The 108962-nt window shown below is 63.7% G+C and carries 111 protein-coding genes and 1 tRNA gene (2 of these 112 only partly in view); 53 read left to right on the top strand and 59 right to left on the bottom strand.

Annotation, left to right across the window (positions count from 1 at the left end; genetic code table 11):
* The 6 genes from C4K39_RS28630 to C4K39_RS28605 all read right to left on the bottom strand — a co-directional run.
* A protein-coding gene (locus C4K39_RS28630; RefSeq protein WP_124348056.1) for an MFS transporter crosses the window boundary here: on the bottom strand, positions 1–1283 show its 5' portion. Its footprint begins 37 nt before the window's first position; only the first 1283 of its 1320 coding nucleotides appear in the window; the start codon lies at positions 1281–1283; its stop codon lies beyond the left edge, outside the window.
* Between the two features lie 48 nt (positions 1284–1331).
* Positions 1332–2279, bottom strand: coding sequence for a LysR family transcriptional regulator (locus C4K39_RS28625; RefSeq protein ID WP_124348055.1), 948 nt, complete (start codon positions 2277–2279; stop codon positions 1332–1334).
* A 24-nt stretch (positions 2280–2303) separates the two neighbouring features.
* Complete coding sequence (locus C4K39_RS28620) at positions 2304–3728, bottom strand: FAD-binding oxidoreductase (protein WP_124348054.1); 1425 nt, start codon at positions 3726–3728, stop codon at positions 2304–2306.
* A gap of 312 nt (positions 3729–4040) precedes the next feature.
* Complete coding sequence (locus tag C4K39_RS28615) at positions 4041–6224, bottom strand: TonB-dependent siderophore receptor (protein WP_124348053.1); 2184 nt, start codon at positions 6222–6224, stop codon at positions 4041–4043.
* 230 nt (positions 6225–6454) lie between these two features.
* The gene (locus tag C4K39_RS28610) at positions 6455–6697 is read right to left on the bottom strand and encodes an Arc family DNA-binding protein (protein WP_068582407.1); all 243 of its coding nucleotides are present in this window, start codon (positions 6695–6697) and stop codon (positions 6455–6457) included.
* A 211-nt stretch (positions 6698–6908) separates the two neighbouring features.
* Positions 6909–8300: an aldehyde dehydrogenase family protein gene (locus C4K39_RS28605; protein WP_124348052.1), complete on the bottom strand. Its 1392-nt coding sequence runs from the start codon at positions 8298–8300 to the stop codon at positions 6909–6911.
* Positions 8301–8400: 100 nt separating this feature from the next.
* On the opposite strand from C4K39_RS28605, the gene ptrR reads away from it, so the two are divergent.
* Together ptrR and C4K39_RS28595 are read left to right on the top strand one after the other, a co-directional pair.
* A complete protein-coding gene (ptrR, locus tag C4K39_RS28600; RefSeq protein WP_124348051.1) occupies positions 8401–9279 on the top strand; it encodes a putrescine utilization regulator PtrR in 879 nt (292 codons plus the stop codon).
* A gap of 87 nt (positions 9280–9366) precedes the next feature.
* Entirely contained in the window at positions 9367–9609 is a 243-nt protein-coding gene (locus tag C4K39_RS28595; RefSeq protein WP_068582416.1) for a hypothetical protein, read from the top strand.
* A gap of 64 nt (positions 9610–9673) precedes the next feature.
* Here C4K39_RS28595 and C4K39_RS28590 read toward each other — a convergent pair whose 3' ends face one another.
* The 4 genes from C4K39_RS28590 to C4K39_RS28575 all read right to left on the bottom strand — a co-directional run bounded on the left by C4K39_RS28590 (position 9674) and on the right by C4K39_RS28575 (position 13370).
* Positions 9674–10294, bottom strand: coding sequence for a LysE family translocator (locus tag C4K39_RS28590; RefSeq protein WP_068582419.1), 621 nt, complete (start codon positions 10292–10294; stop codon positions 9674–9676).
* A 109-nt stretch (positions 10295–10403) separates the two neighbouring features.
* Positions 10404–11087, bottom strand: a complete 684-nt coding sequence (locus C4K39_RS28585) for a hypothetical protein (RefSeq protein WP_124348050.1) — start codon at positions 11085–11087, stop codon at positions 10404–10406.
* Between the two features lie 151 nt (positions 11088–11238).
* Positions 11239–12267: a hypothetical protein gene (locus tag C4K39_RS28580; RefSeq protein WP_124348049.1), complete on the bottom strand. Its 1029-nt coding sequence runs from the start codon at positions 12265–12267 to the stop codon at positions 11239–11241.
* A gap of 104 nt (positions 12268–12371) precedes the next feature.
* Complete coding sequence (locus tag C4K39_RS28575) at positions 12372–13370, bottom strand: bile acid:sodium symporter family protein (protein ID WP_068582428.1); 999 nt, start codon at positions 13368–13370, stop codon at positions 12372–12374.
* An 87-nt stretch (positions 13371–13457) separates the two neighbouring features.
* On the opposite strand from C4K39_RS28575, the gene C4K39_RS28570 reads away from it, so the two are divergent.
* The 7 genes from C4K39_RS28570 (at position 13458) to C4K39_RS28540 (ending at position 19554) form a co-directional block, all read left to right on the top strand.
* Positions 13458–14249: an AraC family transcriptional regulator gene (locus C4K39_RS28570; protein ID WP_124348048.1), complete on the top strand. Its 792-nt coding sequence runs from the start codon at positions 13458–13460 to the stop codon at positions 14247–14249.
* A 79-nt stretch (positions 14250–14328) separates the two neighbouring features.
* Positions 14329–14892 (top strand): histidine phosphatase family protein, encoded by a 564-nt coding sequence (locus C4K39_RS28565; RefSeq protein ID WP_124348047.1) that lies wholly within the window; start codon positions 14329–14331, stop codon positions 14890–14892.
* Positions 14893–14971: 79 nt separating this feature from the next.
* Positions 14972–15733: a precorrin-6A synthase (deacetylating) gene (gene cobF, locus C4K39_RS28560; RefSeq protein WP_068582437.1), complete on the top strand. Its 762-nt coding sequence runs from the start codon at positions 14972–14974 to the stop codon at positions 15731–15733.
* Positions 15734–16220: 487 nt separating this feature from the next.
* Positions 16221–17000 (top strand): ABC transporter substrate-binding protein, encoded by a 780-nt coding sequence (locus tag C4K39_RS28555; protein WP_068582439.1) that lies wholly within the window; start codon positions 16221–16223, stop codon positions 16998–17000.
* A 98-nt stretch (positions 17001–17098) separates the two neighbouring features.
* Entirely contained in the window at positions 17099–18211 is a 1113-nt protein-coding gene (locus tag C4K39_RS28550) for a succinylglutamate desuccinylase/aspartoacylase family protein (protein ID WP_124348046.1), read from the top strand.
* Between the two features lie 92 nt (positions 18212–18303).
* Complete coding sequence (locus C4K39_RS28545; protein WP_124348045.1) at positions 18304–18711, top strand: hypothetical protein; 408 nt, start codon at positions 18304–18306, stop codon at positions 18709–18711.
* 126 nt (positions 18712–18837) lie between these two features.
* On the top strand, positions 18838–19554 hold the full coding sequence (locus C4K39_RS28540) for an alpha/beta hydrolase (protein WP_124348044.1): 717 nt from the start codon (positions 18838–18840) through the stop codon (positions 19552–19554).
* 6 nt (positions 19555–19560) lie between these two features.
* Here C4K39_RS28540 and C4K39_RS28535 read toward each other — a convergent pair whose 3' ends face one another.
* The 6 genes from C4K39_RS28535 to C4K39_RS28510 form a co-directional block, all read right to left on the bottom strand.
* On the bottom strand, positions 19561–20139 hold the full coding sequence (locus tag C4K39_RS28535; protein ID WP_068582452.1) for a DcrB/PsbP domain-containing protein: 579 nt from the start codon (positions 20137–20139) through the stop codon (positions 19561–19563).
* Between the two features lie 108 nt (positions 20140–20247).
* Positions 20248–22050 (bottom strand): B12-binding domain-containing radical SAM protein, encoded by a 1803-nt coding sequence (locus C4K39_RS28530; protein WP_068582455.1) that lies wholly within the window; start codon positions 22048–22050, stop codon positions 20248–20250.
* A gap of 30 nt (positions 22051–22080) precedes the next feature.
* Positions 22081–22992, bottom strand: a complete 912-nt coding sequence (gene yddG / locus C4K39_RS28525; RefSeq protein ID WP_068582458.1) for an aromatic amino acid exporter YddG — start codon at positions 22990–22992, stop codon at positions 22081–22083.
* A 66-nt stretch (positions 22993–23058) separates the two neighbouring features.
* Positions 23059–23865, bottom strand: a complete 807-nt coding sequence (locus C4K39_RS28520; protein WP_225926508.1) for a helix-turn-helix domain-containing protein — start codon at positions 23863–23865, stop codon at positions 23059–23061.
* A 94-nt stretch (positions 23866–23959) separates the two neighbouring features.
* Positions 23960–24745 (bottom strand): hypothetical protein, encoded by a 786-nt coding sequence (locus C4K39_RS28515; protein ID WP_124348043.1) that lies wholly within the window; start codon positions 24743–24745, stop codon positions 23960–23962.
* Between the two features lie 200 nt (positions 24746–24945).
* Positions 24946–25407: a thiol-disulfide oxidoreductase DCC family protein gene (locus C4K39_RS28510; RefSeq protein ID WP_068582470.1), complete on the bottom strand. Its 462-nt coding sequence runs from the start codon at positions 25405–25407 to the stop codon at positions 24946–24948.
* 149 nt (positions 25408–25556) lie between these two features.
* On the opposite strand from C4K39_RS28510, the gene C4K39_RS28505 reads away from it, so the two are divergent.
* The gene (locus tag C4K39_RS28505) at positions 25557–26870 is read left to right on the top strand and encodes an Nramp family divalent metal transporter (protein ID WP_068582472.1); all 1314 of its coding nucleotides are present in this window, start codon (positions 25557–25559) and stop codon (positions 26868–26870) included.
* A 164-nt stretch (positions 26871–27034) separates the two neighbouring features.
* Here the strand turns inward: C4K39_RS28505 and C4K39_RS28500 are convergent, their stop codons facing one another.
* On the bottom strand, positions 27035–27967 hold the full coding sequence (locus C4K39_RS28500; protein WP_124348042.1) for a LysR family transcriptional regulator: 933 nt from the start codon (positions 27965–27967) through the stop codon (positions 27035–27037).
* A gap of 112 nt (positions 27968–28079) precedes the next feature.
* On the opposite strand from C4K39_RS28500, the gene C4K39_RS28495 reads away from it, so the two are divergent.
* Together C4K39_RS28495 and C4K39_RS28490 are read left to right on the top strand one after the other, a co-directional pair.
* Positions 28080–28583: a DMT family transporter gene (locus C4K39_RS28495; protein WP_068582479.1), complete on the top strand. Its 504-nt coding sequence runs from the start codon at positions 28080–28082 to the stop codon at positions 28581–28583.
* A 2-nt stretch (positions 28584–28585) separates the two neighbouring features.
* Positions 28586–29038: a DMT family transporter gene (locus tag C4K39_RS28490; protein WP_068582482.1), complete on the top strand. Its 453-nt coding sequence runs from the start codon at positions 28586–28588 to the stop codon at positions 29036–29038.
* A 4-nt stretch (positions 29039–29042) separates the two neighbouring features.
* Here the strand turns inward: C4K39_RS28490 and C4K39_RS28485 are convergent, their stop codons facing one another.
* Genes C4K39_RS28485 through glcD form a run of 4 tightly spaced genes read right to left on the bottom strand, consistent with a single transcriptional unit; the run spans position 29043 to position 33255 of the window.
* Entirely contained in the window at positions 29043–29450 is a 408-nt protein-coding gene (locus tag C4K39_RS28485) for a heme-binding protein (RefSeq protein WP_124348041.1), read from the bottom strand.
* A gap of 17 nt (positions 29451–29467) precedes the next feature.
* Complete coding sequence (gene glcF / locus C4K39_RS28480; protein WP_124348040.1) at positions 29468–30688, bottom strand: glycolate oxidase subunit GlcF; 1221 nt, start codon at positions 30686–30688, stop codon at positions 29468–29470.
* 3 nt (positions 30689–30691) lie between these two features.
* Entirely contained in the window at positions 30692–31756 is a 1065-nt protein-coding gene (glcE, locus tag C4K39_RS28475) for a glycolate oxidase subunit GlcE (protein WP_124348039.1), read from the bottom strand.
* Positions 31756–33255 (bottom strand): glycolate oxidase subunit GlcD, encoded by a 1500-nt coding sequence (glcD, locus tag C4K39_RS28470; RefSeq protein WP_124348038.1) that lies wholly within the window; start codon positions 33253–33255, stop codon positions 31756–31758. The genes glcE and glcD overlap by 1 nt, the downstream gene beginning before the upstream one ends.
* A 232-nt stretch (positions 33256–33487) precedes the next feature.
* On the opposite strand from glcD, the gene glcC reads away from it, so the two are divergent.
* Complete coding sequence (gene glcC / locus C4K39_RS28465; protein WP_068582242.1) at positions 33488–34255, top strand: transcriptional regulator GlcC; 768 nt, start codon at positions 33488–33490, stop codon at positions 34253–34255.
* A gap of 49 nt (positions 34256–34304) precedes the next feature.
* Here glcC and C4K39_RS28460 read toward each other — a convergent pair whose 3' ends face one another.
* Positions 34305–34532: a DUF6555 family protein gene (locus C4K39_RS28460; protein WP_068582221.1), complete on the bottom strand. Its 228-nt coding sequence runs from the start codon at positions 34530–34532 to the stop codon at positions 34305–34307.
* Between the two features lie 228 nt (positions 34533–34760).
* Between C4K39_RS28460 and C4K39_RS28455 the strand changes: the two genes are divergently transcribed.
* The 3 genes from C4K39_RS28455 to C4K39_RS28445 all read left to right on the top strand — a co-directional run bounded on the left by C4K39_RS28455 (position 34761) and on the right by C4K39_RS28445 (position 36935).
* Positions 34761–35537: an AraC family transcriptional regulator gene (locus tag C4K39_RS28455; RefSeq protein ID WP_124348037.1), complete on the top strand. Its 777-nt coding sequence runs from the start codon at positions 34761–34763 to the stop codon at positions 35535–35537.
* 227 nt (positions 35538–35764) lie between these two features.
* Entirely contained in the window at positions 35765–35938 is a 174-nt protein-coding gene (locus C4K39_RS28450; RefSeq protein ID WP_083236002.1) for a DUF1427 family protein, read from the top strand.
* A 40-nt stretch (positions 35939–35978) separates the two neighbouring features.
* Positions 35979–36935: a quinone oxidoreductase family protein gene (locus tag C4K39_RS28445; RefSeq protein ID WP_124348036.1), complete on the top strand. Its 957-nt coding sequence runs from the start codon at positions 35979–35981 to the stop codon at positions 36933–36935.
* A gap of 180 nt (positions 36936–37115) precedes the next feature.
* On the opposite strand, the gene C4K39_RS28440 is transcribed toward C4K39_RS28445, so the two are convergent.
* Positions 37116–38144 carry a purine-nucleoside phosphorylase gene (locus C4K39_RS28440; protein ID WP_124348035.1) on the bottom strand — a complete coding sequence of 343 codons (1029 nt, stop codon included), beginning with the start codon at positions 38142–38144 and terminating at the stop codon, positions 37116–37118.
* A 99-nt stretch (positions 38145–38243) separates the two neighbouring features.
* Positions 38244–39200, bottom strand: coding sequence for a nucleoside-specific channel-forming protein Tsx (locus tag C4K39_RS28435; RefSeq protein WP_124348034.1), 957 nt, complete (start codon positions 39198–39200; stop codon positions 38244–38246).
* 501 nt (positions 39201–39701) lie between these two features.
* Here C4K39_RS28435 and C4K39_RS28430 point away from each other — a divergent pair.
* The 4 genes from C4K39_RS28430 to C4K39_RS28415 all read left to right on the top strand — a co-directional run bounded on the left by C4K39_RS28430 (position 39702) and on the right by C4K39_RS28415 (position 54763).
* On the top strand, positions 39702–50231 hold the full coding sequence (locus C4K39_RS28430) for an autotransporter-associated beta strand repeat-containing protein (protein ID WP_437179343.1): 10530 nt from the start codon (positions 39702–39704) through the stop codon (positions 50229–50231).
* Between the two features lie 301 nt (positions 50232–50532).
* The gene (gene kynU / locus C4K39_RS28425; protein ID WP_068578603.1) at positions 50533–51777 is read left to right on the top strand and encodes a kynureninase; all 1245 of its coding nucleotides are present in this window, start codon (positions 50533–50535) and stop codon (positions 51775–51777) included.
* Between the two features lie 31 nt (positions 51778–51808).
* Positions 51809–53227, top strand: a complete 1419-nt coding sequence (locus C4K39_RS28420; RefSeq protein WP_068578601.1) for an amino acid permease — start codon at positions 51809–51811, stop codon at positions 53225–53227.
* A gap of 213 nt (positions 53228–53440) precedes the next feature.
* The gene (locus C4K39_RS28415; protein ID WP_068578599.1) at positions 53441–54763 is read left to right on the top strand and encodes an OprD family porin; all 1323 of its coding nucleotides are present in this window, start codon (positions 53441–53443) and stop codon (positions 54761–54763) included.
* Between the two features lie 83 nt (positions 54764–54846).
* On the opposite strand, the gene C4K39_RS28410 is transcribed toward C4K39_RS28415, so the two are convergent.
* From C4K39_RS28410 to C4K39_RS28360, 11 genes are all read right to left on the bottom strand, one after another.
* Complete coding sequence (locus tag C4K39_RS28410; protein WP_124348033.1) at positions 54847–55254, bottom strand: hypothetical protein; 408 nt, start codon at positions 55252–55254, stop codon at positions 54847–54849.
* Between the two features lie 193 nt (positions 55255–55447).
* The gene (locus C4K39_RS28405; protein ID WP_124348032.1) at positions 55448–56791 is read right to left on the bottom strand and encodes an MFS transporter; all 1344 of its coding nucleotides are present in this window, start codon (positions 56789–56791) and stop codon (positions 55448–55450) included.
* A gap of 250 nt (positions 56792–57041) precedes the next feature.
* The gene (locus C4K39_RS28400) at positions 57042–58031 is read right to left on the bottom strand and encodes an amidohydrolase family protein (RefSeq protein ID WP_068578594.1); all 990 of its coding nucleotides are present in this window, start codon (positions 58029–58031) and stop codon (positions 57042–57044) included.
* On the bottom strand, positions 58028–58600 hold the full coding sequence (locus tag C4K39_RS28395) for a 3-hydroxyanthranilate 3,4-dioxygenase (RefSeq protein WP_068578592.1): 573 nt from the start codon (positions 58598–58600) through the stop codon (positions 58028–58030). Before C4K39_RS28395 ends, C4K39_RS28400 begins: the two co-directional genes overlap by 4 nt.
* A 2-nt stretch (positions 58601–58602) precedes the next feature.
* Positions 58603–59037: a RidA family protein gene (locus C4K39_RS28390; protein ID WP_068578590.1), complete on the bottom strand. Its 435-nt coding sequence runs from the start codon at positions 59035–59037 to the stop codon at positions 58603–58605.
* Positions 59034–59825 (bottom strand): 2-keto-4-pentenoate hydratase, encoded by a 792-nt coding sequence (locus C4K39_RS28385; RefSeq protein ID WP_124348031.1) that lies wholly within the window; start codon positions 59823–59825, stop codon positions 59034–59036. Before C4K39_RS28385 ends, C4K39_RS28390 begins: the two co-directional genes overlap by 4 nt.
* On the bottom strand, positions 59822–60856 hold the full coding sequence (gene dmpG / locus C4K39_RS28380; protein WP_068578208.1) for a 4-hydroxy-2-oxovalerate aldolase: 1035 nt from the start codon (positions 60854–60856) through the stop codon (positions 59822–59824). Before dmpG ends, C4K39_RS28385 begins: the two co-directional genes overlap by 4 nt.
* 12 nt (positions 60857–60868) lie before the next feature.
* The gene (locus C4K39_RS28375) at positions 60869–61807 is read right to left on the bottom strand and encodes an acetaldehyde dehydrogenase (acetylating) (protein WP_068578206.1); all 939 of its coding nucleotides are present in this window, start codon (positions 61805–61807) and stop codon (positions 60869–60871) included.
* A gap of 13 nt (positions 61808–61820) precedes the next feature.
* Positions 61821–62633: a 2-keto-4-pentenoate hydratase gene (locus C4K39_RS28370; protein WP_124348030.1), complete on the bottom strand. Its 813-nt coding sequence runs from the start codon at positions 62631–62633 to the stop codon at positions 61821–61823.
* A 10-nt stretch (positions 62634–62643) separates the two neighbouring features.
* Positions 62644–64104 carry a 2-hydroxymuconic semialdehyde dehydrogenase gene (locus tag C4K39_RS28365; RefSeq protein WP_068578202.1) on the bottom strand — a complete coding sequence of 487 codons (1461 nt, stop codon included), beginning with the start codon at positions 64102–64104 and terminating at the stop codon, positions 62644–62646.
* Between the two features lie 101 nt (positions 64105–64205).
* Positions 64206–65165 (bottom strand): LysR substrate-binding domain-containing protein, encoded by a 960-nt coding sequence (locus tag C4K39_RS28360; RefSeq protein WP_124348029.1) that lies wholly within the window; start codon positions 65163–65165, stop codon positions 64206–64208.
* Positions 65166–65368: 203 nt separating this feature from the next.
* Between C4K39_RS28360 and C4K39_RS28355 the strand changes: the two genes are divergently transcribed.
* From C4K39_RS28355 to mnmH, 3 genes are read left to right on the top strand one after another with little or no spacing between them, the layout of a single operon-like run.
* Entirely contained in the window at positions 65369–65734 is a 366-nt protein-coding gene (locus C4K39_RS28355; protein ID WP_124348028.1) for a nuclear transport factor 2 family protein, read from the top strand.
* A 43-nt stretch (positions 65735–65777) separates the two neighbouring features.
* Positions 65778–66812: a selenide, water dikinase SelD gene (gene selD / locus C4K39_RS28350; RefSeq protein WP_068578195.1), complete on the top strand. Its 1035-nt coding sequence runs from the start codon at positions 65778–65780 to the stop codon at positions 66810–66812.
* Positions 66812–67912 (top strand): tRNA 2-selenouridine(34) synthase MnmH, encoded by a 1101-nt coding sequence (gene mnmH / locus C4K39_RS28345; RefSeq protein ID WP_124348027.1) that lies wholly within the window; start codon positions 66812–66814, stop codon positions 67910–67912. Before selD ends, mnmH begins: the two co-directional genes overlap by 1 nt.
* 150 nt (positions 67913–68062) lie before the next feature.
* Here mnmH and C4K39_RS28340 read toward each other — a convergent pair whose 3' ends face one another.
* The gene (locus C4K39_RS28340) at positions 68063–69118 is read right to left on the bottom strand and encodes a permease (RefSeq protein WP_124348026.1); all 1056 of its coding nucleotides are present in this window, start codon (positions 69116–69118) and stop codon (positions 68063–68065) included.
* A 159-nt stretch (positions 69119–69277) separates the two neighbouring features.
* Here C4K39_RS28340 and C4K39_RS28335 point away from each other — a divergent pair, with 159 nt between their 5' ends.
* The 3 genes from C4K39_RS28335 to C4K39_RS28325 are packed head-to-tail and all read left to right on the top strand — an operon-like array spanning position 69278 to position 70646.
* Entirely contained in the window at positions 69278–69601 is a 324-nt protein-coding gene (locus C4K39_RS28335; RefSeq protein ID WP_068578188.1) for an ArsR/SmtB family transcription factor, read from the top strand.
* Positions 69598–70038 carry an SRPBCC family protein gene (locus C4K39_RS28330; protein ID WP_068578186.1) on the top strand — a complete coding sequence of 147 codons (441 nt, stop codon included), beginning with the start codon at positions 69598–69600 and terminating at the stop codon, positions 70036–70038. Before C4K39_RS28335 ends, C4K39_RS28330 begins: the two co-directional genes overlap by 4 nt.
* A complete protein-coding gene (locus C4K39_RS28325) occupies positions 70035–70646 on the top strand; it encodes a flavodoxin family protein (RefSeq protein ID WP_068578184.1) in 612 nt (203 codons plus the stop codon). Before C4K39_RS28330 ends, C4K39_RS28325 begins: the two co-directional genes overlap by 4 nt.
* Before the next feature lie 99 nt (positions 70647–70745).
* On the opposite strand, the gene C4K39_RS28320 is transcribed toward C4K39_RS28325, so the two are convergent.
* Positions 70746–71420 (bottom strand): histidine phosphatase family protein, encoded by a 675-nt coding sequence (locus C4K39_RS28320; protein WP_124348025.1) that lies wholly within the window; start codon positions 71418–71420, stop codon positions 70746–70748.
* A 227-nt stretch (positions 71421–71647) separates the two neighbouring features.
* Here C4K39_RS28320 and C4K39_RS28315 point away from each other — a divergent pair, with 227 nt between their 5' ends.
* Positions 71648–72352 (top strand): glutathione binding-like protein, encoded by a 705-nt coding sequence (locus tag C4K39_RS28315; RefSeq protein WP_068578180.1) that lies wholly within the window; start codon positions 71648–71650, stop codon positions 72350–72352.
* A gap of 102 nt (positions 72353–72454) precedes the next feature.
* On the opposite strand, the gene C4K39_RS28310 is transcribed toward C4K39_RS28315, so the two are convergent.
* The 4 genes from C4K39_RS28310 to C4K39_RS28295 are packed head-to-tail and all read right to left on the bottom strand — an operon-like array spanning position 72455 to position 77053.
* Complete coding sequence (locus C4K39_RS28310) at positions 72455–72907, bottom strand: response regulator (RefSeq protein ID WP_068578177.1); 453 nt, start codon at positions 72905–72907, stop codon at positions 72455–72457.
* Complete coding sequence (locus C4K39_RS28305; RefSeq protein WP_124348024.1) at positions 72904–75228, bottom strand: ATP-binding protein; 2325 nt, start codon at positions 75226–75228, stop codon at positions 72904–72906. Before C4K39_RS28305 ends, C4K39_RS28310 begins: the two co-directional genes overlap by 4 nt.
* Positions 75225–75890 carry a response regulator gene (locus tag C4K39_RS28300; RefSeq protein ID WP_068578174.1) on the bottom strand — a complete coding sequence of 222 codons (666 nt, stop codon included), beginning with the start codon at positions 75888–75890 and terminating at the stop codon, positions 75225–75227. The genes C4K39_RS28305 and C4K39_RS28300 overlap by 4 nt, the downstream gene beginning before the upstream one ends.
* A complete protein-coding gene (locus C4K39_RS28295) occupies positions 75887–77053 on the bottom strand; it encodes a sensor histidine kinase (protein WP_068578171.1) in 1167 nt (388 codons plus the stop codon). Before C4K39_RS28295 ends, C4K39_RS28300 begins: the two co-directional genes overlap by 4 nt.
* Before the next feature lie 169 nt (positions 77054–77222).
* Here C4K39_RS28295 and C4K39_RS28290 point away from each other — a divergent pair, with 169 nt between their 5' ends.
* Positions 77223–77744 carry an SgcJ/EcaC family oxidoreductase gene (locus C4K39_RS28290; protein WP_124348023.1) on the top strand — a complete coding sequence of 174 codons (522 nt, stop codon included), beginning with the start codon at positions 77223–77225 and terminating at the stop codon, positions 77742–77744.
* A gap of 43 nt (positions 77745–77787) precedes the next feature.
* On the opposite strand, the gene C4K39_RS28285 is transcribed toward C4K39_RS28290, so the two are convergent.
* Positions 77788–78789 (bottom strand): AraC family transcriptional regulator, encoded by a 1002-nt coding sequence (locus C4K39_RS28285; RefSeq protein ID WP_124348022.1) that lies wholly within the window; start codon positions 78787–78789, stop codon positions 77788–77790.
* 246 nt (positions 78790–79035) lie between these two features.
* Between C4K39_RS28285 and C4K39_RS28280 the strand changes: the two genes are divergently transcribed.
* Positions 79036–79809 (top strand): EAL domain-containing protein, encoded by a 774-nt coding sequence (locus C4K39_RS28280; RefSeq protein WP_124348021.1) that lies wholly within the window; start codon positions 79036–79038, stop codon positions 79807–79809.
* Here C4K39_RS28280 and C4K39_RS28275 read toward each other — a convergent pair.
* From C4K39_RS28275 to C4K39_RS28265, 3 genes are all read right to left on the bottom strand, one after another.
* Positions 79800–80108: a YceK/YidQ family lipoprotein gene (locus C4K39_RS28275; RefSeq protein ID WP_068578164.1), complete on the bottom strand. Its 309-nt coding sequence runs from the start codon at positions 80106–80108 to the stop codon at positions 79800–79802. The two genes, C4K39_RS28280 and C4K39_RS28275, sit on opposite strands and share 10 nt — an antisense overlap.
* Positions 80105–80479: a YceK/YidQ family lipoprotein gene (locus tag C4K39_RS28270; RefSeq protein WP_225926509.1), complete on the bottom strand. Its 375-nt coding sequence runs from the start codon at positions 80477–80479 to the stop codon at positions 80105–80107. The genes C4K39_RS28275 and C4K39_RS28270 overlap by 4 nt, the downstream gene beginning before the upstream one ends.
* 65 nt (positions 80480–80544) lie before the next feature.
* A complete protein-coding gene (locus tag C4K39_RS28265; protein ID WP_416220642.1) occupies positions 80545–80781 on the bottom strand; it encodes a YceK/YidQ family lipoprotein in 237 nt (78 codons plus the stop codon).
* A gap of 152 nt (positions 80782–80933) precedes the next feature.
* Here C4K39_RS28265 and C4K39_RS28260 point away from each other — a divergent pair, with 152 nt between their 5' ends.
* Positions 80934–81245, top strand: coding sequence for a hypothetical protein (locus tag C4K39_RS28260; RefSeq protein ID WP_124348020.1), 312 nt, complete (start codon positions 80934–80936; stop codon positions 81243–81245).
* Here C4K39_RS28260 and C4K39_RS28255 read toward each other — a convergent pair whose 3' ends face one another.
* Together C4K39_RS28255 and C4K39_RS28250 are read right to left on the bottom strand one after the other, a co-directional pair.
* On the bottom strand, positions 81246–81782 hold the full coding sequence (locus C4K39_RS28255) for a DinB family protein (protein WP_124348019.1): 537 nt from the start codon (positions 81780–81782) through the stop codon (positions 81246–81248).
* A 227-nt stretch (positions 81783–82009) separates the two neighbouring features.
* Positions 82010–82219: a hypothetical protein gene (locus C4K39_RS28250; protein ID WP_124348018.1), complete on the bottom strand. Its 210-nt coding sequence runs from the start codon at positions 82217–82219 to the stop codon at positions 82010–82012.
* Positions 82220–82402: 183 nt separating this feature from the next.
* Here C4K39_RS28250 and ykgO point away from each other — a divergent pair, with 183 nt between their 5' ends.
* A complete protein-coding gene (gene ykgO / locus C4K39_RS28245; protein WP_011062095.1) occupies positions 82403–82552 on the top strand; it encodes a type B 50S ribosomal protein L36 in 150 nt (49 codons plus the stop codon).
* Positions 82553–82633: 81 nt separating this feature from the next.
* Here ykgO and C4K39_RS28240 read toward each other — a convergent pair whose 3' ends face one another.
* Positions 82634–82828: a hypothetical protein gene (locus C4K39_RS28240; RefSeq protein WP_068578129.1), complete on the bottom strand. Its 195-nt coding sequence runs from the start codon at positions 82826–82828 to the stop codon at positions 82634–82636.
* Between the two features lie 213 nt (positions 82829–83041).
* On the opposite strand from C4K39_RS28240, the gene C4K39_RS28235 reads away from it, so the two are divergent.
* The 10 genes from C4K39_RS28235 (at position 83042) to C4K39_RS28195 (ending at position 89343) form a co-directional block, all read left to right on the top strand.
* The gene (locus C4K39_RS28235; protein ID WP_068578132.1) at positions 83042–83926 is read left to right on the top strand and encodes a LysR substrate-binding domain-containing protein; all 885 of its coding nucleotides are present in this window, start codon (positions 83042–83044) and stop codon (positions 83924–83926) included.
* Between the two features lie 180 nt (positions 83927–84106).
* Positions 84107–84943 carry a bifunctional allantoicase/(S)-ureidoglycine aminohydrolase gene (locus tag C4K39_RS28230; protein ID WP_068578134.1) on the top strand — a complete coding sequence of 279 codons (837 nt, stop codon included), beginning with the start codon at positions 84107–84109 and terminating at the stop codon, positions 84941–84943.
* A gap of 325 nt (positions 84944–85268) precedes the next feature.
* Positions 85269–85421: a PA0050 family protein gene (locus C4K39_RS28225; RefSeq protein WP_124348017.1), complete on the top strand. Its 153-nt coding sequence runs from the start codon at positions 85269–85271 to the stop codon at positions 85419–85421.
* A gap of 53 nt (positions 85422–85474) precedes the next feature.
* Complete coding sequence (locus C4K39_RS31915; RefSeq protein WP_225926510.1) at positions 85475–85612, top strand: PA0050 family protein; 138 nt, start codon at positions 85475–85477, stop codon at positions 85610–85612.
* A gap of 149 nt (positions 85613–85761) precedes the next feature.
* Positions 85762–86469 carry a haloacid dehalogenase type II gene (locus C4K39_RS28220; protein ID WP_124348016.1) on the top strand — a complete coding sequence of 236 codons (708 nt, stop codon included), beginning with the start codon at positions 85762–85764 and terminating at the stop codon, positions 86467–86469.
* A gap of 153 nt (positions 86470–86622) precedes the next feature.
* Positions 86623–87078: a hypothetical protein gene (locus C4K39_RS28215; protein ID WP_124348015.1), complete on the top strand. Its 456-nt coding sequence runs from the start codon at positions 86623–86625 to the stop codon at positions 87076–87078.
* A gap of 25 nt (positions 87079–87103) precedes the next feature.
* Positions 87104–87628 carry a GNAT family N-acetyltransferase gene (locus C4K39_RS28210; RefSeq protein WP_124348014.1) on the top strand — a complete coding sequence of 175 codons (525 nt, stop codon included), beginning with the start codon at positions 87104–87106 and terminating at the stop codon, positions 87626–87628.
* A gap of 170 nt (positions 87629–87798) precedes the next feature.
* Positions 87799–88122: a hypothetical protein gene (locus tag C4K39_RS28205; protein WP_124348013.1), complete on the top strand. Its 324-nt coding sequence runs from the start codon at positions 87799–87801 to the stop codon at positions 88120–88122.
* A 240-nt stretch (positions 88123–88362) separates the two neighbouring features.
* A complete protein-coding gene (locus tag C4K39_RS28200) occupies positions 88363–88926 on the top strand; it encodes a hypothetical protein (RefSeq protein WP_124348012.1) in 564 nt (187 codons plus the stop codon).
* A gap of 24 nt (positions 88927–88950) precedes the next feature.
* Positions 88951–89343, top strand: coding sequence for a hypothetical protein (locus tag C4K39_RS28195; protein ID WP_068578150.1), 393 nt, complete (start codon positions 88951–88953; stop codon positions 89341–89343).
* A gap of 67 nt (positions 89344–89410) precedes the next feature.
* Here C4K39_RS28195 and C4K39_RS28190 read toward each other — a convergent pair whose 3' ends face one another.
* On the bottom strand, positions 89411–89692 hold the full coding sequence (locus C4K39_RS28190) for a hypothetical protein (protein WP_124348011.1): 282 nt from the start codon (positions 89690–89692) through the stop codon (positions 89411–89413).
* A 146-nt stretch (positions 89693–89838) separates the two neighbouring features.
* The gene (locus tag C4K39_RS28185) at positions 89839–90168 is read right to left on the bottom strand and encodes a DUF2388 domain-containing protein (protein WP_124348010.1); all 330 of its coding nucleotides are present in this window, start codon (positions 90166–90168) and stop codon (positions 89839–89841) included.
* 381 nt (positions 90169–90549) lie between these two features.
* Between C4K39_RS28185 and C4K39_RS28180 the strand changes: the two genes are divergently transcribed.
* The 4 genes from C4K39_RS28180 to C4K39_RS28165 all read left to right on the top strand — a co-directional run bounded on the left by C4K39_RS28180 (position 90550) and on the right by C4K39_RS28165 (position 93595).
* On the top strand, positions 90550–90984 hold the full coding sequence (locus tag C4K39_RS28180) for a hypothetical protein (protein WP_124348009.1): 435 nt from the start codon (positions 90550–90552) through the stop codon (positions 90982–90984).
* A gap of 791 nt (positions 90985–91775) precedes the next feature.
* Entirely contained in the window at positions 91776–92618 is an 843-nt protein-coding gene (locus C4K39_RS28175) for a putidacin L1 family lectin-like bacteriocin (protein ID WP_124348008.1), read from the top strand.
* Between the two features lie 174 nt (positions 92619–92792).
* A complete protein-coding gene (locus C4K39_RS28170) occupies positions 92793–93125 on the top strand; it encodes a hypothetical protein (protein ID WP_124348007.1) in 333 nt (110 codons plus the stop codon).
* A 161-nt stretch (positions 93126–93286) separates the two neighbouring features.
* The gene (locus C4K39_RS28165; protein ID WP_124348006.1) at positions 93287–93595 is read left to right on the top strand and encodes a hypothetical protein; all 309 of its coding nucleotides are present in this window, start codon (positions 93287–93289) and stop codon (positions 93593–93595) included.
* A gap of 192 nt (positions 93596–93787) precedes the next feature.
* Here C4K39_RS28165 and C4K39_RS32080 read toward each other — a convergent pair whose 3' ends face one another.
* The 3 genes from C4K39_RS32080 to C4K39_RS28150 all read right to left on the bottom strand — a co-directional run bounded on the left by C4K39_RS32080 (position 93788) and on the right by C4K39_RS28150 (position 95081).
* A complete protein-coding gene (locus C4K39_RS32080; RefSeq protein WP_124348425.1) occupies positions 93788–94315 on the bottom strand; it encodes a DUF4189 domain-containing protein in 528 nt (175 codons plus the stop codon).
* Between the two features lie 212 nt (positions 94316–94527).
* A complete protein-coding gene (locus tag C4K39_RS28155) occupies positions 94528–94785 on the bottom strand; it encodes a hypothetical protein (protein WP_124348005.1) in 258 nt (85 codons plus the stop codon).
* A 208-nt stretch (positions 94786–94993) separates the two neighbouring features.
* Positions 94994–95081 (bottom strand) — tRNA-Ser (locus C4K39_RS28150).
* Between the two features lie 123 nt (positions 95082–95204).
* Here C4K39_RS28150 and C4K39_RS28145 point away from each other — a divergent pair.
* On the top strand, positions 95205–95876 hold the full coding sequence (locus C4K39_RS28145; RefSeq protein ID WP_022639478.1) for a Bax inhibitor-1/YccA family protein: 672 nt from the start codon (positions 95205–95207) through the stop codon (positions 95874–95876).
* Between the two features lie 83 nt (positions 95877–95959).
* Here C4K39_RS28145 and C4K39_RS28140 read toward each other — a convergent pair whose 3' ends face one another.
* Positions 95960–96397, bottom strand: a complete 438-nt coding sequence (locus C4K39_RS28140) for an Lrp/AsnC family transcriptional regulator (protein WP_068581096.1) — start codon at positions 96395–96397, stop codon at positions 95960–95962.
* Positions 96398–96530: 133 nt separating this feature from the next.
* Between C4K39_RS28140 and C4K39_RS28135 the strand changes: the two genes are divergently transcribed.
* The 4 genes from C4K39_RS28135 to C4K39_RS28125 all read left to right on the top strand — a co-directional run bounded on the left by C4K39_RS28135 (position 96531) and on the right by C4K39_RS28125 (position 101055).
* Positions 96531–97424 (top strand): DMT family transporter, encoded by an 894-nt coding sequence (locus tag C4K39_RS28135; protein ID WP_124348004.1) that lies wholly within the window; start codon positions 96531–96533, stop codon positions 97422–97424.
* An 80-nt stretch (positions 97425–97504) separates the two neighbouring features.
* Positions 97505–97660 (top strand): hypothetical protein, encoded by a 156-nt coding sequence (locus C4K39_RS31620; RefSeq protein WP_164487334.1) that lies wholly within the window; start codon positions 97505–97507, stop codon positions 97658–97660.
* On the top strand, positions 97657–99927 hold the full coding sequence (locus C4K39_RS28130; protein WP_124348003.1) for an FdhF/YdeP family oxidoreductase: 2271 nt from the start codon (positions 97657–97659) through the stop codon (positions 99925–99927). Before C4K39_RS31620 ends, C4K39_RS28130 begins: the two co-directional genes overlap by 4 nt.
* A gap of 153 nt (positions 99928–100080) precedes the next feature.
* The gene (locus tag C4K39_RS28125; RefSeq protein ID WP_124348002.1) at positions 100081–101055 is read left to right on the top strand and encodes a Dyp-type peroxidase; all 975 of its coding nucleotides are present in this window, start codon (positions 100081–100083) and stop codon (positions 101053–101055) included.
* A gap of 58 nt (positions 101056–101113) precedes the next feature.
* Here C4K39_RS28125 and C4K39_RS28120 read toward each other — a convergent pair whose 3' ends face one another.
* The 5 genes from C4K39_RS28120 to C4K39_RS28105 all read right to left on the bottom strand — a co-directional run bounded on the left by C4K39_RS28120 (position 101114) and on the right by C4K39_RS28105 (position 106298).
* A complete protein-coding gene (locus C4K39_RS28120; RefSeq protein WP_083235762.1) occupies positions 101114–101263 on the bottom strand; it encodes a DUF2474 domain-containing protein in 150 nt (49 codons plus the stop codon).
* Positions 101256–101405 (bottom strand): hypothetical protein, encoded by a 150-nt coding sequence (locus tag C4K39_RS31615; protein ID WP_164485031.1) that lies wholly within the window; start codon positions 101403–101405, stop codon positions 101256–101258. Before C4K39_RS31615 ends, C4K39_RS28120 begins: the two co-directional genes overlap by 8 nt.
* Positions 101392–102408 (bottom strand): cytochrome d ubiquinol oxidase subunit II, encoded by a 1017-nt coding sequence (gene cydB, locus C4K39_RS28115; protein WP_068581087.1) that lies wholly within the window; start codon positions 102406–102408, stop codon positions 101392–101394. Before cydB ends, C4K39_RS31615 begins: the two co-directional genes overlap by 14 nt.
* Before the next feature lie 16 nt (positions 102409–102424).
* Complete coding sequence (locus C4K39_RS28110; protein WP_068581098.1) at positions 102425–103846, bottom strand: cytochrome ubiquinol oxidase subunit I; 1422 nt, start codon at positions 103844–103846, stop codon at positions 102425–102427.
* Positions 103847–103973: 127 nt separating this feature from the next.
* Positions 103974–106298, bottom strand: coding sequence for an FdhF/YdeP family oxidoreductase (locus C4K39_RS28105; RefSeq protein WP_124348001.1), 2325 nt, complete (start codon positions 106296–106298; stop codon positions 103974–103976).
* A 444-nt stretch (positions 106299–106742) separates the two neighbouring features.
* On the opposite strand from C4K39_RS28105, the gene moaA reads away from it, so the two are divergent.
* The 3 genes in view from moaA to moaC are tightly spaced (at most 47 nt apart) and all read left to right on the top strand, a layout consistent with a single transcriptional unit that may run on beyond the window.
* On the top strand, positions 106743–107741 hold the full coding sequence (moaA, locus tag C4K39_RS28100) for a GTP 3',8-cyclase MoaA (RefSeq protein ID WP_022639468.1): 999 nt from the start codon (positions 106743–106745) through the stop codon (positions 107739–107741).
* Between the two features lie 47 nt (positions 107742–107788).
* On the top strand, positions 107789–108688 hold the full coding sequence (locus tag C4K39_RS28095) for a bestrophin family protein (RefSeq protein WP_124348000.1): 900 nt from the start codon (positions 107789–107791) through the stop codon (positions 108686–108688).
* A gap of 42 nt (positions 108689–108730) precedes the next feature.
* Positions 108731–108962, top strand: the 5' end (the start) of a protein-coding gene (moaC, locus tag C4K39_RS28090) for a cyclic pyranopterin monophosphate synthase MoaC (RefSeq protein ID WP_124347999.1). The gene runs 269 nt beyond the window's last position; the window shows 232 of its 501 coding nt (coding positions 1–232); the start codon lies at positions 108731–108733; its stop codon lies off the right edge, out of view.

Below are 108962 nucleotides of genomic sequence, written 5' to 3'. Positions count from 1 at the left end.
TTGACCATCAAGCCCAGGGCTCCTCCGATCAGCAGGATCGCCGCCATGAAGTACATCGCAGCCTGGGTATTGCCGGTCACCTGGGTCAGCCAGCCCACCACGATGGTGCTGAAGAACCCCGCCACGTTGCCCAGGGTGTTGATCAACGCCACGCCCGCCGCGGCTGCGGCGCCGCCCACTACGGCGGTGGGCAAGCCCCAGAACACCGGCAGGCTGCTGATCATGGCAGCAGTGCCGATGATCAGGCCGAACATGGCCAATACCAGGTTGTCACCAAAGAAAGTGCCGAACGCCACACCTAGCGCGCCAATCCCCGCGCAGACCGCCAGGTGCCAGCGATATTCGCCGTGGCGGTCCGAGCTGCGTCCCACCAGCACCATGGTCACCGCTGCGGCGGCGTAGGGCAGGGCGGTGAGCACGCCGATGGCCCAGGGCTGCTGCACGCCGCTGTTGCGGATGATGGTGGGCAGCCAGAAGCTGATGACGTACTGGCCCAGCACCAGGCAGAAGTACACCGCGCCCAGCAGCCAGATCTGTGGGTTGAGCAGGCCGTCGCGCAGGCGGTGGCTTTGTTTGTGGGCGGCTTCGCGGTCGATGGCGGCTTGCATGCCGTGGCGTTCTTGCGGGGTGAGCCAGTGGGCGTCGGCGATGCGGTCGCGCAGGAGGAAGAACACCGCGGCGCCAAGGGCCACGGCGGGCAGGCCTTCGATGACGAATAGCCATTGCCAGCCGGCGTAGCCGGACACACCGTTGAGGTGTTGCAGGATCAGGCCCGAGATCAATGAGCCGAACAGGCTGGAAATTGGCAGGGCCATGATGAACAGGGCGGTCATCACCCCTCGGCGCTGGCTGGGGAACCAGGTGGTGAGGTAGAAGATGATGCCGGGGAAGAAGCCGGCTTCGGCAATGCCGATCAGCAGCCGCAACACGTAGAAGGTCAGCGGCGTCTGGATGAACATCATCGCCGCCGATAACAGGCCCCAGGTGACCATGATCCGCGCGATCCAGCGCCGCGCGCCGAAGCGGTGCAGGGCGACGTTGCTGGGGATCTCGAACAGCAGGTAGCCGACGAAGAAGATCCCGGCACCCAGGCCGTACACCGCTTCGCTGAACTTCAGGTCGTCGAGCATCTGCAACTTGGCGAAGCCGACGTTGACCCGGTCCAGGTAGGCCACCAGGTAACACAGGATCAGCAGCGGGATGATGCGCCAGGCGGTCTTGCGGTAGGCCGAGTGCAGGGCCGCGTCGTCGAGAGCCGCAGGCGGCGGGGAAGGTCGGTTCATGGCTAGCCTCTTTATTCTTGTTGTCGAAGCAATGGATGAAACAGCGGTTCAGGTCTCGGGCAGCAGGCGGGTGGCAGGCCATTCGCCGGAGCGGCTCATGTCGCGCACTACCTGGGCGATCAGGTTGGCGATGGCACTGCGCAGGTTGCTGCCGGGCAGGGCTTCGCAGACGCAGATGCCCAGGGTGCGAAAGACTTCCCGGGGCTCAATGGCATGGGCCACCAGCCGGCCTTCGGCGACTTCGCGCAGGGCCAGGTTCAGCGGCATGATGCTGGGGCCGATGCCGGCCTCCACGGCGCTCTTGAGGATGTGCACCGAGTTGACTTCCATGGCCACCTGGGCCGGTGGCAAGTGCAAGCGCTCCAGGGCCTGGTCGACGCAGGCCCGGGTGCTGTGGCTGTGGGCGCGGCTGGGAAACACCAGCGGCCGGGCCACGGCTTCGGCCAGGGTCACCTCGCCCGGTGGCGGGGCGTGACGGTCGTCGGCACGGTGGATCAGGTAGAAGTCTTCTTCCAGCAGCGGGCTGAAGCTGACTTGTGGCGGCAGGCCGATGGGCGTGAACAGGGCGATGTCGACCCGGCCCCGCACCAGCTGGTCCACCAGGTTGCCGGTGAGTTCTTCATTGAGGTGCAGCTCGACCTTGGGGTAGGTGCGGGCCACGGCCTGGATCAGCGGCAGGGCCACGGTGCTGGCCACGCTCTGGGGCAGGGCGACGACGATGGAACCGGTCAACGCGCCGGGTTCGCTGCTGAGTGCGGCGCGGGCGTCCTGCAGGTGCTTGAGCAGGCCCTGGGCGTATTCGTAGAACAGTTTGCCGGCATCGTTGACGCGGATACCGCTGTTGCTGCGATGGAACAACTGGGCGCCGAGGTCGGCTTCCAGGGCCGACATCTGCTTGCTCAGGGCCGATTGCGCCACGTGTACCTCCCGGGCTGCGCGGGACAGGCTGCCGGCATCGACCACGGCGACGAAGTATTTCAGCTGGCGGATTTCCATGGGGGCTCCTTGGCGGGGGCAGCCTTAGTCGGTGGCCGGGCCGCGGGGGAAGATCTTGCCCGGGTTCATCAGTTGCCGTGGGTCGAGGGCGGCCTTGATCGCCGCCATCGCATCCACCGCGTTCTGCCCGTGCTCCAGGCTCATATAGGCCTGCTTGGTCAGGCCGATGCCGTGCTCGCCGGTGCAGGAACCCTGCAGGGCGATGGCCCGTTCCGCCAGGCGCTGGGCCACGCCGTCGGCGCGTTGCACTTCCTCGGGGTCGTCGGGGTCGACCAGGATCACCGCATGGAAATTGCCGTCGCCCACATGGCCGAAGATCGGCGCCAGCAGGCCTTGTTGTTGCAGGTCGGCGGAGGTGGCTTCGATGCATTCGGCCAGGCGCGAGATCGGCACCACGGCGTCGGTGGTCAGGGCGCGGCAGCCGGGGCGCAGGGCCACGGCGGCGAAGTAACCATCGTGCCGTGCCTGCCACAGGCGGCTGCGGTCTTCCGGGTGCACCGCCCATTCGAAATCCTGGCCGCCGTGTTCGTCGGCCAGCAGGCGGATGGTTTCCACCTGTTCCTTGACCGAGGACTCGGAGCCGTGCAGTTCGAAGAACAGTGACGGCGCTTCGTTCAACCGGGTTTTGCTGTAGGCGTTCAGGGCGCGCACGGTGAGGGCGTCGATCAGTTCGATACGGGCAATCGGCACTCCCAGCTGGATGGCCTGGATCACGGTTTGCACCGCCTGATCGACGCTGGGGAAATTGCACACCGCAGCAGAAATTGCCTCGGGGATCGGGTGCAACTTCACCGTCAGCTCGGCCACCGTGGCCAGGGTGCCGCCGGAGCCCACCAGCAGATGGGTAAGGTCGTAGCCCGAGGAGGATTTGCGCGCCCGGCCGCCGGTGTGCAGCACGCGGCCATCGGCCAGCACCGCGGTCAGGGCCAGGACATTTTCGCGCATGGTGCCGTAGCGCACGGCGTTGGTGCCCGAGGCCCGGGTCGCCGCCATGCCACCCAGAGAGGCGTCGGCGCCGGGGTCGATGGGGAAGAACAGGCCGGTGCCGTGCAGCGCGGCATTGAGCTGCTTGCGGGTTACCCCAGGTTGCACGGTGACGTCCATGTCGTCGACGCGGATCTCCAGGATCTGGTTCATCGCCGATACATCGATGCACACCCCACCGTGGACCGCATGCAACCAGCCTTCCAGGGAGCTGCCGCTGCCGTAGGGAATGATCGGCACCCGATGGCGATGGCAGGCCTGCTGCACAGCGATGATTTCGTCGAGGTGATGGACGAAGGCCACCCCTTGCGGCGGCAGCGGATCGAGGGCGGAGATGTCCCGGCCGTGATGCTCGCGAACACTGGCGGCGGTGCTGAAGCGCTGGCCCAGCAGAGCGGTCAGTTCATCCACCAGGTCGGTGGGCAGGGGCTGGAGTGGGGTGTTATCGGGGGCAGGGGGCAGCATCGGGCAATCTCCGGTTTATTGTTCGTACCGCTGGCTGGGCCAGGGTGGGGGGAGTTGCCCATATCCTAACTGCATGAATGTGGTGCCGGTCGTGCAGATTGGAGATGGCCTTATCGCGAGGGCAGATGGCGGCCAAGGCTTCGTGTAGGCGCTGGCGCAGGCTGCGTACGCCTCGGGACGAGGCGTAGGGCCGGTAAATCGTGTCGCCTGGGTTTGCGGGCGCTGCGCGCCCGGTCGCAGTCTCGCGGGCTCGGCAGCGGCTACAGGTGTTTTGTGTGGCCGCTGGCGCAGGCTTTGGGACGAGGCGCGGAGTCAGAAGTTGATCGAGGCGCTCAGGCGGGCGGTCAGCGGTGCGCCCTGGAACAGGTAGTCGTCGCCCAGGTATTCGCCGACGTCACGCCAGTAGCGCTTGTCGAACAGGTTGTCCACGGTCAGGCGGAACACCGTGTCGTAACCATCGATGCGGGTGCTGTAGCGGCTGCCGATGTTGAAGATCGCGTAGCTGCCGGCGCTGACGTTGCCCGTGCGGTCGGCGTACTTGCTGGCGCTGTATTGCATTCCGCCCAGCAGGGCCAGGCCGTCGAGCCAGGGCAGGGCGTAGTCGCCCTGGAGGCTGGCTCGCAGGCGTGGCACGTTGAGGGCCTGGTGGCCTTCGTAGGCCGGGGTGCCGGTGCCTTCGACCCGCGCGCGAATCGCCGCGACGCTGGCGGCGACCTGCAGGCGCTGGGTGGCCCAGCCATTGGCCGAGAGCTCCAGGCCGGTGTTCTTCTGCTGGCCTTGCTGGATGTAGGTGAACTGGCCATTGCCGTCCGGGCGTGCGTACTGGTAGGCCTGGCGCATCTGGAACAACGCGGCGGTGAAGCTCATGCGCTGCCAGTCGTACTTGATCCCGGTCTCGATCTGCCGTGACACGGTGGGGGCCAGGATTTCGAATTTATTAGTGGTAATGAACCAGGGGGCCTGCCCGCCCAGGGACAGGCCCTTGCCGTACTGGGTGTAGAGCGACAGGTTGGCCATCGGCTTGTAGATCAGCGCCGCCTGGGGCAGGAACATATAGCGCTGGGTGTGGCGATCCGTGCCACTCAGGGTGTTGGAGGCTTTTTCATCCAGGCGTACTTCTCTACCACCCAGGACGGTTTGCCATTGCTCGTTGAAACTGATGCGATCACTGAGGAAGAGCCCATACTGGCGGCTGTCCAGGCGTCGATGTGAGTCACCGAGCGGGCCGTTGTAGCGAGAGAAATCAGCCGGTTCGCTATCGATATTGCCATCGCCGATGGGGTGCATCACCTGATCGCGATTGTTCACTACCCGCCTGAACGCACTGGTGCCCAGACTCAGCTCATGGCCCAGTCCTCCTGCATCGAAGCGACCACTGAGCACTGCCTGCACTTCGTCGTTGCGTCGGGTGTCGTCGGGGCTGCGGAAATCGTAGATGTCGTAGTTGCCCTCAGGGCTGAAGTAGTTGCCATTGTCATTGATGCAGCCGGTGGTGCAGCCACCCCACGCAAACGAGCTGTAGTCATCGATCACCACCCGGCTACGCGAGGCGCTCAGGTTGCCCTTCCAGTCATCGTTGAAGCGGTACTCGAAGTTGCCGCTGATGTTCAACGATTCGTTGGTCACCGGCTTCGAGCCGCTCTGGTGGGCCAGCAGCTTCTTCGGCGAGGCGTGGTGCGGCAGGGCCGTACCGCCCAGCAACTGGTAGCCGGGGGCCGAGCGCTGCTCCTTGTTCTGGTATTCGATGTCCAGTTGCAGCAGGGCGTTGGGGCTGATGTTCCAGTCGAAAGCCAGGGAGGCGAAATCCCGTTGGCCATTGGCGTGTTCGACATAGGAGTGCAGGTCTTCGTGGGCCAGGTTGGCCCGCAGGCCGAACTGCTGCTCGCTGCCAAACCAGCCGCCGACATCGGTGGCCAGGTAGCCGCTACCGCGATCATCGGTGGAGACGGTGACCGAGCGAATATCCGTGGGCCGCTTGGTCACGTAGTTGATCAGCCCGCCGGGCTCGCTGACCCCGCTCTGCAAGCCGGACAGGCCCTTGAGCACCTCGACCCGCTGCTTGTTTTCCAGGGCCACGTTCTGCTCGCCGGTGATGGTCCGGCCATTGATCTTGTAGCTGCTGGCGGCATTCAGCGAGAAGCCACGCACCTCGAAATTCTCGTAGTAGCCCACGGGGGCGTAGCTCTGGCCCACCGAGGCATCGTTGCGCAGGACTTCACTGAGCAGGCGGGCTTGTTGGTCCTTGATCATGTCCTCGTTGATCACGCTGATGGAGGCCGGGGTATCCAGCAGCGGTGCCTCGTCGAAGCTGGCCACCGAGGCGCTGTCGCTGCGGTAGCCGTAATCCTGGCGGGCGCTCACGGTCTGGGTCGGCAACTCGGTAGCGGCGCTGGCAGCGCCCGCAGTGCCAGCCAGCAGCAGGCCCAGGGCCAGGCGATTGAGGGTCGGCCCGGCAGTGCGTTCTGGCGCCAGGGCTAAGGGGCGGATCGGGGTCATGGACATTCCTTGGGCACGCGCCTGTCCGGTGGCGATACCAGGGCAGTTCCAGGGACCGGCATGCGTGGGGTGCAGACAGGGGCGACAACGGGGTATCGGGCCCGCGCAGGGCGGCACTCGACAGGTGATTTTAGGCAGGCGCCATCATACAAGCTGCGGCGCCGGGGTAAAGGCGGGAGAGCATCAGGAGGCCGGTTTGACGTCAGGCATCGGCCAGGGGCGGCCCGGCGTCATGGTTCATGCCGGTCCTTTTGCAGGGATTCGAGGCGCTTTTCCAGGAACTCGATCCTGTGCAGCAGCAGGGTCACCAGTTGTTCATCGATGTTGCGGATATCGTCGTTGACCAGCGATTTTTCCAGGCGATCGATCAATTCGTGATTCATGCTGCGGTTCTGCTGTTTGGCCATGCGCTTGAGTTGCGTATGCAGTTCGTGGGGAAGGCGAACGATGAACTTCTGTACGGGGGTGCGCATACCAGGCTTCCAGGCGATGGAAAAAGCGCATGATAAAAAAGCACCTGGATGGAGGGATTCAGGAAGATTCTGAAAAACAGCAGGATTGTGCTGGAAGGGCTGTAAGGCGTTTTCTGCACTCCGCCGATGATACCGACCAGGTGTGCCCGAGCCGCCCTTGGGCAGAACGGACCTTGGCAGGTCCGTTCCGGTCGCTGGCCTATTGCTGCGCTCAGCGACGATCCAGCCATACCGTCTGGGCGTTGCAGAATTCGCGCACGCCGAAGTGCGAGAGTTCACGACCGAAGCCGCTTTTCTTCACGCCGCCGAAGGTGACCCGAGGGTCGCTGGCGCTGTAGCCGTTGATGAACACGCCGCCGGTTTCCAACTCGTCGGTCATCTGCCGGGCGCGTTCCAGGTCGGCGGTGAAGAGGCTCGCGGTCAGGCCGAAGTCGCTGTCGTTGGCCAGTTCCAGGGCGTGCCGGGCGTCACGGGCGGTGATGATCGAGGCCACCGGGCCGAACAGCTCCTCTTTGAACGAGGTCATCTGGTCGGTAACGTCGGCCAGCACCGTGGGCAGGTAATAGTTGCCGGCGCCCGCTTGCTTGTCACCCCCCAGCAGCAGGGTGGCACCTTCGGCCAGGGTCGCCTGGACCTGCTGGTGCAATTCATCGCGCAGGTCGAAGCGGGCCATGGGGCCGATATAGGTGTCGTTGGCCAATGGGTCGCCCATCACCAGGGCGCGGGTGGCTTCGACGAAACGGCGGGTGAATTCCTCCACCACGCCTTGCTCGACGATCAGGCGCTTGGCAGCGGCGCAGACCTGCCCGGTGTTCTGGTAGCGACCGACTACCGCCGCCTTGACCGCTTCGTCCAGGTCGGCGTCGTCGAGCACGATCAAGGGGTCGGAACCGCCCAGTTCCAACACGCATTTCTTCAGCGCGGCGCCGGCCTGGGCACCGATGGCGATGCCGGCGCGCACGCTGCCGGTCAGGGTCACGGCGGCGATACGGCGATCGGCGGTGGCCCGGGATACGCCGTCCGGGGTGACGTTGATCAGCTCGAAGACGCCTTCAGCAAAGCCGGCCTGGTGCATGGCCTCCAGCAACAGGTGGGCACTGCCCATGACGTTTGGCGCGTGCTTGAGCACGTAGGTGTTGCCCGCCAGCAGCGTCGGTACGGCGCCACGCAGCACCTGCCAGATCGGGAAGTTCCATGGCATCACTGCCAGGATCGGCCCCAGCGGCCGGTACTCGATACGCGCTTTGTCGTTCTCCACCAGGGTCGCTTCCGGGGCGAGCATGGCCGGGCCGTGCTCGGCGTACCACAGGCACAACTGGGCGCATTTCTCGATTTCGCCCCGGGCCTGGGGCACCGGCTTGCCCATTTCCCGGGTGATCATGCGGGCCAGGGCCTCGCTGTTGTCGCGCAGGACCTGGGCCAGGGCAACCAGGCGCCCGGCACGCTCGCTGATGTCCTGGCGCTTCCATTGAGCGAAGCTGCGGCTGGCGCGCTCCAGGGCGGCATCCAGCTCGGATTCGGACTGGTAAGGGTAGGCGCCGATCTGCTCGCCGGTGGCGGGGTTGATCGACAGGGCGTGGGTATGGCTGGAAACAGAGGTCATGGCACCGTCCTGCAAGGTGGGAATGGCGGCAGGTTACGGGGCTGATTGTTTTCTGAAAACTGAATAATATTGAGCAAGTCGTTCACGATTGGAGAATGAAATGGACCTGGTCCAGCTGGAGATTTTCAAGGCCGTTGCCGAGCAGGGCAGCATCAGCGTTGCGGCGCAGTTGATCCATCGGGTGCCGTCGAACCTGACCACGCGCATCAAGCAGCTGGAGCAGGATTTGGGCGTGGAGCTGTTCATCCGCGAAAAGAGCCGGATGCGCCTGTCGCCCGCCGGCTGGAACTTCCTCGACTATGCCCGGCGCATCCTCGACCTGGTGGCCGAGGCGCGCCTGACCGTGGCCGGCGAAGAGCCCCAGGGCCCTTTTGCCCTGGGCTCCCTGGAGAGCACGGCAGCGGTGCGCATCCCGGCCCTGCTGGCGGCCTATAACCAGCAATACGCCAAGGTCGAACTGGACCTGTCCACCGGTCCTTCGGGGACCATGATCGAAGGGGTCTTGTCCGGCCGATTGGTGGCCGCGTTCGTCGATGGCCCGGTGCGCCATCCGACCCTGGAAGGGCTGCCGGTGTTCGAGGAGGAAATGGTCCTGATCGCGCCCCTGGGCCATGCGCCCATCACCCGGGCGCAGGAGGTCAACGGTGAAAGCATCTACGCCTTTCGCGCCAACTGCTCCTATCGTCATCACTTCGAAAGCTGGTTCACCCAGGACTCTGCGGTGCCGGGCAAGATCCACGAGATGGAGTCCTACCACGGCATGCTGGCGTGCGTCAGTGCCGGTGCCGGGTTGGCGCTAATGCCCCGCAGCATGCTGGAAAGCATGCCCGGCTGCGCCACGGTGAGTGTCTGGCCGTTGTCCCCGCGCTTTCGTTTCCTGCGCACCTGGCTGGTCTGGCGGCGCGGCACCGTGTCCCAGAGCTTGAGCAGTTTTGTGAAGTTGCTGGAGGAGCGGGGGGCCGTGCTGGCTGAGGGATAAATGGGCCTGTCCGGCCATCGCTCGATGGCTGCGTCGGTGCGATTTGTGTAGGCTCTCGGCCTTTTGCCTCGCACCTGGAGATGAGTCATGACCGATCAGCTTTGCCTTGTGTTCGTGCCAGCGTTGGTGGCGGTGCTGCTGAATGCCGAGACCACCAAGGGCATGCCCCTGACCGAAGCCGAAGTGCTGGAGATTCGTGATAGCGCCGCCTGTATCGCGTTGCCGGTGGAGGTAGCACTGAGCATGGAAAACGAGCGGGGCTATCGCGATCTGGTGGCCGAGGACTGCTGGGCGCAATGGCAGCAGTATCGGCGCGAAAACCAAGCCTGAGCGGCCGTCTCGGCGTGCCTGCGGTGGGTTTCGAGAGCGCCAGGCAGTGGCTGGGAGCGGTTTCTCAGCGCCTGCTCAGGGCCAGGCGAGCTGCGAATAGCACGAAGATCATGCCGGTGGTGCGATCCATCCACTGAATCACCTTTTCCCGTCGCAACACCCCGCTCAGGGAGCGAGTGGCGCCAATCAGCAGCAGTGACCAGATCAGCCCGAGCATCACATGGATGCTCACCAGGGCGAAGGTCCAGGCCACCAGCGGCTGCCCCTGGGGAATGAACTGCGGCAGAAAGGACACATAGAAAATCCCCACCTTGGGATTGAGCACATTGCCCAGCATGCCCTTGAGAAACCAGTTGGCACCGGGCTTGGCGTCGGTGCCTGCGGGGGCAAAGGTGCGGCGCGGGCGCAGCAGCATGTTCAGCCCCAGCCAGGCCAGGTAGGCGGCGCCGCAGTACTTGAGCAGATTGAAGGCCAGCTCCGACACCGCAATCAAGGCGCCCAGGCCGAAGGCCACCGCCGCGCCCCACAACAGGCAGCCGGCATTGATCCCCAACGCTGCGCGCAGCGCCTGTTGCTTGCCTTCCACCGTGGCGGTGCGCAGCACCAGGGCGGTATCCAGGCCCGGGGTCAGGGTCAGCAGGGTGGCGGCCAGGGTGAAGGCCAGGAGATTTTCGGTGATGGGCATGGGCAGGGCTTCAGGGACGGGATGGCGAACATTAGCACAGCCGTGGAGTGTCAATCTGCTCCAGGGGTGCCCGTGATAGACCGCTGCCGTTGGTGCTCTGGAGCGAGCCTCAGGCCTTGCACCTGACCAGTGCCAGATACACCCCGGCCTCTTTTCCCGATTCGATGTAATGGGCGCCTTCCAGATCGGCGACCTGAACCGGCTCCATCGCCAGTTCCAGCTCGGGGGTGCCCTTGTAACGGTCAGCGTGATCGCTCAGTGCATGCCTGAAGGCTTGGAGAAAGGCCTCACGGTTGGCGAACTCGGCGTAGACATAGTTGCCTTGTTGGTCGCTGTAGAAGCGCGAGTAGGTCAGCAGCACAATGCCCCAGCGTTCGATGTGTTCGTCAGGGGAGGTGTGGGGAATTGGCTTGATCAGGTCCCCGCGAATTTGCCGAATCTTGTCATACGCATTCTTGTTGTTGTGTATCACCTTGAATTCGATGGCGGTGGAGGGCTGTTCGCCGTAGCTGTCCTCGACCCAGATATCCACCTTGCGTCGCTCGGCGGCGATCAGCCAGCGAGGGACGTTGCTGCGCGGCGGTTGGTCGGAGCAGGGGCGGTAGTCTTCGCGTTCATCGAACTGGCCGCCGAGGCCGAAGTGGTCGCGATTGATGTCCAGCAACGCCGCCGATTCCAGGCTCAGCCACAGCTCGGGAGCGACGGCTACGACGATGGATTTGAGGATGCGCTGGCGTTCTTCCTGTTGCAGGTGAGTCAGCAGCAGTTCGGTGAAGCGAGGAACAAAGGACATGGGATCTCCGTATCAGGTCCAAAAAGGGGGCAGGGTGATCTGTAGGAGCGAGCGTGCTCGTGATGCTGCCAAAGTACCGCATGCTCCCTGTGGGTGAGCGCTATCGTTGATGCCCTACGCGAGCCTGCTAGCTCCTGCGAAAGGGCTGCGGTCAAAACGGGCCGCCGGGTTGCGGGATGCCCAGTTGCAGTTGCCGGGCTTCGATCTGTTTGTCCACGGTGTGTTTGCCACTGAGCAGATTGAGGTACTGCATGCCGGGCGGCAATTGGTTGTCGATCAGTGTCAGTACATCCAGCTCTGGCGTCCTGATGATGCGCAGGTCAGTGATGTTCGAGGTTTTCAGGCCGCTGAGTTCTCCCAGGGTCTTGAGGTTGATCAGGCTCATCTTGCGCAACTGCGGTGCCCCGCCAAGGTCCAGCCGGCTCAACTGCGCCTGATCCTCGATCTTCAGCACGTCAAGCTGTGGAAAACTGTCCAGGTCCAGACGGTTGAGGCCACGCACGCGCCTGATCTCCAGCTCCCTGACGTAGGGACTATGCAGCTCGGGCATCTGCTCACGGCTGCTGAAGGCCACCGACAGACTGCGCAGGCCGCTCATGTCGGCGACCATCCCCAGGGTTGTCTTGGCCGGCAGGCGATGCAGGCTCAGGGCGCTGATGCTCGGACACTGGCGCAGAATCTCCAGACCATGACCCTTTGGGTTGATGTGCAGACAGTGCAATTCGAGCATACGGGCAATCGGCGCCAGATCGATGGCTGGACCCTGCTCCAGGGAGAGCCGCAGGCTGTGCAGGCGTTCGAGGTTGGGCAGGGCCAGAAGCCCGGGCATATCGGCCCGGAAGACTTCCAGGGCAAGCTCCCTGAGTTGGTGCAGGCTGCCAATGGCCTGGAAATGGTCCAGGGTTTCGAGGCCGTCCAGGCTCAATGAGTGGACGTTGGGCAGGGCGAGCAAGGTCCGGCCATCAAAACCTCTGCTCGAATAGTGGTTGTAGAAACGCACGGTGATGCGCTCGCCATAACGTGCGCAGAGGGCATCGATCTGTTCCAGCAGTTGGCAATCGTATTGTTCGACGCTGTGCCACTGGATGATGACCCGGACTCGCGGATCGGCCTCCAGTCGGGCACCGACCTGCAGGCGCAGGTTAGCCTGGGTTGGCGCCTTGACTCGATGGGGAAACATCAGCGGTCCTTGGTGATTTTCGCCGCCGCATCATGCCATTGCGTGATCTTCACCGCCACGCACGTGCAGCCCCAGCCCGTTGCCGAGCCGCCTTGCAGCGCGGGCTACGGGTCGACCTGGCCCATCAGTTCGACCACCGACTCCGGGCGCTTGGCGTAGCGCTGGGCCAGTACCGCACAGACCATCAACTGGATCTGATGGAACAGCATCAACGGCAGGATCAACACGCCCATGGTACTGCCGGCGAACAGCACCTGGGCCATGGGCACGCCGGTGGCCAGGCTCTTCTTCGAGCCGCAGAACAAGATGGTGATGCGGTCTGGCTGGTCGAAGCCCAGCAGCTTGCCCAGGAAGCTGGAGGCCAGCAATACCAGGCCCAGCAGGATGCAGCAGGCCACTACCAGGCCGGCCAGGTCCCATAGCGGTATCTGCTGCCAGATGCCTTCGTTCACCGCCTCGCTGAATGCACCGTAGACCACCAGCAGGATCGAGCCCTGGTCGACGAACTTCAGCCAGTTCTTGTTGCGTCCTACCCAGGCACCGATCCAGCGCCGGGCGACCTGCCCGGCAATGAACGGCAGCAGCAGTTGCACGCTGATCTTGATGATCGCGTCCAGGGTCGAGCCACTATCGCCATGCACGTTGAGCAGCAGGGTCACCAGCAGTGGGGTGAGGAAGATCCCGAACAGGCTCGAGGCCGCGGCGCTGCAGATGGCCGCCGGGATATTGCCCCGGGCCAGGGAGGTGAAGGCGATCGCCGATTGCACCGTGGCCGGCAGGGCGCACAGGTAGAGCATGCCCAGGTACAAATCCTTGCCCACCAGGGGTGACAGCAACGGCTTGAGGGCCAGCCCCAGCAACGGGAACAGTACGAAGGTCAGGCCGAAAACCAGCAAGTGCAGGCGCCAGTGGCCGGCTCCGGCGATGATCGCCTCGCGCGACAGCTTGGCGCCGTGAAGAAAGAACAACAGGCCAATGGCGATGTTGGTCAGCCAACCGAAGCCCACTGCCACCTGGCCGCTGGCAGGCAGGAAGCTGGCCAGCAGAACCACGCCGATCAGGGTCAGGGTAAAGTTGTCGGGCAAAAGACGAGAGCGGGTCATGAGCGTGATCATCCGGGGGGTTGCCAAGAGCGATGGGGCGACTCTAACGTGACTGCCATCTACCGACTAACGCCAACGAGCCAGTTAATGCCGCCTAAAGGACATGAAAAGATCGTACGGCGCAGTATTCCCGGTCTTCCGAGCTTGCCGCGACCGGTGTACGGGCGTACCGAATCCCTGCCCAATCGGGCCCTGACCCGGCGCCATAGCCATCCCTGGGTGCAGTTGTCCTATGCGATTGCCGGGGTGCTGGAGATCCAGACCAGCGGCGGGCGTTTCATCGCACCGCCGCAGCGGGCCGTGTGGATTCCCGCTGGAGTGCCGCACCGGGTGTTCAGTTCGCCGAGCACCGAAATGCGCAGCCTGTACCTGGATTGCAGCGTCACCACCTGGGCTGCCACCGAGAGTTGCCAGGTGCTGGCGGTCAGCGACCTGCTGCGCGAGCTGATCCGTGCCTTCAGCGAGTTGCCGGTGGAGTACGTCCGGGACAGCGCCGACGGTCGCCTGGTCCAGGTGCTGCTGGATCAACTGGCCGCCGCACCGCAGCTGGACCTGATGCTGCCATTGCCCCATGACGTGCGCTTGCGCTCGATCTACCGCAGCCTGCAGGCCCATCCGGAGCAACAGACCACCCTGGGGCAGTGGGGCGAGAAGCTTGGGGTGACCGAGAAGACCCTCAGTCGATTGTTCCTCAAGGATACCGGGCTGACCTTTCGCGCCTGGCGCCAGCGCCTGCGCTTGCTGAGCGCCCTGACGCCGCTGGAGCAGGGCGAGCGGGTCACCGATGTCGCGCTGGCTTGCGGCTACGATTCGACTTCGGCCTTCATTGCTGCGTTTCGCCAGCAATTCGACACGACCCCGGGGGAGTTCTTCCGCTGACCGGGGGCCTTTGCCAGCCGAGCGTCTTGTGGTGCCGGCTGGTGTAGGATCTGCCCTCTTCAACACTGGAGCGCTTGCCGTGCAGGCTACCCGTCTGACCCTGATCTGCCATGCCCGCACCGTTGCACAGAAGCTGGCGCGTTTTCCCGTGGACGAGCCCTTGGAGCTGGATTGGCAAGCCCAGGCGCTGAGCCGGGCGGCCGAGATCGGGCCGGGTACCCGGGTGCTGTGCGGCCCGGAACTGCGCACCCGGCAGAGCGCCGCGTTGTTCAGTGCCGACTGCGTGGTCGAGCAGGCCTTGCGCGATTGCGCCTGTGGCGCCTGGCAGGGCCTGTCGATCGATGAGGTGCAGGCGCAGCAGCCAGAGGCCTTGCAGGCCTGGCTGGCAGACCCGCAATGGGCACCGCCCGGCGGCGAGTCGGTGGCCCAGTTGTGCCAGCGCACGGCGCATTGGCTGGAGGACATGGCACAACGCCCCGGGCGCTGGCTGGCCGTAACCCATCCGCTGGTGTTGCGCGCGGTGTTGCTCACCGTCCTGCAGGCGCCCTTGTGCAGTTTCAACCTGATCGATGTCGAACCGCTGTCGCGGCTCGACCTGAGCCACGCCGGGCGCTGGCGCCTGCGCCTGGATCGCCGGTCGTGACGATTCGCCTGCCGGCATTTCCCATGATGTCCAGGCAGCCCATACTTGCCCATTGGCACAGCAGCGAGAGCTCCCTCAGATGAAAACCCTCCTGGTGATCGGCATCGGCGCCGGCAACCCTGACTACATCACGATCCAGGCGATCAAGGCACTGAACCGTTGCGATGTGGTGTTCCTGATGGACAAGGGGCCGAGCAAGGACTCGCTGATCGATCTGCGCCGCCAGTTGTGCGAGCGCTATATCACCGAGCGGCCTTATCGTTTCGTCGAAGCCCAGACCCCGGAGCGCCAGCGTGGCGATGTGGACTACCAGGCCAGTGTCCAGGCCCTCAATCGCGACAAGCAGCAGGTCTTCGAACGCCTGATCAACCAGGAACTGGCAGAGGGGCAAACCGGGGCATTCCTGGCCTGGGGCGATCCGGCGCTGTACGACAGCACCTTGCGCATCCTGCAGCAGATCCTGGCCAGCGGCGCGGCGCACTTCGAATACCAGGTCATCCCCGGGATCACCAGCGTCCAGGCCCTGGCCGCGCAGCACAAGGTGCCGTTGAACCGCATCGGCCGTTCACTGGAAATCACCACCGGACGCCGCCTGGCCGCAGGGCAGGGCGGGGATGCCGATACCCAGGTGGTGATGCTCGATGCCGAGGATTCCTATCGGCAACTGCGCAGCCAGGACCTGGACATCTATTGGGGGGCCTACCTGGGGACGGCGGATGAAATCCTCATCAGCGGTCGTCTCGACGATGTGGCCGATGAGATCCGCCGGGTCCGCCTCGAAGCCCGCCAGGCCCACGGCTGGATCATGGACACCTACCTGCTGCGCAAGCCCGAGGACTGAGCTGCAGCCTCAGGTCTATCGCGTGCGGCTCGTACCGCCTGTTGTAGCCGCTGCCGAGCGGGCGAGGCAGCGCCCGTGAAACCGGACGACGGGCTCTGGCAGGCGCACCGCGGATGCAGGTTTGGCGGCTCGTGCCGAGCCGTGCGCAGCCTGCGGCAGCGGCGACACGAGGCGAAGAGGCTCGCCCGCGAAAAAGGGCGACGTGGGGCTTCACGTTCACCGTGGAGGCAGGTTGGCTGGCGGGTGTCGGCCCTGCATTCGCGGCCAGGCAGATGCATCGTTTACGGGCGGATATGCAGCGTTGCACAGATCGGCGCACCACCCTGGGGCAGGGAAAACCGACCTGGATCAAGGCTGCGTTATTTATGTAAGTATTTGTCGCATAAACACAATTTGCATCCCGGGAGCCACTCTAGACTGCTGGCCACTTCGATTTGCCCACAATCGAATTCTGCCAACAAGAAACCTCCACCCCCTGGAGTTATAAATGAACAAGTTTGTGCTGTTCGGTGCCCTGGCACTGTCGCTGTTTTCCTTCACCGCTTCGGCCGACGAGGCCAAGCCGATCCGCATCGGTATCGAAGCCGGTTACCCACCCTTCTCGATGAAGACCCCCGACGGCAAGCTCACCGGTTTCGACGTGGACCTGGGCAACGCCCTGTGCGAGCAGATGAAAGCCAAGTGCACCTGGGTCGAGCAGGAGTTCGACGGCCTGATCCCGGCGTTGAAGGTGAAGAAGATCGACGCCATCCTGTCGTCCATGACCATCACCGACGATCGCAAGAAGAACGTCGATTTCACCATCAAGTACTACCACACCCCGGCCCGCTTCGTGATGAAGGCCGGTACCACCATCAAGGACCCGCTGACCGAGCTCAAGGGCAAGAAGGTCGGCGTGCTGCGTGCCAGTACCCACGACCGTTTCGCGACCGAAGTCCTGATGCCGGCCGGGATCGACCTGGTGCGCTACGGCTCCCAGCAGGAGGCCAACCTGGACATGGTGTCCGGTCGCGTCGACGCATTGCTGGCGGACTCGGTCAACCTCGACGACGGTTTCCTCAAGACCGACGCCGGCAAGGGCTTCGCCTTCGTCGGGCCTGAGTACAACGATCCGAAGTACTTCGGTGGCGGCGCCGGCATCGCCGTGCGCAAGGGCGACAAGGAGCTGGCGGAGAAATTCAACACCGCCATCACCGAGATCCGCGCCAACGGCAAGTACAAAGAGGTGCAGGACAAGTACTTCGATTTCGACGTCTACGGCGAATAATCCGCTGGCATGAAAAAAGGTGGCGACCGGATTCCGGTCGCCACCTTTTTTATGCACCACTGTTTTATCCTGCGCCACGCCTTTTTTCCGGAGCCATCATGCAACGCATCGACCACTCCCTGCCCTGGGGTCACTTGGGCACGTCGCGCCAGCTCAGCGTCTTTCGCTTCGGCAGCGGCCCGCGCAAGGTGTACATCCAGGCCAGCCTGCATGCCGATGAGCTGCCCGGCATGCGCACCGCCTGGGAACTCAAGCAGCGCCTGGGCGAGCTGGAGCGTGATGGCCGCCTGCAATGCACCGTCGAGCTGGTGCCCGTGGCCAACCCCATCGGCCTCGACCAGCAGGTGCAGGGCAGTCACCTGGGGCGCTTCGAGCTGGGCAGCGGCAAGAACTTCAACCGAGCCTTCGTCGAACTCAGTGGTCCGGTGGGCGACCTGGTCGGCAAGCAACTGGGAGACGATGCCGAAGCCAACATCGTCCTGATCCGTCGCGCCATGGTCCAGGTGCTGGACGAGCTGCCCGCCCCGGCCTCGCAGCTGGAGGCCCTGCATCGCCTGTTGCTGCGCCACGCCTGCGATGCCGATATCACCCTTGATTTGCACTGTGATTTCGAAGCGGCGATCCACCTCTACGCCTTGCCCCAGCACTGGCCCCAGTGGCGCTCCCTGGCCGCGCGGCTCAAGGCCGGCGTAGCGCTGTTGTGCGAAGACTCCGGCGGCAGCTCGTTCGATGAGTCCTGCTCATCGCCCTGGCTGCGCCTGGCTCGGGACTACCCTCGGGCAGCCATTCCCCCGGCCAACCTGGCGACCACCCTGGAACTGGGCAGCATGGGCGACACCCGGGTGCCGCAGGCCCGGGCCAATTGCGAAGCCATCCTGGGCTTTCTCGCCGAACAGGGGCTGATCGATGGCGACTGGCCGACGGCGCCGCAGGACTGCTGCGAGGGCATGTCGTTCGAGGGCACCGAGTACCTGTTCGCCCCGCACCATGGCGTAGTCAGCTTCCTGCGTGAAGCCGGGGAGTGGGTCGAGCGCGGCGACGCCTTGTTCGAGGTGGTGGATCCGTTGAGCGACCAGGCCAGTATTGTCCGGGCCGGCACCAGCGGCGTGCTGTTCGCCCTGGATCGTGGGCGCTACACCCAGCCCGGGATCTGGCTGGCCAAGGTCGCCGGCCGCGAACCCATTCGCCATGGCAAGCTGGTCAACGACTGACCCGGCATTGCCCACCGCGAAGCGCCCACTGCCGATCTTGCCGTGGGCCTTTCACCCACCGGCCGGTTCTTGCGGCCCACAAGGCTTGCGCCATGTTTCGATTGTCCCTGTGCATCCGCCTGTTGTTCACCCTGTGCCTGTTGGCGGCGACCTTCAATCATCTGCACGCGGCCTTCGCCCACGGCCTGCTTTGGGACTATGGCTACGGCAGCGATACGCCCCTGGCCAGCCGGGCCTTCTGGGGGTCGCTGACGCTGTTCGATCCGCTGGCGGTACTGCTGTTGTGGTTGCGCCCACGCTGGGGGCTGGCGCTGACCCTGGCGATCATCGTGCTGGACGTCCTGCACAACAGCGTCTATGTCGCCGCACACGACCAGTGGCTGGCGAGTTTCTACCTGTCCCAGGTGGGGTTCCTGGTGCTGGTGCTGCTGCTTGCGCCGCTGGCTTGGCGTGGGCTGGCCGACACCTGGCAGGCCAGGTTCTGGCGCTTGCATCACTGAAGCGGGGCGGGCCTGCCTGGCAAGGGATGTCCAATCCCGGGGTTCATCCCGGGCCTGCGGGGCTGCTGCCGCCAGACGGGCAGTGCTAGGCTCTGGCCGTTGATTTTTTCAAGCAAGGAGCCGTCCATGATTCGTTGTCTGGCGTTGCTGGCCCTGTTGGCCGCGCCTTTTGTGCAGGCCGATACGGCGTTGCACGATGACTTGCCACTGCGCTATCTGGAGCAGACCCCGGCAGGCACCCATGATCAGCCGTTGGTGATCTTCCTGCATGGCTATGGCAGCAACGAGGCCGACCTGTTCGGGTTGTACGAGCGCCTGCCGGCGACCTACACCTATCTCTCCGCCCGCGCGCCGCAGACCCTCGATGAGGACAGCTTCCAATGGTTCCGGCGCAAGGGGCAGGGCCCTTATGACGGCGTCAGCGAAGACCTGGCCAGCAGCGCCGGGTTGATCGAGCAATTTGTTCGTGCGGCAGCGGCCAAGTACCACACCGAACCTGGGAAGGTGGTGCTGGTGGGGTTCAGCCAGGGAGCCGTGATGGCTTATGAGGTCGGGTTGCGCCACCCGCAATCGGTACGCGGTATCGCGGCCCTGAGCGGGAAGATCCTGCCGCAACTGGCTTCACAGCTCAAAGGCAGTGCGCAGCTGCAACGCCTGGGGATCTTCATCGGCCATGGCACCAATGACCAGCGCTTGCCCTACAGCGATGGGGCCGAGGCCAACCGCCTGTTGCAGGGGTTGGCGCTGGAGCCGCAGTTCCATGCCTATCCGGGGATGGGGCACAGCATCAGCGAAGTGGAGATCCAGGACCTGGACCGCTGGTTGCGGGGGCTGACCCCCTAAGCTGGGTCATTGACCAAGAATCTGCTTCATCAAGGCCGCATGACCGGCCTTGTCGGCGGCCCGGGAAATGACCTGGATCACCGCCATGCGCGAGCCGGAACCGGCAATCAGGGTCGAGTTCAGGGTCAGCCCCCCGCCCTGGGTCGCGGTACTGTCGATCTGGCGTACCCCGAGTCCCTTGAGGGTCATGCTCTTTTCCGCCTGCTTGCTGAAATCCGGCAAGGCCTGGGCTTGCTGCGAGAGAAAACCGCTGACCGCGTCATCCAGGAACGCCGTGTCGTTGTCCTTGACCTGGGCTCCGTTGGGAATGCGGTTCTGCGCCGCGATCACCACGGTGCGGGTTGTGTCATTGGCGTACAGCGTACCGCTGGCGCCACCGGTGCCCTTGGCTTCATCGCCCACCGGCAGGGTCGCGGCGCTGAAGCCCTTGGGCAGGCTGAAGGCCAGCTTGCCGTCGAGCAAGGCGACTTTTTCGCCCGCAGCCTGCTTGGCCGTGGATTTGCCCGCGGCCACGGCATTCAGCGTACCGAGGCTTGCCACGGCGGCAAACACCAGGACCAGGGCTTTTCTAGCTAGGGATGACATGCACAACCTCCGGGCATCAGGATTGAAGGCGCGCATCATCCCATGCCGGTTACAGGCTGCTCCAGAGGGATTTTTCTTGTCGGATCAGTGGGGCAGAGGGTGTTGTGCTTATGCGTCTACTGGCCAGGTGCCGCGGCGGACCATCTCTCTCACCCGATTTGCGCCGTTGGCCCGGACCAAAAGCTCCAGCCTGGCTTTTTCGATGTCCTCGGCACTCCATTGTTCGGTAGCCATGGTGGCTTTTTCGTGAGACCAGCCATTGTCATAGTGGCGCACTACAAATTGCTGCTGGTATTCCCACATCTCGGTGCCAGGAATAGGCGTGACGATAAATGGGTTGGCGTATGCCATGCCAGCTCCCATCAATCTGACTGCATAGTCGGTGGTTCTTTCGATCAACTCCAGGCTTTCTATGAACGGCTTGGCGCCAGGTACGGTTGGTGGGTTCACGAACCCCAGCATGAACCCTCCGGTTACCTGGATGCCATGTTCGGTGAATATCTCGATGATTTCGAAGGTGGCATGCTGTATCGCGTTGAAACGTGATTTGTTGGAGTTGACCAAGCTATCTTCGTTAGCACTTTCTACCGCCAGGTAGACGCTGTAACAGCCGTTTTCAGCAATCGAGCGAATGAACTCTCGAGCGGTCAGACCGCCTTTGATTGCCGCGATCACATTACGGTACTGAGGGCTTTTCAACTCCTTGTCATCTAGTTCTGCGAGGAAGCGTTCTCCTTGATGCAGGAGTATCAGGTTGAACAGACTTAACCCGCCTTCCTCGACCCAGGGCAAGTCATGTTTCTTCAACAAACGTCCCACTTCCATTGCATACAAGGGATCGTGCATCAGATGATCGTCTTCAATCAGTACTTCGGTGACACCCTGGTTGACTAGGTCTGTTAAATGCAGGTCAAACCAATCCAGGCCCAGCGCTCGCCATGGGCCATTGACTTTAGGGATGTAGCAGAAGTTGCAGTTCACGTTACAGCCGATGGTGGAAAAAATCTGGGCCCAGGCTCCGTGTTTGCGTACCCGTGCTCCTGAAGAGTGATAAGGCTGCAGGTAGTGATTCATGTCCAGGAAGGTAAAGTCCGGTAACGGCATCACACCCAGTCGCTCACTCAGTTCCTGGCGGTTGGGCACGATGCTCAAATAACTGGACTTGCGTGATGGTCGGATCAGTTGGTTCTGCGAACCCCGGTAGGCCACCCCGGGAACACCACAGACATCGGCTCCGGGATGACTCAGGGCGTCGAGTAACAAAGTGAAGGCACGATCGGCTTCATTGATAAGGACAAAGTCGAATACCGAATCCAGCAGGGCGTTTTGCCAGTCGCCACTGGAGTGGGCACCTCCTGTTACTAGTATCAGGTTTGGATCGATGGATTTGGCGAGGTCAGCCAACGCTCTAGCGTTGCCCCATTGCACTGTGTAGTTGCACTGGATACCAATAATGTCAGGTTGGGCTGTTTCGATGATTTTACGTATCTGCTCGTCAGTCAGTCCGTAGCGCAGCAGGTGGCCTTGATCCAAATCTACCAAGCGTGATTCCTGCTCCCAGCCGGCGAAAGGGGAGTCGATAATCTGCACATCGTAACCAGCACGTTTGGCTACTGTAGCGATACGCAACAAGCCTATAGGAGTGCCAGCACGTTTCATTACTTCAAAGGAATGGATGCCAATGTCGGTAAAGGCGCTATTTGCAGGGGCCGGTTCGACCAAGCGTGTGTAGGGCGGCACGAATAACAGCACTCTTGGGGCTTCTCCATGAGCCCGTCGTTGAATAGCGCTATGGCTGGCCGTGCGTGAGGGACCTCCTGTTAATTGGAGAGGCGCTCTTGTAGGAGCCACCGAAAAACTTGGAGTGGCGCGATCAAACCTTGCTATCCCCTCGGAAGCAATCAGGTGCATTTTTCTAGGATTCCTTTCAGGTAGAGAGATTCAAGGGCGTGGCGTGGGCTGGCGAGAGGTGGCTACTACTGCGCCAGCGATAATGAGTGCTGCTGGAATCAGCAGGATCGGTTTGGCATGGACTTGGCCAATCAATATCAGCAGTAACGTCGAGAACAGTGGTGCGAGATAGGACAATGCCCCGAGGCTTGCCAGGTTGCCGTGCTTGGTGGCGTGGTCCCAGGCAAAGAAAGCCAGGCCGACCGGGCCTAACCCAAGTGCGATGATCGCAGCCCATTGGCTGAAGTTGGGGTGGACTGTGACTTCAAGCGCCAGGTGGCATAGCAGGCCTGCCACGGCCACTAAGCCGCAGATCCCGCCAATGATGCTACTGGGGACATTGTTGAAGCGACGGTTGATCACCGAGTAGCTTGACCATACCAAGGCGCAGAGCAACGCGGCTGTATAACCTGCCAGCGGCATGTCGGCGATACTGTTTTGTGACCGTTGTTGCATGATGAATGCCGTACCGGCGAGCCCCAAGAGCGCACCCAGCAGCTGTCGCTGGCGTAGTGTTTGACCGCCAGCAATGCTCGCGAGCAATACGATAAGTAGCGGCCAAAGGTAGGCAATCAGGCTGGCTTCGGCGGGAGGTGCAACTTTGAGAGCAAAAAAATACAGGGCGTGATAGGCGAAGATTCCCAGGAACCCTGTTACCCAGACTTGCCAGGGCTGGCGCCAACCAGCGAATCCGTTCGAACCGCGCAATCCGAGAATCACCAAGCTTGCCAGAAACGCTACGGCAAAACTCAGCGCCAACAGTTCAAAAGGTGGTATGCCGGCGGTGAAGGTGGTGAGTAAGGCCAAGCATGACCAGAGAAATACGGCAATGACGCCAATGGCGGTCGCTGAAGTGGTTGTTCGACTGTCGCTGGTTTTCGAAGAGGTTGTACTTTCTGTCATGCGCCCCGCCCAGTAAGTGTTTCGGAGCGGGGATGATAAAAAGGTGATTGGAGACGGTCTTGGCTTCTACTGCTGGTTATTTGTTCCAGTCTGCATGTTATTGGCCCTGGAGTTCTTTCGAGCGAGTGCAGGCGTCAAGTCATGGCTTTTTTTCAACGCATGATTCAATGCACTCTGGTCGGCGTAGCCTACTCGGTGAGCAATCTCAGTAATTGATAACTGAGTGTCGCGCAGCAGATCCATGGCCAGATTCAAGCGTAGTCGTGTCACGTGGGCAAATGGTGTAGTTCTCAGGTGTTGTTCGAATAACACATATAAGCGCCGTTCACTGGTTCCTGAAGCTCGGGCGATTTCCGAAGCGGTCAAATGACTATCGAGATGGTTCTCTATATGCGTCAATGCCCTGGCCAGGGTGAACTGCCCATGGTCGGGGACACTACTGTGAGGTTGCACCAGAGATGACATCAGCAATGTGCTCCAAGCTTGAGACACTTCTGATGAGCTAGTCAGTAGGGGGACACTACGGGACGCGTAGTCTAGCAAGTGACGAATTTCCGGTCTTACCGGGAAGAAGCTTTTCTCGTTCAGTCTCTTGATGGTTTCTGCTTCGCTTTTTTGTGTGTAACTAGAGGGAAGCGGTACATCTAGAACCAGGAAGGTGTTGCAAGTATTGGAAGAAAAGGCATGAGGAGTGCCGGCCGGAATAATCACTCCCTGGCTCCAATCAACCTTGCCACCTCTTCCGTCGACTTCAATTTCCATCGAACCAGACTGAGGCAGGACTATCTGATGGTAGTCGTGATCATGCAGTTCGACCTGACCCGAATAAGATCGCAAGGCCAGTGCAGCCTTTTGTATATCCGTATTGCTCATTAGGCTCTTCCATAAGACAAGGTAGGCATGATGCATGAGGGAATGAGCGCGATGCCAGTCTCCAGGCAGTGGAGTCTATGGGTATTTTCCTGTGTTACTCAGTGGAGTTCGCAGGCTTGCGCTCCTTCGTGTTGAGTGCCAGTAATCTCTTGCTGAATGCCAGCACCAGCATCGACACCACCACGCCCAGCACGAATGCCCAGAGCCCCAGGTCAGGCAGGGTGGTCGCCAGCACCAGGCAGAATGCCGCGAAGGCATACAAGCCGGTGCTCAACGAGCGCAGCAGCACGGTGGTGAAGGCTGCCCCGTGGCTTTGATGGGAGAACACCGCCAGTACGCTGCCCAGCACCGGGAATACGGCCAGCATGCCGCTCCAGCGTTCCCCGACGGTGCTGGCCATCAGGGTGACGGCCAAGGTCAGCAGGGCGCCCGCCAGCATGCGATACACCAGCCTGTCGGACTTGCCTGCGGCCGGGGCTGGCACGCTCCGTACCCTGGGGAACACCCAAGGGGCCAACACCAGGGCACTGATAGAGCACAAGAGGGAGAACCCCAGGGAGGCCGGCACCTGGGCGATGAGCGTTGCCAGAATCAGCCAGACCAGGGTGGCGATGCACAAGGCCCCGGGCCAGGCCAGCGTGCGGGCGGCGTGGGTATAGGCCACGCTGAAGGCGATCATGGCGAACACGGCTGACAGTGCAGCCACGGCGGCCTGGGTGGCGAACGCCTGGCCTTGTTCCAGGGCCAGGAACAGCAGGATAGGGCCCACCACCACCGGAAAGCCTGCCAGCCAGCCCGCGACATTCGGCCCCCAGCGCCGGCTGGCCAGGGAGATCAGCAGCAGGAAGGCGGGAACCGTGAGCAGTTTCAACAGCAGCATGGACACGCTCGGCAGGTGAGGGGGCTCCACGCTAGCACTTTCCGAACGCCCTGGCGCAGTTCAATCAGGTAGCCGCTGCTGATCTGGCTAGGCAGCGCCCGCAAGCGGAAGACGGGTTCTGGCAGGCATATCACGGATGCAGGTTTGGCGACTCGTGCCGAGCCTGCGGCAGCGGCTACACGAAGCGCTGGCGTGGCAGGTCAAGGCGTATCGTCGAGAAAGCGCCCGCGGTGGTCGGGGCTGGGCAGCAGGCAGACGTCGTAGCGGCCGAACCAGCGATAGCGGTGGCGGGCGATGTAGCTGTAGCTCCAGTCGCGCAGGGGGCGGGGAACCCAGTGCAGCAGGCGCAGCCAGCGCCAGGGTCGAGGTAGTTGGGCCATCAGCCGGATAAAGGCGTCGGAGCGCAGTGACAGGCGTCGACCCTCGATCAGCACCACGCTGTCGAACTGTTCGGTGGACAACCCGGCCCACGCCAGCAGGGCCTGGCCCTGGGGCGACTGCACCGAGGCCAGGCGGATCCGCCGTTCGGTGTCATGGGCGATGACGAAGCGCACCGAGGCGTTGCACAGCTTGCACACGCCATCGAACAGCAGCACTCGCTCGCCAGGTTGCAGGAAGGGCGGCAGGGCATCGCCTGCCCGAGTTGTTGCGGAGTCAGCCACGGAGAAAACCTTGCAAGGGTGGAACGACGTCCGGCCCGGGCCGGAACCTGCGCAGCATACTCGCCTTGGCCGATGAATTTCAGGCTTGGGCGGTCGCGGCGAAACCTCTAAGCTGGGCACCTGCTTCAAGCCGCCGTGGAATCCCCCTTGTGAAATTCAGCCTGCCGAAAATCGCCACCGCTCCTTTCTGTCCGCCGGAAGTGGCCGGTTCCGTCACCGTCGACCCCCGTGCCTCGCTGTTCAAGCGCCTGCTGCGTTTTGCCGGTCCCGGGTTGCTGATTTCCATCGGCTACATGGACCCGGGCAACTGGGCCACGGCCATCGAGGCCGGTTCGCGCTATGGCTACAGCCTGCTGTTCGTGGTGCTGCTGGCGAGCCTGGCAGGCATGGTGGTGCAGTGCCTGTGTTCGCGCCTGGGCATCGCCACCGGACGTGACCTGGCGCAGCTCTGCCGCGAGCGCTACAGCCCACGTTCGGCGCGGGTCCAGTGGTTGCTGGCAGAGGTCTCGATCATCGCCACCGACCTGGCCGAAGTGCTGGGCTGCGCCCTGGCTTTCCACCTCTTGCTGGGAGTCTCGTTGAGTACGGGGATCGTCATTACCGCCTTCGATACCTTGCTGGTACTGGCTTTGCAGAACCGTGGTTTTCGCCGGTTGGAAGCGATCATGCTGGCGCTGGTGGCGACCATCGGCGTGTGCTTCTTCATCGAATTGTTGCTGATCAAGCCCCACTGGCCGGACGTGGCCCGGGGCTTCACCCCGTCGCTGGCGGCCATCAGCGATGCCGCGCCGCTGTACCTGGCAATCGGCATCCTCGGTGCCACGGTGATGCCGCACAACCTGTACCTGCATACCTCGGTGGTCCAGACCCGGCTAGTGGGCAAGGACCTTGCCAGCCGCAGCGATGCGATCCGCCTGGCGCGCATCGATACCATCGGCTCCCTGGCCCTGGCGCTGCTGGTGAACGCGGCGATCCTGATCCTCGCCGCCGCGGCCTTCCACAACACCGGGCACAGCGACGTGGTGGAGATCCAGGATGCCTACCACCTGCTCGATCCGCTGGTGGGCGGGGCCCTGGCCAGCGTGCTGTTCGGCGTGGCACTGCTGGCCTCCGGGCAGAGCTCGACCTTCACCGGGACCATCGCCGGCCAGGTGATCATGGAGGGTTACCTGAACCTGCGGATTCCCTGCTGGCAGCGCCGCCTGATCACCCGCGGCCTGGCGTTGATCCCGGCGTTCATCGGCGTCTGGCTGCTGGGCGACGGCGCCGTGGGCAAGCTGCTGGTGCTGAGCCAGGTGGTGCTCAGCCTGCAATTGCCGTTCGCCCTGTACCCGTTGATCCGCATGACCAACGACCCGCGCCTGATGGGCGTCTTCGTCAACCGCTGGCCGACCCGCTGGCTGGCCTGGAGCCTGTTCGCCGTGATCAGCGCAGCCAATGCCTGGCTCATAGCTAGCCTTTAGCGGCAAGCTTCAAGCCAGAGCCAGAGCCAGAGCCAGAGCCAGAGCCAGAGCCAAAGCCAAAGCCAAAGCCAAAGCCAAAGCCAAAGCCAGAGCGCCCAAGCAAAGGCTGATCACGTCCGTCTTTCAACTTGCCGCTTGCAGCTTGCAGCTTGAAGCTGATCGCGCTAGCGATCCCAATACGGTATTGGCCCGAATGTCTCGACGAAGAAGTCGATCACCGTGCGGACCTTCACCGACAGGCGCCGGCTGCCCGGCCACAGGGCGGCGATCTGTTGCGGTTCGAGGCTGGTGGCCACTTCGAAATCCTCGAACAGCGCCACCAGCCGGCCCTGGTGCAGGGCCTCGCCGATCAGCCAGGAAGGAAACATCACCAGCCCCAGGCCTTGTTCGGCGGCCTGGGTCAGGGTGTCGGCGTGGTTGCCGGTCAGTGGGCCCGTGACGCTGTAGGGCGTCCAGGGCTCCTGGCCCTGGCGGAAGAACCAGCGTTGCTGGCCGCTTTCGCCCTTGTAGGCCAGGCATTGGTGCTGGTGCAGCTGGTCGGGGTGCTGGGGGTGGCCGTGACGGGCCAGGTAGCCCGGGCTGGCGGCGACCCGGTAGCGTTGGGGTGCCAGTAGCCGGGCCTGCATCGAGGAGTCTCCCAGCACGCCGATGCGAAACAGCAGGTCGGTGCCGTCCTGCAACGGGTCGATGTAGCTGTCGGTCTGCTGGATATCCAGTTGCAGCTTGGGGTAGCGCCGGTGCAGTTCGCCCAGCCAGGGCGAGATATGCCGCTGGCCGAACACCACCGGCGCATTGATCCGCACCAGCCCGGTCGGCTCGTCCTGCTGTTCTTGCAGGGCCTGCTCGGCTTCTTCCCATTGCGCCAGCACCCGCCGGGCATGGTGCCCCAACAGGCGCCCGGCTTCGGTGGGGCTGACCGCCCGGGTATGGCGATACAGCAACTGTTGGCCCAGGGCCTGTTCCATCAGCTGGATCTGCCGCGAAATGGAGGAGGGCGCTAGCCCCTCGCGCCGGGCCACGGCAGAGAAACTGCCCTGGTCGAGCACCGCGATGAACAGCCGCAGGGCCTTGAAACCCAGGTCGTTGAAGCCTTGCATGGGGAGTCCTTGCTGTGCGCTTTATGCAAAGGTGTTGTCGGCATGCTCCCATTTATCGCAAAGCACGGGCAACCAATAATGTTCGCCATTCCATGAACCGAACAGGTGCCCCATGTCTTGCGAAACCCTTGACCCAACGCTGCCACCGCCAGTGGCCAGCGCTGTATCCACTGCCGGCTGGCAACGCCTGGCCCTGCTGCCGCTGGTGATCCTGGCCGGCATGGGCCTGTCGGTGGAGGCCGGCTTGCTCGGCCCCCTGGGAGCCCAGGTCGGCCACCTGTGGGCGACCCTGAGCATCTTCGGCGTCGGCGCGGCGTTGCTGGCCTTGCTGTTGCTGTTCAGTGGCCCGCAGCCGGGGCCGGCCTTGAGCCAGCTGCCGCGCTGGCAGTTGCTGGGCGGAGTGCTGGGGCCGATCTACGTGGTGGTGTTGACCCTGGCCACGCCCCATATCGGCATTGCCATGACCATGATCGCGATTCTTTCCGGCCAGGTCGGCAAGAGCGTGCTGATCGACCACTTCGGCTGGTTCGGCAGTGCCCGCAAACCGGTCAACGCCGAGCGTTGGCTGGCCCTGGTGCTGATCGTCGGCGCCCTGATCCTGATTGCCCGAGGTTGAACATGAACCTGATTCTATTGCTGGTGGTCGTGGTGGCCGCAGGTGCGGTGCTCAGTGTGCAGGCGGCGATCAACGGCCGCCTGGGGCAGAGCGTGGGGGTGCTGCGCAGCAGCCTGCTGACCTTCGCCGTCGGTGCCCTGGTCACCTCGCTGCTGATCGTGTTCTTCCAGCCGCCCCAGGCCATGGGCCTGTTGCAGGCGCCCAAGTGGCAGCTCAGCGGCGCGCTGTTCGGCGTGGTGTACATGCTGGTGATGGTCGGCGCGGTGCCCCGGGTCGGGACTGCCGTGGCGACGGTGGCGGTGATCCTCGGGCAGTTGGGCATGGGCATGTTGATCGACCACTTCGGCTGGTTCGGCAACCCGGCCATGGCACTCTCCGGCAACCGTATCCTGGCGATGCTGTGCCTGGCCCTGGCCTTGCTGTTCATGTACCGCAGCAGCCTGCGCCGTAGCTGAGGGCTCAGGAGCCTTCCAGGCAGTTGGCGGCCACTTGCGCCACCTGGGCATCTTCGCCGGAGCGGACGCCGGACACGCCCACCGCGCCGACCACTTGGCCATCCACGCGAATCGGCACGCCGCCTTCCAGGGAGGTCAGCAGCGGCGCTGAGAGAAAGGCGCTGCGCCCGGCATTGACCATGTCTTCGTAGGCCTTGGACTCACGCCGGCCCAGGGCGGCGGTGCGGGCTTTCTCTAAGGCGATGTAGGCACTGATCGGTGCGCAGCCGTCCAGGCGCTCCAGGGCCAGGGGATGGCCGCCATCATCGACCACGGCGATGCTCACCGGCCACTGCTGGCGGTGGGCCTCGGTGCGGGCGGCGGCGAGGATGCGGCTGACGTCGTCTTGGCATAACACGGCTTTGTGGTGCATGGCAGGCTCCAGGGGGTTCAAGGGTTGAGGGCGGCGTCCAGCAGTTCGATCCAGTGGCGTACCGGGGTGCGCCCGGCGCCATCCAGGTGGCTCTGGCAGCCGATGTTGGCCGTAGCGATCACGTCCGGGCTGCCGCTTTCCAGGGCCCGCAGCTTGTCGTCGCGCAGTTGCCGGGCCAGGGCGGGCTGGGTTAGCGAATAGGTGCCGGCCGAGCCGCAGCACAGGTGGCCGTCGGGCACTGAAGTCAGGTTGAAACCCAGGCGTTGCAGCAGGCTTTCCACGGCGCCGCCCAGTTGCTGGGCATGTTGCAGGGTGCAGGGGCAATGGACGGCCAGGCGCTGTCCACTGCGTACTTGCAGCGCTGCCAGAGGTTCGGCCCGCACCACCTCCACCAGGTCCCGGGCCAGGGCGCTGACTTGCTGCGCCTTGGCGGCATAGGCCGGGTCGTCGGCCAGCAGGTGCCCGTAGTCCTTGACGAAGGCGCCGCAGCCGCTGGCGGTCTGGACGATGGCCTCGGCACCTTGTTGCAGGTGCGGCCACCAGGCATCGATGTTGTGCCGGGCCCGTTGGCGGCCGCGCTCCTGGGCATCCAGGTGGTAGTCCACGGCGCCGCAGCACGCAGCCTCGGCCACCGGCTGCACGCTGATGCCCAGGCGATCCAGGACCCGGCTCGCGGCTGCGTTGGTATTGGGCGACAGCCCCGGCTGCACGCAGCCTTCGAGCAGCAGCACGCGCCGTGCGTGGACCCTGTCCGGGCGCACGCCGGCGGCGGGTACCTGGCGCGGCAGTTTGTCTTGCAGGGCCTGGGGCAGCAGTGGGCGCAAGCGGCTGCCGCCCAGCACCAGTGTCTTGAACAGCTGCGGGTTGCCCGCCAGGGCCCGCAAGCCCTGGCGCAGCAGGCGCTGGCCGGCGGGCCGGGGCAGGGCGGCGTCCACCACTGCCCGGCCGATGTCCAGCAGGTTGTGGTACTCGACGCCCGATGGGCAGGTGGTCTCGCAGTTGCGACATGACAGGCAGCGGTCCAGGTGCAACTGCGCCTGATGGGTGACCGCGGCGCCCTCCAGTACCTGCTTGATCAGGTAGATGCGGCCGCGCGGCCCGTCCAGCTCGTCGCCCTGCACCTGGTAGGTGGGGCAGGTGGCGTTGCAGAACCCGCAATGCACGCAGCTGCGCAGGATGCGTTCGGCTTCGGCGGCCCGTGGCAACTGCCGGGCCTCGGGGCTGAGGGTGGTCTGCATGGGTCAGAGCTCCGCGTAGAGTCGGCCGGGGTTGAAGATGCCCTGGGGATCGAGCTGCGCCTTGAGGCGTTGGTGATAGTGCAGCAGGGTCGGTTCCAGGGGCTGGAAGGGGCTGTCCAGCAGGCCATGGCTGTAGCAACTGGCATGGCCACCGGCGGCGCTGGCCACGGCGCGGATGCGCTCGGCCGGAGCATCGGACCTGAGCCAGCGCTGGGCGCCGCCCCAGTCCAGTAATTGGAGGCCGGGCAACGCAAGCTCCGGGGTGTTGTGCGGCAACGACAGGCGCCAGAGCGGCAGGCCGGGGTCGAAGAAGGGCAGTTGCTGCTCGTTGAGTCGGTTCCAGTAGCGGCTGTCCAGGGGCTCGCCGCCGAGCCGATCGCGGGCCGCGGCCACCGAGCCTTCGCCCCCTTCCAGGCGCAGGTGCAGGCGGCTGCCATCGTGGCAGGCGGCACTGATGGGCAACGGCTGCTGGCCCCATTGCGCGAGCCTGGCCAGGGCTTGCCCGGCAGGCAGTTCCAGGCTCAGGCTCAGGCAGTGGCGGGGCTTGGGCAGCACCTTCAGCGAGACTTCGGTCACCAGAGCCAGGCAGCCGTAGCTGCCGGCCATCAGCCGCGACAGGTCGTAGCCGGCAACGTTCTTCATCACCTCGCCACCAAAACGCAGGTGCTGGCCCAGGCCGCTGATGATCCGGGTGCCAAGGACGAAGTCACGCACCGCCCCGGCCCAGGGCCGACGAGGCCCGGACAGGCCACTGGCGAGCATGCCGCCCAGGGTGGCGCCGGTACCGAACGCCGGCGGCTCGCAGGGCAGCATCTGCCCGGCGGCATCCAGTACCGCCTGCAACTCGCTAAGCGGCGTCCCGGCCCGGGCACTGATCACCAGTTCGGTGGGGTCGTAGCTGACGATGCCGCGATGGACCCGGGTATCGAGGATTTCGCCAGCGCTGTCGCGACCCAGGAAGGCCTTGCTGTTAGAGCCCTGGATGCGTAGCGGGGTGGCGTTGTCCAGAGCGTCGCGTACCTGCTCCAGCAGGGCTTCGCTGGCGTCGCAATCGGTGGGGGCGGCCATCAGAATCGCTCCAGTTCGGGAAAGGGCAGTTGTCCATGGTGGATATGCATGGCCCCGGCCTCGGCGCAGCGGTGCAGGGTCGGGATGTTCTTGCCGGGGTTGAGCAGGCCCAGGGGATCGAAGGCGCGCTTGATGCCGTGGAACAGACTCAGCTCGTCGCTGCTGAACTGCACGCACATCTGGTTGATCTTCTCCCGGCCCACGCCGTGCTCGCCGGTGATGGTGCCGCCCACGGCCACGCACAGCTCGAGGATCTTGCCGCCCAGGGTTTCCGCCCGTTCAAGTTCCCCGCTCTGGTTGGCATCGAACAGGATCAACGGGTGCATGTTGCCGTCGCCGGCATGGAACACGTTGGCCACCCGCAGCCGGTGCTCGGCGGCCAGTCGGGCGATGCCGTGCAGCACGGCGGGCAGTTGGCGCCGGGGAATGGTGCCGTCCATGCAGTAGTAGTCCGGCGACAAGCGGCCCACCGCCGGGAAGGCATTCTTGCGCCCGGCCCAGAACCGCGCGCGCTCGGCCTCGTCCCGGGCCAGGCGTACTTCGCTGGCGCCGGCCTGTTGCAGCAGTTGGCGCACCCGCTCGCAGTCGTCGTGGACATCGGCCTCGACCCCATCCAGCTCGCACAGCAGCATGGCCTGGGCGTCCACCGGGTAGCCGGCGTGGATGAAGTCTTCGGCGGCGCGGATCGCCAGGTTGTCCATCATCTCCAGGCCGCCGGGGATGATGCCTGCGGCGATGATCGCTGCCACCGCCTGGCCGGCGTTCTCCACCGAGTCGAAGGCCGCCAGCAGCACCTTGGCGATCTGCGGTTTGGGCAGCAGCTTGACCGTGACTTCGGTGATCACCCCCAGCAGCCCCTCGGAACCGGTGAACAGCGCCAGCAGGTCGAAGCCCGGTGAGTCCAGGGCCTCGCTGCCCAGGGTCAGGGGTTGGCCTTCGACGGTGAGCATCCGCACCTGGAGCAGGTTGTGCACGGTCAGGCCGTATTTCAGGCAGTGCACGCCACCGGCGTTTTCCGCGACATTGCCACCGATGGAGCAGGCGATCTGCGACGACGGGTCGGGGGCGTAGTACAGCTCGTAGGGCGCCGCGGCCTGGGAGATCGCCAGGTTGCGCACCCCGGGTTGCAGGCGCGCGCAGCGCGCGGCGGGGTCGATCTTGAGGATGTCCTTGAACCGCGCCATCACCAGCAGCAGGCCCTTTTCCAGGGGCAGGGCGCCGCCGGACAGGCCGGTACCGGCGCCCCGGGCCACCACCGGTACCCGTTGCTGGTGGCAGATCTTGAGGATCTGCTGCACTTGCTCCAGGCGCCGGGGCAGGGCCACCAGCAGCGGGGTGCTGCGGTAGGCGCTCAGGCCGTCGCATTCGTAGGGCTTGAGCTGCTCCTGGCGGTCCAGCAGTTCCAGGTCCGGCAGCTGGCTGCGCAGGGCGTGGATCAAGGCCTGGCGGTCGACCTCGGGCAGGGCGCCGTCGAGGCGTTCATCGTAGAGAATCGTCATGGCTGGCGAATGACCTTGTGTCGTTGTTATCAGGTCGCGACTGCATCACGCATGCCTTGCATCATTGGCCCGGGGCGCCTTAGTGTCCATGTGCGCCGGCAATGGTCGAACCACTTTATTGTTCGCCGCTGTCCCGGGTTTTCGATAAACCCAAGTAACTTCAACAGCTTGCAAGTGAACCTAGAGCGGGCCGCGAACCGCTAGATGACTGGTCATACCAGTGGGGGACGAGATGCAGGACAAGCCAGCAGGGCCACGCTTGCAGGTGGCCGATGTGGTCTGTGGGCGGATCGAGCGACTGATCGTCGACGGCGTATTCAAGACCGGCCAGCGGTTGCCCTCCGAGCGGCGCCTGAGCGCCAAGCTCGGGGTCTCGCGCACGGCCCTGCGCGAGGGCCTGAAGCTGCTGCGGGCCCGGGGCATCATCGACACAGTGCAAGGCCGTGGCTCGCAGGTGGCTCAACTGTCGGCCCCGGCGGCGGGCTCGCCGTTGCTGCACCTGTTCAGCTCCCAGCCACGGACCCTCTACGACCTGCTGGAGGTTCGCGCGCTGCTGGAGGGAGAGTCGGCGCGGCTGGCGGCCTTGCGTGGCACCGAGGCGGATTTCGTGCTCATCGGTCGCAGCTACCAGGCAATGCTGGAGGCCCATGAGCAGGCCCTGGAACCCGCTGCCCAGGCGCGCCTGGACCACGCCTTCCACCTGGCCATCTGCGAGGCTTCGCACAATCCGGTGCTGGTGCAGACCCTGGGCTCGCTCAATGGCCTGTTGCTCAATTCGGTGTTCGCCTCGGTCAACAACCTCTTTCACCGGCCATTGCACAAGCGCCAGATCGACCGCCAGCATGCGCGCTTGTACCACGCGGTCACCGGTCGCTTGCCGGAACAGGCGCGCAAGGCCGCGCAGGCCCATATCCAGGGCATTGCCCAGAGCCTCAAGGAGATCGAAGACGAGGAGCAGCGCTTGGTGCGGGCGACCTTGCGCCTGCAAGGCTGGGATTGAATCGCAGGTAAGCGCGGAGGGGGCCGGGCGGCTCCCTCCGTACGCCCGGCTAGACCGAAGGACGCCAGGTGACGTTCTCGATACCGAACTTTTCCGCCATGGGGCGGCTGGTCTTCTTCACTTGCTCACGCCCGAACCGGCCGATGCGGCCGACTCCGGCGTCGCAACTGGCCCAGTGCCAGGCCTCGGCATTGTCCATCTTCTCCTGGCGGATGATGAAGGACTTGGGGTTGCCATGGAGGGTGTACTCGATGACGAAGAGCTTTGCGTTGTTCATAAAGCGTTGATTCCTCCCTGTGATCCTTGAAGTGATTCTGTGGGAACGGAAAAATTCATTCCGATTGCCCGCCCGGGCTACCAACGGTTGCTGTGCCGCAGGTGCTATCCCAATGCATGGGCTGCATGTCCCGACGTATCGGATCGAATGCGGGGGGGGCGGGCGATGCTGGCGGCGCCTGGGGCGGCTGGTTACCATGGGCTCCCGCCGATCCAGCACGACCTTGCCATGGCCCTAGCCGCACCTCCCGATCTTTCGGATACCGCGATTCCCGTACAACCCCTGGCGCGCACCTACCCGCGCGGGCTGTTCGTCGAGCCCCACGAGCACGACTGGGGCCAGTTGCTGTATGCCATGAGCGGGGTGATGTGGGTCGAGACGCCCCAGGAGGCCCTGGTGGTGCCGCCGCAACGGGCGGTCTGGTTGCCGCCGGGTGTGGTCCATGGCATCCGCGTGGTCAGCGACCTGCAGATGCGCAACATCTACCTGCGCCCGTCCCTGGCGGCGACCCTGGATGCCAGGGTCCAGGTGCTGCAAGTGGATACCTTGCTGCGGGAGTTGATCGTGCGCCTGGTGGAGCTCGAACCGCCCCAGCCTGACTACTACGAGGCCCTGGTGGGCCTGGCCCTGTTGGAGCTGCAACGGGCCCGGCGCTCGGAGTTGAAGATCGTCTTGCCCGATGCCGCCGACCGGCGCCTGTGCAGCCTGTGCCAGGCGGTGATGGCGGCGCCGTCCCTGGAGATTTCCTTCGAGCAGCATGCCGAGGCCGTCGGGGCCAGCGTGCGCACCCTGGCGCGGCTGTTCAAGGAACGCCTGGGCCTGGGCTTTGCCGAATGGCGGCGCCAGGTGCAATTGGCCACGGCGGCGGCGGAGCTGATCCAGGGCGTGCCGGTCAGCCGGATCGCCCGGGAGCTGGGTTACTCCCCCAGCAGTTTCAGCGACATGTTCCGCCGCGAGCTGGGTGTCGCCCCCTCGCAGTACGTCGCTGGCCAGCCCTCGGCCTGAGACACCGCGATGCTTTGGCCGATAGCCTGAAGTACTTGGCCGATGCCACTGCCTCCTTGCCTCTAGAATCCACCCCATACCTGTAGCCGCTACCGAGCCTGCGAGGCTGCGTTCAGGGACGCAGGACCGTGGCCCTGCGGGCCATGCGCAGCCTGCGGCAGCGGCTGCATGAAACGACGCGGTGGTTGTAGCCGAGCCCATGCACCACGGCCTTTTGGGAGTGAACCATGAATTACCTGATGTCCCTGGCAGCCGGCCTGTTGGTCGGGCTGCTCTACGGTGCCTTGCAGGTGCGTTCCCCGGCACCGCCGGCCATCGCCCTGGTGGGGCTGCTGGGCATGCTCGGTGGCGAACAACTGTGGCCCCTGGGCCGCCAACTGTTCAGCCAGTGGTGGTCCTGAGCGCTGATTTTCGACTCTTTCCCGACCTATGGAGCCTTTGATGAAAGCATTGCAATTTTCCGCCACCGGCGACCTCGCATCCTTGCAACTGGTGGAGCTCCCGACCCCGGTGGCCGGCCCTGGCCAGGTGCTGGTACGGATCAAGGCAGCGGGCCTGAATCCCAGCGATGTGAAGAACGTCCTCGGGCGTTTTCCCTACACCACGTTGCCACGGATTCCCGGACGGGATTTCGCCGGGGTGGTGGAGCAGGGGCCGGACGACTTGATCGGCCAGGAAGTCTGGGGCACCGGCAGGGACCTGGGTTTTTTCGCCGACGGCAGTCATGCCCAGTACGTGGTGTTGTCGGCCAGGGGCGTGGCGCTCAAGCCCCGGCACCTGAGCTTTGCCCAGGCCGCGAGCCTCGGTGTGCCCTATACCACCGCCTGGGATGCCCTGGAGCGTAGCGGTGTGGTGGCCGGTACCCGGCTGTTGGTGATCGGCGGCGGCGCCGTGGCCACTGCGGCCCTGGCCCTGGCCAAGGTTCGTGGCGCCCAGGTGCTGGCGGCGGCGCGTCGACCGGAGCAAGTGCAGGCATTGCAGGCCCAGGGTTATCCGGCGCTGCAACTGGCGCAGCCGGAGAACCTCGCGATCCAGGTGGGCGAGCATTATGCCGGTGGCGCCGAGGTGATCTTCGACACCACTGGCTTCTGGTTGCCGGCAGCGGTGCCGGCCTTGGCCACGTTCGGCCGGATCGCCATCATCGCCGCGCCGGTGGATGGCCATGTGCAGTTGCCGGCGCTGGCCCTGTATCGCAAGGGCGGCTCGGTAGTGGGGATCAATTCGTTGCTGTATGGCGTCGAGGAATGCGCGGCGATGCTGGAGCAGTTCGGTCGCTATTTCGATGAAGGTTTGTTGCCGCTGCCCGAGGGATTGCTTGAATCGCCACTGGAGCAGGGGCTGGAGCGCTATGCCGAGGTCAATCAGGGCGGCGGCGACAAGGTGATCCTGATTCCTTGAGGCGGGCAGCGCCGGGGGGCGTTGAAGGCCCTGCGGGCCTTGGCGCAGCTTCGCGGGTACAGCATCGGCTACAGGGTTTGCTTGTGTAGCCGCTGCCGCAGGCTGCGCACGACCTGCAGGGTCGGCGCAGTTTCAGAGGTCCGGCTGTGGCCACAGGTAGGGGTAGGGCCGATCACGGGATCACTGCGGGACGCCGTGTTCCCAGCTCGACCAGTTCTTGAGGATGTCTTGCACCAGTGGGTTGCCGGCCCGGTAGAGGTTTTCCAGCGCCGGCACGAAACCGCCCTGGTCGGCGTACTTGAGCAGGTTGTCCACTTCGCTGGCACCGGGGGCTGGGCGGTCGAAGTCCGAGCCGGCGCGCAGTACCGCCAGGCGCTGGACGTCCACCAGGCCTTCGCGACTGGCCCGCAGCAGCGCCTCGTAGGTGGAGTTGTCTTCCTGCTGGGTGGTGCAGTAAACGCCCTTGTTGTCGGTGAGCAAGCGGGTCCAGACCTCGGCCCGTTCGCTCAAGCGCGTACCGGAGAACCAGGTATTGCCGGCCAGGGTGTCGCAGCGGGTGACTACCGGCGGCTGGTTGGCCGGAGCCTGGGGGTACTTGAGGCGCCAGGCCGCTGATTCCTTGCTTTCGCTCAAGGTCACCTTCTGGCTCAGGGCAAACGCCTTGGCCTGGAGTTTCGGGTTGAGCTCGAACACTTCGGTCTTGTAGTCCAGGGGCGGCTTCTCATTGGGGCCCTTGGTGTTGATCCCCAGGTAGCCGGTCGGCCACTCCTTGGGTGCATCACGGGAGTCGAGCTCCCACTGGGTGCCGAACTCCACCAGGTAATGGGCCCAGGCCGCGGTGCCGATGGTGCCTTGATGCGGGCTGATGCCGGCAATCCCGGCAATCAGGAAGTAACTCTTGCGCAGGTCGAACTTCGGCGACATCGCCAGGGCCAGGGTCGAGGCCGCGGCGTTGGTCTGGCCCATGCCGGTGGTCAGCAGGCACACCTGCTGGTCGTTGCTGCAGCTGATATCCGGATATTCTCCCGCCAACCCCGGTACCCGTACCTTGTGCTTGAGTTCCAGGCGCTCGATCCAGTTCTGCGCTTCCGGAGCGAACATGCTGATCAGCACCACCTTGGGCTTGATCGGCGCCTCATTGGCCCAGGCCCCGGTGGCCAGCACCGCGCCCAGGCCCACTATCCACGAAACTTTCTGAATGCCGCGCATAACACCTCCATGATTGCCGTTGACCGGCGCTGATCCTGATCGATCCAGGTTGCAACTGTTGTTGTCTTGCCGCTTGTTGCTCGATATGTGCCGCTGTCGCTAGAACTGGTAGCCGACCCCGGCGTAGTAGCCCCAGCCGTTTGAGCGGGCGCGGAACTCACCGTCGCCAAAATTCAGCACGCTGCCGTCCTCCCAGTTGCCGCCGTTGTGGAAATAGCGGCCCACCAGGGTAAAGCGCAAGTGGGTGAAGGAGTACAGCAGCACGTTGGTGGCCACCGTGGCGTTGGCCGTGCGGGCCGGGTTGTCCTTGTGCAGGTCGGAGCCAAAGTCGAAGTTGGTAAAGCCGATGTAGGTCAGCGACGCGCCGTTGCTGAATTTGTCGATGGGCACGATGTACTTGAGCTGGGCGCGGTAGCCGTCCCAGGAGTACTCATTGCTGGCGCCATAGTTTTCCCACTGGTAGCGACCGTAGAAGTTGGCGGACAGGTTGACCCGCGAATGGGTGTCGATGTCGGTGCCCAGGCCGCTGTACAGGGTGTTGGCGCGGTTGGCGGTGCGGCTGCCGTGGTCGTAGATCCAGTCGAAGGCTACATACCACTCCTTGATCGGGCCGATGGCCAGGCTGCGGCCGGCCAGGTAGTCGATGGAGATGCGCGGTTCGTGTTCCATGAACAGCGGCGAGCCATGGTCCCAGACGCCCTTGTCGTGGCTGTTGCCGATATTGAGGATCTTCGGCAGGTCGATGTAGCCATACAGCTCGAATGGCCCCTTGCGTCCGAAGTATTCGTATTCCAGGTAGACGTCGTCCGCCGGACGGGGGCCGAAGCTGATGTCCTTGCTGCCGATCAGCATCAGGTCCTGGTTGTACCAGTCGGAAAGGTAGGCACCGGGTTTGGCCGGTTGCACGTCCTTGCTCAGGCCTTCGCCCTGGGCCGATTCGTCCTGGGTGGCGGGTTGGGCCAACAGGGCAGGGCTGAGTAGTCCGGTAACGATGCCCAGTAGCAGGGAAACGCTGCGTGGGTACGAGCGCGCGGTGGGCCTGGAAGTGGCATGCATTGAAAATCCTTGTTCGTGCGGGATGGGATCAGGTTTGGGCAATCATCGGCGAATAGCCTGGATTCCCAGGTGCGCAAACGTTTGCATGTGTCGTACCAACTTGCATTGGCCAGGTCTGGAGCAGGTCTTCGAGCCCAGGGCAGGGCGGCGGCGGCCATGAAGGGGAATGAGTTTGAAAGAGGGAATAATTGCACTGAAATAGGGCGGTCGTTGCACCCCGAGACTTGCCGAAGAGTAGGAGGTTATTTCTTTAACTCATTGATATTTATCGGATATTTATGAATTTTTGCCGCTAAAGGCGCCCACATACTTCCAAAGTATTAATGCTATTTGATGGTGCATGGCCATTAGGCAGCTGTCATGGCGTCGTCTAGGTTTCTGTCCAAGGAATTTTACCAATGGTCAGGTTTCAGGCGTCGATGCGAGTAGTAGAGGGCTAAGCACCCTGTGAGAAGTACGCATTTTTACGGATGAAAAGCCTGCTCACGAAAGGAGTCGCTCGTGAACGTTCGTCATGCCAGGGATGTGTTTGTCAATCTGTCTCCTCTGTCCATGGCCATCCGCCTTGGAATAGCCGGCCTGCTCTGGAGCCTGGCCAGCCCAGCTGCCATGGCAGCCTGTTCGCCAGCCAACCCGGTGGCCAACGACACCGTCAACTGCACTGGCAATGCCACAGCGATCCTGACCAACGCCTTCGCCAGCTCTGCCGATAACCTGACGGTCAACGTCGGCAGTGGTGCGACGTTCAACTCATTGCTCGGCGGCACGGCGATCAGCCTCACCGGCAACGGCATTACCTTCAACAACAACGGAACCGTCGATCCGGCCCTGCTCGGGCTGGTGACCCTGCTCAGCAATGGCGTGGTGATCGGCAACGGTTCCGCCGGGGTGGTCAACGTCAACAACAGCGCCACCGGTACGCTGAACGGTACGTCAGGCATCCTCGGCCTGAACCTGGGCACGCTCAACGGCATGGCGCTGAACATCAACAACGGCGCGGGCGGCAGCACCACCATCGTCAACAACGGCAGCATCGGTTCCTCGGCATTGCTGGGCCTGACCCTGCTCTCTGCCGATGCGCCGGTGGTGGCGGTGCGTGGGGGCTCCCAGGTCAACATGACCAACAACGGCACCCTGGTAGGCCGGGTGGCGTTCCAATCCTCGACGGCTGGCAACAACTTCACCAACACCGGGCAGATCACCGGAGGCGTGTCCCTGGGCGCTGGCAGTACCAACAGCTTCACCGCGGTGACCGGCTCCTCGGTCAGCAGTGGCGGCGGGATCGGCATCGCCCTGGGCGGCCTGCTGGGGGTCGACCTGACATTTGCTCCTACGGGGCAGATCGACGGTGGCGCTGGCGGTTCCAACACCCTGTTGTTGCAAAACACCCTGGGCGTGGGTGGCGGCACCACCGGCAGTGGCACGGTTTCCAGTGCCAACTACGTCAACTTCAACAACCTGACCCTCAACAGCGGCACCTGGACACTGCAGGGGCCGGTGGTCAGCGGCAATACCACGCTCAATGGCGGGGTGGCCCTGTACAACAACAGCGCCACCTTCGGCAGCGGCCTGCTGACCTCCAATGGTGGTGTGCTGCAAGCCAGTACCGCCGGCCTGACCTTGAACAACCTGATCAGCCTGGGCGCTGGCGGCCTGACCCTGCAAGGCAGCAACGACACCACCCTGGCCGGGGTGATTTCCGGTGGCGGCGGGCTGGTCAAGTCCGGCGCCGGGCAACTGACCCTCAATGGCGCCAACACCTACACCGGCAGTACCACGCTCAATGGCGGCACGGTGCAGGTGGGCAACAACCAGGCCTTCAGCACTTCCACCGTGACCCTGGGCGGCGCGGCCACCTTGAGCGCGCCAGGCACCGTCAACCTGGGCAATAGCTTGGTGCTCAACAACGCCTTGAGTACCAGCGGTGTCGGCGCGCTGACCCTGTCCGGCGTCCTCAGCGGCAGCGCCGCGCTGAACAAGGGCGGCACTGGCAGCCTGACCCTGAGCGGCAACAACACTGGCTTCAGCGGCACCACCAACCTCAATACCGGCAGCCTGATCCTGGGCAACAACAATGCCTTGGGCAGTGGCTTGTTAAGCACGGCCGGTGGCACCACCCTGGATACCAACACCGCCATCAGCCTGGGCAACGCCCTGGCCCTGGCCGGCAACCTGACCCTGGGCGGCAGCAATGCCCTGACCCTGGGCGGCCTGGTCAGCGGTGCCGGTGGCCTGATCAAGAACGGCAGCGCCGACCTGACGCTCAATTCGGCCAATGCCTACCTGGGCAACACCGCCCTGAATACCGGGCGCTTGATCGTCGGCAATGCCGGCGCCCTGAGCACCGGCACCCTCAACGCGGCGGCCGGTACGACGCTGGATGCCAACACCGCCTTGAGCCTGGGCAACAACGTCAACCTGGCCGGCGCCCTGACCATTGGCGGCACCCAGAACCTGGGGCTGTCCGGGCAGATCAACGGTGCCGGTGGGCTGAACAAGAACGGCACGGCAAGCCTGACCCTGTCCGGCAATAACGGCTTCCTGGGCAACACCAACCTCAACAGCGGGTCGTTGATCGTCGGCAGCAACCTGGCCCTGGGCCTGGGCGTGCTCAATACCGCCGCCGGCACTACCCTGGACAGCAGCACCTCGGTGTCCCTGGGCAATACCCTGAACCTGGCCGGCAACCTCAACCTGGCCGGCAGCAACGCGCTGACCCTGGGCGGGCTGATCACCGGCACCGGTGGCCTGACCAAGAACGGCACGGCGGGGCTGACCCTCAATGGCAGCAACACCTACCAGGGCGGAACCTTGCTCAACGGCGGCACCCTGACCCTGGGCAACAGCGGCGCCCTGGGCAGCGGCGCCTTGACCGTGGGCGGCGCGGCGAACCTCGCCGGCAGCACCAGCCTGGACCTGCTCAATGACATAGTGCTCAACGCCGACCTGACCCTGGACGGGCTCAATCCGCTGATCCTGGATGGCGACGTCAGCGGCGCCTATGGACTGGTCAAGAACGGTGGCGCCAACCTCACCCTCAATGGCAACAACAGCTACCAGGGCGGCACCTTGCTCAATGCCGGCAACCTGACCCTGGGTAGCGCCACGGCCCTGGGCAGCGGTGCGCTGACCGTGGGCGGCGCCAGTTCGCTGAGTGCCGGCAGCGCCCTGAGCGTGGGCAATGCCATCAACCTCAACGCCAACCTGACGGTGGGCGGTAGCAATGCCCTGACCCTGGGCGGCACCATCGGCGGCAGCGCCGGGCTGATCAAGAGTGGCAGTTCCAGCCTGACCCTCAGCGGTACCAATACCTACCAGGGCAATACCGCCCTCAACGGCGGCACGCTGATCCTGGGCGCCAACGGCGCCCTGGGCAATGGCACGCTGAATGCTGCCAACGGCACCAGCCTGGACGCCAGTACCGCGGTCAGCATCGGCAATGGGCTGAACCTGGGCGGCAACCTGACGATCGCCGGCAGCAATGCTCTGACCTTGGGTGGCGTGATCGGCGGGATCGGCGGCCTGATCAAGAATGGCAGCGCCGACCTGATCCTCAACGGTGCCAACGCCTACCTGGGCAATACCACCCTCAATGCTGGCCGGTTGATCGTCGGTAACGCCAATGCCCTGGGCGGCGGTGCGTTGAATGCGGCCGCAGGCACTACCCTGGACAGCAACACGGTGGTGAGCCTGGGTAACCAGGTGAATCTCGGCGGCGGGGTCACTATCGGTGGCGGCGCCGACCTGACCCTGGCCGGGGTGGTCGGCGGGATCGGCAGTTTGATCAAGAACGGCAACGCCAACTTGACCCTGAACGGCGCCAACACCTACCAGGGCGGCACCACGCTCAACGCCGGGACCCTGACCCTGGGCAACAATGGCGCCCTGGGCAACGGAGTGTTGACCGTGGCTGGCGCGGCAAACCTGGACAGCGCACCAGGTATCAGCCTGAACAACAACCTGACCCTCAATGCCAACCTGACCCTGCCCGGCAGCAACGACCTGACCCTGGGCGGGGTCATCGGTGGTACGGGGCAATTGATCAAGAACGGCACGACCAACCTGACGCTCAACGGCATCAACACCTACCAGGGTGGCACCGCGCTCAATGCCGGGACCCTGACCCTGGGCAACAGCGGGGCCCTGGGCACCGGCGCCCTGACTGTTGGCGGCGCCGCGACCCTGGACAACAGCACGCCAATGGCCCTGGGCAACAACCTGACCCTCAATGCCGACCTGACCCTGGCCGGCAACAACAACCTGATCCTGGCTGGGGTGATCGGCGGCAGTTCCGGGTTGATCAAGGACGGCCTGGCGGACCTGTCCCTGAGTGGCAACAACACGTTCAGCGGACCCTTGAACGTGCTGGCCGGCAGTGTGACCACGCTCTCCAGCGGCGCCCTGGGCAACAGTTCCGGGGCCAATATCAGCGCGGGCGCCAGCCTCAACCTGGGCGCCAATGCCAGCCTTGGCGGGTTGACCGGCAGCGGCTCGGTGCAACTCAGCCCCGGGGTGGCGCTGAGTGTCGGTGGAAGTAACGCCAGCTCGGTGTTCAACGGCGACCTCAGTGGCAGCGGGCAGTTGACCAAGGTCGGCAGCGGCACCCTGACCCTGGGCGGCATCAATGGCCTGACCGGCAACAGCCTGGTCAGCGGCGGCACCCTGAAGGTCGACGGTTCCCTGGCCAGCGGCACGGTCAACGTCGCCAGCGGCGGGACCCTGACCGGCTCCGGTTCGTTGCTGGGCGCCCTGGATGTGGCGTCCGGTGGCCATCTGGCGCTGAATTCGGGCAATACCCTGTCGGTGGGCTCGCTGGTGCTCAACAGCGGCGCCAACCTGGACGCCAACCTTGGCGCGCCGTCCACCACTTCGCTGCTCAATGTCGGCGGCAACCTGACCCTGGGCGGCCAACTCAACGTCAGCGATGCCGGTGGTTTCGGCGTGGGCGTCTATCGCCTGATCAACTACACCGGCAGCCTGGTGGACCTGGGGCTGAACGTGGCCAGCGTACCGCTGGGCTTCAACCTTGGCGACCTGGTGGTGCAGACCAGCGTCGGCAACCAGGTCAACCTGCTGGTATCGGGGGGGACCAACATTCGCTTCTGGGACGGCAGCCAGACAGTGCCCAATGGCGCGGTCGATGGTGGCAGCGGCACCTGGGACTCGCTGAACAGCAACTGGACCTCGGTCAATGGCACCCTCAACCAGACCTGGGGTAACGGTTTTGCGGTCTTCCAGGGCACTGCGGGTACGGTCAACGTGGCCGGGGCGCAGAGTTTCACCGGCATGCAGTTCGTCACCGACGGCTACAACCTGGTGGGGGCCCCCGGTGGTTCGCTGACGGCGGTCAACGGCAGCGGTGGCAATACCTCGATCCGCGTCGACCCGAACGCCACCGCCACTCTCGGCGTGGCGATCAACGGCAGCGGCACCCTGGCCAAGCTCGACAGCGGCACCCTGGTGCTCAATGGCAACAACAGCTATAGCGGCGGCACTTCGCTGCAGGGCGGTACCCTGGTGGTGGGCAACAACAGCGCCCTGGGTACAGGTGCCTTGAGCACCGCCAATGGCACCACCCTGGACAGCAACACCGCGGTCACCCTGGGCAATGCCGTGACCCTGGCCGGCGCACTGAATATCGCCGGTTCCAACGCCCTGACCCTGGGTGGGGTGATCGGTGGCAGCGGTAGCCTGGTCAAGAACGGCAGCGCCAACTTGACCTTGGGCGGCAACAATACCTACCTGGGGCCTACCGCGTTGAACGCGGGCGGCCTGATCCTGGCCAGCAACACCGCCCTGGGCGGCGGTGCGCTGAATGCGGCCGCTGGCACCAGCCTGGACGCCAGCACGGCGGTCAGCCTCACCAATGTGCTCAACCTGGCCGGCAACCTGGGTATCGGCGGTACCGCCGACCTGACCCTGGGCGGGATGATCAATGGAGCAGGCGGCCTGACCAAGAATGGTGCGGCCAATCTGACCCTGAACGCTAACAATGGCTTCACCGGCGGCACCTTGCTCAACGCCGGGACCCTGACCCTGGGCAACAACGGCGCCCTGGGCACCGGTGGCCTGACCGTGGGCGGTGCCGCGACCCTGGACGCCAGCAGTGCCCTGAGCCTGGCCAATGCCCTGACCCTCAATGCCAACCTGACCCTTGCCGGCAGTAACGACCTGACCCTGGGTGGAGTCATCGGCGGTGCCGGCCAGCTGATCAAGAACGGCGCCGGCAACCTGACCCTGGGCGGGGTCAACAACTACCAGGGCGGTACCCTGCTCAACGCCGGCACCCTGACCCTGGCCCAGGCCACGGCCCTGGGCAGCGGCGCGCTGACCGTGGGCGGCACCGCGACCCTGGCCAACAGTGCGCCGCTGGTGCTGACCAACGACCTTAACGTCAATGCCGGGCTGACCCTGGCCGGGGCCAACGACCTGACCCTGGGTGGCGTGATCGCTGGCAGCGGGACCTTGACCAAGAACGGCGCGGCCAACCTGACCCTGAGTGGCAACAACAGTTTCAGTGGCCCCATCAACGTGCTGGCCGGCAGCCTGACCACCCAGAGCAGCGGTGCCCTGGGCAATAGCGCCGGCGTCAACCTGGCCGCTGGCAGCAACCTCAACCTCGGAGCCTCGGCCAGCCTGGGCAGCCTGAGCGGCAGCGGTGCGGTGGCCATCGGCAGCGGCAATACCCTGACCTTGGGCAGCGGTAACCAGGGCAGCACGTTCGGCGGCAGCCTGGACGGCAGCGGGCAACTGATCAAGGCCGGTACCGGCACGCTCAATCTCAGCGGCACCAGTACCCTGAGCGGCAACACCCAGGTCAACGGCGGCACGCTGAACCTCAGCGGCTCGCTGGCCAGCGCCGCGGTCACGGTCAACAGCGGCGCGACCCTGACCGGCAACGGCAGCCTGGGCGGTGCCCTCACCGTGGCCGATGGCGGGCACCTGGCGCTGAGTTCCGGCAACACCCTGTCGGCAGGCTCATTGGTACTGGGCGCCAACTCCAACCTGGACGTGGGGCTCGGCGCGCCGGTCAACGGTGGTGGCAATGCCCTGGTCAACGTCGGTGGCAACCTGACCCTGGACGGCACCTTGAACGTGAGCGACATCGGCGGCTTCGGCACCGGCGTCTATCGCCTGATCAACTACACCGGGGCGCTGACCGACAACGGCCTCAACTTCGGCACCCTGCCCGGCAGCGTGGTGCCAGGCGACCTGCAGCTGCAAACCGCCGTGGGCAACCAGGTCAACCTGCTGGTGAGTGCCCCCAACACCACCGTGCTGTTCTGGGATGGCTCGCAGACCACGGGCAACGGCGTGATCGACGGCGGCTCCGGTACCTGGGGCAGTGGCACCAGCAACTGGACGTCGGTCGATGGCAGCTCGAACCAGGCCTGGGGCGGCAGCTTCGCGGTGTTCCAGGGCAATGCCGGCACCGTGACCGTGAACGGCACGCAAAGCCTCACCGGCATGCAGTTCGTCACCGACGGCTACAACCTGGTAGGCGGCGTGGGCGGGGCTCTGAACCTGGTCAATGGCGGTACCGGCAACACGGCGATTCGGGTCGATCCGAACGCCACCGCCACCCTCGGCGTGACGCTCACCGGCAGCGGCACCCTGGCCAAGCTCGACAGCGGCACCCTGGTGCTCAATGGCAACAACAGCTACAGCGGCGGCACCTCGCTGCAGGGCGGCACCCTGGTGGTGGGCAATGACAGCGCCCTGGGCAGCGGTGCCCTGAGCACCGCCAATGGCACCACCCTGGACAGCAACACGGCGGTGTCCCTGGGCAATGGACTGAACCTGGCTGGTGCATTGAACATCGGCGGTTCCAATGCCCTGACCCTGGGCGGTGTGGTCGGTGGCACCGGCGGCCTGGTGAAGAATGGCAACGCCAGCCTGACCTTGAACGGCGTCAATACCTACCAGGGCGGTACCTTGCTCAAGGCCGGGCAATTGGTCCTGGGCAACGACAACGCCTTGGGCAGTGGGGCCCTGACGGTGGGCGGCAACGCCCAGCTCGACAGTCCGGTGGCGCTGCAGTTGGCCAATGCCATTACCCTTGGCGCGCAGTTGAACCTGGCCAACCAGCAGGCCCTGACCCTCAGCGGCGCGATCAGTGGCAATGGCTCGTTGGTGAAGAATGGCAGCGGCGATTTGCTGCTCAGCGGCGCCAATACCTACAGCGGCGGTACCACGCTCAACGCAGGCACCACCCGCGGCGATGCCAGCAGCTTGCAGGGCTCGATCCTCAACAATGCCGCGCTGATGTTCCAGCAGAACGCCAATGGCACCTATGCCGGCAACCTCAGCGGCAACGGCACCTTGATCAAGCAAGGCAGCGGCACGCTGTTACTGACCGGCAACAACAGCTTTACCGGCACCACCCAGGTGCAGGACGGCTCGTTGCTGGTCAACGGCAGCCTGGCCAGCGGCAATGTGCAGGTGGCCAATGGCGCCAGCATTGGCGGTAGCGGCCAGCTCACCGGTACCGTACAGCTGGGCGATGGCGCCAGCCTCAAGGCCGGCGGCAGTGCCACGCCGTTGTCCGTGGGCGGCCTGGTGCTGTCTTCCGGCACCAACCTGGACTTCAGCCTGGGCCAGGCCACCAGCTCCACCACGGCGGTCAACGTGGCCGGCAACCTCACCCTGGACGGCACCTTGAACATCACCGATGCCGGAAACTTCGGCGTAGGCGTCTACCAACTGTTCCGCTACGGCGGCACCTTGACCAACAACGGCCTGAACTACGGCACGCTGCCTGGTGGCGTGCTGCCGGGCTCCCTGAGCCTGCAGACCGCCCTGGCCAACCAGGTCAACCTGCTGGTACAGGGCGCGCCAGGCCAGGTGCAGTTCTGGAACGGCGGCCAGACCACGGCCAACGGCAGCATCGGTGGTGGCAGCGGCACCTGGGGCTCGTCCACCAACTGGACCGACCCCACCGGTACCCAGACCCAGGGTGCGGGCAACCAGTTCGTGATCTTCGGCGGGCAGGGCGGCACCGTGACCGTGGCCGGTAACCAGAGCTTCACCGGCATGCAGGTGCTCGACAGCGGCTATAACTTCGTCGCCGGCAGCAATGGCAGCCTGAGCCCTACCAATGGCAGCGATGGCAGCCTGGCCAAGGTACGGATCAATGGTGGAGTGGTAACCCAGATCGATGCACCGCTGGTGGGCAGCGGCGGTATCGAGAAAACCGATGCCGGGGTCTTGCTGCTCACGGGTGCCAACACCTACACCGGCGGCACCACGGTCAGTGGCGGCACCCTGGCGGGCAACACCACCAGCTTGCAGGGACGGATGCTGGTCAACGCCCGGATGTTGTTCGCGCAGAACAGCAATGGCGTGTTCAACGGCCTGCTCAGTGGTACTGGTACGGTGGTCAAGCAGGGCGCTGGTTTGCTGCAGCTCAATGGCAACCAGCCCTTCAGCGGCACCCTGGCGGTGGAGCAGGGCACTGTACAGATCGGCGACGCCCCGGCTTCCCTGGCTGGGCAGGTGGTGGTCAGCAATGGCGCCGCGTTGCAAGGCAACGGCAGCGTCGGGGGGCTGGTCAACAATGGCCTGGTGAGTTCCGGCGGGCCGATCGGCAAGCTGGCGGTCACCGGCAACTTCAGCAACGGCAGCACCGGGACCCTGCAACTGACACCGACCTCGGCCACGAGCCCGGCGTTGCAAGTGGGTGGCACCGCCAACCTGGCGGGCAATCTGCAGGTCACCGGCCTGAACTACGGTGGCGGCACCACCAGCTACTCGCTGATCAACGCCGGTGGCGGCATCACCGGTACTTTCAGCAGCAGCAACCTGCCGCAACTGGTGTTCCTCGACACCTCGCTGGCCTACAGCGCCAACCAGGTGAACCTGAATGTCAGCCGCAACCAGACCGCCTTCGTCGACGTCGCCCAGACCCGCAACCAGCGCGGAGTGGCGGCGGCACTGGGCGCCTATTCGGGAGATGACGACGATCCGGCCGATCAGTTGAACGATCAGATCCTCGGCCTGGACCGGGCCGGGGCACAGAATGCGTTCAATAGCCTGTCCGGGGAAATCCATGCCAGTACGGTCAGCGCCTTGCTGGAGGATTCGCGCTACATGCGCGATGCCCTCAACGACCGCATGCGCCAGCCTGGCTGCAACAGTAGCCAGGACGACCCTCGGCAAGTGCTGGCCAGCCGTGAAAATCGCTTGAGCAGCAGCGGTTGCCAGGGCGAGATGGTGGGCTGGATGCGTGTGTTGGGTACCTGGGGCGACATGTCCGGCAACAGCAATACCGCCAAGCTGGATCGCAACCTGTCGGGCTTCGTGCTGGGCAGCGACCGCCAGCTGGATGACACCTGGCGAGCCGGTGCGGCCGTGGGTTATACCCGCAGCGACCTGAAGGCCAGTCAGCGGCAGTCGGAAGCCACGGTCAACACCACCCACCTTGGGGCCTACCTCAATTCCCAGTTCGATGCCGTTGCGGTGCGCCTGGGGGCGGCCTACAGCTGGCACAAGATCGAGACCAAGCGTGACGTCGCCGTCGGCAGCTACAGCGATCGCCTGAAGGCCGACTACAACGCCCGCAGTGCCCAGGTCTTCGGTGAGGTCGGTTATGCCATGGACGCCGCGGGCGTGGCGCTGGAACCTTTCGTCGGGCTGTCCTATGTCAACTACGACAGCGACACCGGCAAGGAGAAGGGCGGCGCTGCGGCACTCAAGGCCAAGGCCAGCCAGGACGTGACGTTCTCCACCGTTGGCCTGCGCGCGGGCAAGCGCATTACCTTGAGCAACGGCCAGCAGCTCACCCCTCGACTGGGCCTGGGCTGGCGCCATGCCTATGGCGATACCAAGCCGGATGCCGACCTGAGCTTCATCGATGGCGGCACCTCGTTCACGACCCAGGGCGTGCCGATCGCCAAGGACAGCGCGCTGGTCGAGGCCGGCCTGGACTATCAGGTCACGCCGGCTGGCAAATTGGGTATCGGCTACTCGGGGCAGCTGTCCGGGCAGACCAAGGACCATGCCATGACGCTCAACTTCTCCCTCGATTTCTAACGCTGGTCAGGGATTGCAGCCGCCCGATCGGGCGGCTTTTTTTTGCGCCCCGTTCTCAAACGGTCGGTGCCTGGTCATTGCCCGCGCCAGTCGACAAGCCAGCCATGGCATAACCCGCCGTAAATGCCTCGATAAAGCATCACCCGGAACGGATAGTCGCAGTGGGTTGGCCATTACCTTACGGAATACACGGCGGCTTCTTTTCTATTATCCAGTAATGACAACCCTGGCTAGGATCTGGACAGCCTGGCGGCCGTTGTCGCCGTCCAGGCGCCACAACAATAAATGCCGAGGGATAGTCATGAGCAGTTCCACGCCCTGTCGCCTGGACCAGGTCCAACAACTGGATGAGTCCGATCCACTGGCCTTTTGTCGCCAGCGCTTTGCCCTGCCGCAACACAAGATCTACCTGGACGGTAACTCCCTGGGGGCGATGCCGGCCCATGTGCCCGCGCGAATCGAGCAAGTCCTCAAGGAGGAATGGGCCCAGGGGCTGATCAACTCCTGGAACGATGCCGACTGGTATCCGGCACCGCAACGCACCGGAGCGCGCATTGCGCATCTGGTCGGTGCCCAGGCGCATGAAGTGATCGTTGCCGACTCGACCTCGATCAACCTGTTCAAGGTGCTGGTGGCCGCGTTGCGCATGCAGCCGCAACGTCGGGTGATCCTGGCGGAAAACGGCAATTTCCCCACCGATGTCTACATCGCCCAGGGGGTTTCGGAATTGACGGGGTGCCAGTTGCAGTGCGTCGATCCCGAGCAGGTGATGGAGGCCCTGAGTGAAGAGGTGGCGGTGCTCTCGCTGACCCATGTCAACTTCAAGTCCGGCCGCCGCTACGATATGGCGGCCATTACCGCCCGTGCCCATGAGTTGGGGGTCCTGGTGGTCTGGGACCTGTGTCATTCCGCCGGGGCCATGCCGGTCCGCCTGAATGCGGCGGGCGCCGACTTTGCCGTAGGCTGCGGCTACAAGTACCTCAATGGCGGACCCGGGGCTCCGGCTTTCGTCTTTGTTGCCGAGCGCCATATCCCTCATTTGCGCCAGCCGCTCACAGGTTGGCATGGCCACGCCAAACCCTTCGACTTCACCCATGAATACCAACCGCATCCGAGCCTGGACCGGATGCTGGTGGGCACTGCGCCACAGTTGGGAGTGCTGGCCCTGGAAGCGGCCCTGGAAGCGTTCGATGGGGTCGACCTGCAGGTACTGCGAGCCAAGAGCGAGGCCTTGACCGAATTGTTCATCACTCTCTGCGACCAGCAGTTGCAGGGCCTCGGTGTAACGCTGTGCACGCCCAGGCAGGCCGAACAGCGCGGCAGCCAGGTCTCCCTGAGCCACCCCCAGGCCTATCCGGTCATGCAGGCCCTGATTGCCCGGGGCATCGTCGGTGACTTCCGTGCACCGGACATCCTGCGTTTTGGTTTTGCACCGCTGTACAACCGTTACCAAGAGGTATGGGAGTGCGTGGGGGCACTGCGGGAAATCCTCGTGAGCGGCGAGTGGAACCAGCCGCAGTTCCTGGCCCGTAAATCGGTGACCTGACCCCAGTGCCTAGCCTTGGAGCAAGCGTGTCATGACAAAAACAACACACACCTTCAAACAAGTGGCAGACCGTGAGAAAGGCCTCAAGCAAACCTTGAGCAGCGGCCAATTGTCGATGATCGCCATTGGCGGGGCCATCGGTACCGGGCTGTTCCTGGGTAGCAGTTTTGCCATCGGTTTCGCCGGGCCCAGCGTGCTGGTGAGCTATGGCATCGGCGCGGTGATCGCGCTGTTGTTGATGGGGTGCCTGGCGGAAATGACCGTGCGCCACCCGACTTCCGGGTCTTTCGGTTCGTTTGCCGAGTTTTATGTGGCGCCCTGGTTCGGCTTCGCCATGCGTTACGCCTACTGGGCTTCCATCGTGTTCGCCGTGGGCACGGAAATCACCGCCGCGGCGATGTACATGAAGTTCTGGTATCCGGATGTGCCGGGAGGCTATTGGATGCTGGGCTTCTCCCTGGCGCTGATCCTGGCCAACGCCTTCAGCGTCAAGGTATTCGGCAGCATCGAGTACCTGTTCTCGCTGCTCAAGCTGTGCGCCATTGTTGCCTTCATCCTGTTGGGGGCCTGGGTGGTGTATGACGCGCCCATGGAGTCGGGTATCGGCCTGGCCAACTACAGTAATGACCGGGGCTTCTTTCCCAATGGCGTCTGGGGCACCTGGGTCGCAGTGATCGTGGCCTTCTTCAGCTACCTGAGCATCGAAATGATCGCGGTAGCGGCGGGCGAGGCCAAGGACCCCGAACGCGCTGTGACGCGGGCGTTTCGCATTACCGTGGTGCGCCTGGTGGTGTTCTACCTGCTGACCATCGCCCTGGTCTTGGCCATCGTGCCCTGGGCGCGCAATACCGGCGGAGAAAGCCCCTTCGTCATGGTCATGGCGGCCAGCGGCATCCCTTATGCCGGTGGGGTGATCAATGCAGTGATCCTGGTGGCGGCGCTGTCGGCGATGAACAGCCAGCTGTACATCACCACCCGGCTGATGTTCAGCCTGTCCCGGGCTGGCCAGGCACCAGCGATGTTTGGTCGCCTGAGCCGCAATGGCGTGCCACTGGCGGCGCTGTTGCTGTCATCCCTGGGCATTGCCCTGGCCACCTTGTTGTACCTGGCCTATGCCGAGCAAGCCTTCACGCTGATGATGTCGATCGCGATGTTCGGGGCCATGTTCACCTGGGCCGGGATCTTCCTCACTCACTTGTGCTTCCGTCGCCAGCAGGGCAGCGAACCCCTGGCCTTCAAGCTCTGGGGCTACCCCTGGACCAGCCTCGGTGGCCTGTTGCTGATGTTGGCGGTGATGGTCACGACGTTGTTCACCGAACCGTTCTTCCTGACCCTGGTCTGCGGGTTGCCCTTCCTGGGGCTGATCCTGTCGATCTACTACCTGCGTTTTCGCGGCAAGCGGGCCCTTGACGCCCAAGCCCCCAAGCCGCTGCCGCTGCGACAACCCTGAGCGGTACTGCCCCTGTAGATGCCAGCGAACCTGCGAAGGCCGTAAAGCACCGTTGCCCTGCGAGTCGTACACGGCCAGGGGCAGCGGCTGGACGAGCGCGCTGGCATCACTTCCTGGATCGCTCGGTTCCGGTGGCTCCATGCCCACCAAGGGAGCCGCGCGGCTGCACTGCATCACCCACGACAAAAACAATAAATCACCAGAGGTTTTGCCATGCCCCATGTCTCGCGTTCTCTATCGCCATTGCTGTTGCCGCTATTGGGCTGCTTGCCCTGGACAACCCAGGCTGCCGAGTCGGGATTCATCGAGGACAGTCACCTGAGCGTGCTGGCCCGCAACTACTATTTCAATCGCAGCATTCAGGATGGTCGCGCGGATCGCAAGGATTGGACCCAGGGTTTTATCGGTCGCTTCAGTTCGGGGTTCACCCAGGGCTCCGTTGGCGTGGGCGTGGATGCCTTTGCCTTTCTGGGACTCAAGCTGGATGCCTCCGGCGGCAAGACCGGCACCTACAATTTGCCGATCCACGACAACGGCAAGCCGGCAGACGAATACTCCAAAGCCGGTGCCGCGCTCAAGATCAAGGTCTCCAACAGTGTGCTGCGCTATGGCGAGCAATCGGTGGATACCCCGGTGTTCGCTATCGGTCACAATCGCTTGATCCCGCAAACCGCCACCGGCTTTGCCCTGGATAGCCAGGAACTGGACCGGCTCAAGCTGCAGGCCGGGCACTTCACATCGGCCACCGGTCATGTCACCACCAACAGCAGTGGTGATCTGTGGGCGTTCTATAGCGGTGTCACCACCCCTTCGGTGGACTACGCCGGTGGCCAGTACCAGTTCACCCGGGACCTGGGTGCCAGCCTCTACGTTGCGCGCTTCCAGGACATCTGGAACCAGTACTACGCCAACCTCAACGGCCGCACCGACTTGGGGGAAGGGCAGCAGGCCGGCTTCGACCTCAACCTGTATCGCACCCTCGACACTGGCCGCTCCAAGGCCGGGGCCATCGACAACACCACGCTGGGCGCTGCGGTGTTCTATGGCCTGGGCGCTCACCGTATGACCCTTGCCTTGCAGAACGTCGATGGCAACACCCCGTTCGACTACCTGGGGGTCGGTGACCTGGATCGCAACGGTCGCAACGGTCGCGATCAGGGCGCCTCGATCTACCTGCCCAACTCGGTGCAGTACTCGGACTTCAACGGGCCCAACGAACGCTCCTGGCAACTGCGCTACGACCTGTCCCTGGCCAGTTATGGCGTGCCGGGCTTGAACCTGATGACCCGTTACCTGCGGGGCTCCGGGATCGACGGCACGCACACCCCGGCCGGCAGCGCCTACGCCGGGATGTATGGCAAGGATGGGGTGCACCGGGAGATCAACGTCGAGGCACGCTATGTGGTGCAGAGCGGCCCCTGGAAGGACCTGAGCCTGCGCCTGCGCCAGACCTGGCACCGGGCGAATGTGGCCCAGGGCGAGGGCAATATGGATGAGTTCCGGCTGATCACCGACTACCCGATCGATATCTTCTGAAGACACACCTGAAACGCCCGCTGCCGTCGCCTCGCGAGGGGCGCGGCATTGTCGGCTCCTGGAGTCGATGCCGCAGCGAGGGCCTAGGGGATTGCCGCGGCTTTTTTCTCGACGAGCGCGGCACCCATGACCAACATCTCGGGCAGGTCCTTGCGCTGCTCTGGCGAGGCCAGGCCCAGATGCTGGTCACCTTGCCAGAGCTCCCCCGCCACGATTCTCAGGTCGAGTCCGGTTTGCGATGCTCGCAGCGCTTCATGGCCCACCCAGTGCCAGCGCTGCTTTCGCACCGCTGCCTTCGAGGTGTAGAGCCGTAGTGCGAATGTGTCCGCCAGTTCGTCGGGCAGTTGCCGGGTGCTGACGCAGTTGGCATACAGGCCCAGCAGGATCGTGTCCTTGTAGCGGTGTGAAACGTACAGCACCTTCGCCGGCCGGAACCCCTCGCTGAGAGGGATCAGCACGATGTCGCCGGCGATTGTTTGTCTAGTGCTCATGGCCCAGGCCCTTTTTAGTCGTTGATCGAGCGGCTTGTCGCTGCTCGGACCGTGATGCTGCTGCGCAGTATTGCTATTTCTGCGCGCAGCACCAGCCCTGGATCTTGCTATCAGGGCGCCGATGGCTGAAACAGGCTACGAGCATTGGCCGGGCTTGATCGCGGCGCTGGCCAGGAGGCCGCTGGAGCCTGGTTCAAGCCGTGGGCTCGATCTCGGCTTGTGGCTTTTGCCGAATGCGGTTCATCAGCCCCAACGCCAGCCCAGCCAGCAGGGCCGGGGTGGCAATCCACAGGAAGAAGTGCTCCAGGCTCCCGGCATTGCTGAAGATCCAGCCCCCCAGCATCGAGCCGGTAATCGAGCCCGCACGCCCGGCCGCCAGGGCCCAGGCCACGCCTGTGGCCCGGGAGGCAGTGGGGTAGAGGGTAGCGGCCACCACGCTGAGATTGTTCAGGGTGCCGGTGAGGCTGAAACCGGCGAGGAAGACGATGACCAGGGTGCCGACAGCGCCGTGCAGTTGACTGCCGGTCAGGGCCAGGGCCGCCGCCGCGCCCAGGCACAGCCAGGGCAGGATGCGCAGGGCGCCGATGCGATCCATCAGCAGCGCCATGGCAATACCGCCCAGCACCCCGCCAAAAGGGATCATCGCGCTGATCCGGGCTGCATTGGCGGTGTTATAGCCGCTGGCGTGCAATACCGTGGGCAGCCAGCTGGTCAGCAGGTAGAACACCAGCAGGCAGCAGAAGAAGGTCAGCCAGAGCAGCAGGGTGCGGGTCATCTGGCCCTGGCTGAACAGGGCCGATAATGGCGAGCGCCCTAGGCTGGCCGGAGCGTCCCCGGCAAAGCGCACCTGCTGCCAGTCGGTTTCACCGCTGATCCGCTCGACGATGCGGCGCAGGGCCACGGCATGGCGCGGGTTGTTGGCCATGAAGCACACCGATTCCGGCAGGGCAAAATACAACACGGGCCACAACAGCAAAGGGGCGATGCCACCGATGACCAGCAGGCCCTGCCAGCCCACCGTGGGCAGCAGTGCCCCGGCCACGCCACCCCCCAGGGCCAGGCCCAGGGTGAAGCCGGAATAGCTCAGGGTCACCAGCAGCATGCGGCGTCGCGCCGGGGAATATTCCGAACTCAGGGTGATGCAATTGGGCAGCACGCCGCCCAGGCCGATGCCTGTGATGCAGCGCAGGCCGGCCAGTACCTCGATCGACGGCGACAGGGCCGAAGCCAGGGTGCCCAGTGCAAAGATCAGCACGCAGATCAGCAGCACGCTCTTGCGCCCAAGGCGGTCGGCCAGGGGCCCGAAGCAGAAGCTGCCCAACAGCATGCCGAACAATCCGGCACCGAAGGCCGGGGCCAGTTGCGCCCGTTCGATGCCCCAGTTCCGGATCAGTTCCGGGGCGATATAGCCGATGGCCGCGGTGTCGAAACCGTCCATCACAAGGATCAGGAAACACAACAGCAACACCCGTATCTGCAGAGCAGAAACCGGGCTGCGATCGATGATCTCGCAAGGGTTTTGCGTACGCTGGTGCATGGTGGCTCCTTATTGTTGGTGTTCTGGGCGCAGCACTCGCCAACCCGGACTCTGGGAACCGCCGGATGGGGCTTTTGGGCATTTTTTAAGGCAGCCCTCTCACCACGACAGGCTCCGGCTTGCGGCCAACCCGGTTTTCGACCATGGCCAGCCCCTTGGCCCTGGCGGGTTCCTGGGCCACTGTTGAAGGGCTGTTGGTGCCGGCTTCCTGGGTAGCGCAGGTGCTGCCGGGAATGAGAGGGGCGCGGAGTCAGTGCAGGTTGAAGAACGCCTGGGCATTGCCGCCGAGAATCCGCGACTTGTCGGCTTCGGCCAGGGTCGGGTGGTGCGCCACGCCGCTGCCGATCTGCTGTTCGCCGAGGGGGAAGGGCGAGTCGGAGCCGAGCATCACCCGCTCGCTGCCCATGACCTCCACCAGCAATTGCAGGGCGCCGGGGTCGAATACCGCGGAGTCAACGAAGAAGCGCTTGACGTAGCTCGACGGTAACTGCGGACAGTCTTGGCGGACGATGTCGCGATGGCGCCAGGCGTTGTCCACCCGTCCCAGGAGAAAGGCGAAACCGCCACCGCCATGGGCAAAGCAGATACGCAGGGACTCAGGCAGGCGTTCGAAGGCTCCGGAGAGAATCAGCGAGAGGATGCCCAGCTGCGTCTCCGCGGGCATCGCCACCAGCCACGGCAGCATCCATTTGCGCATGCGCTCGCCGCCCATCATGTCCCAGGGATGGACCAGCACCGGAATGTCGTTGCGCCCGCAGTGATCGAGGAAAGACACCAGGTGCTCCTGATCCAGGTCGTGATTGCCCACGTGGTTGCCGATCTGCACGCCGACGTGACCGATGGCCCGTGCCCGGCTGGCTTCGGCGCAGGCCGCTTCCAGGTCCTGCAGCGGCACCTGGGCCAGGACCTTGAGCCGCGACTCATGGCCGACGGTCATCTGCATGGCCCGGTCGTTCATGCGCTGGGCCCAGGGCAGGGCCCGTTCGATCGGTGCGTCGTAGCCGAACATCACCGGCGTGGCGCACATGATCTGGATGTCCAGGCCTTGTTCATCCAGGTGCTCGATACGCCGGGCCGGGTCCCAGAGCACGTCATGCACCGGGCGAAAGGGCTTGTCGCCGACCATGATCTGGCCCTTGGCGCCATCCTTGTGCAGCCAGGGCGCGCGTAGTGGGTCCAGGTGCGCGGCCTCGTCCTGGGTGATGGCGGGGAAGAAGTGCGAATGCATGTCGATTTTCATGGGCAGGTCACTGTCTTGAGCGTTCGGTGCCAGGTTTGCCAGTCGCGGCCCGGATGGATTTCGCCGCAGCCGGTACAGCGACGTTGCTGGTCACTGCTGGCGTAGAAGGTTTCGTAGAGGGGCGGCAGGTCGTCGACGATGCTCCGCAACTGCAGCTCGTGGCGCTGGATCAATGTGCCGCAGTGAGCGCAGGACCATTGCAGCGCATCGAGCATTCCCGCTGGCCGTTGGCGCTCCACCACCAGGCACAGGCTGCCGGGCTCCGGGCGCTGGGGGGAGTGGATGACGTGGGGTGCCATCAGGTAGAGGTCGCCTTCGCGCAGATCGATGCGCTCGTAGCGGCCGCGATCCCAGATGTTCAGGTAGGCGTTGCCCTTGAACTGGTAGAAGAACTCTTCCATGGGGTCGTCGTGGAAATCGGTACGCTGGTTCGGGCCACCCACCACCGTGACCATGAAGTCGGCGTCTTGCCAGATCTGGCGATTGCCCACCGGTGGCTGTAGCAAGTGCGCGTGTTCATCGAGCCAGCGGTTGAAGTTAAGCGGGGCGCTGTAGTGATGTTTGTCCATTGTTATTGTTCTCGGCGATTGAGCGGGGCATAGGCCACCGCCTTGATTTCGATGCGCAGGTGCGGATGCGGCAATTGGTGCACGGCCACGGTGGTGCGGGTCGGGCCCTGCTCGTCGAAGTACTGCGCATAGACCTGGTTGTAGGGACCGAAGTCGTTCATGTCCACCAGGAATGCGCTGATTTCCACCAGGTCCTGCAGGCCGGCGTTCTCGCTGGCGAGAATGTCGCGGATGTTCTCGATCACGGCCCGGGTCTGGGCGCGAATGTCCAGTGCGGTGGTGCCCAGGGCATCCACCTCGACGCCTTCGAAGCTGTTGTCCGGACGTCGCGAACTGGTGCCGGAAACGAACAACAGGTCGCCGGCGCGCTTGATATGGGGAAAACGTCCCCGGGGCTGGGCCTTGCCGGGTACCAGGGTGGCGCGCTTGCTGGTCATGGGCGCTCTCCCCGGGAATGGCCGCTGCAACTGAAGGCGCATTCGCCATAACCGGCGATCTCCACCTGGATATGGGCTCCAGGGGACAAGGCCACGGCGGCAGTGGCGGCGCCCGCCATGATCAGGCTACCGGCGGGCAGGCTGATACCCGCCTGGGTCAGCAGGAGCGAGGCTTGCACCACGCTACGCAGCGGATGCCCGAGAATCGCCGCGGTGGAGCCGGCCTCCACCAGCGCGCCGTCCAGGCGCATCAGCACCCCGGCATTGGCCAGGGTCGAGAAATCCCGGGACCAGGGGCCCACCACCAGCCCGGCCGATGAGCAGTTGTCCGCGATCACGTCTTCCAGGCTGAACCTGAACGCTTCGTACCTGGAGTCGATGATCTCGATGGCCGGGGCCACGGCCTCCAGATAGTCCACGGCTTCGAGCTGGGTCAGGGGTCGGTCGATGACGCGACGGGTCAGGAAGCACAATTCCGGCTCGGCTCGCGGATGGATATAGCGATCGAGGCCCAAGGTGCCGCCATCCTCTTCCAGCATCGCGTCGGTGAGCCAGCCCCAGATCAGGCTGTCGACCCCCATCTGGGCCATCTTGGCCCGGCTGGTGAATCCGAGCTTGAGGCCGATCGAGCGTTCACCATCGGCGTAGCGGCGGGCCATGGAGGCGCGCTGGATGTCATAGGCCTGCGCCAGGTCGAATGGCGTGTGCTGGCTGAACTGGGGCAGCGGGCGGGCAGTGCGCGCGGCCTGGTCGAGGGCGTGGGCGATGGGTTCTAGATCAAGGCTCATGGGCGGGACTCCCGGGCAGCGAGCAGGTCGAGGGCAACGTCGACGATCATGTCTTCCTGGCCGCCGACCATGCGGCGGCGGCCGAGCTCCACCAGGATGTCGACGGTTTTGAGCTGGTATTTGCGGGCGGCCACTTCGGCATGGCGCAGGAAGCTGGAATAGACCCCGGCGTAGCCCAGGGCCAGGGTTTCGCGATCGACCCGCACCGGACGATCCTGCAGCGGCCGTACCAGGTCATCGGCGGCGTCCATCAGGCGATACAGGTCGGTGCCATGGTTCCAGCCCAGCTTGTCGGCGGCGGCAATGAACACCTCCAGCGGCGCATTGCCCGCCCCGGCCCCCATGCCGGCGAGGCTGGCGTCGATGCGCTGGCAGCCTTCCTCCACGGCCACCAGGGAGTTGGCCACGCCCAGGCCGAGGTTGTGGTGGGCGTGCATGCCGGTGGCGGTGTCCGGCTTGAGCGTGGCCTTGAGGGCGCGAAAGCGCAGGCGGATGTCCTGCATGTTCATGGCGCCGCCGGAGTCCACCACGTAGATGCAGGTGGCGCCGTAGCTTTCCATTTTCCGGGCTTGGAGCGCGAGGTTCTCCGGGCTGGTCATGTGGCTCATCATGAGGAAGCCCACAGTGTCCATGCCCAGTTCCCGGGCACATTCGATGTGCTGGCGCGAGACATCGGCCTCGGTGCAATGGGTGGCCACCCGCACCACCCGGGCACCGGCGCGATAGGCCGCCTTGAGGTCATGCACGGTGCCGATGCCGGGCAGCAGCAGGGTGGCGATGCGGGCGTGATGCAGGACGTCGGCGGCGGCTTCGATCCATTCCAGGTCGGTATGGGCGCCGAAACCGTAGTTGAAGCTGGAGCCCTGCAGGCCATCGCCGTGGGCCACCTCGATGCTGTCGACCCGAGCGGCATCCAGGGCCCGGGCGATGGCCTGGACCTGATCCAGGCTGTACTGGTGGCGGATGGCGTGCATGCCGTCACGCAGGGTCACATCCGAGATGTAGAGCTTGTTGCCGGGGGTTGAGGTCATGGCGAAGCTCCTTCAGCGATTGAGCATGGACTGGGCCATGCGCTCGGCGGTGGCCAGCGCGGCGCAGGTCATGATGTCGAGGTTGCCGGCGTAGGCGGGCAAGTAGTGGGCGGCACCCTCGACCTCCAGGAACACCGAGGTCTTGAGTCCGCTGAAGTGCCCAAGGCCAGGGATCAGCAGCGGCGCAGAGGGTGGGACCGGGTCGAATTGCACCTGCTGCTTGAGTCGGTAGCCGGGCACATAGGCCTGCACGGCTTCGGCCATGGCGGCGATGGAGGCGGCGACCTCCTGCTGATCGGCGGCGGCCGATAGCACCAGCACCGTGTCGCGCATGATCAGGGGTGGTTCGGCCGGGTTCATGACGATGATGGCCTTGCCCCTGGCGGCACCACCGATGGTTTCGATGGCGTGGCGGGTGGTTTCGGTGAACTCGTCGATATTGGCCCGGGTGCCGGGGCCGGCGGACTTGCTGGCAATCGAGGCGACGATCTCGGCGTAGTGCACGGGGGCGACCCGGGAGATTGCAGCCACCATGGGAATGGTGGCCTGGCCGCCGCAGGTCACCATGTTCAGGTTAAGGCTGTCCAGGTGCTGCTCCAGGTTGACCACCGGGATGCAATAGGGGCCGATCGCCGCCGGGGTCAGGTCGATCAGGCGGATGCTGGGTTTGGCCTGGCGCAGTACGGCCTCGTGGTGCTGGTGGGCGGCGGCCGAGGTGGCGTCGAAGACGATGTCGATGGCGCTGAACTCGGGCATGCGCAGCAGCCCTTCGACGCCTTCGTGGGTAGTGGCTACGCCCAGACGCCGGGCCCGCTCCAGGCCATCGGAGGCGGGGTCGATGCCGACCATGGCGGTCAGTTGCAGGTGCCGGGCCTGGCGCAGGATCTTCAGCATCAGGTCGGTGCCGATATTGCCCGAGCCGATGATCGCGGCCTTGAGGGTTGTGGTCATGATGGGCTCCGGTCTATTGGGCACTGGCGAAGGCGGCGCTGACGCTGCCCAGGCCCTGGATATGGGCGGTGAAGCGCTGCCCTGGCTTGGCCGCCACCATGGGGCCGAGGGCGCCGGTAAGCAGGATGTCGCCAGCACGCAGAGGCGTGCCCAGACGGACCAGCGTGTCGGCCAGCCACAGGGCGGCATTCAAGGGGTTGTCCAGGCATGCGGCGCCGACGCCCACCGAGACGGGTTCGCCGCCTTGGGTCATGCTCATGCCGCAACGCACCAGGTCGAGGCGGTCCAGGGATACAGGGCAACTGCCGAGGACGAACAGCCCACTGGAGGCGTTGTCGGCGATGGTGTCGCTCAATTGGATATCCCACTGGGCAATGCGACTGCCGACGATCTCGATGGCCGGCAGGGCGAAGGCGGTGGCGCGGATCAGGTCGGCCAGGGTATGGCGCTCATGGGGCAGGTCGCGCTCCAGGACCAGGGCGACTTCGGCCTCGACCTTGGGTTGGCAGGTATCGCTCCAGGCGATGGGTTGGCCGTCGCCGCGCGCCATGTCGGCGAACAGCTGGCCAAAGTCCGGCTGGTCCACCCCCAGTTGTTTTTGCACGGCACGGGAGGTCAGGCCGATCTTGTGGCCCACCGGACGACGCCCGGCATCGACGGCCGCGCTGTTGTTGTAGCGCTGTACCTGGTAGGCCAGGTCGATCAGGGCGGACTGCGGCTGTTGCGCGGCGGCCCGGGCGATCAGCTCGCGTACCGGGGCGCAGGGTTGGCCGTCGAGTTGGGCCTGGCGCAAGCGGTGTGCCGCTTCGATCAGGTCTGCATGCATGTTGAGGCCCTCAGGGGTTGACGCAGATGGTGGTGATCTCGGAGTAGAAATCCAGGGAGTGGCGGCCGCCTTCGCGACCCAGGCCCGAGAGCCGGGTGCCGCCGAAGGGGGTACGCAGGTCGCGCAGGAACCAGGTGTTGACCCAGACCATGCCGACGCGGAAACGCCGTGACAGCTGGTGGGCGCGCTTCAGGTCGCGGGTCCAGAGGGCCGTGGCCAGGCCGTAGGCCGAATCGTTGACCCGGCGCAGCACTTCTTCCTCGCTGTCGAACGGGGCGATGTGACAGACCGGGCCGAATATCTCTTCACGCAGGCAACGAGCGTGATCCGGCAGGTCGGTCCAGAGGGTGGGCTGGACGTAGGCGCCCTGGTCCCGGGCATCGCCAAAATGTGGGACAGCGCCGCCGCTGACCAGGGTCGCGCCTTCCTCCAGGGCCAGCTGGAAGTAGCCCAGGACCTTGTCCCGGTGCTTGTGGGAAATCAGCGAGCCCATGTTCACCCCGTCTTCGTCGGGGTAGCCGATCTTCAATTGCTCGGCCCCAGCCTTGAGGGCGGCGACGAAGCGCTCATAGATCGGCCGTTCGACGTAGACCCGCTCCGAGCACAGGCACACCTGGCCGGAGTTGGTGAAGCTGGAGCGCAACACTCCGGCGACCGCGGCGTCGAAATCGCAGTCGGCGAACACCACTGCGGCGTTCTTGCCTCCCAGTTCGAAGGACACCTCGCGCACGCCCTCGGCGGCGGCTTTCATGATGGTGGCACCGGTGCGCGATTCGCCGGTGAAGGTGATCGCGTCGACGTCTGGGTGGGTGGTGAGGAATTCTCCGGCCGAGTTCGGGCCGAAGCCGTGTACCAGGTTGAAGGCCCCGGCCGGTACTCCGGCCTCCTGCATCACCTCGGCCAGCAAGGTGGCCGTGGATGGGGTTTCTTCCGAAGGCTTGATCACCACCGAGTTGCCGCAGGCCAGGGCCGGGGCGACTTTCCAGGTCAGCAGCAACAGCGGCAGGTTCCAGGGGGAAATGATCGCTACCACGCCATGGGGCTTGCGCACGCTGTAGCTGAAGACGTCGTTGCCATCGGCGCTGCGCATTTCGAAGAGCTCGCTACCGGACTGGCGCAGCAGTTCGGCGAAGGTGCGAAAGTTCTGTACTGCCCGGGCCACGTCCAGGGTCCGGGCCTGCTGCACCGGGCGCCCGGTGTCGGCGACTTCGGCCGCGACGAATGCCTCGAAGCGGCGCTGGATACCGTTGGCGATGTCCAGCAACAGATCGGCGCGCTGGCTGGCGCTGTAGTGGGCCCAGGGGCCCGATTGCGCGGCCTTGGCCGCGGCTACCGCGCGTTCGACCAGGGGCCGGTCGGCCTCGCAGACCTGCCCCAGCAAGCGACCGTCTACAGGGGAGATATTGGCAAAGGTCTTGGTGCTGGCGACAAACTCGCCGTCGATGAAATGACGCAGCAGGGGAGTGGACACTTGAGCCTCCGAAACGTGGGTTTCGGGGCGAGTGTAGGAAGACCCGGTATTAGTGAATAATCAATATTAAGTGGTTGGATATTAGTGTTTGGAATACTGGATCAGGCTGGGTGCTTTTCGGTGATGGATTGGTTTCGGGCCTGGTCCAGGCATTGGCGAAACAAGCGGGCGGCGGGTCCCAGCTTGCGCTGGGCGGAGCTGAAGCAGCCGATGTCGCCGAATTGCAGCGCGGTTCCCAGGTCGAAGGCCTTGAGCATGCCGGCCTGGATGAACTGTCGGGAGGCTTCGAATGGCATCAGTGCGACGGTGCGCTGGTCCTGCATCAGGGTGATGTTGGTCAGGATCGACAGCGACTCGGCGACGTTGTCCGGGGTCGGCAGTCCGTTATCGGCAAACAATCGATCGCAGGTGCGGCGTAGCAGTGAGTCGCGAGTCGGCAGCACCCAGGGGTAAGCGTGCAATTGCTGGAGGCTGACCGGCGCCTGGCGATGCATCGGGTGCCGGGCACCGGCGACGATGCTCAGGTCCTCGCGGTACAACACTTCGACTTCCAGGGCTTCGCTGCGCCATTGCCAGTCGTCTGGGACCCGGCCTACCACCAGGTCGACATCACCTACCGCGAGCGCCGGGAACAACTGGTCCATTTGCCCCACCCGCAGCGATACCAGCACGCCAGGGGCTTGTTGCTTGAGCAATTGAATGGCCCGGGGCAGCAACGAGGTGGAGGCCGAGATCAGGGTGCCCACCATCACGTGCCCCGAGGTGCCCTCCTGGAAGGCGTTGACCTCATCGGTCAGGGCCCGCAACTCCGCAAGAAGCGACTTGGCACGCTGCACCACCACCTGCCCCAGTTCGGTGGCGCTCACCCCCCGGTTGCTCCGGATCAGTAGCGGCGCTTCGAAGTAGGATTCCAGCTCATGGATGATCTTGGTCACCGCCGGTTGGGTCAGGTTCAGGGCCTGGGAGGCGCGGACCAGCGAGCCGCTTTGTAACACTTGTTCGAAGACCACCAATTGGTGGAACTTGAGCTTGCGGGCGATGGACTGGGTGCTGAACTTCATGGCGGGCTCCGTCAGCGCCTTACCCGGCCTGGAGGAGGTGGCCTGGGGTGGCGCTTTTGTGTGTGGTGGGGCAATCAGGCCCGGGCAGGGCGCTGCAAGCCTAACCAAAGCCCGGGATCTTTGCATACCGTGCAGGCACCGGCCGCAGTACGGCGCAGGTGCTAGAGTGCGCTGTCCAGGCATGGCCAATACCCGGGGGAAAGATGAATCTGTCCGAACACTTGTTGCTGCTCGAGCGTCGGTTGCAGGAAGCCGACGTACGGGGCGATCGCCAGGCACTGGATGCCTTGCTGGCTGATGAGTTCCTCGAGTTCGGCGCCAGCGGCGGGCGCTGGAACAAGGCCCAGGTGCTCGCCAGCCTGGTGCAGGAGTCGTTTATCGAGCGGCACATCGAGCAGTTTGCCGTTCAGTGGCTGGCAGCCGACCTGGCCCAGGCCACCTACCTGTGCCATAACGCCGCAGCGCCCGGACGAGTGGCCAGCAGTGCCTGGCGCAGTTCGCTGTGGCGCTGTCGCGAAGGGCGCTGGCAGATGCTGTTCCACCAGGGGACGCCGCGACCGGGGGCCTGAGGGCTCTGCTAGAATCCCCGTCCCAGACTTGACGAGGTGCCCCATGAGCGAGCCGATTCGCCTGACCCAGTACAGCCACGGAGCCGGTTGTGGTTGCAAGATTTCGCCCCAGGTGCTGGAGGTCATCCTGGCCGGTAGCGGGGCGCAGAACCTCGATCCCAAGCTGTGGGTGGGCAACGCCTCGCGCGATGACGCGGCGGTCTACGCCATCGACGGTGAACGCGGGGTGGTCTCCACCACCGACTTCTTCATGCCCATCGTCGATGATCCCTTCGATTTCGGCCGCATTGCCGCCACCAATGCCATCAGCGACATCTACGCCATGGGCGGCGATCCCTTGATGGCCATCGCCATTCTCGGCTGGCCGGTGAACGTGCTGGCCCCGGAAGTCGCCCGCGAAGTGATCCGGGGCGGACGCGCAGTGTGCGATGCCGCGGGCATTCCCCTGGCGGGCGGCCACTCGATCGATGCCCCCGAGCCGATTTTCGGCCTGGCGGTGACGGGCCTGGTGGAAAAACGCTTTATGAAGCGCAACGACACCGCTACCGCCGGTTGCCTGCTGTACCTGACCAAGCCGCTGGGGATCGGCGTGCTCACCACCGCCGAGAAGAAAGGCAAGCTGCGCGATGCCGACGTCGGCCTGGCCCGTGACTGGATGTGCACCCTGAACAAGCCCGGCAGCCGCTTCGGCAAGCTCGAAGGGGTCACGGCGATGACCGACGTCACCGGCTTCGGCCTGCTCGGGCACCTGGTGGAAATGGCCGACGGCAGTGGCTTGACCGCGCGTATCCATTACGACCGCGTACCGCGTCTGCCCGGCGTCGAGTACTACCTGGACCAGGGTTGCGTGCCGGGCGGCACCTTGCGCAACTACAGCAGCTATGCCGACAAGGTCGGGCGTATCCAGGAGCTGCACAAGCGGGTGCTGTGCGACCCGCAGACCAGCGGCGGCCTGCTGGTGGCGGTGACGCCTGAGGGCAATGCCGAATTCCTCGCCCTGGCGGCGGAGCTGGGCCTGGAGCTGGCGCCTATTGGCGAGCTGCTGGAGCGACAGAGTCACGCGGTCGAGGTGTGCTGATGTCCCTGGACTACACCGATTACCGCGAGATCTTCCTCAACGACCGGCCGATGATGGACACCCGTGCGCCGATCGAATTCACCAAGGGCGCCTTTCCCGGGGTGCTCAACCTGCCGCTGATGACCGACCAGGAGCGCCAGCGGGTCGGCACCTGCTACAAGCAGCAGGGCCAGCAGGCGGCGATCGTCCTCGGGCACCAGCTGGTGTCCGGGGCGATCAAGGCCGAGCGCATCCAGGCCTGGGCCGATTTCGCCCGGGCCCACCCCGATGGCTTGTTGTATTGCTTCCGCGGCGGCTTGCGTTCGCAGATCGTCCAGCAGTGGCTGCGGGACGAGGCCGGCATCGACTACCCACGGGTGGGCGGTGGCTACAAGGCCATGCGGACCTTTCTCCTGGAAACGGTGGAGCAGGCCATGCAGCAGTGCGACTTCGTGCTGCTGGGAGGCATGACCGGCACCGGCAAGACCCAGGTGCTGGGGCAGTTGGATAACGCCCTGGACCTCGAAGGCCATGCCAACCACCGGGGTTCGAGCTTCGGCCGGCGTGCCACCGGGCAGCCGAGCAACATCGACTTCGAGAATCGCCTGGCAGTGGATGTGCTGAAGAAGCGCCAGCGTGGGCTGCAGGGCTTCGTCGTGGAAGACGAGAACCGCATGATCGGCAGTTGTGCCTTGCCACTTGCGCTGCATCAGGGCATGCAGGTGGCGCCCATGGTCTGGCTGGAGGATCGCCTGGAACATCGGGTGCAGCGTATTCTCCAGGACTATGTGGTGGACCTGTGCGCGGAGTTCGTAGCCGTGCACGGCGAGCAGGGCTTCGCGTTGTTTGCCCAGCGCCTGCTGGAGAGCTTGAACAAGATCCGCAAGCGCCTGGGTGGCGAGCGCCATCAGCGGCTGCTGGCGTTGATGGAGGCCGCTCTGGTCGAGCAGGGACGCAGTGGCGATGTGGAGCGCCACCGAGGCTGGATCGAGGGCCTGCTGAGCGAGTACTACGACCCGATGTATGCCTTCCAGCGCGAGAGCAAGGGGGCGCGCATCGAGTTCGTTGGCGACCATGCCGCCGTCCTCGATTACCTGCGCCAGCGCCCGCCCACCCTGTAGCTGCTGTCGAGCCTGCGAGGCTGCGCACGAGGGCGCAGTCCTCGCCAAACCTGCCAGTGAGTATTTTCGGGATGAGCGCGGTGCCTGCTTTGCGGGTGCTGCGTACCCGGTCGCAGCCGCGCTGGCGCTTGGCTGCGTTCAGGGGAAGGGTTACAGCAGGGCGGCGCCCACCAGGCCGCAGACGATGCCGACCAGCATGGTCAGCACGGCCACGGTCACCAGCACCCGGGCGTCGAAGTCCTTTCGCAGCATCAGCAGCGAAGGCAGGCTGATGCTCGGCAGGGTCATCAGCAGGGCCACGGCAGGCCCGGTGCCCAGGCCCAGGGTCATCATGGTCTGGACGATGGGGATTTCCGCGGCGGTGGGAATCACGAACAGGGTTCCGGCGATTGCCAGGGGCACCAGCCACAGCAGGCTGTTGCCCATGGCCCCATCGATGTGGGGGAACAGCCAGACCCGTGCCGCGCCCAGCAGCAGGACGGCGAGGATATAGATCGGGATGGTGCTCCAGAACAGTTGCCACAGGGTCTTGCCCCAGCGCACGAGGAATGGTTGCTCGTTCGGCGTACCGGCCTCCACCACGGCTTCCACGGCCGCTTCGGGCAGTTGTTCGGGGCGCGCCACGCGTTGGGCGACCAGCGAGACGCCCAACACCAGGACGATGCCGGCCACCAGGCGCAGGGCCGTGAAACCCCAGCCCAGGACGAAGCCCATGAACACCAGGGTCGCGGGGTTGAGCACCGGGTTGGCGATCCAGAAGGCCAGGGCCGCGCCCACCGACACGTTCTGCCGACGCAGGCCGGCGGCCACCGGCGCGGCGCAGCAGGAGCACATCATGCCGGGCAGGGCGAACAGGCCGCCACGCAGGGTCGAGCCGAAGCCGGCACGGCCGAACAGGCGCAGCAGCCAGTCCCGGGGAATCAGCACCTGCAACAGCGATCCCAGGATCACCGCCAGCACGGCCGCTTTCCAGATCGCCAGGAAATACACCTGGGCGTAGGCCAGGGCCGCGCTCCAGGGGGAGGTCTGCTGGTCATTGAGGATCGAGGCGCCGATGCTGTGGCTGTCGGCGGCGGTAAAGGCCTTGAGGTAGTAGGGCGACCACTTCACGTAGTACAGGCCGATAGCGGCAACCAGCAGGAACAGCAGGGGTTTCCACCAGAGCGACCAGCCACGGGCAGGCTGGGTGGAGACGAGGTTGGACATGAAGGGGGTTTCCGCACGAAGACAATAAGTGCCGATTTTAGCCCATGGCCGATCCGGTTGCTGAATCGATCATGGCGCCATCTTTTCCGGGATGGAGTCGTTGACAACTAATAACTCAAAAGTTATGGTTTCGATTCATAACTTTTGAGCTATGTATTGATGAACACTTCGACTGACCTCCTGTTCAGTGCTTTGGGCGATCGCACACGGCGCAGCCTGTTCCAGAGCTTGGCGCAGCAGGGTGAGCAATCGGTGCATGCGATGACGGCCCAGGCCGGGATCTCCCAGCCGGCGGTATCCAAGCACCTGGCGGTGCTCAAGCGCGCCGGCCTGGTGCAGGACCGACGTGCCGGTCGCGAGACCTTCTACTGCATCCAGCCTGACGGGCTGGCGCCGCTGATCGACTGGATGAGCTTCTACAGCGAGTTCTGGAATAAACGACTCGATTCGCTGGAAGACCTGTTGGGGCGCATGGACACATGAACCCCATCCCGGATGACGATCGAACCCTGGTATTCCAGCGGCAAGTGTCGCATCCACCGGAAAAGGTCTGGCGTGCCCTGACCGAGTCCTGGTTGATGGACGAATGGCTGCTGAACAACGACTTCATGCCCGTGGTCGGCCATCGCTTCACGGTGCGTGCCAAGCCTCTGCCGGGCTGGTCCGGGATCACCCATTGCGAGGTGCTGACGGTGGAGGCGCCGCATCGGCTGGCCTACCGCTGGGGCAATGGCACCGAGTCGGTCAACGGCCTGCAAACCCTGGTGACCTGGAGCCTGACGGCCAATGCTGGTGGCACCCTGATTCATCTCGAACATTCCGGATTTGGCGCCAGCGACCAGCTCAGCGCCGGGCGGATCGGCGCCTTGTGGCCGGTATTTCTGCAACGCATGGACACTTTATTGGGAGCAATCGCATGACTTTGATCCAACCGCAGGTCGCCGTGGTCTATCACAGTGGCTATGGCCATACCGAGCGTCAGGCGCGAGCCGTTGCCGAGGGCGTGGCCCAGGTCCCGGGGGTACAGGCGGTGTTGCTCGACCTCGAGCAGGCCGCTGCACAGCTGGAACTGCTGAACCAGGCCGACGGCATCATCTTTGGCTCGCCCACCTACCTGGGTAACGTGTCGGCCGCCTTCAAGGCGTTCCAGGAAATGACCTCGAGCACGGTCATGTCCAATGGTTATACCTGGCGCGACAAGGTGGCTGCCGGCTTCACCAACTCAGGTGCCCAGGCCGGAGACAAACTGGCCACCCTGGTGCAACTGGCGCTGTTCGCCGCCCAGCACGGCATGCATTGGGTCAACATGAGCCTGCCGCCGGCCAACAACAGTTCCAGCGGTTCTGCCGCCGACCTCAACCGCCTGGGTTTCTGGCTGGGGGCCGGGGCCCAGTCGAATGTCGATGAAAGCGCGCAGACCGCGCCGCCGGAAGCCGATCTCGCCACTGCCCGGCATCTTGGCCAGCGGGTGGCCGAGGTCACCTTGCAACTGGTCCATGGTCGCGAACGGCTGGGGCGGGCGGCCTGAGGCGAAGCTGCGGTTGCGAAGGCGCCCCGTGCTTGCCTGCTGCCGGTCAAGCCTCCCTACCGGTTCAGCTCTCGCACTGCCTGCAATGCCCTGGGCTGATCAGCTCGGGCACTCATGCGCGCCGTTGTCCAGGCCCTGCTTGTAGCTCTGGCTGTGCAGGCTGGCCTTGCCATTGCGCCAGGTCAGGGTCAGTACGTACAACGAGTCGAAGTCGTTGGAGGCCCAGTCTTCGGTGATGGAGTGCTTTTCGCCCACGGCCTCTTCAGCGACCTTGTTGATCAACTCCGGCAGGTAGCCGTGGGACCAGGCGGTGTAGATGATCGAGTTGTGGTAGCGATCATGCAGCAGTTCGTCCGCCAGCTCGCTGGTGTCATTGGCGGCGAAGTCGATGTTCACCGGCAGGCCGAGCTTGATGGCGCTGGGGCTGATGGTCATCAAGGGGCGGATGTAGCTGTAGGAGTTGTCCAGCTCGCCTTCCTCGACGTTGCGCGTCGGGTCGGCGGCGAACACGTACTGCGCCTTGCCGAATTTTTCCGGCAGCAGCGAGGCCAGGTCGATGGCCCGGTTCAGGCCCTGGCAATTGAGTTGGCCAAGGCCGCCGGCGGGTTTTTCCGCGTGGCGCAAAAAGACCAGGGTCTGGGTGCCATCCGCTGGTTGCGCGCGGCTGGCGCTGGATTCCAGTGACAGGCACAAAGTACTGCCCAGCAGCAGGGCGGGGAGTGGCAGGTAGCGGCGGTGCAGGACGTAGCGGGCAAGGCGGTGGGGCAAGTTCATGGGTTTGTCATTCTTGGCAGGCATTCATGATGGCTGACAAACCGAGGTTCCCTGTCGTTGCTTCGGCCTGTCGAAGCCGTGGGTTCTGAGTCCCTGGATGGCATTTGGTTCGATCATCGGCAGATTGAGCGTTGCTGGTTGCCGATTTAAGAATCGCCGACGGATAATTCCTCGCGATTGCCCGCCTGTGGCGCTGTTCCCCTTTTGATTGAGACTGGAAGCCTGTCATGACCGATCTTTCCGCTTTTGCCGTCACCCAGAAATGGCCTGCGCAATTTCCCGACTGGATCCAGTTGTACTCCCTGCCCACCCCCAACGGAGTCAAGGTCTCGATCATGCTCGAGGAGATCGGCCTGCCTTATGAGGCGCACCGCGTCAGCTTCGACACCCAGGACCAGATGACACCCGAGTTCCTCAGTGTCAGCCCCAACAACAAGATCCCGGCGATCCTCGATCCCCATGGCCCGGGCGAGCAGCCGCTGGCGTTGTTCGAGTCCGGGGCGATCCTGATCTACCTGGCCGACAAGAGCGGGCAACTGCTGGCCCAGGAATCGGCGGCCCGCTATGAAACTATCCAGTGGCTGATGTTCCAGATGGGCGGCATCGGGCCGATGTTCGGCCAGGTGGGTTTCTTCAATAAATTCGCCGGCAAGGAATACGAGGACAAGCGTCCCCTGGAGCGCTATGTCAACGAAGCCAAGCGCCTGCTGGGGGTGCTCGACAAGCACCTGCAAGGGCGTGACTGGATCATGGGCGAGCGCTACACCATCGCCGATATCGCCACCTTCCCCTGGATTCGCAACCTGATCGGCTTCTATGAGGCGGGCGAGCTGGTGGGGATCGACAATTTCCCCAACGTGCAGCGGGTGTTGGCGCGTTTCCTGGCGCGTCCTGCGGTGATCCGCGGCCTGGAGATTCCCAAGCCGGCCTGAGGGAGGCCAGGCGCCTGGCCGGCGGCGACTCCGGGCTTGGCATAGTGCTGCCAGGCATTGGCGAGCCCTGCCACCAGGCAATCCCTGCACGGGCCTGCGTACTCAGGTTCGCGCGGGGCGCAGCAGCTCGATATGCTCCGGTGGCACCAGGGTGCGCAGGGTCTTGTAGAGCGCCCGGGTTTCCAGCAGGTTCCAGATTCGCAGCAGGGTTTCCAGGGCGTCGAGTGGCTTGCTGATGAAGTCCCTCGCGCCCAGGGCCAGGGCCCGCAGGCGGGTTTCGCGCGTGGCGTCGGCGGTCAGCACCAGGATCGGCAGGTAGTCGTTGGCCGGAATCCGTCGGTTGAGTTGCTCCAGTACCGCAAAACCATCGAACTCGGGCATGTGCAGGTCGAGGATCACCAGGTCCGGCTCGAAGCTGTTGAACAGCTCCAGGGTGCGCAGCGGCTGGGTGCTGCCCAGGACGTTGTGCAGCCCTTCGCGGGCCAGCAGTTGTTCCATCAGGTCAAGGTTGGGGCGCTGGTCGTCGATGATCAGGATGCGCATATCGGCAGTCATGTGGGCTCCGGCAAACAGGTTTCCAGGTGCGCGAGGAACACCGGGACATGGATCGGCTTGGTCAGGATCGCCGTGGCCCCGGCCTCGCGCAGGGCGCGATGGGTGGCCTGGCTGGCATCGGCGGTGATCATCAGGATCGGGGTGGTGGCTGTGCTGCCCAGGGCCCGTAGCCGCTGCAGTACCTGCAGGCCACAGAGGTCCGGCAGGTTCACATCCAGCAGGATCATCTGCGGGTTGTGCTGGCGGGCCAGGTCGAGGCCGATCTGGCCCTGCATGCTCGACAGCAGGCGGATGTCCGGGCGGCGCTGCAACAGTGTCTCGATCAGCGCCAGGCTTTGCAGGTTGTCCTCGATGCACAAGACCTTGCCCTGGGGGCGCGACGCACCGCTCGAGGGCGGGGGGCTTGGCTGCGGCTTGGCCAGGGAGGGCGTGATCGCAGGTTCCGCCAGTTGCACGAAGGGCAGCTCCAGGGTGAAGCGGCTGCCCTCGCCGATGCGGCTGCATACCTGGAGGCTGCCATCCATCATTTCCAGCAGGCTCTTGCTCAGGGCCAGGCCCAGGCCGGTGCCTTCGACGCTGGGGTCGGCGCCCAGACGCTCGAACGGCTTGAACAGGTGCGCCAAGTGTTCGCTGGCGATGCCGGCGCCGGTATCGATCACACTGATGCGTTGGCGTCCCTGGCAGTGGTTGACCTCGATACTGACCCGGCCGCCCCGGCGGTTGTACTTGATGGCGTTGGACAACAGGTTGAGCAGGATCTGCACCAGCCGCTGGCGGTCGGCAATCACTGCACTGTCTGCCGCCAGTGGCGGTAGGGGCGCCAGTTGGATATGGGCGTCGGCGGCCATGGGCGAGACCAGGGTCAGGGCTTCGTGCAGTACCGGGGCCAGGGCCACGGGCTCGACATTCAGCGGTAGGCGGCCGGCCTCGATCCGGGCGATGTCCAGGACCTCGTTGATCAGCCCCAGCAGGTGTTGGCCGGCCCGCAGGATGTGGCCAACCTGGGGACGCTGGCCGGCCGTGGAGTCCATGTCCAGCAGTTGGGCGAAGCCGAGGATGGCGTTCAGCGGCGTGCGTAATTCATGGCTCATGCGCGAGAGAAACTCGCTCTTGGCGCGACTGGCGCTTTCCGCTTCCTCGCGGGCGGTGCTCAGGGCGATCTCCGCGGCGCGGCGGTCGGTGATGTCCCGGGTGATCTTGGAAAAGCCCCGCAGCGCGCCGCTGGCATCGTACTGCGCGGTGATCACCACGCTGGCCCAGAACCGGCTGCCATCCTTGCGACAGCGCCAGGCCTCTTCCATGTAGTGGCCATGGGCGGTGGCCTCGCGCAGGGCCATGTCCGGGTGCTGCGGGCATTCTTCGGCCAGGTAGAACAGGGAGAAGTGGCGACCGATGATCTCCTGCTCTCGGTAACCCTTGATCCGTTGCGCGCCGACGTTCCAGGTGGTGACCCGGCCGGCGGTATCCAGGGCGAAGATCCCGTAGTCCTTGACGCCATCGATGATCAATCGCAGGCGTTCCTCGTTGTCGCGCAGGGCGCGCTCGCGCTCGGCCAGCAGTTGCCCGGCCTGCACCAACCGTGTGCCTAGCTGGCCGATCTCGTCCTGTTCCGGCGCCTGCGGCAGCAGCGGTTGGCCCAGCGCCAGGCGCTGGGCATTGACCTGGACCTGCTGCACCCGGGTGACGATGCCGCGCGACAGCAACAGCACCGCGACGATGGCGCCGAACAGCCCGCAACCGGCGGCGAGCAGGGTGGCCAGCAGCAAGCGCATGCGGATCGCCGCAGCGGCCCCGGTGCGTTCGGCCAGCAGGGCGTCTTCGCGCACGCGCATGGCGCTGATCTGCTCACGCAGCACGTCCAGCACCCGTTTGTTGTCGATCAGGATCGCCGTCACCGAGTCGTCGTCGCGACGGCCATTGCGCAGGGCCGCCAGGCCATCGAGCTTGGTACGGATCAGGGGGGTGATGGTTTGCAGGTACTCGCGCATGCGTTCATCGCGCACATTCCGATCCAGGCGTTGCAGGGCCGCCTCGATCCGTGGGCGGGCCTGGAGGTAGGCTGGCAGGAAGTCTTCGCGACCGGTCAACAGGTAACCACGCACGCTGGCGGCGGCTTCGGCCAGCAGGGTATGCACGGCCTGGATATCGCCCTGCACTTGCAGCACCCGGCGCACGTCTTCTTCGGCGCGGGCGGTCTGGCGCTCGGTGCTGTAGATCAACACCAGCGATAGCAGCAGGATGACCAAGGGCAGGGAGATCGCCACCAGGGCCTTGCCCCGTAGTGGCAGGTCGGCCCAGCGCCTGGCGTTGAAGAGATTCATGACCAGGAACCTCCCGGTTGCGCCACCAGGCCCAGGGCGATACCACGCACGGCGGCCTGGGTACGATCCGCGGCGCCGAGCTTGCCGATGACCCGTTCGACGTGGGCCTTGGCGGTGCCGGTGGTGATGCCGAGCGTTTCGCCGATCTGGCGATTGCTCATGCCGCCCGCCACCAGGCCCAGTACCTGGCGCTCGCGGGCGGTCAGGGCCTGGGCCGCGGACACCTGGCCGCCGCGTTCGGTCAGGCGCCGCAGCAGGCGCGCGCTGACGCCACCGTTAAGGACTTCTTCGCCCCGGGCGACCCGCTGCAGTGCGTCGATCACCTCGGCCCGGCTGGCATCCTTGAGCAGGTAGCCCACGGCACCAGCGGCCATGGCGGCTTCCAGGTGGTCGGGGCTGTCGTCCATCGTGAAGATCACCACCTTGACCGCCGGTTGGCGCTGGCCCAACAGGCGTGCGGTGCCCAGGCCATTGAGCCTGGGCATGCGGATGTCGAGGATGGCGATGTCCGGACGCAGTTGCTCGCACAGGGCCAGGGCCTGCTCGCCATCGCTGGCCTGGCCGACCACTGTCAGCTCCGGATTGCCTGCGAGCAGGGCGACGAAACCGGTACGGGTCACTTCGTGATCATCGGCCAGGACCAGGCGTATGGGGGCGCTCATGCCGTGTGCTCCCGGGTCAGCAAGGGAACGCGCACCAGGATCCGTGTGCCACCTGCGGGTTGGCTGTCGCAGGTGAAATGGCCACCCAGCAGGTGGGCACGCTCCTGCATCGCCAGTTGACCCCAGTGCTCAAGGCCATGGACAGGGGGATCGGGCAGGCCGCGGCCATTGTCACTGATGCACAGCACCGCCTGGTCCTGCTCCAGGGCCAGGCTCAGCTCGGTGTGGCTGGCCCCGGCGTGCTTGAGAATGTTGTTGATGGCTTCCTGGGCGATACGGAACAGGGCTGTTTCCAGAGCGCCTGGCAAGCGTTGCGGGCAGCGTTGTTGCCAGTGCACGGCAAGCCCGGCGTCGCGCAGGCGATCGGCCTCGCGATCGATGGCTCGCAGCAGGCCGAAGTCGTCGAGCACGTGGGGACGCAAGCCGCCGATCAACTGCCGGCCTTCGCCTACGCAGCCCTGGGCCAGTTGCAGGATGGCTTGCAATTGGTCGTGCAATGGCGTTGGCAGCGGCGGACAGCATCCGGCGAACCCTTGCAGGCGCTGATGCAGACCGGCCAGGGTTTGCGCCAGGCCGTCGTGCAAGTCGTAGGCCACGCGCCGGCGCTCGTCCTCCTGGGCGCTGAACAGGCGCTGCACCAGCTCCGACATGCTGCGCTCACGAGCTTGCAGGGCCTGTAGCAGCCGCTGGTTTTCCAGGTGCGTGGCCAGCAGCGTGGCCAACAGCTGCAGGGATTCCAGGTCTTCGTTGTGCACCGGGCTGATGGGCACGCTGTTGGCCAGGAGCAGGATGCCGAAGACCCGCCCGTCGGCACCCTGCAGGGGCACCCGGACCAGGCTTGGGTCCTGGCTGGCCGGCCATGGCTGTTCCTGCAGGGGCGAGCCTGCCTGGGCATGCAAGGTTTGCAGGTGCTCGTTGCTGCCGTGCCCGGCACTCAACTGCACCACGCCATCGGTGCCCCATTCCAGCAACAGGCCATGGTCCATGGCGGCGAAGGCGCAGGCTCGCTGCAGCACTCGCTGGCGTACCTGCGCAGGCGGCAGTTGCAGCAGCTCCTGGCCGGTATCCACCAACAGGCGCAGGCGTGCGGCGCGGCTCTGCGCCTGTCGGTACTGGCTACGCAGGGCCAGGGCGCTGGCGGGGTCGAGGGACGGGCTGGACATGGGCGGGCTCCGGGGCAGCGGTACGATCGGGGGAGGCAGGGCATTAGACCTGCTGGCTGGCGCTGCGCCTATCTGCCGAATGGCATAGGCCGAGGTTTCCAGTTGGCCGATGGCGAGCCGGGCGGTCCTTGGCACAGTGCAGGGCATTGAAACCCACCGGAGTCACTCGATGAAACTGAAAACCACTGCCCTGGCCCTGTGCTTGTTCCTCGCTGCGCCGCTGGCCCTGGCCCTGGAGGCCACTCCCTACGTCTACCGCACCGTGGCCGAGCAACCGCGGGATGCCCGGGACCAGGAAATCGCCGGCCTGTTCGAGCGCTGGAACAGCGCCTTGCAAAGTGGCAAGGCGCAAGCCGTGGTCAGCCTGTATGCCCCTGACGCGGTATTGCAGCCCACCGTTTCCAACCTGGTGCGCAGCACCCCTGAGCAGATACAGGACTATTTCGAGCACTTCCTGGTGTCCAAGCCTGTAGGGCTGGTCAACTATCGGCAGATCCGCCACCTGGGGCCGGATGCGGCAATGGACAGCGGCGTCTACACCTTTACCCTGACCGCGGCCGATGGCCGGCAGCAACAGGTCCAGGCTCGCTACACCTTTCTCTATGAGCGCCTGGATGGGCAATGGAAGATCCTCAATCACCATTCCTCGGCGATGCCGCAAGTGCAGCCAGTACTGCAAGCCCGTCACTGATCCACTGTCGTTGCATCTGCGCCAGGCCCGTGCCTGGCGTTGGCTATTGCTCGCGATAGCGCCCCGGGGTCATGCCGAACCAACGCATGCAGGCCTTGTGAAAGCTGCTCTGGTCGCGAAACCCCAACAGTGCACCGATGTACTTCACGCTGCGCATGGAGTTGCGCAAGAAGCTGTGGGCGAGCATCAGCCGGGCTTCGTCCTGCAACGCCGAGAAGTGCACGTCTTCATGGCCCAGGCGCCGTTGCAGGCTGCGGGTGCTGACCCCGACCATCTCGGCGATGTGTGGCAGGTCGCTGGGGGCCCCCCTGGCCAGGCATTCGGACAAGGCCCGGCGGACCCGGGCGGTCATCGAACCACTGAGCAGTACGTTGAGCCGAGTGCGGGCGTACTCCATGTGCAGTACATCCAGGGCCGGGTCGGCGCTGGGCAGCGCGATCGCACAGTCCTGGCTGCTGAAGGTCAGGCTGTTGTGTGGCGCGCAGAACTGCAGGTTGTCTCCCAGCAAGTGCCGCAAGGCCCGGGTGTCCACCGGTTCCGGGTAGGTGAAGGCTGCAGCCAGGGGCTGGAGTTTTTGCTGGGGCAGTAGCCAGTGCAGCAGGCCCAGGGTCTGGGCGGCGCCGGCATCGACCACTGCCCGGGGGATCAGCGAGGGCTCGGCGGTGATGTCGAAGCCGATCAGCGTCAGGGCATGGGGCTTGCGCTCCAGGCACATGCAAAAGCCGTTGCTGATCAGTGCGTGGTAGTCCACCAGGCGCTGCAGCGCCGTCCCCAGGGTCGCACAGGACATCACCGCGTAGCCCAATGCCTTGAGGTTGGCCGGATGGGCCTTGTTGTAGGCCAGCAGGCCCAGGTCAGGGTTCCCTGTGCTGCGGGTGGCCTCTTTCATCACCTGATAGACCAGTTCCAGCCTGACGCCCTTGGGATTTTCATCAACGTCCTGGATGCTGCTGCCGAATTGCTTGAGCAGGGCGTCAACGTTGGCGCCGCCCTCTCTCATGACATCGGCGAGCACCCGAAAGCTGGCGCTGGTCATTCTGTGCATAGGTCTTCCTGGACTGGTGGCTAAACGATGCCGGTGCGGCCTTGGGCATGATTGCAATAAACAAAAGATCGCAGACGATTAAGCAGCGGGGCAGGTTCCCGAGGACAAGCGAAAGGTGTCCGGGAACACTTCCTCACGGACCGAGGGAGGGTCGATCATGGTCGGGCAGGGGCCCCCGGGGATCGCCGCGCTGGCTTTAGCGCAAGGCTTGCCGGGGAGTGCCGTTGTCTTGCCTAGGGATCAGACATGCAGAGCATCAAAGACTTTTATCGAGAGCTGGCCGATGGCCGCTTGATGCTGGCGTTCCAGCCGGTGGTATGGCTGGCGGACAGCAGTCGGGTGCTGTACCACGAGGGGCTGCTGCGGCGTATCGATGCCCAGGGTGGCGATACCTATCCCCTGGCCCACCTGGAGAAGCAGGCGCTGATACGCGAGCTGGACCGCAACGTGGTGCTCTGCGTGATCGCCTGCCTGCACCGGGATGACCGCCTGCGCCTGGGTTGCAACATCTCGGCCCGTAGCGCGGTCATCGATTCCTTTTGGCTCGAGATCATCGAGGCATTGCGCGAGGCACCTTCGGTGGCGGCCCGGTTGGTCATCGAGATCACCGAAAGTGCCGCTCCGCCGAGTATCGAGGCCGCCAGCGAGTTTGTCCGCTGCCTGCGTGGATTGGGTTGCCGGGTGGCCATCGACGATTTCGGTGCAGGCGTGGGCACCCTGGAGTTCATCCGCCAGACCCGGCCCGACATCGTCAAGATCGATAAGGGCTATATCCAGCGCGCCCGTGGCGAGGCCAACAGCGCCCAGACCCTTGGTCACCTGGTGCAGTTGTGCAAGACCCTGGCGCCCTGCGTGATCGTCGAGGGCCTGGAAAGCATCGCCGACCAGGAGTTGGCCAGCGATTGTGGTGGCGAGTGGGGGCAGGGCTATCTGTTCGGCCGCCCCCATGTGGATCGCCTGGGGCAGCGTTGCCAGGTATCGCGGATGGCCCAGGAGTCGTGCACGTCGGATCAGGCGTAGCGCCGCCACAGGTCATAGGGCAAGAACAGCAGGTCCACGAAGCCATCGAAGGGCAACGAGACCATGACTGCGCTGACCTGGCAGATCACTATCTTCGAGCACTTGGAGTACAAGCGCCTATGAAATTCGTTGGTCGGTTCGATGAGTCCGAGTAGGCGCAGGGTCTCCTGGGTGCCCTTGAAGATCGAGAAGTCACTGACATAGTTGCGGTTCACCCGTGCCAGGGTGGTGCCGCAGCCGGACAGGCACAGTGACAAGCACAGGATCCCGGCTGTTTTAGCGATGATGCCGGTGCTCATGGATGGGGCTCGGTCAGTGATGGGCTGCCCTGGTAGTTGGTGGTTGCTGCAGGTGCGTCTTCAGGCATGGGTGGCTGTTTCTTGGCATTCAGGTTGCGCTTGGGGCGTTCCGGCTGCATGGCGTCATAGGGCAGCAATACGGTGTCGAGCAAGGCGTCGGCCGGCAGGGTCACGATGATTGCGATGGGGCACACCACCATGGCCCAGCAGCCGCCGGTGATCATCCGGCCGTAGCCTTCCAGGTCGTAGCCGGTGAGGACCTGGGCGCTGGTCTGGGTGCTGCGGTAGTAGCGGTCATCGCGCCAATCCAGCGCGCCGCCACGGGCCATGTAGGTACCGCAGCCGGCCAGCAGCAGGGTGTGGAGCAGCAACAGGGTGTTGAGGATTCGGATGATCGGGATTCCATTCAGTGCCCGGGCGCGATGCCGGGAGAGGGTCAGTCGTTGATGGCGTCGTAGGGCAGCAGCGCGGTGTCGGCGACTACATCCACTGGCAGGCTGACGATGGCTACTACCGGGCAGACGATGCTCATCCAGCAGAACACCGTGGTGTAGCCGGAATAGCCCGTGGCGCCGCGCATGGTCAGCAGCTCGACATTGGCCTGGGTGCCTTTGTAGTAGTCGTAGTGGCTGTGTGAGTTGGGCGTGCGGGCAATCAGGGTTCCGCAGCCCACCAGGCTGAGCAGGCAGAGTGCGATTACGACACGGAGGGTTCTGATGGTGCCATTCCTTAGCAGGGGGATTTTGCGCGCGCATGTTCGCAGAAGGCCGCTGTGCAGGCTAGATTGGGCGCGGATAAATAATCACGTGCCACCTGGAGTCGTGCATGAGGGATGTTCGTACCATCGATCAGTTGTTCGAGCCGCAGCCTGTGTCCTGGGGGTTGCGAGGCGATCCTTACCTGTGGCTGGCGATGGCCGCGCAGTTGGCCGCAACGCCCTGGCCGGGCAGCCAGCAGCAACTGGATGCCGTGCTTGCCGAGGCATTCGAACAACTGACCAGCAGGCCTCTTGATACCCAGGGGCATTTTTTCGTCGAGTCCTTTGCCCACGGCGGCATGTCCAGCGGTGGGATTTCCCCGTCGTTCTGGCGTGAGCGCGGGTTGCCGTTGCTGCGCCAGCGCTGGTCCGAGGCCTGATCAGAGCGTCGAGGGGATCAGGGCCAGCAGGTCGGTGCCTCCCACGTCCACCCCGGCCTGGAACAGCAGGGTCGTGGCCTGGCCGCGATGGTGGGTCTGGTGGTTGAAGAAATGCACCAGCAGGGCGTAGAAGCTGCGCTCGGCAGCGATACCCTGGGTGTTGCTGTAGTGCAGGACGGTGTCCAGGTCGCTGTCGGTCAGGGCGTGGGTAAAGTCCAGGATCAGCTGGTCCAGCCACTGGCGCTGTTGCCACAGCGAGCGGATCTCGGGGTATAGCAGGCTCCTGAGGTCTTGCGGGGTCGCCACCTGCTGCAACGGCGCCAGGGCCGGATGATGGGCGGGGTGCTGGGTAAAGCGCTTGAGCCAGATGGTATCGCCGGCCAGCAGGTGGTTGAGGGTTCCGAGGATCGAACCGAAGAAGGCCTGCCGGTCCAGGGCGATCTGCTCGTCGGGCAACTGCATGGTGGCCTGGTACAGCTTGGCATTCATCCACTGGTTATAGCGGGCCAGCAGGCCCAGGTGCTCGATACGGTTCATGGCCGTTCCTTGTTGCCATCAGGCGGGCGATAGCTTCGCAAGGCCGGCAGTGCCAGTGCAAGGGGCGTCGCGGCGCAATACCAGCGTTCGCAGGCTCGGCAGTGGTGGCAAAGGCGGTGGGGGGATGAGCGAGGTGACGTGGTAACGAGCAGCCGTTTGCCATGACGGGGAAGACGACGCCGTGTTTCGCGAGGGTGCCGGCAGGCCGGCACCACGGGTTTTTAGTATCAGACCACTTCGTCGATCAGCGAAGTGCTTGTCGGTTTGACGCCGGTTGGGGCTGGGGTCTGGTTCTTGAACGCATCCCTGAGCTTTTCCAGGGCTTCTTTCTGTTCGGCTGTCAGGGGGGGTGGGGATTTGTCAGCCGGTGGAAGGTTGATGCCGGGCAGGGTGCCGCCACTGGTCAACGGGGGGAAAGGGCGATTGTTGATTTCCATGACACTGCTTCCATGAGTGAGGGTTGAACCCAGGTTAGCGGCCATGGATCGTCGGTCTTTAGTTGGCAGGTTGCCCATGGGTGACCAGAGACGACCTGCCATAAAGAGACTTTTAGTTGATAACCATTCTCATTGGAGAATAAGATATGTTATTACATTGTTTTTGTTCTAGGAGTCGTCCCCATGAAAGTCCTGTCATCCCTCAAGGAAGCCAAGAACCGTCACCGTGACTGCCAGATCGTCAAGCGTCGCGGTCGCATCTATGTGATCTGCAAATCCAACCCGCGCTTCAAGGCCCGCCAGGGCGGGGCGAAGAACAGAAACAAGGGCTGAGTACAGCGTCAGGTTGGAGGGGCAGGGCGCTGTGCGAACTGCCCGCTCTCGACAGTGCCCCGGACCCGGGGCACAGGCTTTTCAGTCGTGCAGCAGGGTCGAGCCGTACTCATTGAAGCTGTTGCCCAGGGCGCTGCTGCCGTTGAGATTCAAATTGTTCACGCCGCCCCCGAGTCGGCACTTGTCTGAATAGCAGGGGTGGGTCGCCGAACTGGAGCAGGCGCCCAGTAGAAGGGTGGCGCTTATCAGGAACACCTTGAGGCAGCTCAACTTCATTTTCAGCATCTCCAGAGCAGGGTCAGGGATCGAGCGGACCGCAGCCTCATCCTACTCTGTTACATGTTGATACATCTTGCTGCCCTGGAAAAATATCTGCGGTGGGCGCCTGATGTCGGCTGCGCAAGGCGTTGCCCCGTGGGGTGCGGGCCATTGTTTCCCTGGGCCAGACCCGGTAGAAAGGCGCCATGCATTCAGAAAACAGATATCAGTATGAGCGACATTGAGAAATCCAATAGCCGCCTGTTCGACCTGGATCTGCTGCGAGCCATTGTCACGGTGGCCGATTGCGGTAGCTTCACCACGGCGGCGACTCGCTTGCACTCCACCCAGTCCACCATCAGCCAGAAGATCCGCCGCCTGGAGGAGATGGCCGGGCATCGCCTGCTCGAGCGTGGTAATCGCGATGTGTTGCCTACCGAGGCGGGCGAGACGCTGCTGGGTTATGCCCGGCGCTTGCTGGCGCTGAACGACGAAATGCTCGAAGCATTGTCCGGGGCCTCGGTGGCCTTGACGGTACGCATTGGCGTACCGGATGACTTTGCCGCAGGCCGCACTACCGAGCAGTTGGCCGCCTTCAATCGACGCTACCCCCAGGTAAAGCTGGAGGTCACCAGCGGCATGAGCCGCGACTTGAGCGCCAGCTATGACCGTGGCGAACTGGACCTGGTGTTGCTCAAGCAACGCCAGAACAGCCGCGAGGCGCTGGCTTGCTGGCCGGAGAAGACCCGTTGGGTGGACAGCGCCAGGAATCCCTGCATCGACCTTGACCCATTGCCTATCGTGACCTTTCCGCCACGAGGGGTGTACCGCGATGAAATGATCAATGCCCTGGAGGCCATCGGTCGGCGCTGGCACATCAGTTTCACCAGTTCCAGCCTCAGTGGCCTGCAGTCGGCCATTGCCGATGGCATGGGCATCGGCCTGCTGCCGCTGCGGGCGGTGACGGCCGAACATGCCATGTTGCCCAAGGCCACCGGGTTGCCCGCGGTGGATGTCTTCGAAGTGGCGTTGCTGCACCGCCCGGCGGCGGACCCGATGGTCAAGGAGTTGGCGCGGGTACTGTGCCGTGTACTGGCCCAGGACACCCGTGGCTGAGGTGGCTTGGCATTTGATAAATGAATGTCATGCATTTTTGTATTTAATTTGTGCATGAGTGCGCCGCTGGATATCGTGGTTGCCATGGCGGTCCGTGCCCCTGGTACGCCGACCCGACGCTTTGTCCACCTTGGCACCCTTGATGCGCGGGGCAGCAAAACAACAACGAGGAGAGTCTCCATGTCCAAATCCACCTACTACGCGCCGCATGGCGGGCATCCGGCCCAGACCGAGCTGCTCACCGACCGGGCGATGTTCACCGAAGCCTACGCGGTGATCCCCAAGGGCGTGATGCGCGATATCGTCACCAGCCATCTGCCCCACTGGGACAACATGCGCATGTGGGTCATCGCTCGCCCGCTGTCGGGTTTCGCTGAAACCTTCTCCCAGTACATCGTCGAAGTCGGCCCCAATGGCGGTAGCGACAAGCCCGAGCAGGACCCCAACGCCGAAGCGGTGCTGTTCGTTGTTGAAGGTGAAGTGAAGCTGACCCTGCAAGGCCAGGAACATGTACTCACGCCGGGTGGCTATGCCTTCATTCCGCCGGCCGCCGACTGGAAGCTGCGTAACACCAGTGGTACCGAGGCGCGCTTCCACTGGATCCGCAAGCACTACCAGAAGGTCGACGGTGTGCCGTATCCGGAGGCGTTCGTCACCAACGAACAGGACATCGAGCCGCGGGTGATGCCCGATACCGAGGGCCGCTGGAGTACCACGCGCTTCGTCGACATGAGCGACATGCGCCATGACATGCACGTCAACATCGTCAACTTCGAGCCGGGTGGCGTGATTCCGTTCGCCGAGACCCACGTCATGGAACACGGCCTCTATGTGCTGGAAGGCAAGGCGGTGTATCGCCTGAACCAGGACTGGGTCGAGGTCGAGGCCGGCGACTTCATGTGGCTGCGTGCCTTCTGCCCGCAGGCCTGCTACTCCGGTGGCCCGGGTCGCTTCCGCTACCTGCTGTACAAGGATGTGAACCGGCAGATGCGCCTGACCCTGCACGCACCCCATTGATGGGTTGGCGGGGCGGGCAGCGATGCTTGCAGTCCTGCCTGTTGCAAGACCAGAGAAAACCGGCGAGCGATCGCCGGTTTTCTTTGGCCCGCAGAACAGGTGGGCCTTTGGGGGGCTGAGACTGCTGTCTGGGCGGTTGGCGCGACAGTATGTCGCACTGGCGCGTTCGGCGAGCCTGGTCTTTGCTGTGTCGGTCTCGGCGTAGTGCCGGTCGTGGCTGGTTCACGCCGGGCGAGGGGTAGAAGTGTCCAGCCCCTTGTAGATGGAGGTCAGGCTACAGAAAAGGACGCGGATCGTTATCGATATATCGACCAAGGAGGTCATGTTGAAAAAGAAGATGCTGGCGGCTTCGCTGCTGCTCTGGATGTTCTCGTTGACGGCTCAGGCAGACTGCGCAGTACTGGGCCCCTGGGACGATCCCTGCACGAAGCCGGTGCTAGGACCGACCCCGACGGTTTGCGAGTGCCCCAATAACTAACCTGTGTCCCGACAGGGGATATGGATTTTCGGTGACTGACCAGGAGGTTGAACATGAAGAAGGTGATGTTGGCGGTATTGCTACTGTGTGGTTTTTCCCTGACGGCCCAGGCATCTTGCCCGGTGTTCGGGCCATCCGAGGATCCATGCAGCGGTCCGGTGTTTGGCCCGACCACTTGCGAATGCCCTTGAGATAGCTTGCCTGGCGGGCCCGGCGGATGTCGGGCCTGCACTTGGGCAAGAAGGTTGTGAGGGCCGGGTGGGCAAGGCCCAACGTGCAGCATGCGGGTTTGTCGATACATGGCTGGATCCTGGCGCCCCGACGTTACGGAGAACAGGCAATGAAGACGCTTCAAGCATTGGTTTTCGATGTCCAGGGGACCGTCACCGATTTTCGTTCGAGCATCGCGCAACAGGCGGCAGCCATTGCGGGTGCCCGGGCTCCCAGCGTCGACTGGGGCCGTTTTGTCGATGCCTGGCGAGGCAAGTATCGCCCGGCCCTCGATGACATTCTTTGTGGCAGGCGGCCATGGACGTCCGTGGATCGCCTCTATCGCAGCGCCCTCGATGAGGTCATCGAGGCATACGACGTTGGATTCCTCGGCCCCGAGGAGCGCGAGCGCATCAACTTCGCCTGGCAGACGATCGCTCCCTGGCCCGATGTCGTCCAGGGCCTGCATCGACTCAAGGCCCGCTTCAAGCTGGCGACCCTGTCAAACGCCGACGTCAGTGCGGTGGTCAATATTTCAAAGGCCGGGGCATTGCCCTGGGACGCTATTTTCGCTGCCGAGATGGTCGGGACCTTCAAGCCCGATCCACGGACTTATGACATGGCGCTGCGCTATCTGGGCGTGGCTGCTGGCGATGCCATGATGGTTGCCTGTCACAAGTACGATCTGCTGGCTGCGGGGGCCCTGGGCATGAAAACCGCGTTCGTGGCCAGGCCGCTGGAGTTCGGGCCGGGGGGCGATGTCGATACCGCGTTCGATGAGCGGTTTGATATCAATGCTCGGGACTTCCTGGACTTGGCCGATCAACTGGGCTGCTGAGTCGCCAAGGTGGCAGTGGCGCCCTGGTGTTTTCATTCTGCCGATAGGCTTGTCAGGGACAGCGCGCTTGACTGCTCAAGTGTGAAAAGCGGTTTTCGTATCAAGGGCGTGTTCGAGGATAATGGCTGCAGCATTGTCCTTGGGAGCGATCCGGTGAAAGCAGTTTATGGCGAGGCCTATGTCGAGAAGTTGATCGACGCTCGAAGCTACGACGCCATGGCCACCCTGGGAGCCCATATCGAAGCGGCTGCACCCTTACCCGGTGAGCCAGCCCTGGGCCTGCCCATACCCTTGTTTGTGTATGTGGAGGCCTTGACCTGGTTGGCCCAGTCCGTTCGGTCAGGTGCCTGGACATATTTCGAAGCGACACCGCTGTTGCGCCAGGAGGCGATGTGCCAAGGCCTTGCGCAGTTGGGTGGCGAGCTCTTCATGGGTTGGTATTGCTTTGGCATGCGCCATTGGATGGATAGCTCGAGGATGCGTGAACTGGACCACTGGCTCGACGAGTCGGAACAGGTGCAGGAGGCTTGGCTGGCAAGCCTGCTCGACTCGCACCGTGCTCGAGTCAAAGAATTGCTTTGCGCAAGGATCGAGCAGGTAGTTGGTTGAACATCGGACGAGAAGAGCGCTGAGCATGACGGGTAATACTTCACGCCTGGTTTATCGGGTACCACAGCCTGGCGATGCGCAACGGCTGTTGTGTATCTACGGCGACCCTCGAACCCAGCTTTTCAATCCGGCCGGGCCAATGGCCGATCTTGGCGAGGCCGAGCGGTTGCTGGAGCGCTGGATCGAACACTGGGCCAGGTACCAATACGGCACCTGGGCGATTTCCAGTAGCGATGCCCCCGAGCAGATCCTGGGTTTTGGCGGGATTGCCCATCACCACTATCTGGCTGAACAGCGCATCAACCTGGGTTATCGCTTCGCCGTTGAAGCGTGGGGCAAGGGCTATGCCACCCAGTTAGGCCAAGATGCCTTGCAGCATGCATTTGTGCAGCTTGGTTTGCCTGAGGTCTTCGGGCTGGTCCGGCCGGATCATGCGGCGTCCATCCGGGTGCTGGAGAAAATTGGCATGCAGCTCTTTGCCCAGTTGGATGATGTGCCTGGCCAGGCACCGAGCCTGGTGTACAGGGGGCGGCAAGGTAAGCCAGGCTGACCCAGGCCCGAAGCTCCAGCTATTGAGCGGCAATCCCTGCGAGGTTGGTTCTTGGTCAGGTGGTGTGCGAAAACCTGGAAGGCTACCTGGATAAAGCGGAGCAACAGGTTTTGTCGTGAGCAGTATCTGGTGTGACAATGCCTGGTCATTTTGAAAGGATTCATCAATTCATGTTCTTGCTTGAGCTTTACGATGCGCTGACGACCCAATATTGGACTCCCGTTCTTGCGGCGATCCTGACGATGATCGGGTTGTGGTTTCGCAGTCAATCCTATGAAGCGGAGGGCGGCTGGACCTTAGGACTGCTTGTCGTTCTTTGTCTTATCGCGTTCTTCCCTAACGGCTATCACTCGGTATTCCATACGGGTGCCACTTACTACAGTCACGATCGTATTTATGCACCCAGTTACCCGGCCAAGTTTGTTGCCGACGTACTCTTGACGGTCCTGGGAGTGGTGGTTGGACTGGCCTCTCGATTGTTTACCGGTCGTTAGTAATGGCCTGGCGAGTTTGTCCGGTGGGCCAGGCATTGTGACCAAGTTCAAGGTGTAGCCTTCGTTGGCTTATCGAAGCGCGTCACGATCCGTTGGTTCTCTTTCAGTCTGCGAATAGGCGCTCGATGGTCTTCTCGGTTTCTGGTCCAGGGCCTAGGACGAATGTACTAGATAGCCCTTTGCCTTATGTTCAGGGTGTGAAGCTATTGCCTTAAACGATAATGGCAAAGGGATGGCCCCATGATGGCTTTTACCAGACGGCTTTTGCCTGCCGCATTACTGTGCAGTGCCCTGGCTGCCCAGGCGGGCGATGTGCAGATGGGCGATTTCTGGGTGGTTCACTACCAAGGTGGCCTGGGCAAGCACCAGGTGTTCATCGCCGACGGCGACCCCAATAACATCTACAGCCGCCCAGGTGGCGCGAAATCATTGGGCGTCTATCAACATTACGAAGAGCCCGGTAAGCCCACCTTCACCGCTTGGGATGTCGAAGTCGATTGTGCGAAGAACCGCGTGCGCATCACCGGCGCGCAGGAAGTTCGCAGCTTGTTCAATGAACTTCGCAACGTAAAGTATTCCGACCAATGGCAGAGCAAGCCTGACACCTGGCTGGCGCAAAGCCGTGACTTCGTATGCAAGCCGGCTGAACGCCAGGCCAAGAAGATGGAGCGCTTGGGGGTAATGTCTGCATCGCAAATGAGCAAGGCCGGGCCGCAGCTGTTCCAGATACTGAACCGCGAGACCGCCAAGGCGGCCATCATGCAGCAGATAGATGAAGGATTCGCACAGATGTCTGCCAAGTAAAGCGGCCTCCAGGGAGAAGACCTTATGAATCGATTACTCATGTTGGCCCTGTTGGCCACCTTGCTCAGCGGCTGCGCATCACTGGCAGCCAGCAGTGCCTGGAAAGATCGCCCAGTGGGCGAGTTGATCGACTTCTTCGGTGTGCCAAGGCGGGTCATGGTGGTGCCGGATGAGGATTTGGTAGTGCTCAGGTATGTACGCGACAGTAGTTATGTCACGCGTGAAGCCGCGGGTACTTACACGGGGCCGCAGAACGGGCAACTTGTGCATGCAGAGTATTGGGAAGACGTGCAGCACTCAGGCAGTTGTGAGATCGATGTGTTCATCAACAGAGCGCGACTGGTGCAAAAGGTGCGGACGAAAGGGCGCTGTGCCGCTATCGAGATGGCACCGCAGACTCGGTCGGTTTCAGGGTAGCGAACGGGCCACTGGCGACGACCAGGGGCGGGATGGCTGTCGTCCCCTGCCATCCCTTGCCAGTTCCCTAGCGACGTGGGCAGCTAATCTTGAAGGTTCGAATGGAAAGCGCTTCATTGCGAGCGTCTTTCTCGTTCTGAGCACTCATTGAGTAGCTGCCGTCTTGGTAGCTTTGGGCCAGGAGTGCGTTATTACGATCAATTTCACTGAAAAGGTGAGCGCACTCGATGGCCTTCGCCTCGGCGGACGCAGGGGCAGGTGCATTTTCTACATCGAGAACGTATTGAGATTTTTCATAAGTACAACCTACCAGGGTTGAAAGTGCCAACATTGCAGCGATCTTCTTCATGTTATTTCCATATAGTTTGCGAACGTCCTAGCGGTGGGTTCACAGGGAAGGGGGGATCTGGGGGATTACAGCCTTGTCCGATTCATCGCTAGTGCGCTTGTGTTGTCGTCCGAGCGGTTCGAAGCCAGCCATTGGCCAATAGGTTTTTAGGAAGAGGCCGCGATCGCCAAGGCAAATTGTTCGTCGCTCATGTATGGGGGATCGTAGGCTGCATGGTAGTAGCGAACGGCCTGTTCGAACTGAGATCCTCGGATTTCGCCATCTGAACCAATGAAGGCAAGAGCGTCAGTCTTGGCGGACTGACTAAGGCTATTCATAGCCATCGTAGTGGGGCCTGTGGTCGCCACGAGGAGAAAGCTGGGGGCCAGTGTGGTAATGACCAGAGTCCTTTCCACCGGGTCGTGTATTTCATAGGCTGCAACCTGGCTACTCATTGATGCACATAGGATTACCGCCAGAGCCTTGCGTGAACCCATCCTAACTACTTCCTTGTTATCTGGCGAAAGGCGCAACGATATCAGGAGCGGGCGCCTGCTAGAAGCGGGCTGCAGCTGGCAGCGAACCCAGCCATTCTATGACGAGTCGATGGCTGTTGCGGCCGAAAGGCGTGAGCTGATTTTGACATCGACCAGCTACTACATGAAGGCCCTTGTCGGGCTTATGGTCGGGGCGATCGATGGGTAGGGCTGGCTTCCGCCCGATTGCCTGGAGTTGACTGACAAGGTAGGGGATTTCGGTTATTCAGTACTGGTTGTATGTACAGTATTTTAGTGAGATAGTTTTGCCATTCCTCGGGCTCATGGAGAACGCATTCCGTTCCATGCTGGCGTCACCTTGTATGAACCCGTGCGAAGGCCTTGAGTCTCGAAAAATCGCCTTTTGAGCGACATGAATGCGGAACCTTCCGCGATAAATCATTCGACTCGATAGGTGAAAAAATGGCTGAACAAATGGGTTCAAGTTTCAAGACGTTTGTGGGAGAAGGCGTCTCGGTAGTCTTCACTCCTGCACAGAACATCAACGGTGCTGTCGTTCGTACCGCAACCATGCACATTGGGCCTTCGTATGGAGCCCTGACCACTGGCCCGACCCCGCCCAAGGACTACTGGAACATCACGACCCCTTCGATTCTTATGGTCCGCGGCGCGGCCCCGTCAGGAGGAGGTGGTTTTCCAGGCGCGGCCTCGACATTGCCGTTCCAAGTGACTATTCCGGCAGGCCAGGGACTGTGGGTGATCATGGGCGCAGGCGGTAATGGCGGTGCTTGCGTGACTTACGATCTGCTTCCTTGATCGACAGTTGAGCTGACGGCCGGGGAGTTCAGCGGATTCATATGAGCTTCCCTGTCGAACTTCAATTCCGGTACAGGAGGTGTGCGGCTCCATCAGCGAGCTGCCAAGGTTTGCTTACGAAACTGGCCGTTGGTTGTTACGAGTTGCAGGTCGGCTTGCTATTGATCAAACAGTGATACTGATCTTAGTGTGGTGCATATATATGCAACTTCCCGCCCAGCGTTGTGCTGGGCGGGAAGTTATTCATTTATTTCCCGTTGATGTAGACGCTTGGGCCCTATTTGCAACATCCAAGGATGTTGTTTGCCGTATCGACAATGATGAACGACCCAATGTATGACACTCGGCCATCCCGTTGCGCATCAGCTTGCCATGCGGTGGTTTTAACCAGGTCAGAAGTTGGCGGGCCGTCAGGGCTGAGAGGGTCCAGCGATGCAATACGTACCTCTGTTGGCACAACACTCAGCCAACTTCCCTGTAAGGAATCACTGAATATCGAAGCCCAGCTATTACGCTGGGCTGCTTGGCTTCTAAAGCGTCGATGGGCGTGACAAGACTCAGCCGGACTCGGTCTGCAGTGGATGCGAATGGTAAGAATAAATACTGGTTGTATATGCAGTATTTTGCTGGGATAGTAATTTCATTCCTCGTGATCAACGGCAGTGAAAACCAGCTTGTTGTTGGTGCTGGCCTCTTGGAGCGAGTGAAAGCCCTGAGCTTCAAGCCATCGCCTTTGAGCGACATGACAGCGGATTTTTCCGCAACAATCATTCGACTCATTAGGTAACAACATGGCTTATATCCGATACGACTTTACTGACAATGGCTCCTCTGTGCTGCCGGCTCGTTACTACATGAAGCCGAATCAGTATCTGCAGTCTCCCAACAAGCGCTTCAAGCTGATCTTTCAGGCTGATGGCAACCTTGCGCTGTATGACGGTGTTCAAGCGGTTTGGGTCGCCGACCAGAACACTCCCTTCACGAATGTGACCAAGGGCAATACCAAAGACCCCATGATGGTTTACATGAACTATGGCTTCGTTTTGGATGACCCATTGCGTGGTCGTATCTGGGCGACTACCCCAAGTGATCCCACCATGGGTTCTCGTGAAGATGCATCGCTGCGCGCGTTCACCCAGGTTCAGGATGACGGGAATATTGTAACCATCGATACCATCCCTCACTGGTTCGCACCTAACGGCCGTCTGTTCACTCCGGCAGTGGGTGCGGCGATGATCATCGATGGCAATACCGAGCTGGTTCCAGGCCAGTTCTATAGCGCCGGCGATCACTCCCTCGTCTTCCAAGGGGATGGCAACCTGGTGGTTTACGGTCCGAACTTCAGCGTTGTCTGGGCGACTTACACCCAGAACAAGGGCGCCGTTAAGTGCGTGATGCAGGGCGACGGTAACTTGGTGATCTATGCCGCAAACTATGTCCCGCTGTGGCAGAGCGGCACTGGTGGCCGTGCTGGGGCAACGCTTCGTCTACAGGCGAATGGTAGCCTGGCGGTGGTAACCGAGCGACCAATCTGGGCCCGTTTCGGGTACACCCCGACCATCAAGCCTCCTCGAGTGTTCTATCCGGACCACCAGTGGAAAACTGCTAGCTACACCTGGGACAACAAGTTCTGAGCCGCCACATGGAGCCCCGCAGCGTTGCGGGGCTTTAGCATGTTGTCTTCAGATCCTGGTGGGCTTGTTTTTGCAGCCTGCCAACCGAGAAAGCCAAGAGCTTCAGCTCATCGCCTTTGAGCGACATGAACGCGGAATTTCCCGCGATTAATCATTCAATTCAAAGGTAACAAAATGAACGCAGTAACTATGGGTAAGCACTTCACTACACTGCACCCGAACGGGATTGTGGAGATTGTATCGGCAGCACAAAACACTGGTGGTCTGATCATCCAGACCGGTCTGATCGCCCCCTCGAACGGTACTGTTGATCTATATGTAGGGCCGACCGGTTCTTCCCTTGCCGATTCAGCAATCATCTTCTCCGGTAACGGTTCTCATATCACCAATAGCAACTCGGAGGTTGTCATGCCGTATCCGATTCGCATCCCTGCGGGCAAAGCGCTGTGGACATACTCGTCTACTCCGGGTGGCGCAATCGCATTGACATGGGATTTGCTGGCCTAACGCTTCATTCTGATCCCGCCTAGTTGCGGGATCTTTCCTTGCGGCTCCACCACACCAATTGCTCCAAGCTGGGAGCGCTGCTGGGATTTACCTAATTCAAGCATGCCCCATGGAGTCGAGCGCATGGAGTTTCTGTACCGCCTGCTCGACAGGCTTGATATGTGGTTTCCCGCGGGATTGGTTGGTGCGTTTGTGCGGCCTGGTCCTGGCAGGCGAACGCCTACGGCAAGGCCCTGGCCGAACAGGTCAAGGCGTACAGCACAGACCGGGAGCAGGCCGCTACGGCGGTGATCAACTGGCAGGGAGAGCAGCAGGACGCTCGCCGTGCGCTGGAGGATCGCCTGCAAGCGCATGACGAAACCCACTACGCTGCTCAACGAATTGTCGGAATCCCCGGAGACGGCGACCAAGGACTGATCGCCCTGGCGGCGTGCCAGAGCTACGTCAAAGAAATCGTTTCAACGAAGTGAAAAGGAGCGGCCGGGCCAGCTGCGTCAACATCTAACCCGGCCGCTGTCCCCGCCTATATATACCTTCAGTCAATCCCCGCCAATATTCTTACCGCAGTAGTGGGTGGGGATGTGGACCTAAACGAACTGGTTCGACTGCATCTGCAGTTCCAACACCAAAGCTGGGGACCAGCAATCACAAGTTACTCAACCTCAAAACGCTTCATACACAGGTTTGGTGCAGTCTTCGTATACCACCTGGCAAGCCTTGCCTCCCGTGTCGACACACCCCTGTTGAGCCACTATTCGGGCTTCTTCCGGGTCTTTGGCACTGCCCAGGCCAGAGCGGGACGTCCCGTCCTTGCTGCTGGGAACCATCCATGCGACACATTGGTTTCGATACGTAAAAATCACCTTGCAATCAGGCGCCCCCCGCCTGCTGCAATCGGACAAGGCAAACTTCTCGGCACTCTCCTTGCTGGGCCTGTTGACGGCAACACCTGCATCTGCGGTTGCTCCAGATGAAGCGATTGCGCCCCAGGTCTTATGCCACTGCCCGGCGGGCTCCTGCTCGCGGGGGCTCCCACCAGCACCTGGGATCGGAGCGCAGCCGCCAACCCCTTGATCGCCGATGGGATATTGCCCAGCAGGACACCTCCCCTCCGCATGGGCAATTGCCGGAAAGGCAAGAGCCAATAGCAAAAGCAAATTGGCCCAGTGCAGCGGTGCGGCGCCAAACATAGACGATTTCATATACACCTCAGTTTCACGCCGAGCTCATGTTTGCGCACTACCTCGCCCGATGCGTTTTCTCGTGTTCCGGGATGTATGACCAAACGCTGATCGCCTTGAGGGCTGGTGTCCTGGCCCGCGTAAGGTCGTTCAGAAAAATAGTTTGGGTATGCCAGCTGCGGCGGTCAACATAGGATGGATGTGCTAATGGCCCATTGCCGTTATCGATTGGGGTCGCCGTCGCGCGCAATCAGGTCATAGAAACCCGACGGCATAAAGTCCGGCTCACAGTCGATCAGCGTTTCGACGGCGTGCCAGTACGCCGCATTTGCGATCTCGTCGAGTTCGAATTTCTCAGCGGCGCTGATGATCAGTTCATCAAGCATGTCTTGCGAGATGAGGCGGCACATTGAGCGATGCATTTCTGGATAGTTGAAGCGACTGTCATGGTCGTCAAGGTAGCGGCGCCAGGGCTCCATCCGCTCGGCTTTCGTGTGTGCATGTCTGCGATTCGAGGCGACGAGGTGTATAGGGAGGGGGGTTGGTGTTCGGTCGACAGGACGCCGGAGGAGGGCTAGTTATGGAACACGTCCATAATAGTTATGGAACGCATTAAGTGGAATGGCTCCAAGGCTGAATGCCAGAAACAAAAAAGCCCTGAATAATCAGGGCTTTATCGTAGAGATTTGGCGGAGGCGTAGAGATTCGAACTCTAGGACCTGTTACAGTCGGCGGTTTTCAAGACCGCTGCCTTAAACCACTCGGCCACACCTCCAGATCGCGTTGCGGGCGCCATAATACCCGAATGAAACACACTGTCAAACTCTCTGCGTCGCGAGTTACAGCGCCTCTGTTATCATCCTTGCCACTAAATGTTTCAACCAACAGGAGTGTCGCCATGCGCGAACAGGATTACGCAGTTAACAACGGCGTGCAGGCCGAGCAGCTAGAGGTTAGCCGCGTCCTGCGCAACACTTACGGCTTGCTGGCCCTGACCCTCGCTTTCAGCGGGATCATGGCTTATGTGGCGCAACAGATGCGTGTCGGCTACCCGAACGTCTTCGTCGTGCTGATCGGTTTCTACGGTCTGTTCTTCCTCACCAGCAAACTCCGCGACTCGGTCTGGGGCCTGGTTTCGACTTTCGCCCTGACCGGTTTCATGGGCTTTTTGCTGGGCCCGATCCTCAACCGCTACCTGGGCATGCAGGGCGGCGCTGAAGTGGTCAGCTCGGCCTTCGCCATGACCGCACTGGTGTTCGGCGGCCTGTCGGCCTACGTGCTGATCACCCGCAAGGACATGAGCTTCCTGGGTGGTTTCATCACCGCCGGTTTCTTCGTCCTGATGGGCGCCGTGCTGGCCAGCCTGTTCTTCCAGATCAGCGGCCTGCAACTGGCGATCAGCGCCGGCTTCGTGCTGTTCTCCTCGGTGTGCATCCTGTTCCAGACCAGCGCCATCATCCACGGCGGCGAGCGCAACTACATCATGGCTACCATCAGCCTGTATGTATCGATCTACAACCTGTTCGTCAGCCTGCTGCAGTTGTTCGGCATCATGAGCCGCGACGACTGATCCTCAGTTCCAAGCCTTGAAAAAGCCCGCTTCGGCGGGCTTTTTTATTGCCTGGGTTTTCTTGGCCGGAGCAGGGCGGGTGTTCACTCCATGGGCGGCAGGCGGCGCTTGATCGGTGATTTCTTGACGATCGAGGTGTTGGTCTCGGCGTACTGGTTGAGGCGGTCCAGCAAGCTGTCCAGTTGTTCCATGGAGCGCACCTGCAGGCGTGCAAAAAAACAGTCGTCGCCGGTGACCTTGTCGCACTCGGTGAACTCGGGGATCGCCAGGATCTGCCGTTCGACTTCCTGCAGTTTTCCCGGCAAGGGGCGGATGCGCACGATGGCCTGTAATTGATAACCGAGGAATTTGGGGTCGATTTCCAGGGTGTAGGCGCTGATCACGCCACGCTCTTCGAGCCGGCGCAGGCGCTCGGCGACACTGGGGGCGGACAGCCCGCTGATTTGCGCCAGGGCCTTGAGCGAGCGTCGGGAGTCCTGCATCAAGGCACTGATCAGTGCCTGGTCAATAGCATCCAGCATGGCAATCTCGTTAGGTTGATGGGCAGTTTTGCCTTGAAAAAAAAGGTACGGCACGAGTCTAGCCTAGGATTTGCCATGGCAGGCCTTGAAGCACGCTGCGCATAATCTGGCCACTGGTATGAGGAGCCTGATGATGGATGCATTGATTCGTCGCGGATCGCTGGAAATGAGCGCCGCCATGTTGATTTCCGGAACCATTGGCTGGTTCGTCCTGGTCTCGGGGCAACCGGTCTTGGACGTGGTGTTCTGGCGCTGCCTGTTTGGCGCCGCGACCTTGCTGCTGGTCTGCGCTGCCCTGGGTTTGCTGCGCAAGGATATTCTCACGCGCCGGGTCCTGCTGCTGGCGGTGGTCAGCGGCGCGGCGATCGTCGGCAACTGGGTGCTGTTGTTCGGCTCCTATTCCCGGGCCTCGATCGCCATCGGCACTGCGGTGTACAACGTCCAGCCGTTCCTCCTGGTGGGTTTGGGGGCGTTGTTCCTGGGAGAAAAAATCACGGCGCAGAAATTATTCTGGCTGTGCCTGTCGTTCGGCGGAATGCTGGCCATCGTCAGTGCCCATGAAGGGCAGGGCGAGTCTGGCGATGACTACCTGCTGGGGATCGGCCTGGCCCTGGGCGCAGCCTTGCTGTACGCCTTCGCTGCGCTGCTGATCAAACGCCTGAGCGGAACCCCGCCGCATTTGATCGCCCTGATCCAGGTCTGCACCGGCGTATTGCTGCTGGCGCCTTGGGCCAACCTCGGCACGCCACCCCGGGAGGCCAGCGCCTGGGCCAGCCTGCTGGCACTGGGCATCATCCACACGGGACTGATGTACGTGCTGCTGTACGGTGCGATCCAGAAGTTGCCCACGGCGTTGACCGGGGCCTTGTCCTTCATCTATCCGATCGCGGCGATCTTCGTCGATTGGCTGGCGTTCGGTCACCGCTTGGGCTGGCTGCAGTGGCTCGGGGTCGGTGCGATCCTGCTCGCCGCCGCCGGCATGCAGCAGGGCTGGAGCTCGAAGTTGCGACGCAGTGCCTTGCAGTGAGCGGGCCTGCACCGGTCGGCACCTGGCCTTGACAGCCCGGGGCACAGCGCTAGATTTCAGCATGCGCCGCAACGTTTGCGATGCACTTTCTCTTGATCCAGCCGCCTGGCGATCCGGCCATCCGTGCCTGGATCATTGCCGGGTGCCTGGCCCTGCCTGACGCCGCCCCGGTGGTCGATTACCTGTCATTGCCAACTCGCGCCGCACAGGGCCGGTTGGCCCTGGAGCGATCATGAGCACTCGACGCAAGGTTCCCGGAATCCGCAACTACGATGGTCCCGCCGGTGGCTGGGGCGCGCTCAAGGCCACGGCCACGGCCGTACGCGAGCAGATGGACACCCTCAAGGCCCCCCTGACCCTGATGCGCACCAACCAGCCCGACGGTTTCGATTGCCCGGGTTGCGCCTGGCCGGACAAGGAGCACAAGTCGACCTTCCAGTTCTGCGAGAACGGCGCCAAGGCGGTGACCTGGGAAGCCACCAACAAACGGGTGACGCCCGAGTTCCTGGCCAGCCATCCGGTGGCCTCGCTGTTGCAGCGCTCGGACTATCAGTTGGAGGACCTCGGTCGCCTTACCGAGCCTCTGGTTTACGATCGCGCGAGCGATACTTTCAAGCCGGTGCCCTGGCAGGCCGCCTTCGAGCGCATTGGCCAGGTCCTGCGTGGCCTGAAGCCCGAGCAGGTGGAGTTCTACACCTCGGGCAGGGCCTCCAACGAGGCGGCCTACCTGTACCAGCTGTTTGCCCGGGAATATGGCTGCAACAACTTTCCCGACTGCTCGAACATGTGCCATGAGCCCACCAGCGTCGGTTTGCCCAGGTCCATCGGGATCGGCAAGGGCACGGTATCGCTGGAGGATTTCGATGTTTGCGAGCTGATCATCTCCATCGGCCACAACCCCGGCACCAACCATCCGCGGATGATGGGCACCCTGCATGAGGCGTCACGGCGCAAAGTGCCGATCATGGTCTTCAACCCCTTGCGCGAGCGGGCCCTGGAGCGCTTCGCCGATCCGCAGAACATGGTGGAGATGGCCACCTATGGCTCCACGCGCATCGCCTCCTCGTACTTCCAGGTCAAGGCAGGCGGTGACGCCGCGGCGGTCAAGGGCATCATGAAGGCCTTGTTGGCCCTGGAGCAAAGCCTTGGGCAGGTGCTGGACCGCGACTTCATCGCCCAGCACACCCTGGGCTTCGCTGCCCTGGAGGCCGACCTGCACGCCACCCAGTGGGCGGATATCGAACAGGCCAGTGGCCTCAAGCAGAGCGACCTGGAAATGGTCGCCGCGGCCTATGCCAAGTCCAATGCCACCATCGTCACCTATGGCATGGGCATTACCCAGCACAACGAGGGCACCGCCAATGTGCGGCTGATCTGCGACCTCTTGATGTTGCGAGGCAACCTGGGCAAGCCCGGGGCGGGGATCTGCCCGCTGCGTGGCCACTCCAATGTGCAGGGCAACCGCACCGTGGGCATCACCGAAAAACCCGCGCAGGCGTTCCTCGACAAGCTCGAGCAGGTGTTCGGCTTCAAGCCACCGGCCAGCCATGGCCACGACGCGGTGCAAGCGATGCAGGCGATCATTGCCGGCCAGTCCAAGGCCCTGCTATGCCTGGGGGGCAACTTCGCCGTGGCCCTGCCGGACCCGGGCCAGTGTTTCCCGGCCATGGCCCAGCTCGACCTGAGCGTGCACATCGCCACCAAGCTCAACCGCAGCCATCTGTTGGTGGCCAAGGAAACTTACGTTTTTCCCTGCCTGGGCCGCACCGAAATGGACGTGCAGGACGGCATGCGCCAGGCGATCACCGTCGAGGATTCGATGTCCATGGTCCATGCCTCGGCCGGCAAGCTGGCCCCGGCCTCGCAAGCCCTGATGTCGGAACCGGCGATCGTCGCCGGCATGGCCAAGGCGACGCTGACCGCGAGCAAGGTGCCGTGGCTGGAGCTGGTGGCCGACTACGACAAGATCCGCGACCTGATCGAGAAGACCGTGCCTGGCTTCGATGACTACAACGCCAGGATCCGCGTTCCAGGAGGCTTCCGCATGCCCCTGGCGGCGGCCGAGCGCCAATGGCTGACGCCTTCGGGCAAGGCCGAGTTCTTTGTCTTCCCCGGCTTGCACGAAGACAAGGAAGTGGATGGCGCCGATGTCCTGCGCCTGGTCACCCTGCGCAGCCATGACCAGTACAACACCACCATCTATGCCCTGGACGATCGCTATCGTGGGGTCTTCGGTCGTCGCGACGTACTGTTCATCAGCCCGGCGGACCTGGCGGCCCGGGGCCTGGCCCATGGCGACCTGGTGGACATCGAGACGGTGACCGACGGCCGGCGCCTGCGCTATGAGAACATCACCGCCATCGAGTACAAGATCGCCCCGGGCACCGTCGGCGCCTATTACCCCGAGGCCAACCGCCTGGTGCCGCTGGACTACCTGGACGTCGACAGCGGCACGCCGTCCTACAAGTCGGTACCGGTGCGGGTGCTGCGCGCGGGCGTTTAGCCGCCAGGTTGGCCATCCGATCCCTTGGAAGGTCCTGCGGAGCTTGGCGCAGCTTCGCAGGCTCGACAGCGACCACAGGAGTGGGTGGCTACGGCGCCGCAATCTGCTAATTTCCGTGGGTGATTTTTTCGACCGTAGCCTGTGGAATCCAACATGACGACACCTTCATCCTCGGCCGGGCGCCTGCCCGAGCCCCAAGCTGTCTGCAGCCCCATTACCCGCAGCGCGATCTTCATCGTCGCCACCCTGGCGCCCGGTGCCGAAGCGGCGCAAACCCTGCGCGAGTGGTGCGCCGATGTCGCCGGGCGAGTGCGCTCGGTGGGCAAGCGGGTACCGGCGGGCAACCTGACCTGCGTCTGTGGTTTCGGCTCCGCCGCCTGGGACCGGCTGTTCGGCGGGCCGCGCCCGGCCGCGCTGCATCCGTTTCGTGAAGTGGGGGTAGCGGGGCGGCTGGCACCGTCCACCCCGGGCGACCTGCTGCTGCATATTCGCGCCGAACAGATGGACCTGTGCTTCGAACTCGCCACCCAGTTGCTCAAGCCATTGGGCGCTGCGATCGAAGTGGTGGACGAGGTCCAGGGTTTTCGCTACTTCGACATGCGCAGCATGGTGGGTTTCGTCGACGGCACCGAGAACCCGGTGGGCCGTGAAGCCGTGGACTTCACCCTGGTGGGCGACGAGGACCCGCCGTTCGCCAACGGCAGCTACGTCCTGGTGCAGAAGTACCTGCACAACATGAGCGCCTGGAACGAACTGACCGTTGAGGCCCAGGAACGCATCATCGGCCGGACCAAGCTGGACGACATCGAGCTGGCCGACGGGGTCAAGCCCAGCTGTTCCCACAGCTCCCTGACCACCCTCGAGGAGAACGGCGAAGAGGTGAAGATCCTGCGCGACAACATGCCGTTCGGCCGGCCGGGGGCCGGGGAGTTCGGCACCTACTTCATCGGCTACGCGCGCTCGCCACAGCCGGTGGAGCAAATGCTGGAAAACATGTTCGTCGGGCGGCCGGCGGGCAACTACGATCGCCTGCTGGACTACAGCACGGCAGTGACCGGCGGCTTGTTCTTCGTGCCTTCGGCCGAGCTGTTCGAAGACTTGGCCGAACGCGAGCCAACGCCCCTCTGAACGCACACGCCCCCGACACGCAAGTGCGTGCCGGGGGCGTGTGGGCAGTGGGCCTCGATCAGTGGCTGCGCATGCCCGCGGCTTGCATCAGCAGCCGCAACAACCCGGCCACCAGCCCCAGGCTGACCACGCTGGCCAACCAGATGCCGGCCATCCACAACAGTTGCCGCCACCCCGGAACGGGGCGTGTGACTTGTGTCTTATCCATGGGCCAGCTCCAGGACCAGGGCCGTGGTGCAGGCCAGTGTCAGTATCGCCCCCAGGTACAGCAGGCTCAGTTGTGCCACCTGGCGGTGCAAGGGCAGGCGGGCCAGGGTTTCGTGCAGGGTTGGGTTCTCAGTGGTAGCCATCGCCGATCCTCACTTTGCCGCGGAATACGTAGTAGCTCCAGCAGGTGTACATCAGGATGATCGGCAGGATGAACAGCGTGCCGATCAGGATGAACAACTGGCTGGTCAGGGGCGAGGCCGCTTCCCACAGGCTGATGGACGGCGGCACGATGTTCGGCCAGATACTGAAGGCCAGGCCGATGTAGCCCAGGAACACCAGCACCAGGGTGAACACGAACGGCCAGTGCGAATGATGCTGGCGCAAGGTTCCGAGCAAGCCCCAGAACGCCAGCAGGCCCAGCACCAGCAGCGCGCCGAAGATCACGATATGGGCGTGGCCGAACCAGCGGGTGGCAATCTCCGGATGCAGCATGGGGGTCCACACGCACAGCACCGCGATCACCGCCGTCAGGGCGAACGCCAGGGGCCGGGTGTAGTGGCGCATGCGTGCTTCGAGCATGCCTTCGGTCTTGACCAGCAGCCAGGTGCTGCCCAGCAGCGCATAGGCCACCACCAGCCCCAGGCCGCAGAACAGCGGGAAGGGCGCCAGCCAGTCCAGGGCGCCGCCGGCGAACTGGCGATCGACCACCGGGATGCCGCTGATATAGGTGCCGATCACGATGCCCTGGCACAGGGTCGCCAGCAGCGAGCCGCCGATGAAGGCCAGGTCCCAGATATGCCGCTTCTCGGGGCTGGCCTTGAAGCGGAACTCGAAGGCCACGCCACGAAAGATCAGCCCCGCCAGCATGAACACCAGCGGCAGGTACAACGCCTCCAGGATCACCGAATAGGCCAGCGGGAAGGCGCCGTACAGCGCCGCGCCGCCGAGCACCAGCCAGGTCTCGTTACCGTCCCAGACCGGGGCCACGGTGTTCATCATCACGTCCCGTTCCCGGGCATCGGGGATCAGCGGGAAGAGAATGCCGAGCCCCAGGTCGAAGCCGTCCATGATCACGTACATCATCACCCCGAAGGCAATGATGACGCCCCAGATCAACGATAGATCTATGCCTTGAATAGCCATGATCGTTTCCCTTGTTTCAGTTGTGGTGATCGCCGGACGCGAACGTCTCGGAGATGGCGGACAGCGGACGACGCGGGGTCGGTTCCTGGGCCTGTGTGGCTTCGGGCAGGTGCTCGTGGTGGGGCTGCGGGCCCTTGCGCACCAGCTTCATCATGTAGCCGATGCCCACGGCGAATACCGAGAAGTAGATCAGTACGAACAACGCCAGGGACACGCTCAGCTGCATCACGCTGTGGTTGGACGCGGCATCGCTGGTACGCAGCAGGCCGTAGACCACCCAGGGCTGGCGACCGACTTCGGTGGTGATCCAGCCTGCCAGCATGGCGATCAGCCCGGTGGGGCCCATCAGCAGGACCAGGCGCAGGAACCAGCGATTGCGGTACAGCGCGCCGCTGCGCCGCAGCAGCAGGCCCAGCACCCCGGTGAGGATCATCAGCATGCCGAGCCCGGCCATGATGCGGAAACTGAAGAACACGATGGCCGAGTTGGGTCGGTCTTCCTTGGGGAAGCTCTTGAGCGCGGGGATCTGCTTGTCCAGGCTGTGGGTCAGGATCAGGCTGCCCAGGTACGGCACCTCCAGGGCGTAGTCGGTCTTCTCGCTGTCCATGTTGGGCAGGCCGAACAGCACCAGGGGCGAGGGCTCGTCACCGTGGTTTTCCCAGTGCCCTTCGATGGCGGCGATCTTCGCCGGCTGGTGTTCCAGGGTGTTGAGGCCGTGGGCATCACCGACCACCGCCTGGATCGGCGCGACGATCAGCGCCATCCACAGCGCCATCGACAGCATCTTGCGCACTTGCGGCGTGTCGTTGCCACGCAGCAGGTGCCAGGCGCCGGAGGCCCCGACGAAGAACGCCGTGGAGACGAACGCGGCGATGGCCATGTGCGCCAGGCGGAAGGGGAACGACGGGTTGAAGACGATCGCCAGCCAGTCCATGGGCATGATCCGCCCATCGACGATGGAGAAGCCCTGGGGCGTCTGCATCCAGCTGTTGGAGGCCAGGATCCAGAAGGTCGAGATCAGGGTGCCGATGGCCACCATCACCGTGGAGAAGAAGTGCAGCCCGCGGCCGACCCGGTTCCAGCCGAACAGCATGACCCCGAGGAAACCCGCTTCGAGGAAGAACGCGGTGAGTACCTCGTAGGTCAGCAGGGGGCCGGTGATGCTGCCGGCGAAGTCCGAGAAACGACTCCAGTTGGTGCCGAACTCATAGGCCATGACCAGTCCGGAGACCACGCCCATGCCGAAGTTGACGGCGAAGATCTTCGACCAGAAGTGATACAGGTCCTTGTAGGTGTTGTTGTGGGTCTTGAGCCAAAGCCCTTCGAGCACGGCCAGGAAACTGGCCAGGCCGATGGTGATGGCCGGGAAGATGATGTGGAACGAGACCGTGAACGCGAACTGGATGCGCGCCAGGTCCAGTGCCTGTAGATCAAACATGACGATACCCTCGTAAAGGCTGGATGCCGTGCAGCCGCCGCCCGTTCGCCGCGAGCCGCAAGGGCTCGCGCTACGGGGGCGGGGGCTGCGAGTGGAGGCCGGGGCGGTGTACCGACCCCGGGCCCGGTCAGACGCCGACGGACTGGATCAGGTTGCTGGCCTGGGCCGCCTCCAGGCGGATGGCGATGAACTTGGAAGTCGGCGTATAGGTGCGGTCGCCGTAGCTCTCCAGTGGCACCAGGGGGTTGGTCTCCGGGTAGTAGGCGGCGGCCTGGCCGGCGGGGATGTCATAGGCGATCAGGGTGAAACCGCTGACCCGGCGCTCGCGGCCGTCTTCCCACAGGGACACGATGTCCACCTTCTGCCCCGGCTCGTAGCCCAGCTTGCGGATGTCCTGTTCGTTGGCGAACAGCACCTCGCGCATGCCATAGACTCCGCGATAGCGATCGTCCAGGCCGTACAGGGTGGTGTTGTACTGGTCGTGGGAACGCATGGTCTGCAGGATCAGCTGCGGCTGCTCCTTGAGCTTGCGCACCCCGGGGTTGACCAGGTCCGCGGGCAGTTCGCTGGGGGTGAACTGCGCCTTGCCGGTGGCGGTGTTCCAGCGCCGGTCGGCCGCGGGGTTACCCAGGTGGAAACCGCCGGGGTGGAGCAGCTTGAGGTTGAAGTCGCTGAAGCCCGGGATGGTATCGGCGATCAGGTCGCGGATGCGCCCGTAGTCTTCGATCACCCACAGCCAGTCGATGGGACGCGGGCCCAGGGTGGCGTTGGCGATGCCGGCGATGATCGCCGGTTCCGAGCGCAGGTGCGCCGACTTGGGCCGCAACTGGCCATGGGAGATGTGCACCATGCTGAAGGTGTCTTCCACGGTGACGCCCTGGGGGCCGTTGGCCTGGATATCGATATCGGTACGGCCCAGGCACGGCAGGATCAGCGCCTCGCGACCGGTCACCAGGTGGCTGCGGTTGAGCTTGGTGGCGATGTGCACGGTGAGCTCGCAGTTGCGCAGGGCGGCGTGGGTGCGAGGGGTGTCCGGGGTCGCCTGGGCGAAGTTGCCGCCCAGGCCGATGAACACCTTGGCCTTGCCCTGTTCCATGGCCGAGATCGCCATCACTGTGTTGTGGCCGTGCTCCCGTGGCGGCTTGAAGCCGAAGCGCGCCTCCAGGGCGTCCAGCAACTCGGTGGGCGCCAGTTCGTTGATGCCCATGGTGCGGTCGCCCTGCACGTTGCTGTGGCCCCGCACCGGCGACAGGCCGGCGCCAGGGCGGCCGATGTTGCCGCGCAGCAACAGCACGTTGATCACTTCCTGGATGGTCGGCACCGAATGGGTGTGCTGGGTCAGGCCCATGGCCCAGCACATGATCACGCGCTTGGCCTTGCGATACATGCGGGCGGCCAGTTCGATATCGGCCAGGGACAGGCCGGATTGCTCGACGATGTGGCTCCAGGACGTGGCGTCGACCTCGGCCAGGTAGCTGTCCAGGCCCGAGGTGTGTTCGGCGATGAAGGCCCGGTCGAACACCGCTTCGCCATTGCTGGCCAGGGCTTCACGCTCCCAGCGCAGGAGGAACTTGGCGATGCCGCGAAAGGCCGCCATGTCGCCGCCCAGGGCCGGACGGAAATAGGCCGAGGAGGTGGGCTCGGAGCCGTTGGTGAGCATCTCCAGCGGGTGCTGCGGATGCTGGAAGCGTTCCAGGCCACGCTCCTTGAGCGGGTTGAAGCAGATAACCTGGGCGCCGCGCTTGACCGCCTCGCGCAGCGGTTCGAGCATCCGCGGATGGTTGGTGCCGGGGTTCTGGCCGATGACGAAGATCGCGTCGGCCTGCTCCAGGTCTTGGAACACCACGGTGCCCTTGCCCACCCCGACGCTCTCGAACATGCCCACGGCGCTGGCTTCATGGCACATGTTCGAGCAGTCGGGGAAGTTGTTGGTGCCGTAGGCGCGCACGAACAGCTGGTACAGGTAGGCCGCTTCGTTGCTGGCCCGGCCCGAGGTGTAGAACTCGGCCTGGTTCGGCGAGTCCAGGCCCTTGAGGTGGCTGGCGATCAGGTCGAAGGCCTCGTCCCAGGTAGTTTCCACATAGCGGTCCTGGGTGGCGTCGTAGCGCATCGGATGGGTCAGGCGGCCCTGGTATTCGAGCCAGTAGTCGCTCTGCGCGGCCAGGGCCGAGACCGTGTACTTATTGAAGAATGCCGGGTTCACCAGGCGCCCGGTGGCTTCCCAGTTGACCGCCTTGGCGCCGTTCTCGCAGAACTTGACCATGCCGTTTTCCGGCGACTCGCCCCAGGCGCAGCCCGGGCAGTCGAAACCGCCATTCTGGTTGGTCTTGAGCATGGCGCGGATGTTCTTGAAGGCGTTCTCGCTGCCCAGCCAGTTGCGGGTCACCGCCATCAGTGCCCCCCAACCGGCGGCCGCGCCCTTGTAGGGTTTGTATCGATCAACTTCGCTCATGATATTTCTCCAATACATCGCACGCAGGGAACCGCCCGACATTCAATGGATGTCGATAGTTTCTTACTGCTCAGGCTAAATGCGATTTTGCTGGGACTGGTTATAAGCCCCGTTGTGTTTGTTTGCGTGGAGTAACTTTCGCAGCCTTTTTCGGGCCACGAATAAAGCCTATTCGGCGTCCGTGCAGGCTGTCTAATCGCAATTAATGACCAGTTGATCGAGAACCTCTATCAGGGTATTAATTCATTTAAAATCAATGTGTTGATTGAATTGTTTTGATGGTTTTGCGCTTGATAGATGTTTTTGATCAACCAGTTGTTAATAGCGATTGGACGGCCTTTTGAATGGCTCTTAATCTTGCCGCCAATAACTCGCGACAAGCGCGGCTGCACTGTCGGAGTTCAACTAATATTCAATGAGTTCGCATCGGCGACAGAGGCTGTGATGGCAGATCAAGTATTGGTGGATGGCTTTGCTCGCCGGGTCGACTATCTGCGCATGTCGGTGACTGACCGTTGCGATTTTCGTTGCGTGTATTGCATGGCCGAGGACATGCAGTTCCTGCCGCGCCAGCGCATCCTGACCCTGGAAGAGCTGTACCAGCTGGCCGAGCGTTTCGTCGCCCTGGGCACCCGCAAGATCCGCCTGACCGGTGGCGAGCCGCTGGTGCGTTCCGGGGTGGTCGAACTGTGCCGGCGCATTGCGCGGCTGCCGGGCCTGCGCGAGCTGTGCATGACCACCAACGGCTCGCAACTGGGCAAGCTGGCCGCGCCCTTGTTCGATGCCGGAGTCAAGCGCCTGAACATCAGCCTGGACAGCCTCGACCCGCAGCTGTTCCGCCAACTGACCCGCACCGGCGAGCTGTCCCAGGTGCTGGCCGGGATCGATGCGGCGAACGCCGCTGGTTTTACCCGCACCAAACTCAACTGCGTGGTGATGAAGGGCCGCAACGACCACCAGATCAACGACCTGGTGGCCTTCGCCATCGACCGTGGCCTGGACATCTCCTTCATCGAGGAGATGCCCCTGGGCGCCATCAGCGAACACAGCCGCAGCGATGCCTTCTTCTCCAGCGCCCAGGTGCGCGAGCGGATCGCCGAGCGCTACACCCTGATGGAGTCGGCGGAATCGACCCAGGGGCCGTCGCGCTACTGGCGCCTGGCCGAGGCACCGCAGATCCGCCTGGGCTTCATCTCGCCCCACAGCCACAACTTCTGCGGCACCTGCAACCGCGTGCGGCTGACCGTGGAAGGGCGCTTGCTGCTGTGCCTGGGCAACGAACACTCGATGGACCTCAAGGCCGTGCTGCGTGCCCACCCGGGCGATACCCAGCGCCTGGAACAGGCCATCGTCGAGGCCATGAAGCTCAAGCCCTATCGCCATCACTTCGAGCTCAACGATGAGGTGCAGGTAGTGCGCTTCATGAACATGACCGGCGGCTGACCGGCCCCATCCCTTGCTTGCCCGAATCGTCCAGAGGCCGTCCTTCGATGATCGTCAGATCCAAACCCAACCTGCTTGGCGTGCTGTTTTCGCTCAAGGGCTCGATCGCCAAGCGCATCGCCCTGCGCAGCCTGCTGGTGACCCTGCTGGCCGCCGCCATCGTGTTGATCGAGACCCTGCACCCGGCGTTCTTTTCCAAGGTCAACGCCACGCCCTTCACCTTGCTCGGGCTGTCGCTGTCGATCTTCATGAGCTTTCGCAACAACGCCTGCTATGACCGCTGGTACGAGGCGCGCAAGGCCCTGGGCAGTATCGTCACGGACGTGCGCTCGCTGATCCGCGAGACCCAGGTGATCGGCGATACCCAGGAGCGCGGGGCGATCCTGCGCAACCTGTGTGGTTTCGCCCATGCCCTCAAGGCCCGGCTGCGCCAGGAGGACGAGCTGGGGGCCGCGGGCACCTGGCTCAGCCAACTGCCGCCGGCGGCGACCCCGAACGTCAGCGACAACGTACTGCGCCTGGTCTCGCGCCAGTGTTCGGGCCTGGCCGAATCGGGCCGCCTGAGCGAGTGGCGCTACATGCTGATCGCCAACCTGCTGGCGGGCATGACCACGGCGCAGACCACCTGCGAGCGGATCAAGGCCACGCCGTTGCCGTTTCCCTACACCTTGCTGCTGCACCGCACCAGCTACATGTTCTGCATCCTGCTGCCCTTTGCCATGGCCGAGCCCCTGGGCTGGCTGACACCGATCTTCACCGCCATCGTCAGCTACACCTTCTTTGGCCTGGACGCCATCGGCGACGAGCTGGAAGACCCTTTCGGTCGTGACGAGAACGACCTGCCCCTGGACGCCATCGTGCGCAACATCGAGCGCGAGATCCTCGATGCCCTGGGAGCCACCGAACTGCCGCCGGTACTCGAACCGGTGGACTACGTCCTGAGCTGACCCGCCCCGGGTCGCCAGGCTTTCCCTTGCCTGAGGTTGAACATGAACGACGCTGTCGCCAGTCCCGCGTTGACCCACCTGGACGCCCAGGGCCGGGCCAACATGGTGGATGTCACTGCCAAGCCCGCCACCGACCGTGAGGCCCTGGCCGAGGCCTGGGTGCGGATGCACCCGGCCACCCTGCAATTGCTGGAGGACAACGGCCATCCCAAGGGCGACGTGTTCGCCGTGGCCCGGATCGCCGGGATCATGGCGGCGAAGAAGACCCACGAGC

This window comes from Pseudomonas sessilinigenes (assembly GCF_003850565.1).
Taxonomy (GTDB): Bacteria; Pseudomonadota; Gammaproteobacteria; order Pseudomonadales; family Pseudomonadaceae; genus Aquipseudomonas; species Aquipseudomonas sessilinigenes.
This window is presented reverse-complemented; position numbering and strand designations above follow the sequence as displayed.

What these genes read in the sequence shown, in the direction of transcription:
- C4K39_RS28625 (WP_124348055.1), bottom strand. Translation starts at nt 2,279, where the DNA reads ATGGAAATCCGCCAGCTGAAATACTTCGTCGCCGTGGTCGATGCCGGC.
- C4K39_RS28620 (WP_124348054.1), bottom strand. Translation starts at nt 3,728, where the DNA reads ATGCTGCCCCCTGCCCCCGATAACACCCCACTCCAGCCCCTGCCCACC.
- C4K39_RS28615 (WP_124348053.1), bottom strand. Translation starts at nt 6,224, where the DNA reads ATGACCCCGATCCGCCCCTTAGCCCTGGCGCCAGAACGCACTGCCGGG.
- C4K39_RS28610 (WP_068582407.1), bottom strand. Translation starts at nt 6,697, where the DNA reads ATGCGCACCCCCGTACAGAAGTTCATCGTTCGCCTTCCCCACGAACTG.
- C4K39_RS28605 (WP_124348052.1), bottom strand. Translation starts at nt 8,300, where the DNA reads ATGACCTCTGTTTCCAGCCATACCCACGCCCTGTCGATCAACCCCGCC.
- ptrR (WP_124348051.1), top strand. Translation starts at nt 8,401, where the DNA reads ATGGACCTGGTCCAGCTGGAGATTTTCAAGGCCGTTGCCGAGCAGGGC.
- C4K39_RS28595 (WP_068582416.1), top strand. Translation starts at nt 9,367, where the DNA reads ATGACCGATCAGCTTTGCCTTGTGTTCGTGCCAGCGTTGGTGGCGGTG.
- C4K39_RS28590 (WP_068582419.1), bottom strand. Translation starts at nt 10,294, where the DNA reads ATGCCCATCACCGAAAATCTCCTGGCCTTCACCCTGGCCGCCACCCTG.
- C4K39_RS28585 (WP_124348050.1), bottom strand. Translation starts at nt 11,087, where the DNA reads ATGTCCTTTGTTCCTCGCTTCACCGAACTGCTGCTGACTCACCTGCAA.
- C4K39_RS28580 (WP_124348049.1), bottom strand. Translation starts at nt 12,267, where the DNA reads ATGTTTCCCCATCGAGTCAAGGCGCCAACCCAGGCTAACCTGCGCCTG.
- C4K39_RS28575 (WP_068582428.1), bottom strand. Translation starts at nt 13,370, where the DNA reads ATGACCCGCTCTCGTCTTTTGCCCGACAACTTTACCCTGACCCTGATC.
- C4K39_RS28570 (WP_124348048.1), top strand. Translation starts at nt 13,458, where the DNA reads ATGCCGCCTAAAGGACATGAAAAGATCGTACGGCGCAGTATTCCCGGT.
- cobF (WP_068582437.1), top strand. Translation starts at nt 14,972, where the DNA reads ATGAAAACCCTCCTGGTGATCGGCATCGGCGCCGGCAACCCTGACTAC.
- C4K39_RS28555 (WP_068582439.1), top strand. Translation starts at nt 16,221, where the DNA reads ATGAACAAGTTTGTGCTGTTCGGTGCCCTGGCACTGTCGCTGTTTTCC.
- C4K39_RS28550 (WP_124348046.1), top strand. Translation starts at nt 17,099, where the DNA reads ATGCAACGCATCGACCACTCCCTGCCCTGGGGTCACTTGGGCACGTCG.
- C4K39_RS28545 (WP_124348045.1), top strand. Translation starts at nt 18,304, where the DNA reads ATGTTTCGATTGTCCCTGTGCATCCGCCTGTTGTTCACCCTGTGCCTG.
- C4K39_RS28540 (WP_124348044.1), top strand. Translation starts at nt 18,838, where the DNA reads ATGATTCGTTGTCTGGCGTTGCTGGCCCTGTTGGCCGCGCCTTTTGTG.
- C4K39_RS28535 (WP_068582452.1), bottom strand. Translation starts at nt 20,139, where the DNA reads ATGTCATCCCTAGCTAGAAAAGCCCTGGTCCTGGTGTTTGCCGCCGTG.
- C4K39_RS28530 (WP_068582455.1), bottom strand. Translation starts at nt 22,050, where the DNA reads ATGCACCTGATTGCTTCCGAGGGGATAGCAAGGTTTGATCGCGCCACT.
- yddG (WP_068582458.1), bottom strand. Translation starts at nt 22,992, where the DNA reads ATGACAGAAAGTACAACCTCTTCGAAAACCAGCGACAGTCGAACAACC.
- C4K39_RS28520 (WP_225926508.1), bottom strand. Translation starts at nt 23,865, where the DNA reads ATGAGCAATACGGATATACAAAAGGCTGCACTGGCCTTGCGATCTTAT.
- C4K39_RS28515 (WP_124348043.1), bottom strand. Translation starts at nt 24,745, where the DNA reads ATGCTGCTGTTGAAACTGCTCACGGTTCCCGCCTTCCTGCTGCTGATC.
- C4K39_RS28500 (WP_124348042.1), bottom strand. Translation starts at nt 27,967, where the DNA reads ATGCAAGGCTTCAACGACCTGGGTTTCAAGGCCCTGCGGCTGTTCATC.
- C4K39_RS28495 (WP_068582479.1), top strand. Translation starts at nt 28,080, where the DNA reads ATGTCTTGCGAAACCCTTGACCCAACGCTGCCACCGCCAGTGGCCAGC.
- C4K39_RS28490 (WP_068582482.1), top strand. Translation starts at nt 28,586, where the DNA reads ATGAACCTGATTCTATTGCTGGTGGTCGTGGTGGCCGCAGGTGCGGTG.
- C4K39_RS28485 (WP_124348041.1), bottom strand. Translation starts at nt 29,450, where the DNA reads ATGCACCACAAAGCCGTGTTATGCCAAGACGACGTCAGCCGCATCCTC.
- glcF (WP_124348040.1), bottom strand. Translation starts at nt 30,688, where the DNA reads ATGCAGACCACCCTCAGCCCCGAGGCCCGGCAGTTGCCACGGGCCGCC.
- glcE (WP_124348039.1), bottom strand. Translation starts at nt 31,756, where the DNA reads ATGGCCGCCCCCACCGATTGCGACGCCAGCGAAGCCCTGCTGGAGCAG.
- glcD (WP_124348038.1), bottom strand. Translation starts at nt 33,255, where the DNA reads ATGACGATTCTCTACGATGAACGCCTCGACGGCGCCCTGCCCGAGGTC.
- glcC (WP_068582242.1), top strand. Translation starts at nt 33,488, where the DNA reads ATGCAGGACAAGCCAGCAGGGCCACGCTTGCAGGTGGCCGATGTGGTC.
- C4K39_RS28460 (WP_068582221.1), bottom strand. Translation starts at nt 34,532, where the DNA reads ATGAACAACGCAAAGCTCTTCGTCATCGAGTACACCCTCCATGGCAAC.
- C4K39_RS28455 (WP_124348037.1), top strand. Translation starts at nt 34,761, where the DNA reads ATGGCCCTAGCCGCACCTCCCGATCTTTCGGATACCGCGATTCCCGTA.
- C4K39_RS28450 (WP_083236002.1), top strand. Translation starts at nt 35,765, where the DNA reads ATGAATTACCTGATGTCCCTGGCAGCCGGCCTGTTGGTCGGGCTGCTC.
- C4K39_RS28445 (WP_124348036.1), top strand. Translation starts at nt 35,979, where the DNA reads ATGAAAGCATTGCAATTTTCCGCCACCGGCGACCTCGCATCCTTGCAA.
- C4K39_RS28440 (WP_124348035.1), bottom strand. Translation starts at nt 38,144, where the DNA reads ATGCGCGGCATTCAGAAAGTTTCGTGGATAGTGGGCCTGGGCGCGGTG.
- C4K39_RS28435 (WP_124348034.1), bottom strand. Translation starts at nt 39,200, where the DNA reads ATGCATGCCACTTCCAGGCCCACCGCGCGCTCGTACCCACGCAGCGTT.
- kynU (WP_068578603.1), top strand. Translation starts at nt 50,533, where the DNA reads ATGAGCAGTTCCACGCCCTGTCGCCTGGACCAGGTCCAACAACTGGAT.
- C4K39_RS28420 (WP_068578601.1), top strand. Translation starts at nt 51,809, where the DNA reads ATGACAAAAACAACACACACCTTCAAACAAGTGGCAGACCGTGAGAAA.
- C4K39_RS28415 (WP_068578599.1), top strand. Translation starts at nt 53,441, where the DNA reads ATGCCCCATGTCTCGCGTTCTCTATCGCCATTGCTGTTGCCGCTATTG.
- C4K39_RS28410 (WP_124348033.1), bottom strand. Translation starts at nt 55,254, where the DNA reads ATGAGCACTAGACAAACAATCGCCGGCGACATCGTGCTGATCCCTCTC.
- C4K39_RS28405 (WP_124348032.1), bottom strand. Translation starts at nt 56,791, where the DNA reads ATGCACCAGCGTACGCAAAACCCTTGCGAGATCATCGATCGCAGCCCG.
- C4K39_RS28400 (WP_068578594.1), bottom strand. Translation starts at nt 58,031, where the DNA reads ATGAAAATCGACATGCATTCGCACTTCTTCCCCGCCATCACCCAGGAC.
- C4K39_RS28395 (WP_068578592.1), bottom strand. Translation starts at nt 58,600, where the DNA reads ATGGACAAACATCACTACAGCGCCCCGCTTAACTTCAACCGCTGGCTC.
- C4K39_RS28390 (WP_068578590.1), bottom strand. Translation starts at nt 59,037, where the DNA reads ATGACCAGCAAGCGCGCCACCCTGGTACCCGGCAAGGCCCAGCCCCGG.
- C4K39_RS28385 (WP_124348031.1), bottom strand. Translation starts at nt 59,825, where the DNA reads ATGAGCCTTGATCTAGAACCCATCGCCCACGCCCTCGACCAGGCCGCG.
- dmpG (WP_068578208.1), bottom strand. Translation starts at nt 60,856, where the DNA reads ATGACCTCAACCCCCGGCAACAAGCTCTACATCTCGGATGTGACCCTG.
- C4K39_RS28375 (WP_068578206.1), bottom strand. Translation starts at nt 61,807, where the DNA reads ATGACCACAACCCTCAAGGCCGCGATCATCGGCTCGGGCAATATCGGC.
- C4K39_RS28370 (WP_124348030.1), bottom strand. Translation starts at nt 62,633, where the DNA reads ATGCATGCAGACCTGATCGAAGCGGCACACCGCTTGCGCCAGGCCCAA.
- C4K39_RS28360 (WP_124348029.1), bottom strand. Translation starts at nt 65,165, where the DNA reads ATGAAGTTCAGCACCCAGTCCATCGCCCGCAAGCTCAAGTTCCACCAA.
- C4K39_RS28355 (WP_124348028.1), top strand. Translation starts at nt 65,369, where the DNA reads ATGAATCTGTCCGAACACTTGTTGCTGCTCGAGCGTCGGTTGCAGGAA.
- selD (WP_068578195.1), top strand. Translation starts at nt 65,778, where the DNA reads ATGAGCGAGCCGATTCGCCTGACCCAGTACAGCCACGGAGCCGGTTGT.
- mnmH (WP_124348027.1), top strand. Translation starts at nt 66,812, where the DNA reads ATGTCCCTGGACTACACCGATTACCGCGAGATCTTCCTCAACGACCGG.
- C4K39_RS28340 (WP_124348026.1), bottom strand. Translation starts at nt 69,118, where the DNA reads ATGTCCAACCTCGTCTCCACCCAGCCTGCCCGTGGCTGGTCGCTCTGG.
- C4K39_RS28335 (WP_068578188.1), top strand. Translation starts at nt 69,278, where the DNA reads ATGAACACTTCGACTGACCTCCTGTTCAGTGCTTTGGGCGATCGCACA.
- C4K39_RS28330 (WP_068578186.1), top strand. Translation starts at nt 69,598, where the DNA reads ATGAACCCCATCCCGGATGACGATCGAACCCTGGTATTCCAGCGGCAA.
- C4K39_RS28325 (WP_068578184.1), top strand. Translation starts at nt 70,035, where the DNA reads ATGACTTTGATCCAACCGCAGGTCGCCGTGGTCTATCACAGTGGCTAT.
- C4K39_RS28320 (WP_124348025.1), bottom strand. Translation starts at nt 71,420, where the DNA reads ATGAACTTGCCCCACCGCCTTGCCCGCTACGTCCTGCACCGCCGCTAC.
- C4K39_RS28315 (WP_068578180.1), top strand. Translation starts at nt 71,648, where the DNA reads ATGACCGATCTTTCCGCTTTTGCCGTCACCCAGAAATGGCCTGCGCAA.
- C4K39_RS28310 (WP_068578177.1), bottom strand. Translation starts at nt 72,907, where the DNA reads ATGACTGCCGATATGCGCATCCTGATCATCGACGACCAGCGCCCCAAC.
- C4K39_RS28305 (WP_124348024.1), bottom strand. Translation starts at nt 75,228, where the DNA reads ATGAATCTCTTCAACGCCAGGCGCTGGGCCGACCTGCCACTACGGGGC.
- C4K39_RS28300 (WP_068578174.1), bottom strand. Translation starts at nt 75,890, where the DNA reads ATGAGCGCCCCCATACGCCTGGTCCTGGCCGATGATCACGAAGTGACC.
- C4K39_RS28295 (WP_068578171.1), bottom strand. Translation starts at nt 77,053, where the DNA reads ATGTCCAGCCCGTCCCTCGACCCCGCCAGCGCCCTGGCCCTGCGTAGC.
- C4K39_RS28290 (WP_124348023.1), top strand. Translation starts at nt 77,223, where the DNA reads ATGAAACTGAAAACCACTGCCCTGGCCCTGTGCTTGTTCCTCGCTGCG.
- C4K39_RS28285 (WP_124348022.1), bottom strand. Translation starts at nt 78,789, where the DNA reads ATGCACAGAATGACCAGCGCCAGCTTTCGGGTGCTCGCCGATGTCATG.
- C4K39_RS28280 (WP_124348021.1), top strand. Translation starts at nt 79,036, where the DNA reads ATGCAGAGCATCAAAGACTTTTATCGAGAGCTGGCCGATGGCCGCTTG.
- C4K39_RS28275 (WP_068578164.1), bottom strand. Translation starts at nt 80,108, where the DNA reads ATGAGCACCGGCATCATCGCTAAAACAGCCGGGATCCTGTGCTTGTCA.
- C4K39_RS28260 (WP_124348020.1), top strand. Translation starts at nt 80,934, where the DNA reads ATGAGGGATGTTCGTACCATCGATCAGTTGTTCGAGCCGCAGCCTGTG.
- C4K39_RS28255 (WP_124348019.1), bottom strand. Translation starts at nt 81,782, where the DNA reads ATGAACCGTATCGAGCACCTGGGCCTGCTGGCCCGCTATAACCAGTGG.
- C4K39_RS28250 (WP_124348018.1), bottom strand. Translation starts at nt 82,219, where the DNA reads ATGGAAATCAACAATCGCCCTTTCCCCCCGTTGACCAGTGGCGGCACC.
- ykgO (WP_011062095.1), top strand. Translation starts at nt 82,403, where the DNA reads ATGAAAGTCCTGTCATCCCTCAAGGAAGCCAAGAACCGTCACCGTGAC.
- C4K39_RS28240 (WP_068578129.1), bottom strand. Translation starts at nt 82,828, where the DNA reads ATGAAGTTGAGCTGCCTCAAGGTGTTCCTGATAAGCGCCACCCTTCTA.
- C4K39_RS28235 (WP_068578132.1), top strand. Translation starts at nt 83,042, where the DNA reads ATGAGCGACATTGAGAAATCCAATAGCCGCCTGTTCGACCTGGATCTG.
- C4K39_RS28230 (WP_068578134.1), top strand. Translation starts at nt 84,107, where the DNA reads ATGTCCAAATCCACCTACTACGCGCCGCATGGCGGGCATCCGGCCCAG.
- C4K39_RS31915 (WP_225926510.1), top strand. Translation starts at nt 85,475, where the DNA reads ATGAAGAAGGTGATGTTGGCGGTATTGCTACTGTGTGGTTTTTCCCTG.
- C4K39_RS28220 (WP_124348016.1), top strand. Translation starts at nt 85,762, where the DNA reads ATGAAGACGCTTCAAGCATTGGTTTTCGATGTCCAGGGGACCGTCACC.
- C4K39_RS28210 (WP_124348014.1), top strand. Translation starts at nt 87,104, where the DNA reads ATGACGGGTAATACTTCACGCCTGGTTTATCGGGTACCACAGCCTGGC.
- C4K39_RS28205 (WP_124348013.1), top strand. Translation starts at nt 87,799, where the DNA reads ATGTTCTTGCTTGAGCTTTACGATGCGCTGACGACCCAATATTGGACT.
- C4K39_RS28200 (WP_124348012.1), top strand. Translation starts at nt 88,363, where the DNA reads ATGATGGCTTTTACCAGACGGCTTTTGCCTGCCGCATTACTGTGCAGT.
- C4K39_RS28195 (WP_068578150.1), top strand. Translation starts at nt 88,951, where the DNA reads ATGAATCGATTACTCATGTTGGCCCTGTTGGCCACCTTGCTCAGCGGC.
- C4K39_RS28190 (WP_124348011.1), bottom strand. Translation starts at nt 89,692, where the DNA reads ATGAAGAAGATCGCTGCAATGTTGGCACTTTCAACCCTGGTAGGTTGT.
- C4K39_RS28185 (WP_124348010.1), bottom strand. Translation starts at nt 90,168, where the DNA reads ATGGGTTCACGCAAGGCTCTGGCGGTAATCCTATGTGCATCAATGAGT.
- C4K39_RS28175 (WP_124348008.1), top strand. Translation starts at nt 91,776, where the DNA reads ATGGCTTATATCCGATACGACTTTACTGACAATGGCTCCTCTGTGCTG.
- C4K39_RS28170 (WP_124348007.1), top strand. Translation starts at nt 92,793, where the DNA reads ATGAACGCAGTAACTATGGGTAAGCACTTCACTACACTGCACCCGAAC.
- C4K39_RS32080 (WP_124348425.1), bottom strand. Translation starts at nt 94,315, where the DNA reads ATGTTTGGCGCCGCACCGCTGCACTGGGCCAATTTGCTTTTGCTATTG.
- C4K39_RS28155 (WP_124348005.1), bottom strand. Translation starts at nt 94,785, where the DNA reads ATGGAGCCCTGGCGCCGCTACCTTGACGACCATGACAGTCGCTTCAAC.
- C4K39_RS28145 (WP_022639478.1), top strand. Translation starts at nt 95,205, where the DNA reads ATGCGCGAACAGGATTACGCAGTTAACAACGGCGTGCAGGCCGAGCAG.
- C4K39_RS28140 (WP_068581096.1), bottom strand. Translation starts at nt 96,397, where the DNA reads ATGCTGGATGCTATTGACCAGGCACTGATCAGTGCCTTGATGCAGGAC.
- C4K39_RS28135 (WP_124348004.1), top strand. Translation starts at nt 96,531, where the DNA reads ATGGATGCATTGATTCGTCGCGGATCGCTGGAAATGAGCGCCGCCATG.
- C4K39_RS31620 (WP_164487334.1), top strand. Translation starts at nt 97,505, where the DNA reads ATGCACTTTCTCTTGATCCAGCCGCCTGGCGATCCGGCCATCCGTGCC.
- C4K39_RS28130 (WP_124348003.1), top strand. Translation starts at nt 97,657, where the DNA reads ATGAGCACTCGACGCAAGGTTCCCGGAATCCGCAACTACGATGGTCCC.
- C4K39_RS28125 (WP_124348002.1), top strand. Translation starts at nt 100,081, where the DNA reads ATGACGACACCTTCATCCTCGGCCGGGCGCCTGCCCGAGCCCCAAGCT.
- C4K39_RS28120 (WP_083235762.1), bottom strand. Translation starts at nt 101,263, where the DNA reads ATGGATAAGACACAAGTCACACGCCCCGTTCCGGGGTGGCGGCAACTG.
- C4K39_RS31615 (WP_164485031.1), bottom strand. Translation starts at nt 101,405, where the DNA reads ATGGCTACCACTGAGAACCCAACCCTGCACGAAACCCTGGCCCGCCTG.
- cydB (WP_068581087.1), bottom strand. Translation starts at nt 102,408, where the DNA reads ATGGCTATTCAAGGCATAGATCTATCGTTGATCTGGGGCGTCATCATT.
- C4K39_RS28110 (WP_068581098.1), bottom strand. Translation starts at nt 103,846, where the DNA reads ATGTTTGATCTACAGGCACTGGACCTGGCGCGCATCCAGTTCGCGTTC.
- C4K39_RS28105 (WP_124348001.1), bottom strand. Translation starts at nt 106,298, where the DNA reads ATGAGCGAAGTTGATCGATACAAACCCTACAAGGGCGCGGCCGCCGGT.
- moaA (WP_022639468.1), top strand. Translation starts at nt 106,743, where the DNA reads ATGGCAGATCAAGTATTGGTGGATGGCTTTGCTCGCCGGGTCGACTAT.
- C4K39_RS28095 (WP_124348000.1), top strand. Translation starts at nt 107,789, where the DNA reads ATGATCGTCAGATCCAAACCCAACCTGCTTGGCGTGCTGTTTTCGCTC.